Origin of the sequence: Streptomyces sp. NPDC088261 (assembly GCF_044740805.1) — a bacterium.
Taxonomy (GTDB): Bacteria; Actinomycetota; Actinomycetes; order Streptomycetales; family Streptomycetaceae; genus Streptomyces.
This window is the reverse complement of the sequence record NZ_JBIURL010000015.1, coordinates 115,344-210,274: the sequence shown is the minus strand read 5'-3', so window position 1 is coordinate 210,274 and position 94,931 is coordinate 115,344. Positions and strand designations below refer to the sequence as shown.

Annotated in this window: 82 protein-coding genes and 3 pseudogenes; 45 read left to right on the top strand and 40 right to left on the bottom strand. The window is 72.7% G+C overall.

Annotated elements, in window-relative coordinates:
- The first annotated feature begins 188 nt into the window (after positions 1-188).
- The 7 genes from ACIODU_RS26385 to ACIODU_RS26355 all read left to right on the top strand — a co-directional run bounded on the left by ACIODU_RS26385 (position 189) and on the right by ACIODU_RS26355 (position 9,973).
- Complete coding sequence (locus ACIODU_RS26385; protein ID WP_401770259.1) at positions 189-1,172, top strand: carbohydrate ABC transporter permease; 984 nt, start codon at positions 189-191, stop codon at positions 1,170-1,172.
- 18 nt (positions 1,173-1,190) lie between these two features.
- Positions 1,191-2,117 carry a carbohydrate ABC transporter permease gene (locus ACIODU_RS26380; protein ID WP_356421297.1) on the top strand — a complete coding sequence of 309 codons (927 nt, stop codon included), beginning with the start codon at positions 1,191-1,193 and terminating at the stop codon, positions 2,115-2,117.
- Positions 2,118-2,203: 86 nt separating this feature from the next.
- Positions 2,204-3,652, top strand: a complete 1,449-nt coding sequence (locus tag ACIODU_RS26375) for a GH1 family beta-glucosidase (RefSeq protein ID WP_401770257.1) — start codon at positions 2,204-2,206, stop codon at positions 3,650-3,652.
- A gap of 235 nt (positions 3,653-3,887) precedes the next feature.
- Positions 3,888-5,837 carry a protease pro-enzyme activation domain-containing protein gene (locus ACIODU_RS26370; RefSeq protein ID WP_401770255.1) on the top strand — a complete coding sequence of 650 codons (1,950 nt, stop codon included), beginning with the start codon at positions 3,888-3,890 and terminating at the stop codon, positions 5,835-5,837.
- Positions 5,838-6,079: 242 nt separating this feature from the next.
- On the top strand, positions 6,080-7,351 hold the full coding sequence (locus ACIODU_RS26365; protein ID WP_401770254.1) for an NAD(P)/FAD-dependent oxidoreductase: 1,272 nt from the start codon (positions 6,080-6,082) through the stop codon (positions 7,349-7,351).
- 70 nt (positions 7,352-7,421) lie between these two features.
- Positions 7,422-8,255, top strand: a complete 834-nt coding sequence (locus ACIODU_RS26360; protein ID WP_401770253.1) for an aldo/keto reductase — start codon at positions 7,422-7,424, stop codon at positions 8,253-8,255.
- A gap of 170 nt (positions 8,256-8,425) precedes the next feature.
- Positions 8,426-9,973, top strand: a complete 1,548-nt coding sequence (locus tag ACIODU_RS26355; protein WP_401770251.1) for a PstS family phosphate ABC transporter substrate-binding protein — start codon at positions 8,426-8,428, stop codon at positions 9,971-9,973.
- Between the two features lie 37 nt (positions 9,974-10,010).
- Here the strand turns inward: ACIODU_RS26355 and ACIODU_RS26350 are convergent, their stop codons facing one another.
- Together ACIODU_RS26350 and ACIODU_RS26345 are read right to left on the bottom strand one after the other, a co-directional pair.
- Positions 10,011-10,316 (bottom strand): hypothetical protein, encoded by a 306-nt coding sequence (locus tag ACIODU_RS26350; protein WP_401770250.1) that lies wholly within the window; start codon positions 10,314-10,316, stop codon positions 10,011-10,013.
- A gap of 44 nt (positions 10,317-10,360) precedes the next feature.
- Complete coding sequence (locus ACIODU_RS26345) at positions 10,361-11,506, bottom strand: anion permease (RefSeq protein WP_401770248.1); 1,146 nt, start codon at positions 11,504-11,506, stop codon at positions 10,361-10,363.
- A 146-nt stretch (positions 11,507-11,652) separates the two neighbouring features.
- Between ACIODU_RS26345 and ACIODU_RS26340 the strand changes: the two genes are divergently transcribed.
- Both ACIODU_RS26340 and ACIODU_RS26335 read left to right on the top strand, forming a co-directional pair.
- Positions 11,653-12,069 (top strand): DUF4440 domain-containing protein, encoded by a 417-nt coding sequence (locus ACIODU_RS26340; RefSeq protein WP_356421319.1) that lies wholly within the window; start codon positions 11,653-11,655, stop codon positions 12,067-12,069.
- A 176-nt stretch (positions 12,070-12,245) separates the two neighbouring features.
- Positions 12,246-12,395: pseudogene (locus ACIODU_RS26335) on the top strand (NADP-dependent oxidoreductase); the annotation flags it as partial.
- Between the two features lie 51 nt (positions 12,396-12,446).
- On the opposite strand, the pseudogene ACIODU_RS26330 reads toward ACIODU_RS26335, so the two are convergent.
- A pseudogene (locus ACIODU_RS26330) lies at positions 12,447-13,439 on the bottom strand (NADP-dependent oxidoreductase); the annotation flags it as partial.
- A 122-nt stretch (positions 13,440-13,561) separates the two neighbouring features.
- On the opposite strand from ACIODU_RS26330, the gene ACIODU_RS26325 reads away from it, so the two are divergent.
- The 5 genes from ACIODU_RS26325 (at position 13,562) to ACIODU_RS26305 (ending at position 22,495) form a co-directional block, all read left to right on the top strand.
- Complete coding sequence (locus tag ACIODU_RS26325; RefSeq protein ID WP_401770246.1) at positions 13,562-14,449, top strand: LysR family transcriptional regulator; 888 nt, start codon at positions 13,562-13,564, stop codon at positions 14,447-14,449.
- A 509-nt stretch (positions 14,450-14,958) separates the two neighbouring features.
- A complete protein-coding gene (locus ACIODU_RS26320) occupies positions 14,959-17,835 on the top strand; it encodes a carbohydrate-binding protein (RefSeq protein ID WP_401770245.1) in 2,877 nt (958 codons plus the stop codon).
- A 20-nt stretch (positions 17,836-17,855) separates the two neighbouring features.
- Entirely contained in the window at positions 17,856-19,583 is a 1,728-nt protein-coding gene (locus ACIODU_RS26315; protein WP_401770243.1) for a ThuA domain-containing protein, read from the top strand.
- 210 nt (positions 19,584-19,793) lie between these two features.
- The gene (gene mptB, locus ACIODU_RS26310) at positions 19,794-21,230 is read left to right on the top strand and encodes a polyprenol phosphomannose-dependent alpha 1,6 mannosyltransferase MptB (RefSeq protein ID WP_401770241.1); all 1,437 of its coding nucleotides are present in this window, start codon (positions 19,794-19,796) and stop codon (positions 21,228-21,230) included.
- A 17-nt stretch (positions 21,231-21,247) separates the two neighbouring features.
- Positions 21,248-22,495, top strand: a complete 1,248-nt coding sequence (locus ACIODU_RS26305; RefSeq protein WP_401770240.1) for a glycosyltransferase 87 family protein — start codon at positions 21,248-21,250, stop codon at positions 22,493-22,495.
- A 45-nt stretch (positions 22,496-22,540) separates the two neighbouring features.
- On the opposite strand, the gene ACIODU_RS26300 is transcribed toward ACIODU_RS26305, so the two are convergent.
- On the bottom strand, positions 22,541-23,731 hold the full coding sequence (locus ACIODU_RS26300) for a PP2C family protein-serine/threonine phosphatase (RefSeq protein WP_401770276.1): 1,191 nt from the start codon (positions 23,729-23,731) through the stop codon (positions 22,541-22,543).
- 244 nt (positions 23,732-23,975) lie between these two features.
- On the opposite strand from ACIODU_RS26300, the gene ACIODU_RS26295 reads away from it, so the two are divergent.
- Genes ACIODU_RS26295 through ACIODU_RS26280 form a run of 4 tightly spaced genes read left to right on the top strand, consistent with a single transcriptional unit; the run spans position 23,976 to position 27,625 of the window.
- Positions 23,976-24,962, top strand: coding sequence for a metal ABC transporter solute-binding protein, Zn/Mn family (locus tag ACIODU_RS26295; RefSeq protein ID WP_401770238.1), 987 nt, complete (start codon positions 23,976-23,978; stop codon positions 24,960-24,962).
- Between the two features lie 53 nt (positions 24,963-25,015).
- Complete coding sequence (locus tag ACIODU_RS26290) at positions 25,016-25,852, top strand: metal ABC transporter ATP-binding protein (RefSeq protein ID WP_401770236.1); 837 nt, start codon at positions 25,016-25,018, stop codon at positions 25,850-25,852.
- Positions 25,839-26,738 carry a metal ABC transporter permease gene (locus ACIODU_RS26285; RefSeq protein WP_401770234.1) on the top strand — a complete coding sequence of 300 codons (900 nt, stop codon included), beginning with the start codon at positions 25,839-25,841 and terminating at the stop codon, positions 26,736-26,738. Before ACIODU_RS26290 ends, ACIODU_RS26285 begins: the two co-directional genes overlap by 14 nt.
- A complete protein-coding gene (locus ACIODU_RS26280) occupies positions 26,735-27,625 on the top strand; it encodes a metal ABC transporter permease (RefSeq protein WP_401770233.1) in 891 nt (296 codons plus the stop codon). Before ACIODU_RS26285 ends, ACIODU_RS26280 begins: the two co-directional genes overlap by 4 nt.
- A gap of 780 nt (positions 27,626-28,405) precedes the next feature.
- Here ACIODU_RS26280 and ACIODU_RS26275 read toward each other — a convergent pair.
- Positions 28,406-29,764 carry a CAP domain-containing protein gene (locus tag ACIODU_RS26275; RefSeq protein ID WP_401770231.1) on the bottom strand — a complete coding sequence of 453 codons (1,359 nt, stop codon included), beginning with the start codon at positions 29,762-29,764 and terminating at the stop codon, positions 28,406-28,408.
- A 167-nt stretch (positions 29,765-29,931) separates the two neighbouring features.
- On the opposite strand from ACIODU_RS26275, the gene ACIODU_RS26270 reads away from it, so the two are divergent.
- Positions 29,932-30,882: a helix-turn-helix domain-containing protein gene (locus ACIODU_RS26270; RefSeq protein WP_356421349.1), complete on the top strand. Its 951-nt coding sequence runs from the start codon at positions 29,932-29,934 to the stop codon at positions 30,880-30,882.
- A 50-nt stretch (positions 30,883-30,932) separates the two neighbouring features.
- On the opposite strand, the gene ACIODU_RS26265 is transcribed toward ACIODU_RS26270, so the two are convergent.
- The gene (locus tag ACIODU_RS26265; RefSeq protein ID WP_401770229.1) at positions 30,933-31,979 is read right to left on the bottom strand and encodes a ferric reductase-like transmembrane domain-containing protein; all 1,047 of its coding nucleotides are present in this window, start codon (positions 31,977-31,979) and stop codon (positions 30,933-30,935) included.
- A gap of 257 nt (positions 31,980-32,236) precedes the next feature.
- Between ACIODU_RS26265 and ACIODU_RS26260 the strand changes: the two genes are divergently transcribed.
- Entirely contained in the window at positions 32,237-32,872 is a 636-nt protein-coding gene (locus ACIODU_RS26260) for a hypothetical protein (RefSeq protein ID WP_356421355.1), read from the top strand.
- A gap of 177 nt (positions 32,873-33,049) precedes the next feature.
- Positions 33,050-33,745: a sigma-70 family RNA polymerase sigma factor gene (locus ACIODU_RS26255; RefSeq protein WP_401770227.1), complete on the top strand. Its 696-nt coding sequence runs from the start codon at positions 33,050-33,052 to the stop codon at positions 33,743-33,745.
- Here the strand turns inward: ACIODU_RS26255 and ACIODU_RS26250 are convergent.
- The 7 genes from ACIODU_RS26250 to ACIODU_RS26220 all read right to left on the bottom strand — a co-directional run bounded on the left by ACIODU_RS26250 (position 33,693) and on the right by ACIODU_RS26220 (position 40,306).
- Complete coding sequence (locus tag ACIODU_RS26250; RefSeq protein WP_401770226.1) at positions 33,693-34,997, bottom strand: MFS transporter; 1,305 nt, start codon at positions 34,995-34,997, stop codon at positions 33,693-33,695. The genes ACIODU_RS26255 and ACIODU_RS26250 overlap by 53 nt on opposite strands.
- A complete protein-coding gene (locus ACIODU_RS26245; RefSeq protein WP_401770224.1) occupies positions 34,994-36,226 on the bottom strand; it encodes an ATP-grasp domain-containing protein in 1,233 nt (410 codons plus the stop codon). The genes ACIODU_RS26250 and ACIODU_RS26245 overlap by 4 nt, the downstream gene beginning before the upstream one ends.
- Positions 36,223-37,338: a pyridoxal-phosphate dependent enzyme gene (locus ACIODU_RS26240; protein ID WP_401770222.1), complete on the bottom strand. Its 1,116-nt coding sequence runs from the start codon at positions 37,336-37,338 to the stop codon at positions 36,223-36,225. The genes ACIODU_RS26245 and ACIODU_RS26240 overlap by 4 nt, the downstream gene beginning before the upstream one ends.
- Entirely contained in the window at positions 37,335-38,075 is a 741-nt protein-coding gene (locus tag ACIODU_RS26235; RefSeq protein WP_401770274.1) for a class I SAM-dependent methyltransferase, read from the bottom strand. Before ACIODU_RS26235 ends, ACIODU_RS26240 begins: the two co-directional genes overlap by 4 nt.
- A 122-nt stretch (positions 38,076-38,197) precedes the next feature.
- Positions 38,198-38,656: a lamin tail domain-containing protein gene (locus ACIODU_RS26230; protein ID WP_356421364.1), complete on the bottom strand. Its 459-nt coding sequence runs from the start codon at positions 38,654-38,656 to the stop codon at positions 38,198-38,200.
- 152 nt (positions 38,657-38,808) lie between these two features.
- Positions 38,809-39,483 (bottom strand): hypothetical protein, encoded by a 675-nt coding sequence (locus tag ACIODU_RS26225; RefSeq protein WP_401770221.1) that lies wholly within the window; start codon positions 39,481-39,483, stop codon positions 38,809-38,811.
- A 181-nt stretch (positions 39,484-39,664) separates the two neighbouring features.
- Positions 39,665-40,306 carry a DUF6629 family protein gene (locus tag ACIODU_RS26220; RefSeq protein WP_401770219.1) on the bottom strand — a complete coding sequence of 214 codons (642 nt, stop codon included), beginning with the start codon at positions 40,304-40,306 and terminating at the stop codon, positions 39,665-39,667.
- A 415-nt stretch (positions 40,307-40,721) separates the two neighbouring features.
- Here ACIODU_RS26220 and ACIODU_RS26215 point away from each other — a divergent pair, with 415 nt between their 5' ends.
- The gene (locus ACIODU_RS26215; RefSeq protein WP_014061102.1) at positions 40,722-40,925 is read left to right on the top strand and encodes a cold-shock protein; all 204 of its coding nucleotides are present in this window, start codon (positions 40,722-40,724) and stop codon (positions 40,923-40,925) included.
- Positions 40,926-41,173: 248 nt separating this feature from the next.
- The gene (locus ACIODU_RS26210; protein ID WP_401770217.1) at positions 41,174-42,763 is read left to right on the top strand and encodes a DEAD/DEAH box helicase; all 1,590 of its coding nucleotides are present in this window, start codon (positions 41,174-41,176) and stop codon (positions 42,761-42,763) included.
- Between the two features lie 103 nt (positions 42,764-42,866).
- On the opposite strand, the gene ACIODU_RS26205 is transcribed toward ACIODU_RS26210, so the two are convergent.
- From ACIODU_RS26205 to ACIODU_RS26190, 4 genes are all read right to left on the bottom strand, one after another.
- Positions 42,867-43,241 (bottom strand): hypothetical protein, encoded by a 375-nt coding sequence (locus tag ACIODU_RS26205; RefSeq protein ID WP_356421377.1) that lies wholly within the window; start codon positions 43,239-43,241, stop codon positions 42,867-42,869.
- 92 nt (positions 43,242-43,333) lie between these two features.
- Positions 43,334-43,651: an SCO5918 family protein gene (locus ACIODU_RS26200; RefSeq protein WP_356421380.1), complete on the bottom strand. Its 318-nt coding sequence runs from the start codon at positions 43,649-43,651 to the stop codon at positions 43,334-43,336.
- A 121-nt stretch (positions 43,652-43,772) separates the two neighbouring features.
- The gene (gene ykgO / locus ACIODU_RS26195; RefSeq protein WP_161310538.1) at positions 43,773-43,895 is read right to left on the bottom strand and encodes a type B 50S ribosomal protein L36; all 123 of its coding nucleotides are present in this window, start codon (positions 43,893-43,895) and stop codon (positions 43,773-43,775) included.
- Positions 43,896-44,080: 185 nt separating this feature from the next.
- Positions 44,081-44,437, bottom strand: a complete 357-nt coding sequence (locus ACIODU_RS26190) for a hypothetical protein (protein ID WP_356421385.1) — start codon at positions 44,435-44,437, stop codon at positions 44,081-44,083.
- 108 nt (positions 44,438-44,545) lie between these two features.
- On the opposite strand from ACIODU_RS26190, the gene ACIODU_RS26185 reads away from it, so the two are divergent.
- Both ACIODU_RS26185 and ACIODU_RS26180 read left to right on the top strand, forming a co-directional pair.
- On the top strand, positions 44,546-44,953 hold the full coding sequence (locus tag ACIODU_RS26185) for a hypothetical protein (protein ID WP_356421388.1): 408 nt from the start codon (positions 44,546-44,548) through the stop codon (positions 44,951-44,953).
- 77 nt (positions 44,954-45,030) lie between these two features.
- Positions 45,031-45,843, top strand: a complete 813-nt coding sequence (locus ACIODU_RS26180) for an Fpg/Nei family DNA glycosylase (protein ID WP_401770214.1) — start codon at positions 45,031-45,033, stop codon at positions 45,841-45,843.
- 31 nt (positions 45,844-45,874) lie between these two features.
- Here ACIODU_RS26180 and ACIODU_RS26175 read toward each other — a convergent pair whose 3' ends face one another.
- The 4 genes from ACIODU_RS26175 to ACIODU_RS26160 form a co-directional block, all read right to left on the bottom strand.
- Complete coding sequence (locus ACIODU_RS26175; protein WP_401770212.1) at positions 45,875-46,174, bottom strand: DUF6510 family protein; 300 nt, start codon at positions 46,172-46,174, stop codon at positions 45,875-45,877.
- Between the two features lies 1 nt (position 46,175).
- Positions 46,176-46,937 (bottom strand): ferredoxin reductase, encoded by a 762-nt coding sequence (locus ACIODU_RS26170; RefSeq protein WP_401770210.1) that lies wholly within the window; start codon positions 46,935-46,937, stop codon positions 46,176-46,178.
- On the bottom strand, positions 46,907-47,503 hold the full coding sequence (locus tag ACIODU_RS26165; RefSeq protein ID WP_401770208.1) for a sulfite oxidase-like oxidoreductase: 597 nt from the start codon (positions 47,501-47,503) through the stop codon (positions 46,907-46,909). The genes ACIODU_RS26170 and ACIODU_RS26165 overlap by 31 nt, the downstream gene beginning before the upstream one ends.
- Before the next feature lie 183 nt (positions 47,504-47,686).
- Positions 47,687-49,810 (bottom strand): alpha-galactosidase, encoded by a 2,124-nt coding sequence (locus ACIODU_RS26160; RefSeq protein WP_401770206.1) that lies wholly within the window; start codon positions 49,808-49,810, stop codon positions 47,687-47,689.
- Between the two features lie 178 nt (positions 49,811-49,988).
- Between ACIODU_RS26160 and ACIODU_RS26155 the strand changes: the two genes are divergently transcribed.
- The 7 genes from ACIODU_RS26155 (at position 49,989) to ACIODU_RS26125 (ending at position 60,141) form a co-directional block, all read left to right on the top strand.
- Entirely contained in the window at positions 49,989-51,164 is a 1,176-nt protein-coding gene (locus ACIODU_RS26155) for an ROK family protein (protein WP_401770204.1), read from the top strand.
- 8 nt (positions 51,165-51,172) lie between these two features.
- The gene (locus ACIODU_RS26150; protein ID WP_401770202.1) at positions 51,173-52,483 is read left to right on the top strand and encodes an ABC transporter substrate-binding protein; all 1,311 of its coding nucleotides are present in this window, start codon (positions 51,173-51,175) and stop codon (positions 52,481-52,483) included.
- Positions 52,484-52,504: 21 nt separating this feature from the next.
- Positions 52,505-53,449 carry a carbohydrate ABC transporter permease gene (locus ACIODU_RS26145; protein WP_401770200.1) on the top strand — a complete coding sequence of 315 codons (945 nt, stop codon included), beginning with the start codon at positions 52,505-52,507 and terminating at the stop codon, positions 53,447-53,449.
- Positions 53,446-54,372: a carbohydrate ABC transporter permease gene (locus ACIODU_RS26140; protein WP_356421414.1), complete on the top strand. Its 927-nt coding sequence runs from the start codon at positions 53,446-53,448 to the stop codon at positions 54,370-54,372. The genes ACIODU_RS26145 and ACIODU_RS26140 overlap by 4 nt, the downstream gene beginning before the upstream one ends.
- Before the next feature lie 110 nt (positions 54,373-54,482).
- On the top strand, positions 54,483-56,333 hold the full coding sequence (locus ACIODU_RS26135) for an alpha-galactosidase D (RefSeq protein WP_401770199.1): 1,851 nt from the start codon (positions 54,483-54,485) through the stop codon (positions 56,331-56,333).
- 116 nt (positions 56,334-56,449) lie between these two features.
- Complete coding sequence (locus ACIODU_RS26130; protein WP_401770198.1) at positions 56,450-58,897, top strand: glycosyl hydrolase family 95 catalytic domain-containing protein; 2,448 nt, start codon at positions 56,450-56,452, stop codon at positions 58,895-58,897.
- A complete protein-coding gene (locus ACIODU_RS26125; protein ID WP_401770196.1) occupies positions 58,894-60,141 on the top strand; it encodes an SGNH/GDSL hydrolase family protein in 1,248 nt (415 codons plus the stop codon). The genes ACIODU_RS26130 and ACIODU_RS26125 overlap by 4 nt, the downstream gene beginning before the upstream one ends.
- An 85-nt stretch (positions 60,142-60,226) precedes the next feature.
- Here ACIODU_RS26125 and ACIODU_RS26120 read toward each other — a convergent pair whose 3' ends face one another.
- Together ACIODU_RS26120 and ACIODU_RS26115 are read right to left on the bottom strand one after the other, a co-directional pair.
- Positions 60,227-61,315, bottom strand: a complete 1,089-nt coding sequence (locus tag ACIODU_RS26120; RefSeq protein ID WP_401770195.1) for a peptidoglycan-binding protein — start codon at positions 61,313-61,315, stop codon at positions 60,227-60,229.
- A gap of 215 nt (positions 61,316-61,530) precedes the next feature.
- Positions 61,531-62,532: an ArsR/SmtB family transcription factor gene (locus ACIODU_RS26115; RefSeq protein WP_401770193.1), complete on the bottom strand. Its 1,002-nt coding sequence runs from the start codon at positions 62,530-62,532 to the stop codon at positions 61,531-61,533.
- Positions 62,533-62,592: 60 nt separating this feature from the next.
- Between ACIODU_RS26115 and ACIODU_RS26110 the strand changes: the two genes are divergently transcribed.
- From ACIODU_RS26110 to ACIODU_RS26100, 3 genes are read left to right on the top strand one after another with little or no spacing between them, the layout of a single operon-like run.
- Positions 62,593-63,804: an MFS transporter gene (locus ACIODU_RS26110; protein ID WP_356421430.1), complete on the top strand. Its 1,212-nt coding sequence runs from the start codon at positions 62,593-62,595 to the stop codon at positions 63,802-63,804.
- A gap of 43 nt (positions 63,805-63,847) precedes the next feature.
- Entirely contained in the window at positions 63,848-64,798 is a 951-nt protein-coding gene (locus tag ACIODU_RS26105) for a ribose-phosphate pyrophosphokinase (protein WP_161309656.1), read from the top strand.
- A gap of 54 nt (positions 64,799-64,852) precedes the next feature.
- Positions 64,853-65,848 carry a D-cysteine desulfhydrase family protein gene (locus ACIODU_RS26100; protein WP_401770191.1) on the top strand — a complete coding sequence of 332 codons (996 nt, stop codon included), beginning with the start codon at positions 64,853-64,855 and terminating at the stop codon, positions 65,846-65,848.
- A 9-nt stretch (positions 65,849-65,857) separates the two neighbouring features.
- Here the strand turns inward: ACIODU_RS26100 and ACIODU_RS26095 are convergent, their stop codons facing one another.
- Positions 65,858-66,721 carry a haloalkane dehalogenase gene (locus ACIODU_RS26095; RefSeq protein WP_401770189.1) on the bottom strand — a complete coding sequence of 288 codons (864 nt, stop codon included), beginning with the start codon at positions 66,719-66,721 and terminating at the stop codon, positions 65,858-65,860.
- Between the two features lie 244 nt (positions 66,722-66,965).
- On the opposite strand from ACIODU_RS26095, the gene ACIODU_RS26090 reads away from it, so the two are divergent.
- Complete coding sequence (locus tag ACIODU_RS26090; RefSeq protein WP_401770187.1) at positions 66,966-68,159, top strand: threonine synthase; 1,194 nt, start codon at positions 66,966-66,968, stop codon at positions 68,157-68,159.
- Positions 68,156-68,851 carry a transcriptional regulator gene (locus ACIODU_RS26085; RefSeq protein ID WP_401770185.1) on the top strand — a complete coding sequence of 232 codons (696 nt, stop codon included), beginning with the start codon at positions 68,156-68,158 and terminating at the stop codon, positions 68,849-68,851. Before ACIODU_RS26090 ends, ACIODU_RS26085 begins: the two co-directional genes overlap by 4 nt.
- On the opposite strand, the gene ACIODU_RS26080 is transcribed toward ACIODU_RS26085, so the two are convergent.
- Entirely contained in the window at positions 68,842-69,594 is a 753-nt protein-coding gene (locus ACIODU_RS26080) for a hypothetical protein (RefSeq protein ID WP_401770184.1), read from the bottom strand. The genes ACIODU_RS26085 and ACIODU_RS26080 overlap by 10 nt on opposite strands.
- Before the next feature lie 292 nt (positions 69,595-69,886).
- On the opposite strand from ACIODU_RS26080, the gene tap reads away from it, so the two are divergent.
- Both tap and tpg read left to right on the top strand, forming a co-directional pair.
- Positions 69,887-72,025: a telomere-associated protein Tap gene (gene tap / locus ACIODU_RS26075; RefSeq protein WP_401770183.1), complete on the top strand. Its 2,139-nt coding sequence runs from the start codon at positions 69,887-69,889 to the stop codon at positions 72,023-72,025.
- A 6-nt stretch (positions 72,026-72,031) separates the two neighbouring features.
- Positions 72,032-72,589: a telomere-protecting terminal protein Tpg gene (tpg, locus tag ACIODU_RS26070; RefSeq protein WP_356421451.1), complete on the top strand. Its 558-nt coding sequence runs from the start codon at positions 72,032-72,034 to the stop codon at positions 72,587-72,589.
- 37 nt (positions 72,590-72,626) lie between these two features.
- Here the strand turns inward: tpg and ACIODU_RS26065 are convergent, their stop codons facing one another.
- Positions 72,627-73,154, bottom strand: coding sequence for a DUF1203 domain-containing protein (locus ACIODU_RS26065; RefSeq protein ID WP_401770181.1), 528 nt, complete (start codon positions 73,152-73,154; stop codon positions 72,627-72,629).
- Positions 73,155-73,299: 145 nt separating this feature from the next.
- Here ACIODU_RS26065 and ACIODU_RS26060 point away from each other — a divergent pair, with 145 nt between their 5' ends.
- On the top strand, positions 73,300-73,461 hold the full coding sequence (locus ACIODU_RS26060; RefSeq protein WP_401770179.1) for a hypothetical protein: 162 nt from the start codon (positions 73,300-73,302) through the stop codon (positions 73,459-73,461).
- Here the strand turns inward: ACIODU_RS26060 and ACIODU_RS26055 are convergent.
- The 3 genes from ACIODU_RS26055 to ACIODU_RS26045 all read right to left on the bottom strand — a co-directional run bounded on the left by ACIODU_RS26055 (position 73,454) and on the right by ACIODU_RS26045 (position 75,493).
- Complete coding sequence (locus tag ACIODU_RS26055; RefSeq protein WP_356421456.1) at positions 73,454-73,852, bottom strand: DUF6221 family protein; 399 nt, start codon at positions 73,850-73,852, stop codon at positions 73,454-73,456. The genes ACIODU_RS26060 and ACIODU_RS26055 overlap by 8 nt on opposite strands.
- Before the next feature lie 130 nt (positions 73,853-73,982).
- A complete protein-coding gene (locus ACIODU_RS26050; protein WP_356421459.1) occupies positions 73,983-74,711 on the bottom strand; it encodes a peptidoglycan recognition protein in 729 nt (242 codons plus the stop codon).
- Positions 74,712-74,884: 173 nt separating this feature from the next.
- Positions 74,885-75,493: a hypothetical protein gene (locus ACIODU_RS26045; protein WP_401770176.1), complete on the bottom strand. Its 609-nt coding sequence runs from the start codon at positions 75,491-75,493 to the stop codon at positions 74,885-74,887.
- A 184-nt stretch (positions 75,494-75,677) separates the two neighbouring features.
- Between ACIODU_RS26045 and ACIODU_RS26040 the strand changes: the two genes are divergently transcribed.
- From ACIODU_RS26040 to ACIODU_RS26030, 3 genes are all read left to right on the top strand, one after another.
- The gene (locus tag ACIODU_RS26040) at positions 75,678-76,289 is read left to right on the top strand and encodes a TIGR04222 domain-containing membrane protein (protein ID WP_401770174.1); all 612 of its coding nucleotides are present in this window, start codon (positions 75,678-75,680) and stop codon (positions 76,287-76,289) included.
- Positions 76,290-76,421: 132 nt separating this feature from the next.
- Complete coding sequence (locus ACIODU_RS26035; protein ID WP_401770173.1) at positions 76,422-77,942, top strand: purine-cytosine permease family protein; 1,521 nt, start codon at positions 76,422-76,424, stop codon at positions 77,940-77,942.
- An 85-nt stretch (positions 77,943-78,027) separates the two neighbouring features.
- A complete protein-coding gene (locus tag ACIODU_RS26030; protein WP_401770171.1) occupies positions 78,028-78,744 on the top strand; it encodes a GntR family transcriptional regulator in 717 nt (238 codons plus the stop codon).
- A gap of 72 nt (positions 78,745-78,816) precedes the next feature.
- Here ACIODU_RS26030 and ACIODU_RS26025 read toward each other — a convergent pair whose 3' ends face one another.
- The 4 genes from ACIODU_RS26025 to ACIODU_RS26010 form a co-directional block, all read right to left on the bottom strand.
- Positions 78,817-79,443, bottom strand: coding sequence for an alpha-ketoglutarate-dependent dioxygenase AlkB (locus ACIODU_RS26025; protein WP_401770169.1), 627 nt, complete (start codon positions 79,441-79,443; stop codon positions 78,817-78,819).
- 101 nt (positions 79,444-79,544) lie between these two features.
- Positions 79,545-79,979, bottom strand: a complete 435-nt coding sequence (locus ACIODU_RS26020; protein WP_401770168.1) for a hypothetical protein — start codon at positions 79,977-79,979, stop codon at positions 79,545-79,547.
- Positions 79,980-80,161: 182 nt separating this feature from the next.
- Positions 80,162-80,536, bottom strand: coding sequence for an SH3 domain-containing protein (locus tag ACIODU_RS26015; RefSeq protein ID WP_401770167.1), 375 nt, complete (start codon positions 80,534-80,536; stop codon positions 80,162-80,164).
- 160 nt (positions 80,537-80,696) lie between these two features.
- Positions 80,697-81,158, bottom strand: coding sequence for an SPW repeat protein (locus ACIODU_RS26010; protein ID WP_356421478.1), 462 nt, complete (start codon positions 81,156-81,158; stop codon positions 80,697-80,699).
- Positions 81,159-81,462: 304 nt separating this feature from the next.
- On the opposite strand from ACIODU_RS26010, the gene ACIODU_RS26005 reads away from it, so the two are divergent.
- A complete protein-coding gene (locus ACIODU_RS26005) occupies positions 81,463-81,900 on the top strand; it encodes an Asp23/Gls24 family envelope stress response protein (protein WP_401770164.1) in 438 nt (145 codons plus the stop codon).
- Positions 81,901-82,074: 174 nt separating this feature from the next.
- On the opposite strand, the gene ACIODU_RS26000 is transcribed toward ACIODU_RS26005, so the two are convergent.
- From ACIODU_RS26000 to ACIODU_RS25980, 5 genes are all read right to left on the bottom strand, one after another.
- Positions 82,075-83,721 carry an alkaline phosphatase D family protein gene (locus tag ACIODU_RS26000; protein WP_401770162.1) on the bottom strand — a complete coding sequence of 549 codons (1,647 nt, stop codon included), beginning with the start codon at positions 83,719-83,721 and terminating at the stop codon, positions 82,075-82,077.
- A 135-nt stretch (positions 83,722-83,856) separates the two neighbouring features.
- Positions 83,857-84,510, bottom strand: a complete 654-nt coding sequence (locus ACIODU_RS25995) for a TetR/AcrR family transcriptional regulator (RefSeq protein WP_401770160.1) — start codon at positions 84,508-84,510, stop codon at positions 83,857-83,859.
- Entirely contained in the window at positions 84,507-84,893 is a 387-nt protein-coding gene (locus ACIODU_RS25990) for a VOC family protein (protein WP_356421707.1), read from the bottom strand. The genes ACIODU_RS25995 and ACIODU_RS25990 overlap by 4 nt, the downstream gene beginning before the upstream one ends.
- A gap of 94 nt (positions 84,894-84,987) precedes the next feature.
- A complete protein-coding gene (locus ACIODU_RS25985; protein ID WP_401770158.1) occupies positions 84,988-86,043 on the bottom strand; it encodes a UbiA family prenyltransferase in 1,056 nt (351 codons plus the stop codon).
- Positions 86,044-86,272: 229 nt separating this feature from the next.
- Positions 86,273-86,800: a hypothetical protein gene (locus tag ACIODU_RS25980; RefSeq protein ID WP_401770156.1), complete on the bottom strand. Its 528-nt coding sequence runs from the start codon at positions 86,798-86,800 to the stop codon at positions 86,273-86,275.
- A 104-nt stretch (positions 86,801-86,904) separates the two neighbouring features.
- Between ACIODU_RS25980 and ACIODU_RS25975 the strand changes: the two genes are divergently transcribed.
- Positions 86,905-87,642 carry a ribonuclease H gene (locus ACIODU_RS25975; RefSeq protein WP_401770154.1) on the top strand — a complete coding sequence of 246 codons (738 nt, stop codon included), beginning with the start codon at positions 86,905-86,907 and terminating at the stop codon, positions 87,640-87,642.
- A gap of 11 nt (positions 87,643-87,653) precedes the next feature.
- Here ACIODU_RS25975 and ACIODU_RS25970 read toward each other — a convergent pair whose 3' ends face one another.
- Together ACIODU_RS25970 and ACIODU_RS25965 are read right to left on the bottom strand one after the other, a co-directional pair.
- Positions 87,654-89,015: a M1 family metallopeptidase gene (locus ACIODU_RS25970; RefSeq protein WP_401770271.1), complete on the bottom strand. Its 1,362-nt coding sequence runs from the start codon at positions 89,013-89,015 to the stop codon at positions 87,654-87,656.
- A 347-nt stretch (positions 89,016-89,362) separates the two neighbouring features.
- A pseudogene (locus ACIODU_RS25965) lies at positions 89,363-94,717 on the bottom strand (Pls/PosA family non-ribosomal peptide synthetase); the annotation flags it as partial.
- Positions 94,718-94,931: the final 214 nt, after the last annotated feature.

The window sequence follows — 94,931 nt, the reverse complement described above, 5'->3', positions numbered from 1 at the left end:
GTCGCCGTCACCGGCGGCGTGCGCGGCCCGCGCGCCCGCCGGCCGCGCCACAACCCGCGCCCCGCTGCGGGCCTGGGCCGCCGCATCGCCCGCGGCCCGGGGGGGCGGGCGCGCGCAGGGCCCAACCCGCCCCGCCCGGCGGCCGCCGGCCCCCGTCCACCCCCACCACCCCACGGAAGGAAGCCCGCGTGGCCACCTCCATCGATTCCCGGCAGTCGCGGCGCAACATCCTCCACCGCCTGGACCTCGGAGCGGTGCCGTACGCCTTCATCGCCCCGTTCTTCCTGATCTTCGGCGCCTTCGGCCTCTACCCGCTGCTCTACACCTTCTGGATCTCGCTCCACCGCGTCGAGCTCTCCTCGATGGACACCATGGAATGGCGGGGTCTCGCCAACTTCACCGAGCTGTTCGAGGACGACCGCTTCTGGAGCGCGCTCAGCAACACCTTCACCATCGGGGTCATCTCCACCGTCCCGCAGCTGCTCATGGCGCTCGGCCTGGCCCATCTGCTGAACTACCGCCTGCGCGGCTCGGTGTTCTTCCGGGTCGCCGTCCTGACCCCGTACGCGACCTCCGTCGCCGCCGCCGCGCTCGTCTTCACCATGCTCTTCGAACGCGACTTCGGCATGATCAACTGGGTGCTCGGGTTCTTCGGCGTCGACCACCTCGACTGGGAGAGCCAGAAGTGGCCCGCCCAGTTCGCCATCTCCACCATCGTGATCTGGCGCTGGACCGGCTACAACGCGCTGCTCTACCTCGCCGCGATGCAGGCGATACCCAAGGACCTGTACGAGGCCGCCGCCATCGACGGCGCCTCCCGCTGGCAGCAGTTCCGCACCGTCACCGTCCCGGGGATCAGCGCCACGATCGTCTTCACCATCGTCCTCTCGACCATCGGCGCGACCCAGCTCTTCGGCGAGCCGCTCATCTTCGGACAGGGCCCCAACGGCATCAGCGGCGGCGCCGACAACCAGTACCAGACCCTGGGCCTGCTGCTGTACGAGGAGGGCTGGAAGAACTACCAGATGGGCCGGGCCTCGGCCATCGCCTGGGCGATGTTCCTCATCCTGATCCTGGTCTTCGTCCTCCAGCGTGTCCTCGCGCGCGTCCTGTCCCGTACCCCACGCCCCGTCAGAGCGCCCCGCCGCGCCCGCCCGTCCCGTACCTCCTGACCAGGGAGCAACAGCCCCATGACCACCGACATCGCACCGGTCCTGGCGGACGCGCACGGCCGGACCACCCCCACCGCACCCGACCGGAAGAGCAGGTTCCGCCGCGTCCTGCGCCCGGGCGCGGGACGCCAGCACCACGCCGGACCCCTCGCCTACCTCCTGCTCGGACTCGCCGCGCTGGTCTCCCTCTTCCCCCTCTACTGGACGATGGTGGCGGCCTCCACCGACAACACCCGGGTGTCGCAGACCCCGCCGCCGTTCCTGCCGGGGCCCAACCTGTTCAAGAACCTCGCCACCGCCTGGCAGGACGCCGCGCTCGGCAAGGCGATGCTCAACAGCCTGATCGTCGCCGGGGTGATCGCCCTGTCGACCGTCTTCTTCGCCACGCTGGCCGGCTTCGCGTTCGCGAAGCTTCGCTTCAAGGGCCGTAACATCCTGCTGTTGCTGGTCATCGGCACGATGTTGGTGCCCCCGCAGCTCGGAGTCGTACCGCTGTTCATGATGATGGCCGACCTCGGCTGGGGGCAGTCGCTGCCCTCCGTGATCTTCCCGACCCTGGTCAGCGCGGTCGGTGTGTTCTTCATGCGGCAGTACCTCACGGAGGCCCTGCCGGACGAACTCATCGAGGCGGGGCGTCTGGACGGCGCCCACTCGCTGCGCATCTTCTGGAGCATCGTCCTGCCGATCGCCAGGCCGCCGATGGCCGTGCTCTTCATGATCACGTTCGTGCACGCCTGGAACGACTTCTTCTGGCCCTTCATCGCGCTCGACATGACCAACCCGACCGTCCCCGTCGCCCTCACCCAGCTCAGCGCGGGCTACGTACGCGACCAGTCGGTGATCATGGCGGGCGCGCTGCTCGGCACGCTGCCGCTGCTGGCGATGTTCCTCGTCTTCGGCCGTCAGATAGTCGGCGGCATCATGCAGGGCGCGGTCAAGGGCTGAGGACGCCACCGCCCGACGCGCCCGAACGCGCCACCCCTCCCCACCGTTCGACCTGTCTCTCCTCTCACCCACGCGGAAGGACCCTTGTGGCCACCTCAGCACCCACCACCGGGCGAGCCCTGGAAACGGCGGCTCCCCTGACCTTCCCGGCCGGTTTCCTCTGGGGCACCGCCACCGCCGCCTACCAGATCGAGGGCGCCGCCCAGGACGACGGCCGCACCCCCTCCATCTGGGACGTCTACTCCCGTACGCCGGGGAAGGTGCGCAACGGCGACACCGGCGACATCGCCACCGACCACTACCACCGCTGGCGCGAGGACATCGCGATCATGGCCGACCTCGGGGTCGGCGCCTACCGCTTCTCGGTGTCCTGGCCCCGTGTCCAGCCGGGCGGCCGGGGGCCCGCCTCGGCGAAGGGGCTGGACTTCTACCGCCGGCTGGCCGACGGACTCCTGGACAAGGGGATCCGGCCCGTCGTCACGCTCTACCACTGGGACCTCCCGCAGGAGTTGGAGGACGCCGGCGGCTGGCCCGAGCGCGACACCGCCTTCCGCTTCGCCGAGTACGCGGGCATCGTCGCCGACGCCCTCGGGGACCGGGTGGGGAGCTGGACCACGCTCAACGAGCCGTGGTGCAGCGCCTTCCTCGGGTACGGCTCCGGCGTGCACGCCCCCGGCCGTACGGACCCCGCCGACGCCCTGCGCGCCGCCCACCACCTCAACCTCGGCCACGGCCTCGCGGTCCAGGCCCTGCGCGAGCGCCTCCCCGCCACCGCCCAGGTGTCCGTCACCCTCAACCTGCACCACGTACGGCCCCTGACGGACAGCCCGGCGGACGTCGACGCGGCCCGCCGCATCGACGGCACCGCGAACCGGATCTTCACAGGCCCGATGCTCGAAGGGGCCTACCCGGCGGACGTCCTGGCGGACACCGCGACCGTCACCGACTGGTCGTTCGTCCAGGACGGCGACACCGCGCTGATCCACCAGCCGCTCGACTTCCTGGGCGTCAACTACTACTCCCCGACCCTGGTCTCGCACCACACGGGACCCGCCGCCCACCGCTCCGACGGCCACGGCGCCAGCGAACACAGCCCGTGGCCCGGCGCGGACGAGGTCGCCTTCCACCAGACACCGGGGGAGCGGACCGCCATGGGCTGGACCATCGACCCCGAGGGCCTGTACGAACTGCTCCTGCGCGTGAAGCGGGACCATCCCGGCCTGCCGATGATGATCACCGAGAACGGCGCGGCCTTCGACGACTACGCGGGCCCCGACGGCGAGGTCCGCGACCCGGAGCGCATCGCCTACCTGCGCGGACACCTCGCCGCCGTGCACCGCGCGATCGACGCGGGCGCGGACGTCCGCGGCTACTTCCTCTGGTCGCTGCTCGACAACTTCGAGTGGGCGTACGGCTACGGCAAGCGCTTCGGCATGGTGTACGTGGACTACGCGACGCAGCGCAGGATCCCCAAGTCGAGCGCGCACTGGTACGGGCGCCTGACCCGCTCGGGGACGCTGCACCCGGCGCCGTAACGGCCCCTGTTCGTCCCTGTTCCCCTGTCATGTCTCCGCGCGCACCGGGCGGCCCTCACGGGTCCGCCCGGTGCGCGTCCTGTCTTCGGGTTGAGCTGTACATGGTCCGGGCTTGATCGGGCTTTGGCCAACGCATGTCCCTCCGATGAACAGTTGATAGGGAGAGTGGCCTCTTGTGTGTGGTGGCCATCTATCGGGCCCACCGTGCGCGTCCAACCACAACGCAGGGGGTTACATGAGATCCAGCCGACCGCGCCTGCGCGCCGGACTGGCCTGGGCGGCGACTCTGCCGCTCGTCGCCGGCGCTCTCGCACTCGGCGTCCAGTCCGCGGGTGCCGACACCGGCCCCGCCGGACGGGACACGCTCCACGGCACGAAGCCGCTCTGGGCGACACAGAAGGCGGACCGGGGGAGCACCCCCGACGCGAACAAGGTCACCGCCCGCGTGTATCTCGCGGGCCGGGACAGCGCGGGCCTCGCCAAGCTCGCCCAGGAGGTGTCCGACCCCTCCTCCGCCTCGTACGGGAAGTACCTGAGCGCGCAGCAGGCGGCCGCGCGCTTCGGCCCGACCGCGGACCAGGTCGCGCGGGTCACCGCCTGGCTGAAGTCCGCCGGGCTCAAGGTGACGGGCACCCAGCCGCACTACCTCACGGTCACCGGTGACGCCGCGGCGGTGGAGAAGGCCTTCTCCACCCAGCTCCACGACTACGCCAAGGGCGGCCACACCTACCGCGCGCCGGTCGCCACCCCCTCGGTGCCCGACTCGCTGGACGGCGCGGTCCTCACCGTCACCGGGCTCGACAACGCGCCGCACAAGGCGAGTCACGACGACACGCTGCCGCCCCCCGACGCCGTGTTCCGCAACGCCGGTCCGTTCTCGACCTACTTCGGGTCGAAGACCGACAAGTCGCTTCCCTCGGCGTACGGTTCAAAAGCGTCGTACGCGATCAAGGGCTACACCGGCACCCAGCTGCGCGCCGCCTACGGCGCGAAGGACTTCACCGGCAAGGGTGTCACCGTCGCCATCACGGACGCGTACGCCTCGCCGACGATCGCCGAGGACGCGGCCACGTACGCCAAGCGCAACGGCGACAAGAAGTACCGCAAGGGGCAGCTGTCCCAGGTGCTGCCCGCGGACTACAACAGCACGGAGGAGTGCGGCGCTTCGGGGTGGTACGGCGAGGAGACCCTCGACGTCGAAGCCGTGCACGCGCTCGCGCCCGACGCGGGCATCGTCTACGTCGGCGGCGCCTCCTGCTTCGACGACGACCTGCTGGACTCGCTGGGCAAGGTCGTGGACGGCCGGCTCGCCGACATCGTCTCCAACTCCTGGGGCGATCTGGAGTCCAGCGAGACCCCGGCGTCGGCCGCCGCCTACGACCAGGTGTTCCAGACGGGCGCCGTCGAGGGCATCGGGTTCTACTTCTCGTCCGGTGACGACGGCGACAACGTCGTCTCGACCGGCACGAAGCAGGTCGACATGCCCGCCAACTCCGCCTGGGTGACGGCCGTCGGCGGCACCTCGCTCGCCGTCGGCAAGAAGAACGCCTACCAGTGGGAGACGGGCTGGGGCACGTACAAGGCCAACCTCTCGGCCGACGGCCGCAGTTGGACGGACTTCCCCGGCGCCTACACCTCCGGCGCCGGCGGCGGCACCAGCGTGACCGTGCCGCAGCCGTTCTATCAGCGGGGTGTGGTGCCCGGCTCGCTCGCCCAGGCCAACGGCACCACGCCGATGCGGACGATCCCCGACATCGCGGCCGTCGCCGACCCGAACACCGGCTTCCTGGTGGGCCAGACCCAGACCCTGCCCGACGGCACCCAGGGGTACGACCAGTACCGCATCGGCGGTACGTCGCTGGCCGCACCGGTCATCGCGGGTGTCCAGGCCCTCGCCCAGCAGGCCAGGCACGGCGTGCCGATCGGCTTCGCCAACCCCGGCATCTACCAGCGGTACGGCACCTCCGCGTACCACGACGTGACCGACCACCCGCTGGGTGCCGGCCGTCAACTGGCCGTAGTACGGAACGACTTCGCCAACAGCACCGACAGTGCCGACGGCATCCTCACCTCGCTCCGCAGCCTCGGCAAGGACAGCTCGCTGTCCGCCGTGGTCGGCTACGACGACGTGACGGGGGTCGGCACGCCGGCGGCCGGTTACGTGACCTCGTACCGCCACCGCTGACCGCCCCCGCGTCAGCGGACCGCACCGCATCGCACCGACCGCCGGGCGGGCCGATCCACGGCCCGCCCGGCGGCCGGCGTTTCCCCGTGTCGCACAGGTGTCTCACCCCCCCCACCGCCACCCGTCCGGCCCTTCGCGGCGCCGCGCCGCCCCCGCCCCGGCCTGACACCATCGGGAGGACGGATGCGGCGGGAGCGGAAGCCCCGCCGGACGGGCAGCACGGAGCGAAGGGCGGGACACGCGTGCCGGACAACCAGCGGCGCCGGACGGACGTGGTTGTGATCGGAGCGGGGATGGCGGGCCTGGCCTGCGCCGCCGACCTGATCAGGGCGGGACGGTCGGTGCGTGTCCTGGAGGCCGCCGACGCGGTGGGCGGCCGGATGCGCACCGACCGGCACGAAGGCTTCCTCCTGGACCGCGGGTTCCAGGTCTTCAACACCGCGTACCCCCAGGTGAAACGCCGGATCGACCTGCGGGGACTGCGCCTGCGGCCGTTCACCCCCGGCGCGCTCGTACGGACCGAGGACACCACCCTGCGGTTCACCGACCCCAGCAGGCAGCCGGGCGCCGTGGCCGATCTGCTGCCGGGCCGGCTCGCCCCCGGCCGCGACCTGCTGGCGCTCGGCCTCCTGACGGCCCGTGACATGCTCGGCCCCGTCGCCGGACTGAAGCGCCGGCCGGACCGTACGACCCTCACCGCCCTCGCCGACGCCGGCATCTCGCCCGACCTCGTCGAACGGTTCTTCCGGCCCTTCCTCTCCGGGGTGTTCCTGGAGGACGAGCTGGAGACCTCCTCGCGCTTCTTCCACCTCGTCTGGCGCAGCATGCTGCGCGGCACGCTCTGCCTGCCCGGCGCCGGAATCGGGGCCGTACCCGCCCAGCTGGCGGACGGTCTGCCGCCGGACACCGTCCGCCTGGAGACGCCGGTCGCGGAGCTGACCGACGACGGCGTCCGCGGCGAGGACGGTACGGAGTGGCCGGCCGACACCGTCGTGGTGGCGACGGGCCCCCGCGCGGCGGCGGGGCTCCTGCCGGGCCTGGACGTGCCCGCCACCCGCACGGTCACGACGTACTACCACGCGGCCCCCGCCCCGCCCCTGCGCGAACCGACCCTCCTGGTCGACACCCGCCGCCGCTTCCTCAACACCTGCGTCATCAGCGAGGTCGTGCCCGGCTACGCGCCCGCCGGCCGGTCCCTGGTCTCCACGTCCGTCCTCGGGCCGGAACTCCCGGGCCGGGAGGCCACCCTGCGCGCCGATCTGGCCGACGCCTACGGCGAGAGCACCGGCGCGTGGGAGCCGCTCGCCACGTATACGATCGAGGACGCCCTGCCCGCCATGCCCCCGCCCTGGCCGCTGTCCCGGCCGACCCGGACCGGTCCGGGACGGTACGTGTGCGGCGACCACCGGGCCACCGGCTCCGTGCAAGGAGCCCTGGCCTCGGGGACCCGCGCGGCCCGTGACGTACTGGCGGCGGACAGGGCCCGGGACGCGGCGGAAGCACGACACGACTGAACGACCGCTCGCGACACGGCCCACGAGCGCGCCACGACGATCCACGAGCGCCACGACGAAAGGGAAAGCAGTGACCCGTACCGCCCCGGCCCACCCCCTCAACGACGGCACCACGCTCCCCGCCGTCGGCCTGGGAACCTATCCGCTCAGGGGCGACGAGGCGGAGACGGCGGTCACCGGAGCCCTGGAGCTCGGCTACCGGCTGATCGACACCGCCGTCAACTACCGCAACGAGGCCGAGGTAGGACGAGGCATCGCGCGGTCCGGCGTGCCGGCCGAGGACATCGTCGTCACGACCAAACTCCCCGGCCGTGACCACGGTTTCGAGGAGACCCTCCGCTCGTTCGAGGCATCGCGCCGCGCCCTGGGCCTGGACCGCGTCGGCCTCTACCTCATCCACTGGCCGCTGCCGCGCGTCGGCAAGTACGCCGAGTCCTGGAAGGCGATGGTCAAGCTCCGCGAGGACGGTCTGGTCGCCTCCATCGGCGTCTCCAACTTCACCGCCGCGCACCTCGACCGCCTGGAGGCGGAGACGGGCGTGCTGCCCTCGGTCAACCAGATCGAGATGCATCCCCTGTTCCCCCAGGAGGAGTTGCGCGCCGTCCACCGGGCCAAGGGGATCCGCACCGAGAGCTGGAGCCCCCTCGGCCGCGGCACCGACCTGCTGGAGGACCCGGCGATCGGGGCCGTCGCCGAGGCGCACGGGGTCACCCCGGGACAGGTCGTGCTCCGCTGGCACCTCCAGGTGGGCGCCGTACCGATCCCCAAGTCGGGCAGTCCGGAGCGGCGGCGGCAGAACCTCGACCTCTTCGGGTTCGAACTGACCGAGGACGAGATCACCCGGATCGCGTCACGCCCCCACCGCAGGCTCGGCGGCGACCCGGACCACCACGAGGAGTTCTGACCCTTCCGGCCGTCACACCCCCGCCCGCCCCGGGCTGTTGAACCATGGACAAACAGCAGCGCACGCGCCGGTGAAACGGGCGGTCCACCGCCCCCGGCGGCCGTACGGTGACCGGACGATCCGGACCGTCGGGGTGTTCCGGGGCGCGTGTTCAGGGGGGCCTGGGGACCGTGGAATGGCTCAGTACGGAAAACGTCGTCGCGCTGGGTACGGCGCTGCTCGGCATTCTCGCCTCAGTGGGCGTGCTCTGGTTCGAGCGCCGCGTGCCCGCTCACCGGCGCATCGGCTACCGGATCCAGCTGGACACACCGGTCAGCAGCGCGGAACGCAGCGGCCGGGCCGGCGTGCGGCTCGGCTTCTTCCAGGAGAACCCGCACCTCTCGGACGCCACACTGGTCCTGCTGCGCATAGAGAACGACGGCTCGCAGAGCATCGGCGACGGCGACTACACGGGCCGTGAACTCCACGGCCTGACGGCGGTGTTCACCTCCCGAACGATCCACGGCCTCGCGGTCACCACCCCGCCGGGCGAGGAGCACCTGCTGGACCACTTCACCACGGCCGCCGGTCTGCGGCACGCCGGGGACACCGTCTACCTGCCGCGCGTCCCGCTCAACCGGGGCCGGCACTTCAAACTCCTCGTCCTGCTCACCGGCGGCGCGGTCGGCGATCCGATCCGGGTCGCGGGCGGGCTCAGGGACGGTGACGTGTCCCTGAACCGCGCCACCACGCCGGACGACACCCCGCCGCTGTTCAGCAGGGCGTCCAGCATGATCACGGTGTTGCTGACCGTCTGCGTGGTCATCCTCGCGTCGATCATCGTCCTGCGGGACGACGCGCCGTCCCCGATGGGCTGTGCGCGGGGGAGCCTGACCATCACCGGATCCACCGCGTTCGCGCCGGTCGCCGAGGACCTGGCGGCCAAGTACGAACGGGACTGTGAGGGCTCCACCATCACGGTCGACGCCCGCAGCAGCGCCGAAGGGGTCAGGGAGCTGGACGAGCGCGGCGCCGCCGCGAAGGGCGGTTCGCCCGCCCTGATCGCCCTGTCCGACGGTCCGAAGACGGCCGGCTTCGACCGGCTGCGCGAGAACCGGGTCGCGGTCTCCGTCTTCACCCTCGTGGTGAACGACAGCGTGCCGCTGAAGGGCCTCTCGACCACGGACGTACGCCGTGCCTACCGCGGGGACGTGTCGAACTGGAACCAGTTGCGCGGCCCCGACGGGGTACGCGGCCCCGACCTGCCGATCGTCCTGGTGAGCCGTAACTCGGAGTCCGGCACCCGGGCCATCTTCCAGCGCCGGGTGCTCGACGCGTTCGAGCAGGCGGACTCCTCCACCGACTGCCGTCACAAGGACGACACCACGGCCAGGGTCTTCCGCTGCGAACTCGGCAGCACCGAACGGGTCCTGGCCACCGTCGCCGCCACGCCGGGGGCGATCGGGTACACGGACCTGCGCTCCGCATCCACCCCGGACGGACTCCACCGGCTGGCGCTCGACGGGCGGTTCGCGTCCGTGGACGCGATCACGGACGGCGCGTACCCGTACCGCGAGATCGAGTACGCGTACACGTACGGCGATCCGCCGGACGGCTCGCTCGTCTCCAGTTTCCTCAACTACCTGATGCGGGGCAGCGGCCAGGACGTGGTCCGTACGCACGGGCACCTGCCGTGCGCGTCACCGGAGGGGCTGCGGATCTGCGCGGAGATGGGGTAGGGGGCGGGCGGCTCGCCCGGCTCCCCGGCTCGTGGACTCAGTGGAACTGCGGGACGATCAGATACAGCCCGTAGAGCACGGCCGCCGCGCAGGCGAGGAAGCACAGCCCGGCGACGGCCACTGCCGGCGCTCCCGGCCGCGCGGCGCGGCGGCCTCCGTACGCGGTGCTCCCGCCGCCGCCCGGGGGCTTCGCGCCGTGCGGCCCCCCGCCCCCGTGGCCCTCCTCGGCTCCCTCGATCGAGGCCAGTGCCCGTACCCCCAGCGAGAAGACGATCACGACGCCGACGGTGGCGCCGACGCTGACCACGGCGACCTCGCCCAGAGAGCTCCAGTTCAGATCCATCAGATCCTCCTCGCCGTTTCCCGGGCCGTGTCGGTCATGGCCCGTCAGACATTCGCCTTGGCGGGTCCCGGGCGGACCGTCACCGCGTGGTCGTCGTTGACGTTGCGGGAGGTGACGCGGGTCCGCCGGGACATGAGGAAGATGAACGCGGCGAGAGCCGCGGCGACGACGGCGACGACGACGATCCCGAGCGTGCCGCCGTTCACGACCACACTCGCGGCGAGCGCCCCGACGGCCGCGGCGGCGGGCAGGGTCACGCACCAGGCGACGGCCATGCGGCCGGCCGTTCCCCAGCGGACGTGCGCGAGCCTGCGGCCCAGGCCCGCGCCGAGGATGCCTCCGGCGCAGACCTGGGTGGTGGACAGGGCGAAGCCGAGATGGGCGGAGGTGAGGATGACGGTGGTCGCGGAGGACTCCGCCGCGAAGCCCTGCGGGGCCTGGATGTCGGTGAGCCCCTTGCCCATCGTCCTGATGATCCGCCAGCCGCCCAGATACGTACCGAGGCCGATGGCGAGCCCCGCCGAGCCGATCACCCAGGCCGGCGGCCCGGCGCCGGGCCCGAGCGCGCCCGCCGAGATCAGGGTGAGGGTGATGATCCCCATGGTCTTCTGCGCGTCGTTGGTGCCGTGCGCCAGCGAGACGAGGGAGGCGGAGGCGATCTGCCCGAGCCGGAACCCGTGGTCCACCGAGGACCGGCGGCCCCGGTGGGTGAGGCGGTAGGCGAGGTACGTGGCCATCAGCGCGGCGGCCCCCGCGATGAGCGGGGAGGCCACGGCGGGAAGGAGGATCTTCTCGACCACCTTCTCGAAGTGCACGCCCTGCCGGCCCGCCCCGACCCACACGGCGCCGATCAGCCCGCCGAACAGCGCGTGCGAGGAGCTGGAGGGCAGGCCCATCAGCCAGGTCGACAGATTCCACAGGATGGCGCCGATCAGCCCCGCGAAGATCATCGCGGGGGTGACCAGACTGTCGTTCACGATGCCCCCGGAGATCGTCTTCGCGACCTCCGTGGACAGGAACGCGCCCACCACGTTGAGGACCCCGCTGATGAGGACCGCGACCTTGGGACGCAGGGCTCCGGTGGCGATGGAGGTGGCCATCGCGTTCGCGGTGTCGTGGAACCCGTTGGTGAAGTCGAACGCGAGCGCGGTCACGATCACTATCGCCACGAGGAACGTGATGTGGTCCATTTGCCCCATTCAAGCGCAGCGGCCCCCGCAAGAAGGAGATCCGACGGCCCGACACCGGATGCTTCCTTCCAAAGGGTCAGTAACCCGCCCGGACCCGCCTCCCCCGTCACCCCGGGCGCGGTGGACGCCGTCCGTAGGCTTCCGGCATGACGCCTGAGAACGGAACGGCTCGGACGGACACCACCGGGGGCGGAGAGCGGGCGCCCGCCGTGCGGGCCGCGATCGAGGGGGAGCTGCGGCTCCTGGACCCGGCGGTCCGGTCGTCGCCGGCGCTGGTCTCGGCGCTTCTCGACCCGGAGTTCACGGAGTTCGGGGCGTCGGGCGCCCGCTGGGACGCCACGTCGGTCCTGGAGGTCACGGGCGACGGTTCCGTGACGGAGCGGTCGCCGGTCGACGTCCGGGGCCTGACGGGGCGCCTGCTCGCTCCGGGGCTCGTCCATCTGACGTACGTCTCGGTCCACGCGGGCCACCGGGTGCGCCGCAGCTCCATCTGGCGCCTGACCCCCGACGGCTGGCGCCTGTACTTCCACCAGGGCACCACGGCAGACGGTACGGACGCCTGAACGCCGACGCCTTCCCGGCCACGGGCCGCCGGGGTTCCGATCAGGCCGTCGGCTCCGTGGCCCGTGCCGTTCCGCCGGGGCGGTCGCGCGGGGTCAGCGGCTCGCGCAGTGCGCGCCCGCCCCCGCGGCTTCCCCGCCCCGGACCACTTCGCGTTCGTGAAGAGTTCCGTTCCGTCAGGAAGCTGCGGCGGTACGAGGGCGTCCTAGTCGTCGCGCGCCTGAGCATCCTCGGCGGCGCCGGCCTCACCGCCTACGTTGCCCTGACCCGCACCCTGCGCCTCGCCGCGGGCGACGACCTGTACGTCTCGGCCGCCGCCGGAGGCGTCCCGCACCTGCGCAGCGGGCGGATCAGGCACGACGTGACCGTCACCGAACGGGGCCACCGTCAGCACGATCTTGCCCTGGAGGTGGCCCTGCGCGGCTCGCGCGTGCGCCGCAGCCGCTTCGGGCAGCGGGTACGTGCTGTCCAGCCCGACCCGGAGCCTGCCCTCGTCGAACAGGCGCCCGATCTGCGCGAGTTGGGGGCCGCTGGAACGCACCTGGATGTTCGAGACGGTGACGCCCAGACGCGCCGTCTCCTCCGGGTCGTACTGCGCGAAGAACACCGGAAGCATCGTGCCACCGCGCTTGAGCACGGTCAGGAAGCGCGAGCTGTCCGGGCCGCCGACGCAGTCGATCACCAGGTCCACCCCGCTGACCACGTCCTCGGCCCGGGTCTTCGTGTAGTCGACGAACTCATCCGCACCGAGCTCGCGCAGGAACCGCTCGTGCCGGCCCGAGGCCACCGCGACGACGTGCGCCCCCTTCCCCTTCGCCAACTGCACCGCGAAGTGGCCCACTCCGCCGGCGGCCCCGTTGACCAGCACCGTCGTCCCCGGCGTGATCGGCGCCGGCCGGTGCACCCGGCCGGTGAACGGAGACGGCACGTCGTGGCCGAGGTCGACCAGGTACTGCCAGGCCGTGAGCACGGCCATCGGCGCCCCGGCCGCCCGCACGTGGTCGAGGCCGGCCGGCTTGTGCGCCAGGTCGGAAGCCGGCGCGGCCACGTACTCGGCGTACGTACGGCCGTCGAACCCGGGGAACCGCAGCATGCCGAAGACCTCGTCACCCACGGCGAACCCCCGCACGTCCGGAGCGACCGCCCGGACCACACCCGACATGTCCGTCCCGGGGATCAGGGGGAACTCCAGCGCCGGCCTCATTGCGGCCGGCATCACCTTCATGCCCTCGCGGAGATACCAGTCCGGCGGGTTGACGCCCACCGCGTGCACCCGTACGAGCACCTCGCCCGGGCCGATCGCGGGAACCGGCACCTCCTCGTACCGCAGAACCTCGGGCCCGCCCGCTTCGTGGAACTGGATCGCCTTCATCGCGCCTGTCGCTTTCCTCGGGAAACATTGCTCCCCGAGTCAAGGCCCAGGACCGCACCACCGTCCAAGACCGGTTCGGCAACCCGATCATTCCGAAACGGCATGACCCGTACGCTGGAAGGGTGAACGATCTCGGACAGGACCTGGAACTGCGGCTCGTGCGCTACTTCACCGTCGTGGCGGCGCACCAGCACTTCGGCCGGGCCGCCGCCGACCTGCGCGTGGCCCAGCCGGCCCTGAGCCGCCAGATCCAGCGGCTCGAGAAGTACCTCGGCGTACGGCTCCTGGACCGCGTCCCCCAGGGCGCCCGGCTCACGCCGGCCGGCCGGAGCTTCCTCCCCCGGGCCGAGGCCCTGCTGCGGGCCGCCCGCCAGGCCGAACAGGCCGTGCGGGAACAGGCCGAGACGGGACGCATCGCCATCGGCTACGTCGAGGACCTGGTGATCACCGCCGCCGTACGGGAACTGCGCCGTCGCTGTCCGGACGCCGAGATCGTCACCCGCCACCTGGACTGCCGCGACGTCGGGGCGCTGTCCGACCGGCGCGTGGACGCCCTGATCGCGCGGTCCCCGCTGCCGTTCGCCGCCGCCGATGTGACCATCACCCCGCTGTACGAGGAGCCCCGGATGCTCGCCGTCCCGCGCGGCCATCCCCTGGCCGGTCGCGCGTCGGTGACCGCGGAGGAACTGTCCGGCGAGGAGGCGGCGCCGTGCCCGTTCGAGACCGCGGACTGGACGTCCTACCGGCTCCTCGGGGCCGGCGTGCCGCCAGTCGAGAGCTACGAGGACAAGCTCGAACTCGTCGCGAGCGGCCGGGCGATCGCCGTACTGCCCGTCGGTGATCGGCGCAGCTCCCTGCGTCCCGACCTCGTCACCGTCCCGATCGAGGGCGCTCCCCCCAGCCGGGTCGTCCTGGTCAGCCGCGAGGGCGACCCGAATCCGATGATCAGGAGCCTGCGGCTGAGCGCCGAGGCCGCCCTGACCGCCCCGGCGGCCCGTGTCACCGCCTGAGCCACCGCCCGCGTCACCGCACCGCCCGCGTCACCGTCCGTCACCCGGTCGTATACAAGGAGAGCGCTGTCCCGGCTCCGGCCGCCTCCGCGCAACCGGTGTCCCGGCCATATAGTTTTAACCCTGAACTAAAGCGGCTCCGTAGCGGCCGCCGAGGAGAGCCGAGCTCCGGGGCCCGGTGCGCGCACGTCGCGCACCGGGCCCTTCCCGTACGGACGTTGTCGCCGCCTCCGTCGACTTCCGGCCTTTCGGACGACTGTCGCGGCAATTTGACCACGCCCTTGACAAATTAACGCCCCGTTGCCAGCATGCAAAAACTCGCGCGAGTCTCCGCACCACCTTGATGCCGCATCGAAAGCTCTCCCCAGCTTCCCCCTAGATCGGTACGGCTGTTGCCCAGGTGACGGGACATCACCCGGGCACAGGCTCCTCCCGCAGTGAAACGGCAGCGTGCCGGTCGCGCACGCCTGCCCGCATCACTCCCCCCGCAAGGTCAGGAAGGACGCTCCATGTCAGGACTGTCAGGACGGTCACGCCCGAGACGTGCGTGGCTGAGGTGGCTCACCGTGCTGGGCCTCGTGGTGAGCGGAGGTGCGCTCGCCGTCCCCACGGCTTCCGCGCACCCCGGCCACCCCGAGCACGAGGCCGCCGCCGCGGTCATCCCCACCGGTGACTACCAGCAGGTACAACTCGCCCTTGGAAACGCCGAGTTGGGTGAGGCGATGTCACTCGCCGTACTGCCCGACCGTGCGGTGGTCCACACGGCCAGGGACGGCACGGTCCGTTACACCGACGCCGCGGGCAACACCAAGACGGCCGGCAAGCTGGACGTCTACACGCACGACGAGGAAGGCCTCCAGGGCATCGCGGCCGACCCCGGCTTCGCCACGAACCGCTACCTGTACCTGTACTACTCGCCGAAGCTCAACACGCCCGGCGGTGACGCCCCCACCACCGGCTCGGCGGCCACCTTCGAAGCGTGGAAGGGGCACCTCAACCTCTCCCGCTTCACCCTCAAGGCCGACAACACCCTCGACCTCGCCAGCGAGAAGGTCGTCCTCGAAGTCGCCAACGACCGGGGCCAGTGCTGCCACGTCGGCGGTGACATCGACTTCGACGCCGCCGGGAACCTCTACCTGACCACCGGCGACGACACCAACCCGTTCGAGTCGAGCGGCTACGCGCCGATCGACGAACGGACCGACCGCAACCCGCAGTTCGACGCCCAGCGTTCCTCCGGGAACACCAACGACCTGCGCGGCAAGGTCCTGCGGATCAAGCCCACCGCCGCCGGCGGCTACACCGTGCCCGCGGGCAACCTCTTCGCGCCCGGTACGGCGAAGACCCGCCCCGAGATCTACGCGATGGGCTTCCGCAACCCCTTCCGGATGTCCGTCGACAAGGCCACCGGAATCGTCTACCTCGGCGACTACGGCCCCGACGCCGGCGTCACCGACGGCACCCGCGGCCCCAGCGGCCAGGTCGAGTTCAACCGGATCACGGCCCCCGGCAACTACGGCTGGCCGTTCTGCACCGGTACGAACACCGCCACGGAGACGTACGGCGAGTACGCCTTCCCCAGCGGCCCGTCCGCCGGGAAGTACAACTGCGCCGCCCCGGCCAACAACTCCTTCCGCAACACCGGACTGGCCACGCTCCCCGCCGCCAAGTCCTCCTGGATCAAGTACGGCGGTGACTCCGGCACCCCGCCCGAGTTCGGCGGCGGCTCCGAGTCCCCGATGGGCGGTCCCGTCTACCGCTACAACGCCGCGCTGAACTCCAGCGTCAAGTTCCCGCAGTCCCTGGACGGCCGCTTCTTCGCCGCCGAGTACGGCCGCAAGTGGATCAAGGCCATCGAGGTCAAGGCCGACGGCACCCCCGGTGTCATCGAGGCCTTCCCCTGGACCGGTACGCAGGTCATGGACCAGGCGTTCGGCCCCGACGGCGCGCTCTACGTCCTCGACTACGGCACCGGCGCCAACAACCAGGCCCTGTACCGCGTCGAATACGTCGGGGGCAGCAACCGCAACCCGGTCGCCAAGGCCGCCGCCGACAAGGTCTCGGGAGCCGTTCCGCTCACGGTCGCGTTCTCCTCGGCCGGCAGCTCCGACCCCGAGGGCAAGGCCCTCACCTACGCCTGGGACTTCGGCGACGGCACCAGCTCCACCGCCGCCAACCCGAGCCACACGTACACCACCAGGGGCACCTTCCGTCCCACCCTCACCGTCAGGGACCCGGAGGGCCTGACCGGCACCGCGAGCCTCGTGGTGACGTCGGGCAACACCGCGCCCACGGTCAACCTCACCAGCCCCGGCGACGGCCAGCTGTTCTCCTTCGGCGACACCGTCCCCTTCCAGGTCTCGGTGAGCGACCCCGAGGACGGTGCCATCGACTGCTCCAAGGTCAAGGTCACCTACCTCCTCGGCCATGACGAGCACCGCCACCAGATCACCCAGGCCACCGGCTGCTCCGGCAACCTCTCCGTACCGGCCGACGGCGAGCACGACAGCGCCGCCAACATCTACGGGGTCTTCGACGCCGAGTACACCGACGCCGCCGGCCTGACCACGCACAGCGCGCGCATCCTCCAGCCCCGCCACCGCCAGGGTGAGCACTTCGGCGCCCAGAACGGCATCCAGGTGGCCGCCCACGGCACCGCCGAAGGCGGCAGCACCGTCGGCTTCACCGACAACAACGACTGGATCTCCTTCAAGCCGTACGTCCTCGGCAACGCCAACCGCTTCACCGCCCGGGTCTCCTCGGGTGGCGTCGGCGGCACGCTGGAGGTACGGACGGGCTCGGCCACCGGCACCCTGCTGGGCACCGCGACCGTGGCACCGACCGGCGGCTGGGAGAACTTCGTCGACGTCTCGGCGAACCTGGCCAACGCACCGTCCGGCACCACGGAGCTGTTCCTCGTCTTCAAGGGACCGACGGGCCAGGGCAACCTCTTCGACCTCGACGCCTTCACCTTCACCACCGGCACCGGCGGCGGCGGGTCGAGCCAGACCGTCGAGGGCGAGTCGTTCAGCTCGGGACAGGGCGTCCAGGCGGCCGCCCACACCCCGGCGAGCGGCGGGAACACCCTCGGCTACATCGAGAACGGTGACTGGGCGGGGTACGCCTCCGTCCCCACGGCCGGGACCAAGACCTTCAGCGCGAAGGTCTCCTCGGCCGGCGCGGGCGGCACCATCACCGTCCGCTCGGGCTCCGCGACCGGCGCCGTCCTCGGCACGGTGGCGGTCGCCAACACCGGCGGCTGGGAGACCTTCGCCAACGTCACCACGACCCTGACCGGTACGGGTTCCTCCGGAGCGCTGTTCCTCACCTTCACCGGTGGCGCCGGATCCCTGTTCGACATCGACACCCTCACCCTCACCAAGTGAAGCGCGGGAAAGGGCCACTGATGTTCCGTCACCTCCGGCGCCTGCCGACCACCGCGGCCTCCGCGCTGGTCGTCGCCCTCGGTCTCGCCGGGTCGCTCCTGACCCCGGCGGCCACGGCGCAGGCCGCCGACCCCGCCTACAAGGTCCTCGTCTTCTCCAAGACGGCGGGCTTCCGCCACGACTCCATCCCAGCCGGCACCCAGGCCATCAGGGACCTCGGCGCGGCCAACAACTTCACGGTCACGGCCACCGAGGACAGCAACGCCTTCACCACCGCCAACCTGGCCGGCTACAAGGCGGTGGTGTTCCTCTCCACCACCGGTGACGTCCTCAACGCCACCCAGCAGTCGGCCTTCCAGTCGTACGTCGACGGAGGCGGCGGCTACCTCGGCATCCACGCCGCCGCCGACACCGAGTACGACTGGCCGCAGTACGAGCAGATCGCCGGAGCCTGGTTCAAGAGCCACCCGGCGATCCAGCAGGCCACGCTGAGGACCGAGGACCGGGCCAACGCGGCCACCTCGCACCTCGGCCAGACCTGGTCCCGTACCGACGAGTGGTACAACTACCGCACCAACCCGCGCAACAACGTCAAGGTGCTCCAGAACCTGGACGAGGGCAGCTACAGCGGCGGCGAGATGAGCGGGGACCACCCGATCACCTGGTGCCATCCGCAGGGCAACGGCCGGTCCTTCTACACCGGACTCGGCCACACCCAGGAGTCCTACGCGGACCCCACGTTCCGGACGCTGCTGCTCGGCGGCATCCGGTACGCGGCGGGCTTCGCGAAGGCCGACTGCCGCGCGGAGACCGGCTACACCACGCTCTACAACGGCTCGACCACCGGCTGGTCCCAGGCCGGCCCGGGCAGCTTCACCAACACCGACGCCACCCTCACCTCCACGGGCGGCATGGGCCTGTACTGGTACCAGGCGAAGCAGTACGCCGCGTACTCCCTCAAGCTGGACTGGCGGATGCCCGGGGACGACAACTCCGGTGTGTTCGTGGGCTTCCCCAGCTCCACCGATCCCAACTCGGCGGTCAACCAGGGGTACGAGATCCAGATCGACGCCACCGACACGGCGGACCGCACGACCGGGTCGGTGTACGGCTTCAAGTCGGCGGACATCGCGGCCAGGGACGCCGCGCTGAACCCGCCCGGCGCCTGGAACACGTACGAGATCCGGGTGGAGGGGGAGCGGCTCCAGGTCTTCCTCAACGGCGCGAAGATCAACGACTTCACCAACACGGACCCCGTCCGCTCCCTCCAGCAGGGATACATCGGGATCCAGAACCACGGCACCGGTGACGACGTGTCCTTCCGCAACGTCCGGATCAAGGAGCTGGGCGGTACGACCCCGCCCGCGTCGTCCACGTACGAGGGCGAGTCGTTCACCTCGCAGCAGGGCGTCCAGGCGGCCGACCACGCTCCGGCGAGCGGCGGCAGGACCCTCGGCTACATCGAGAACGGCGACTGGGCCGGCTACTCCCAGGCGTCCCTCACGGGTGCGAAGACCTTCAGCGCGAAGGTCTCCTCGGCCGGCGCGGGCGGCACCGTCCAGGTCCGTTCGGGCTCGGCCACCGGACCGGTGATCGGCTCGGTCGCCGTTCCCAACACCGGCGGCTGGGAGACCTTCAGGACCGTCACCACCACGCTGACCGGCACACCGACCGGACCGGTGTTCCTCACCTTCACCGGCGGCGCGGGCTCCCTGTTCGACATCGACACCTTCACGATCGGGAGGTAACAGGCCGCACCGGCGCGGCTCCACGACCGGCAGGGCGGGTCCCGGACACACCGGGGCCCGCCTTGCCGTGTTCCGGGGCCGGCCGCGGGGAGGCACGAGGATGGCCACCCGGAGGTGCGGGGACGGCCGTAAGCCCCCGGCTATGCGGCAGCCACCGGACCGTGGGCAGACCGTCGCCTTCCGGCCATCGCCTGCTGCGAGCCTCCACAGATGCTCGCCCTGAACGCGGAAGTGAACCCGCGCCGCTGCCGGACGCTGGGGCTCGCCGGGTCCCTCGCGCTCATGACCGGCGGGCTGACCGCGGGCGCGCTCCCCGTAGGCGACGCGCTGCTGCCCACCTCCGGACGCGCCGCCCTCGGCGTCGTCTGCGCGTACTTCGGCCTCGTCCTGCTGATAGCCGCCTGGTGGTGGCTCGGCAGGTCCGTCCGGGGACCCCGCCCGCCCGCCCCGCGCGACCTCCTCGTGACGCTGGGCGTGTGGGCCGCGCCCCTCGTCCTCGGACCGCCCCTGTTCAGCCGCGACGTCTACAGCTACTTGGCGCAGGGCGCCATGGTCGACGCGCGGATGGACGTGTACGTCCACGGCCCCGCGCACCTCGGCGGGCCGCTCGCGACCGAGGTGGCCCCCGTCTGGCAGCACACCCCGGCGCCCTACGGCCCGGTGTTCCTCTTCGCCGCCGAGAAGACCTCGTTCCTGACCCGTCTCGACATGCCCGCGGGCATCCTCGGCATGCGGCTCGTGGCGCTGCTCGGCGTCGGGCTGATGATCGCGTTCCTGCCGTCGCTCGCCCGCCGCTGCGGGGTCGAGCCCGCGGCCGCGCTGTGGCTCGGCGCGCTCAACCCGCTGGTCCTGCTGCACCTGGTCGCGGGCGCCCACAACGACGCCCTCATGCTGGGGCTGCTCGGCGCCGGACTGGTCGCCGCCCTCGGCGCGATGCCCGCCCGCGCGGCCGTCCTCGTCTCCCTCGCCGCGCTCGTCAAGGCGCCCGCCGCGCTGGGCCTGCTGGCGGTCGCCGTCCTCTGGGCCGGCCTGCTCGACGGCCGGGGCCGTACCGCCAGAGCCGCCGCGCTGACCTGCGCCGTCGCCCTCGCCACCACCGTGGTCGTGACGGCGCTGGCCGGGACGGGATACGGCTGGCTCGGCGCCCTCTCCACCCCCGTCTCCGCCGACAACTGGTCCCTGACCAGCGGACTCGGACGGCTCAGCGGAGCGCTGCTGGACAGCGTGGGAAGCGGCCTCGGCGACCTCGCGGTCCCGGCGTGGCGGCGGCTCGGCCTGGTGGTCACCGTGCTGACCGTGGCGTGGCTGTGGCTGCGCCGCGCGCACCGCGTACGGCTCGGGCCGGTGTACGCGCTCGCGCTGAGCCTGCTGGCGGTCTTCGTCCTGGGTCCGGCGTTCCGGCCGTGGTACGCGCTGTGGGGGCTGTTCCTGATCGCCGCGGCGGCGCCCGACGGACGCGTACGGCGGTGGGCGTCCGTCGGCAGCGGGATCCTCGCGCTCGGCATGCTGCCCAGCGGATCCCCGCCGGACGGTGCCCAGTTGACGTTCGCGGTCGCGGGCGGCGCGCTCGCCCTCGTCACACTGTGGTGGATGTTCCTGATGTCGGAACCCGCCGTCCTGCCCGCCCGCACCCGGGCCGCGTCGTGAGGTGGCCGCGCCTGGTCATGGCACGGCCCGGCGGGCGGGCCGCCGTCGCGGTGTGCCTCGTCGTCGCCACCGCCGTCTTCCTGGTGACCGTCCCGCTGTTCCGCGACTTCTTCGACGTCGGTGTGTACTACGGGGCGGTGGGGGAGTGGATCCACCACGGCGGCCGCATCTACGACTACCTCAGCCCCGGCACGTCGTACGGCTTCACCTACCCGCCCTTCGCCGCCGTGTCGATGCTGCCGATGGCGCTGGTCTCCTGGCCGGTGGCCGTGGCGATCAGCCTGGTCCTGAGCGTCGTGGCGTCGGCGCTGCTGCTGAACTGGCTGGTGGGGCCGCTCGTCCGCCGCGAGGGCTGGCGCGGCTGGTTCGCGTGGGTGGTGATCGGCTGCCTCTTCGGCCTGTTCGAACCGGTCCGCGACACCTTCACCTTCGGTCAGGTGAACCTCCTGCTCGTCGCGCTGGTCCTCGCCGACGCGCGGCTGCTGGCCACCGGGCGGGGGCGGTACGCGGGGATCGGCATCGGCCTCGCGACCGCCATCAAACTCACCCCCGCGCTCTTCATCGGCTACCTGCTGATCACCGGCCGCCGCAGACAGGCGGCGGTCGCGGCCGGGACGGCGGCCACGGCCACCCTGTTCGCCGCCGCCCTCGACCCGGGCGCGTCCCGGGACTTCTGGACGCGGGCGCTGTGGGACACCGGACGGGTCGGCGAACTCGGCTATGTCTCCAACCAGTCGGTCCAAGGCGTCCTGTCCCGCCTCCGCCCCGAGGACACCGGCCACACGGTGTGGCTGGCGTGCGTGGCCGCCGTCCTCGCCGTGTGGGCGTACCGCGCCCGCGCGGCCGTCGGGGCCGGGGACGACCGGGCCGGGTTCGCGCTGACCGGACTGGCCGCCTGCCTCGTCAGCCCGGTGACCTGGGTACACCACCTGGTCTGGATCGTCCCGGCCCTCGTCGTCCTGACCGACACCGCCCTGTGCCGGGATTCCGGCGGCCGGCGCAACGGCGGACCGCTGACCGTGTGCGCGGTGGTGTACGTGCTGCTGTGCAGCAGTGTCGTCTGGTTGTGGCGCGACGGCGCGACCGGCCCGGACGCCTTCGTCGGCTCCAACACCTACGTCTGGATCACCCTCGGACTGCTGGTCGCCCTGCCGTTGCGTACGGTTCCGCCGGACCACCACGTTCCGGTGGACGAGGGGGCGCGGCGCAGGCCGGGGACCGTACCCCCGCACGCCGTCCCCGAGGCGTCCCCGCTGAAGTCGTAGACAATCGGCGGGACTTCGCCGGAGAGAGCCGTACCCCCGCGGCGGTCAGCGGCCCGCGGGCAGCCACTCGATCAGCAGGATCGTGGCGTCGTCGCGCAACTGGTTCCGCTGCCGGTCCAGGATCGAGTGGATCAGCACGCGCAGCGCCTCCGGCGAGAGCTTCCCCGAGGCGGTCGCGCGGATGATCGAGTCGGTGAAGCGTTCGAGGCCCAGCTGCGCGCCGCTGTCCACCCGCGCCTCCGTCACCCCGTCCGTGTAGAACAGCACCCGGTCGCCCGCCTCCAGCGCCACCTCGTTGACCTCGTGCGGCGCGTCGGAGAACTGGGCGGCGAGGCCCATCGGCGGCTGGGGGGTGCGCTCCAGGGCCTGACCGAGCACCCGGCGGTCGCGGATGAGCAGCGGCGGCGGATGCCCGCAGTTGATCCACCGGAACACACCGTCGTTCAGGTCGAGTTGACTCAGGATGCCGGTGCAGTACTGGTCGGGCAGCCACTGCGCGAGCGCCTGGTCGACCGTGTCGACGAGCTGCGGCAGACCGGCACCGGCCCGGCGGGCGTTGCGGCAGCCCGCCATCGCCACCGCGGTCGTCAGACCGGACGCCAGGTTGTGGCCCATGGAGTCGAGGATCGCCGCGTGCAGGGTCGACTGGGTCAGCGAGTGGTCGAACGCGTCACCGCCGATGCGGTACGCGGGCTCCAGCACGCCCGTCGAGATGACCTTCGTGTTGCCGATGGTCCGCGGCGGCAGGAACGCGCGCAGCATCTCCGCGGGCAGCCGCATCGGCTCGGAGCGGGCCCGCCGCGCGAAGCTGTCGCTGTACGCCCGTTTCGAGGTGATCACCATGGCGAGCACGGCGGCCAGCATGCGGCAGCGGCGCAGCCGCGTGGCGTCGAACACCGCCGTGCGGACGCCGAGCACACCGAGCCGCTCCGCGCCGTCGACCAGCGGCAGCCACGCGGTCAGCTCGTCGGCCCGCCGGCTCTCCTCCATCCGGAGGCAGAGCGTCTGGTACGCCTCCCCCGCGGTCGAGGAGTCCACGTCGAGGGACGGCAGTCCGTCGGTGAGCGGGACGAGGTGACGCTGCTGGAGGTCGATGACGTACACCGCGAGCTGCTGGAGACCGATGGCAGCGGCACACCGGTCGACGAGGTCCGGCAGGTCCATCGGCGCCGCGCCGTGCGCCTCCTTGAGGAGCTGGTCGAGCAGCGCCTCACCAGGACCGGGACCCGGCCCCAGCGCGGGGCGGGAGCCGGGACCTGTCGCGGAAGATTCGGCGGCCACCGGAATTACCTCCTCACCGGCAGTCTCACACCATCGGGAGCGTTCCGCGCGGCCGGAAGCGCGGTCAAGAAGTGGCAATGATTTTCATATCTGCGCCAGGACCCATGGTGTTGAAAGTCGTTTCCATCTAGCGTCGGGCCCGTCCGGAACGCCGGTGTCCCACCGATACAGACCGGCTTGCCTGAGGAGATCCCGTTTCATGAACGCAGTTCCGCCCCGTTCCGCCGTACGCCGGCCGACCCGGCTCGCCCTCGGCGGCGTCGCCGTCCTGGCCGCGGTCGCCGCCACCGCCTGTTCCACCTCGTCCCCCTCCGGCGGCGGATCGCCCGCCGATCCCTCCCCGACCGCCGGCGGCGCGCACGGCGGCAAGACCATCCAGGTCGTCGCGGCGGAGAACTTCTGGGGCAGCGTCGCCGCTCAGCTGGGCGGCGGGCACGTGAAGGTCACCAGCATCATCAACAGCCCCGACGCCGACCCCCACGACTACGAACCCACCGCCGCCGACGCCCGTACCGTCGCCGGGGCGCGGTTCACCATCGTCAACGGCATCGGCTACGACGCGTGGGCCGGCAAGCTCCTCGCGGGCAGCCCCTCCGCCGACCGCACCGACCTCGTGGTCGGCGACCTGGTCGGGATCAAGCCGGGCGGCAACCCCCACCGCTGGTACTCCCCGGACGACGTCCACCAGGTCATCGACACGATCACCGCCGACTACAAGAAGATCGACCCGGCCGACGCCGCCGACTTCGACCGGCTCAGGAACACGTACGACACCACGACCCTCGCCCCGTACGACAAGCTGATATCCGAGATCAAGCGCACCTACGCGGGCACCCCGATCGGCGCCTCCGAGTCGATCGTCAGCCCCCTCGCCGACGGCCTCGGGCTCAGGATGCTCACCCCGGACTCGTTCCTGAGCGCGATCAGCGAGGGCACCGACCCGACCGCCAGGGACAAGGCGGCCATCGATCAGCAGATCGCGGACAAGAAGATCAAGGTCTACGTCTACAACAGCCAGAACGCCACCCCCGACGTACAGGCGCAGGTGAAGGCGGCGAGGGCCGAGGGCATTCCGGTGGCCACCGTCACCGAGACCCTCACCCCGGCCGGAGCGTCCTTCCAGGACTGGCAGGTACGCCAGCTCCAGGGCCTCCAGCAGGCACTGGCCAAGGCCACCGGCAAGTGACGCCTCCACCCGTCCGCGCCGGGGCCGAACCCCCCGGAACGAAACCCTCCGCCGTGTCGCTGCGGGGTGCGGCGGTACGGGTCGGCGGACGCGTCCTCTGGTCCGGCGTCGACCTGGACGTCGGCGCGGGGGAGTTCAGCGCCGTCCTCGGGCCCAACGGGGTGGGCAAGTCCACCCTCGTCAAGGTCCTCCTCGGGGTGCTGCCGGCCGCCGCGGGCGAGGTACGCGTCCTCGGCGCGCGGCCCGGCGCGTCCGGCGAGCGGGTCGGCTATCTGCCGCAGCGCCGCAGCTTCGACACCTCCCTGCGCCTGCGGGGCTCCGACGTCGTGCGCCTCGGCTGGGACGGCGACCGCTGGGGCGTTCCCCTCCCCGGACGCCTCGGCGGTCGCGGCCGGGCCGCCGCCCGGCGGGTCGCCGAGGTGATCGACCTGGTCGGGGCCGCGTCGTACGCGCACCGGCCGATCGGCGCGTGCTCGGGCGGTGAACAGCAACGGCTGCTCATCGCGCAGGCGCTCGTACGCCGTCCCGAACTGCTGCTGCTCGACGAGCCGCTCGACAGCCTCGACCTGCCCAACCAGGCCGCCGTCGCCGCGCTGGTCGGCCGCGTCTGCCGGGAGGAAGGGGTCGCCGTGATCATGGTCGCGCACGACGTGAACCCGATTCTGTCCCGGCTCGACCGGGTCGTGTACCTCGCCGGGGGCGGCGCCGTGGCGGGCACCCCCGCCGAGGTGATCACCTCGGCGACGCTGTCCCGGCTCTACTCCACCCCGATCGAGGTGCTGCGCACGTCCGACGGCCGGCTGGTCGTCGTGGGGCAGCCGGAGGCGCCAGCCGTGCACACCGACCGGCACCCCGCGCCGGGGCGAGGGGGCCGCGATGCCACTCGCTGACGCGTACGGAGGGTGGTCGTGGAACCTGGTCACCGACGTGTCGCGGATGTGGGCGTTCCCGTTCATGGTGAACGCGTTCCGGGCCGGCACCGTGATCGCCGTGGGCGCGGGGGTGATGGGCTGGTTCATGGTGCTGCGGCGGCAGAGCTTCGCCGGGCACACGCTCGCCGTCGTCGGCTTCCCCGGCGCGGCGGGCGCCGCGCTCGTCGGCCTCGGCGCCGCCTACGGCTACTTCGCCTTCTGCCTCACCGCCGCCCTGGTCGTCGCCGCCGTGCCGCGCGCGGGTCGCGGGAGCGAGGGCGGGGAGGCGGCGCTCGTCGGCACCGTGCAGGCGTTCCTCCTCGCCTGCGGGTTCCTCTTCACCGCCCTGTACAAGGGCCTGTTGGGCGGGGTGACCTCGCTGCTCTTCGGCAGCTTCCTCGGCATCACCACCACCCAGGTCCTGGTCCTGCTCGTCGTGACGGTGCTGGTCCTCGCCGTCCTCGCCGTGGTCGGACGGCCGTTGCTGTTCGCCTCCGTCGACCCCGACGTGGCCGCCGGGCGAGGGGTGCCGGTACGGCTGCTCTCCACGCTGTTCCTGGTCCTGCTGGGCGCGGCGACCGCGGAGGCGAGCCAGATCACCGGCACCCTCCTGGTGTTCGCGCTCCTGGTGATGCCCGCGGCGACGGCCCAGACGCTCACCGCCCGCCCCGTAGCGAGCCTCGCGCTGTCCGTGCTGTTCGCCGTCGCGGTGACCTGGCTCGGGCTGATCGCCGCCTACTACTCGCCGTACCCCCTCGGCTTCTACGTCACCACGTTCGCGTTCGCCGCGTACGTCCTGGCCAGGGTGGGCGCCCTGGCCGACGGCCGGCGGCCCGCGCCCGTACCGGCAGGAGGCGCGGTATGACGTACGGGACGTCCTCCGCGGCTGCTTCCGCCGCTTCCGCCGCCTCCGGCTGGCCCGGCGCCCTGGGGCACCCCTTCTTCCAGCACGCCCTGCTGGCCGGGACGGCGATCGCCGGCGCGGCCGGACTCGTCGGCTACTTCCTCGTCCTGCGCGCCCAGGTCTTCACCGGGGACGCGCTCAGCCACGTCGCCTTCACCGGCGCGCTGGCGGCGCTCGCGCTCGGGTACGACCCGCGCCTCGGCCTGTTCGCCGCGACCATCGCCGTCGCGCTGCTCCTCGGCGGCCTCGGCCGGCGCGGCAGGGCCGACGACGTGGCCATCGGCGGCATCTTCTCCTGGATCCTGGGGCTGGGTGTCTTCTTCCTGACCCTCTACACGACCTCCCGGAGCGCGGCGAACGGCGGCGCCGGGATGAACGTCCTCTTCGGCTCGATCTTCGGCATGTCGGGAGCCCAGGCGCGTCTCGCGGCGCTAGTGGCGGCCGGGATCTGCGCGGCCGTCGTCGTCATCGCCCGGCCGCTGCTGTTCGCCTCGGTGGACGAGAAGGTGGCCGCCGCCCGGGGCGTGCCCGTACGCCTGCTCGGCTACGTGTTCCTCCTGCTGGCCGGCGCGTGTGCGGCGGAGGCCACGCAAGCGGTCGGCTCGCTCCTGCTGCTGGGCCTCCTGGCGGCCCCCGCGGGCGCCGCCCAACGCCTCACCGACCGCCCCTACCGCGCGCTCGCGCTCTCCGCCCTGCTGGCGGTCACCGAGATGTGGACGGGACTCGGCCTCAGCTACGCGGTGCCCGAAGTACCACCCAGCTTCGGAATCCTGACCGCGGCGACGGCCGCGTACGCCGCGACGTACATCCGGGTCCCACGCCCACGCACGAGCAGGGCTGCGGCCTGACCTGCCGGGCGCCCGGGCGCCGCCGCTTCTCGCCGCGAAGCAGACGGGCCCGCCCGGCCGCCCCACCGTGCGGCGGCCCAGCCGCCTTGGCCGTGCCGGACGCCGCCCGTAGGCGGCTTCACCAGCGGCTTGGGCTCGCCTGCCGGACGCTGTCCCGGTCGAGGCTCGGGCGGCGTGGATCGCCGCGTCGTCTGGTGCGTGTGTGCGCGGCATACCGTCCAGCTGACCGGGTCGGCACCCTGACCTGACGGGCGACCGGGCGCCGTTGCGTCCCGCCGTGAAGCAGGTGGGTCCGCCCGGCCGCCCCACCGTGCGGCGGCCACCGTCCCGGCTGTGCCGGTTGCCGGCGGCGGCTTCACCGGCGCCTTGGGGCCGCCTGCCGGACGCCGTCCCGGTCGAGGCCCGGGCGGCGTGGATCGCCGCGTCGTCCGGTGCGTGTGTGCGGCACGCCGTCCAGCTGACCGGGGCGGCGGCCTGACCTGACGGGCGACCGGGCGCCGTCGCTTCTCGCCGTGAAGCAGGTGGGTCCGCCTGGACGCACCACCATGCGGCGGCCCCCCGCCTTGGCCGAGCCGGTCGCCGGCGGCGGCTTCACCGGCGCCCTGGCCCGCCCGTCGGACCGCCGTCCCGTGCGCGCCCGGGCGGCGGGGGTCACCGCGTCGTCCGGTGTGTGGGCGCGCATACACCGTCGCGCCGGTCGGCAGTCGGCCCGGCTTCCGGACAGGGGCCGGGGCGCTGATCGACGCGGGCGCTGGGGGAGTCGTGGACGCCCGTCGTTGGTTAGCTCTGGCCGAAGAGTTGTGTCCAGTACGTGCCCGCCGGGCCGCCGCCCGCGTAGCCGACGCCGAGGTGGGTGAAGTCCGGCTTCAGGATGTTCGCCCGGTGGCCGGGGCTGTTCATCCAGCCCTCCACCACCTCGGACGGCGTGCGCTGCCCGCAGGCGATGTTCTCGCCGATGCCGCGGTGGGTCGCGCCCGCGGCGGCCGCCCGGTCCCACGGGGCCAGCCCCTCGGGCGAGGTGTGGGAGTAGAAGGCGCGCGCCGCCATGTCCGCGCTGTACGCCTGCGCGGCCTCGGCCAGCCGCCCGTCGTGGGCCAGCGGCCGGAGCCCGGCCGCGCCCCGCTCCGCGTTCGTCAGGGCGAGCACCTCGTCGGTGATCCCGACCAGCCCCCCGGCCGTGAAGGGCCGCGCCCACAACGCCGTCCAGTAGACATCGCCGGAGCGCGGATCGGCCGCCCGCCCGATCCCGGCGTCGGTCAGCGCGGAGTCCCGCAGCGGACCCCGGGTCGAGGCGTCCGACCGGCAGTAGTCCAGGAACTCCCGCGCGGTACGGGGGCCCGAGACCAGGTGCTGCTCGATCCGGAGATAGCGGTACCCGCCCGCCGTGATCCGCTGGAAGACGGACGTCCCGTCCGGCCCCTCCGCGCCCAGCCGGCCCTGCCGCGCCATGGCCTCGGCATGGGCCCGGGCCGCCGCCGAGAGCCGGGGCTCGACGGTCACCGGCGGGGCGCCCGCGGCGAGGCGGTCGGTGCGGACGAGCGCGGCGAACTCCGCTTCCGTACCGTCCCCGAAGGCCACCGGCGGGGAGGCCGGTGCGCGGGGTGTGGCGCGGGCCGTGGCCGGGGCGCGTACAGGGGACACGGCCGCCGGCGGCCCCGCCTCCTCCGCCACGTCCACCCCGAAGTCCCGGGCGATCCCGCCAAGCCCGTCCGCGTACCCCTGTCCCAGCGCGCGCAGCTTCCACCCGGAACCCCGCCGGTAGATCTCCGCCAGCAGCAGGACCGTCTCACGCGTCGGGCGTACGGGCGTGAACCGGGCCAGCACACCCCCGCCCTCCCCGCTGACCGTCAGCGCCGGAACGGGCAGCCGGCCGAGCGGGACACCCGGGTCGGCCGCGCTCACGACGACGGTCAGCCGCCTGGCCCCGGCCCGCAGCCGCCGGGGATCCACCCGGACGGTCCCGGAGCCCAGCCGCACCCCGGGCGCCGACGGCTGGTTGTAGAACACGAAGTCCTCGTCACCGGCGACCTTCCCACTGTCCCCGGTGATCAGGACGGACAGGTCGAAGGGACCGGGCACCCGGATCGTCAGCGCGCCGTCCGGCAGCGGCAGATTCCCCCCGGGAACCAACTCGTTCATCGGCACCACCCGTCCCGTTCTCCTCACAGCGCCGGTCCGTACGGCGCTGTGAGGAGAACGCGGGGCGGGGCCGCGACGGTTCCACCCCCGGCGCCCGCCGCCCCGCCGGATAGACTCGGGCCCGCCCTGGCAGACAGCGTGGAGCGAGTTCAGAAGGTGGTTGCCGGATGGTGGTCATCCTCGATGTGCAGCAGGTGGCGCCGGCCGAGCGGGCCGAAGCGATCCGTGAGGCGATCTGGAACACAGTCGTCCGGGTCGAGATCGAACACCAGCCGGAGCCCGACCGGATCGCCGTGTGCGGTGTGATCAGCGACGTGGGACGGCTCAACGTCTGTTCCGTCGCGGCCAACGCCACCACCGTCCGGCGCACGCCCCGCCTCGCCCGGGACGATCTGCCACCCAGTGTGTTCCTCGGCCTCCAGGTGTCCGGCACCAGCATGGTGGTCCAGGGAGGCCGCGAGGCGGTGCTGCGGCCCGGCGACTTCGCGATCTACGACACCACCGTCCCGTACACGCTGCTCCAGCCGCAGGGGATCCACCAGCACTTCTTCCGCATGGCGCAGAGCGATCTGGCGCTCCCGGCGGACACGCTCGGACGGCTCACCGCACTGCGGTTCGGTACGGAGCACCCGATGGCCGACCTCGCGGCGACCTATCTGCGCCGCCTGGCCGAGACCCCGCAGGTCCCCGACCTCACGGTCGCGGACGCCGTCGGCACGGCCAGCATCGAACTGATCAGGGCGGCCCTCACCTCCCGGCTGCCGGACCCGCGGCCGGCGCGCGAGCCGCTCGAAGCCACCCTGGACGTACGGATCATGGAGTACGTACGGGCGCACCTCGCCGACCACGACCTGACCGCCGCCCGCATCGCACGGCAGCACAACGTGTCCGTACGGCATCTGTACGCGATCCTCGCCCGCTCCGGCGTCCACCTCGGCGACTGGATCAGGACGCACCGGCTGGAGAACTGCCGCAGGGACCTCGCGCGGCCCGGCGCGGGAGCCGTGACGATCGCGTCGGTGGCCCGGCGCTGGGGGTTCGCCAACGCCAGCCACTTCGGCCGCGTCTTCAGGGAGGCGTACGGGATGTCCCCGCGCGAGTGGCGCGACAGCAGGTGAACGGAACGGCCGCCCGCCACACCACCGCGCCGCGGGCGACGCGCCGTCTCTCAGTCGTGGTTGTGGGTGGACGAGGTGTCCTCCGGCGGCACCGTCCGGCCGCCGTCGCTGCCGCTGATCATGACGGCGAGCAGGGCCGCGATGATGGCGGCGGCCGCGAACCGGCCGGTGAACCGCAGGGCCCAGCCCGCCGCCGATCCGGTGTGGGCACCGGGCCGCGCCAGCTTCTCGGAGCGGCGCGCGGGGGCCAGCAGACGCACCAGCAGGAGTGCGGCGATGGGCAGTTGGAGCAGCCATACGGTCGTCCGGAACCACCCGTCGTACCAGACGTTGGTGCCGTAGAGGAGGGTGTGCCACACGCTCAGGACGTACACGACGATCACGAAGCGGTGCAGCACCCGCCAGGTCTTGGGGCCGATCCGGTGCCTGACGTAGAAGAGCAGCCCGAGGGGGATCGCCACGTAGAGCGCGGCCTGCCCGATCGGCATCGCCCACACGCCGGTCCCGGAGTCGTACCCGCCCGGTACGAACGCCTCGACGAACGCGGTGTACACGGCGGAGTTCCAGCGCGCGGTGTCGTGGCGCACCAACTCCGCCGCGAACAGCAGGGCGTGGGCGAGGATCAGGGCGATCGTGTTGAGGCTCGTGGTGCGGTGGAGGCGTTCCAGGCGCGGCGCCGACATCGGCAGCCACCGGGGGGTGGAGCCGCTGAGCAGCAGTCCGAGAACGACGGTGGTCCACGCCCACAGCAGCGCGGTCCAGCCGAAGGCCTGGCTGAGGAAGTACATCCAGAAGCCGCCCGCGTCGGCCATGAACGGCATCACGGTCACGGTCGACGACGTCTTCGCCTTGATGCGGGCGTAGATGAGCGCGAAGACCGCCGCGGTCAGCACGAGGGCGACCAGGCCGTCGGGTAGGGAGGCGCGCAGGTCCGACCGGAGTGTGACCCGGCCCTGCGCGCGGCCGGCGGTACGCTCGGCCTCGGCCGCGCCCGCGGTCGGGTCGGACCCGGTGGCGGTGTCGGATTCCGCGGCCGTGTCGGCCTCTGTGGATCGGCCGGCCGGGTCGGGGGCGGCGGGCGCTGGGGTCGGCTTCATGGGTAACGGCTTTCTCGGTGGCGTGGGGTGGAGCGGGGACACGCGCGTCTTCCGAGGAGTCGGCCCGCGTACCGGAAAAGTTCCCCGCCCCGTTGTGTGACATGGATCACACGGAAGTGTTGTCCTTTCTTAGTGGGTGAACTGGCGACGTATCAGGATCGGCTGCCCTTTTCCGAGGCTCCCGCGCGAGTGGCACGATGACCGCCATGAGAGCCGGGCCCGCACTCCGTCTCACACGCGCCGCGATCTTCGCTGCCGTGTGCGTAGCGGTGTCCGGGCTCGGCCACGCGCTCAGCTCGGGCGGCCCTGTCCCGTTACCCGCGCTGGGCGGCGCCTTCGTGCTGGTGCTCGGCGCCGGCTGGTGGCTGACGGGCCGGGACCGGAGCGGCCCGGTGGTCGTGGCCGCGTCCGCCGTCGGACAGGCCGTCCTGCACTACCTGTTCGGTGTGCTTCCGCTCTGTCTGCCGGCGTCCGGTACGGCCGGGACGGCCGGTGCCTCCGGTGGCGGCCGGTCCGGCATGACGATGAGCATGGCCCACGCGCACCAGGGGATGAGCGCCGAGTCCGCCGACCTGATGGCACTGACGATGGCGTACGACGGTCACTCCCCGACCGCCGGCATGGCGGCCGCCCACCTGCTCGCCGGTCTGCTGTGCGGCTGGTGGCTGTGGCGGGGCGAGACCGCCGTCGGCCAACTCGCCCGCAGCCTCGCCCTGTTCATCGGCTCCCCGCTCCGCCTGGCCTGGCGGTTCCTGTCCCGGCCCGCCGGCGGACACCGCCTGCCCGCGGTCCGTCCCACCGTCCCGCACCGGGCGCCGCGGCGCCCCGGCCGCCGCGTCGTGCTGGACTCCGTCTCCCGGCGTGGGCCGCCACTCCTTCCGTCCTGCCGCTGAACCCCCCTGCCCGCTCACGGCCCGGCACACCGCCGGGCGGCCGGCGTCTGTCCGCGTGCGGCCGGGGGCGTACACCGTCATGCCGCGCTCCGGCGACCCGCACGGCCCGGAGCCCGGCCACCGAGGGGGCCCGATCCCGTCCGGGACGGCCCACGAGGACGCGAAGGACTCTTTGCGATGTTCACTGCCCCGACCACGATTCCCCCCACGACATCCCCCACGACGTCCCCGTCAACGGCCCGGTCCGCCAGGCCCGTTCGTGTACCGGTTTCCGTTCCCGTCCGCACCACCGGCCGCCACGACAGCCACCGCGACGACCGCGTCACCGCGTGGGCGCTGGCCGCCGGACGAGGTGACCGGGAGGCCGCCGAACGCTTCGTCCGCGCCACGTACGACGACGTACGGCGGTTCGTCGCCCACCTCAGCGGTGACGTGCCCGGCGCCGACGACCTGGCCCAGGAGACCTACGTAAGGGCCCTGACCGGCCTGGCCAAGTTCGCCGGCCGCTCCTGCGCCAGGACCTGGCTCCTGTCGATCGCCCGGTGTGTGGTCGTCGACCGGTACCGCAGCGCCGCCGCGAGACCCCGGGTCGCCGACACCGCGGACTGGCAGCTGGCCGCCGAGCGCGCCCAGCCACGCCATCTGCCCGGCTTCGACGAGAGCGTGGCGGTCTACGACCTCCTCGACACGATGAACGGGCCGCGCCGCCAGGCCTTCGTCCTGACCCAACTCCTGGGCCTGTCCTACGCGGAGGCCGCCGTCGCCGCCGACTGCCCCGTCGGTACGGTCCGTTCGCGCGTCGCACGGGCCCGGCGCGACCTCACCTCGGTCTGGCGGGCCGACGGCGCGGCCCTCGCCGGGCAGCCGGCCTGACACCCGGCGCGTCACCGGTGCGCGCGGAGGCCCCGCCGTACCGGTGACGCACCGCCGCCGTCAGCACCACCGGCAGCACCACACACTGGAGCGACACCGCACCCCAGAACGCGCCCGGGGAGCCCGCCCGTTCGGCCACGCCGTACAGCTGCCCCCCGACCACCCCGCTCGCGAACGCCCCGATGCCCGCCGCCAGCCGCTGCCGGCCGAAGACCGTGGCCGGGGGCGCCGACGACCGGGCCAGGGCCTCCAGGTCGTTCTTGAGGAAGAGGACCAGCTCCCCCAGGCAGATCAGCGCGGCCCCCGCCCCGATGCCCGCGTACCCGCCCGTCCCGATGACCGCCGTCCCGGCCGCCATCGCGCCGAACCCCACGCGCATCGCCCCCGGGTAGGTGAGCCCGGCGATCCACCGGGACAGCGGCGGCTGCGCGACGACGAGGAGGCCCGCGTACGTCATCAACACGAGGCCGTAGAACGACGCCGAGGTGCGGGGGACCGCGTACAGCGCCAGGTAGTGCTGGAAGAACATGAAGACGTACACGCTCACGACGGTGACGAGGAAGGGCAGGACCCCGCCCCCGGCACCCGACGTCACGCCGGGAACGCCCTTGTCCGAAGCGGCCCCGGGGGAGCCCACGGACGGGAGCAGGAGGTGCCCCACCCCCACGGCGGCGAACAACACACCGACCACGGTGAAGAGCGCGGCCGGTGACGTCAGCACGAAGGGCGCCGCCAGCGGGGGGCCCAGCGCGATCCCCGCGTTGAATGCCGAACCGCTCGCCGACAGCAGCCGGGGCCGGTCCCGCTCCGGCGCCCCCTCCACCAGATACGCCTTGTTCGCCGGGAGATACAGCGCCGCGCCGCAGGACACCAGGAACAGCGCGCCGACCGACGCCACCGGACTGCCGAGCCCCGGCACGAACGCGGCGAACCCCGCCGTACGGACCGCCAGCGCCACCACCATCGTGGTCCGCAGCCCGACGCGCCGGGCCAGCGCCGCGCCCACCACCCCGCCGGAGAACTGCACCAGCGAGGCGACGGCCAGCACCACACCGACCGTGCCGAGGCCGAGCCCCAGCCGCTGGTGCAGCACCACCGACATGTACGGCAGGACGGCGAAGCTGCCCAGCGTGATCAGGAACGAGGCGCCCAGCAGGAACGACCGGGGCCCGGACCAGAGCCGGTCACCGGCCTCCTCCCCGCCGGCGGCCCCCCGGCCGGGACCGGCTCCCGCCGCCGGCCCCGCGCTCACGGGCCGTCGTCGGCCGCGACCACGGCCCGCACACCCCCGGCGGCGCTGAGCGCCCGGTGCAGCGCGAGTTCCGCCGTGGCGCCCTCCGCCAGCACGATGCCCGTACAGCCGCGCTGGTCGTGCACGTACCGCACCGCGTCCCCCGGCGCCCGGGTCGGGAACCACCGCACCCCGCCCGGGTAGTCGCCCAGCCCCTCCAGCCCGCGCCAGCCGGTCAGGACGCCGGGCCTGTCCGCGTACACGAGGACAAAACCACTGGCGGGGCCCGTGTGTGCGAGGCGCGCGTCCATCAGCGCGGGCCGTACGCCCAGCGCCGCCTCGATCATGGCCTCGTACACATTGGTCCCCAGCGACAGGCACAGCGCCTCACCGACCAGCGCACCGCCGATCCGCCGGTTGATCTCGACCAGCTGCGGTCCCTCGGAGGTGAGGACGAACTCCACATGCGCGAAGCCGCTGTGGTGCCCCGCGGTGTGCAGGACCCGGCCCACCCACTCCTCGATCTCGCCGAGTCCGCCGGGCGGGAACACGACCGGGAAGGCCGCGGCCTCCTCCCGTACGGCGGGCTCCCGCGACGTCTGGCGGCTGAGCACCCCCAGCAGCCGGCTCTCCCCGCCCCAGCCGATCGTCTCCGCGCTGTAGAGCGGACCGGACAGGAACGGCTCGGCGAACAGCCCCCCGGTGAGGGCCCGTTGCCCCGCCTCCCCGAGCGCGGTGCGCAGTGCCTCCTCGTCCCTCACCACCCACACGTCACGCGACGAGGTGCCCGCCGCGTCCTTCAGGACCGCCGGCAGGCCGACCGTACGGAGCACCTCGGCCGCGCTCGCGGGGTCCGGGGCCACCCGCAGGGCGGGGCTCTTGCCCAGGCCCCTGCCGTGCAGGAGATCGCGCACCCGCGCCTTGTCCCGCAGCAGCCGTACGGAGTCCGGGTCAGGGCCCGGCAGGCCGGACTCGGCGGCGAGCACCGCCGCCGGCACACTCCACGTGTCGGTGGTGTTGATGATCCCGGCCACCCCGGGCACGGCGGCGAACGCCCGCCGGGTGGCGTCCACGTCGAACGTGTCGACGTCCACCACGTCCAGGGCCGTACCGGGCGGCAGTGTGTCCAGCTCGTGCCGGTAGACCGACCGGTCGCCGGTGAGCAGGCACAGCCGGTGCCCGGCGGCAGCCGCCGCGGCGGCCGTCCTGGCCAGTCCGAAGGACAGCGCCTCCAGTGCCACCACCGTCATGAGACCTCCTCCGCCGGCGTCGCGCCGGACTCCTGGTGGGCCCGTCCGGCCCACTCCATCACCGACCACGGCGGCCGCAGTTCGGCCAGGTCCGTGATCCGCCGGGGCCGCAGCGACGACCGGTCCAGCGCCTCCGCGTGCCGGGCGAACACCCGCTCCGCGTACCGGTGTCCGGTGTCGGCGCCGATGACGAGGTGCAGCCGCCCGGGGTCGAGGGCCGCCTCCCACGAGGCGATCAGGTGCGCCGCGCCGGTGGACAGCCCGGCGAACACGGCGTGGTCCCGCAGGAGGCCCACCGCACCCGCCATGGCATGGCGGAAGTCCACCCAGTGCAGTGTGTCGTACAGCTCGTGCCGCACGTTCTCGAACGGGATGGAGCTGCCGATGCCCGCGATGATCGCCTCCGGGTCGCTGAACCGCTCACTGCCGAAGGTCACACTGCCGAACGGCTGGATCCCCACCAGCCGCACCGGCCGGCCCGACCCGCGCAGCGCCTGCACCAGACCGCCGGTGGACGCGCCCGTCCCCACCGCGCCGACCACCGTCAGCTCGGCGTCGGGCAGGGCCCCGGCGACCAGATCCGCGAACTCGCCGTATCCGGCGTAGTGCACGGGGTCGTGGTACTGCCGCATCCAGTGGAAGTCCGGCCGCTCCGCCAGCAGATGGCGTACGTGCCGCACCCGCCGCTCCTGGTCCAGCCGCAGGCTGCTCGACGGCGGCATCTGGTCGACGGTCGCGCCGAGCACCTCCAACTGCGCCCGCATCACGGCGTCGACGGTCGTGGAGGCCACGATGTGGCAGCGCAGCCCGTAGCGGTGGCAGGCCATCGCGAGAGCCAGCGCGTAGATGCCGCTCGAACTGTCCACGAGCGTCTGGCCCGGGACGACCCGGCCCGCGCGGAGCAGGGCGCGGACGGCGCCGAGCGCCGCGTACACCTTCATCGTCTCGAAGCGGGCCAGCACGATGTTGTCGCCCAGCCTCACCAGGTCCGGGGCCTTCATCGCGTCGGTGATGTGCGCGTGCACGGGTGCGGGCCGAAAAGCCGGCGCGGATGCCGGGGGAGGGGCGAGGGCGGGGCCGAGGTCCGGCGCCATGACGTCGCGGGGCCTCATTTCCTGGTCCCCGTGACGATCAGCCGCCGGGAGTGCTGGTCGTACGGCGAGCCGTCGAAGCCGCCAAAACACTCGACGTCGGTGAAGCCGGCCGCCACGAACAGGTCGTGCAGTTCGGCGCCGCTGTAGAGGAAGGACGTGATCGAGGCGGTACGGGCCGTCACGCCGCGCACCAGCGTCCAGTCGGTCCGCAGCCGCCGCCAGCTGTCGAGGACGACGTCCCGCTGCACCACGTACGCGCCGTCCGGGAGGTCGACGGCCTGCGGCCGGCCGATCCAGCCGGCCAGCACCTCCTTGCCCATCACGTCGACCAGCAGCCGCCCGCCGGGCGCGAGGCTCGCCCACGCGTTGCGCAGCACCTGAAGGTTGTCCTCGGGGTCGTCGAAGTAGCCGAACGAGGTGAAGACGTTGAGCACGACGTCGAACGCGCCGGGATCGGTGTACGTGAGCATGTCGGCCCGCACGAGCCGTACGTCGACCTCCGCCTCCGCGCACGCGCTGGTGGCCCGCTCCAGCAGGGACGGGCTGAGGTCGACCCCGGTGACGGCGTGGCCGCGACGGGCCAGCGGGACGAGGAACAGCCCGGGACCGCAGCACAGGTCGAGGATCCGGGTGCCCGGCGGGAAGTCCAGGAGGGGGGAGGAGTCCACGAGTCCGGCCACCGTCTCACCCCGGTCGGCCGAGAACATCGTGGAGGCGAAGTCGGACCAGAGCGATTCGTCCTCGTACCACTTCAACACCACGGCCCTCCTCCTGGACCTCACGGCCCGTCCGGCTCACCTTCTCCCTCAGTGGTCGGCTGTCACCGCCGTGGAGTTCCCGGCGGGGCGGCGCGAGTTGGAGGAGGGCCGGTCAGGGCTCAGCAGGCCTTGGAGGAGGATTTCGGGGCGTTGTACGCACACGTGTCCTGAACGGCCTTGGTGGCGCGCCGCAGGGTCGCGGTGTCCTTGTCGTTGTTCCAGACGTAGGCGCCGCGCTTCTGGAACACCGTCGCGGCGGTGTTCGTGCCCTTGCCGGTCTTCACCGTGACGGTCTTCCCCGCCTTGAGCGTGAACGTACCGAACGTGTAGGCGTGCTTGGAGGCGTCGGTGAGCGTCCAGCCCTTGAGGCTCACGGACTTGGCGGTGGTGTTCTTGATCTGGACCCACTCGCCGTTCAGGCTCGTGTTGGAACGGGTGTCCGAGCCCGGGGAGTTGTACCAGATCTTCGTGAGGTGCACGGATCCGGCGGCCTGGGCCTGCCCGGGGAACATGAACAACGTGGCGGCCGCCGCGGCCGCGGTGACGGCGGCGGTGGCGGCTATGCGGGTACGGGGCATGGCAGAACGTCCTGCTTCCGGGTGGGCGCCGCACGACGAGGCGGGCGCGAGGTGTTCAGACATTACGCATCATGTCCCGGCCGGACACGGCCTGTTGCGAAATCAGGACGAAAACGCGTTCTGCCCCACCCTGCGCCCGCCGGGCGCCCCGGTCAGTTGCCCGGCGACTGGTAGAGGCCCCGGCCCGCGCGGTGGGCGCGGGAGGTGGCCACCAGCCGGTCGAGCGTGCTGCGTACGGCGTTGATGGCGCCGGGGCTGTCGTCGCGGCCCAGCTTCGCCGCCACGTCGCGCGCCCGCACCGGCGAGTCGCCCGCGTCGGCCAGGATCTGGATGACCTGCTCGGTGAGTCCGCCGGCCGACTCGGAGGTGTCGTCCGCCGTCTGCTCGACGGGCGCGGCCTTGGCGGGCTTCGCCGCCTTCACCCGCTTCGAGGCGGTGTTCTTCTTGGCCGGCGGCCGGGTCTGGCCCTGCTTCTTGGGCCCCGCCGCGGGCAGCTTCCGCTTGATGCCGGAAGCGGCCTTGCGGCCCGCCGGGGCGGCCGTCCCGACCGTCACGTCGGTGGTGTCCTGTGCCACCGACGCCGCGGACACCGCGGCCGGCACGGCGGCCGCCGCGGCCTGCTCGGCCTCCTGGAGCTCGGGCGCGAGGGACAGGGCCCGCAGCGCGCTGAGCGCGGCGCGCACGGACTCGAGCCGCTCGGTGACCGCGGCGAGGTCCTTCTCGAGTGTCTGCTGGTGCTCTTCCAGCCGCGGGAGTTCGGCCTGCAACAGCGCGGTGGTCGCGTCGATGCTGCCGGGGTTCCCGGGCGCTCCGGACGTGGTGGTCATAGTGGCTGCCTTCCGTTCCGGGCCACCGCTGTTGTCCCACGAGGGTGACCTCTGTACCGCAGCCTAAGGTGTGTTGTTGTGTATTGAGTAATCCTTGACACCCCGGACCTGGATCCGAACGGCCCGAGCCCGCCCCGCCGGTGACCGTTTCCGCCTCTCCAGGGGCCCCTGGTACGGGAGTTCAGTGTGTTCCGGCGTCGCGGGGCGTGAACTCCCCGACCGTACGCCCCACCCAGCCGAGGAGCAGGACCGACGCCACCGCGGCGACCGCACACCAGGTCGAGACGAACTCCAGCCGCCACAGCAGGGCGCACACGACCGCCCCGGCCGCGACCGTCCCGCCGAGCAGCCGGAGCAGGGGGTCACCGGCGAGGAGCAGGGCCCCGAGCGTGGCGAGCAGATAGCCCGCCACGACCACCGGCGCGTCCGGGAGGTCGACGACGTACCCGACGGTGTGACCGCGCACCTCCGCCCGTACGGTCCGCGCGGACAGCTGGAAGGAGAGGACGGCGGCGACGGCGAGCCCGAGGACGGCGGGCCCCACCAGCCGGCGCCTGGCGTGCGGCGGCGCGGCCAGCAGGACGCCCAGCGGCACCCACACCACGAGGAGCGGCAGCGCCACCACCGCCCACGCGAGCGTGGCGGCCCCGGTGCCCCCGCCGCCGTCCCACACGACGGCCTCGGTGATCTGGTGGGCGCCCAGGAGCAGCGGCAGCGCGGCGAGCGGGAGATCGCGGGCCCGGCGCACGCGCGCCACACAGGCCACGCCGACCGACGCGATCGCGGCGCCCGCCACGAGATCGGCCGTCGCACTCCAGCACATGGCGCCACCCCAGGACCGGAACCGGCAGAAGGACCCGTCAACCGTCGCGGCCACCGTACGCGCGCCGCGGCGGCCGTACCCGGCGGCGACACCAGGAAATCCGTACGCGAAGGGCCGTCCGGGATCCGTGCGATATCTATGGCGGCGAGTACAGAAATAGCCCCGATGCGCGGTCAGTATTTATGGCACGGCAGGCGGAGTGATAACACCTGCCGTGCCCATCCACATGCACCGTGCTACTGTTGATCTCAGTTGCAGTTGTGGTTCCCAAAGACTTCAAGTGCTCTTCCCGGCTTTATGTGCCGGTAGGTGCGCTTTTGTATTTCCGGATTTCTTCCGGACGGGGTAATCATCGCGGCGACGTGGGGTGCGCACAGTGCGGACCTCCGGGCACATTGCCCCGAAGGAGATCAAAATGGCCAGTGGTACCGTCAAGTGGTTCAACGCGGAAAAGGGTTTCGGCTTCATCGAGCAGGACGGTGGCGGCGCTGACGTCTTCGCCCACTACTCGAACATCGCCGCCCAGGGCTTCCGCGAGCTCCAGGAGGGCCAGAAGGTGAACTTCGACGTCACGCAGGGCCAGAAGGGCCCGCAGGCGGAGAACATCGTTCCCGCCTGACGCATGGGCGCATGACAAGCTGGGGTCCGCTCCTTGGGATGCGGACCCCAGCTCGTTGCTTTTTGCAGGACCCGCCCGGACCGCCGTAACGGCCGCCTCGGGCGACGAGAGACCAAATACGCCGGCTCAGGCTTCTTTCGCCCCGGCGTGGCTCCGTTCAACGAAATTCCGGCTCGTTCTTGCGATTCTCTGTGCGGTCACCCCTGCCAAGAATTCTCGATACGTGCCGCATCGAGAAAGGTTCGGAAATGAACCGCACACGCACGAACGACCGCTACTCCCGTACACGTACGGGCGGCGGCTCCGGCTCCACCGGCAACGGCGGCGTCAGCCGCTTCCGCTCCGGTGCCGCACCCACCCGCTCCGGTGCCCCCGGCCGCTCCGGCGGTTCGGGCCGCAACGGCGGCTCCGGTGGCTCCTACGGGCGCCGCCCCTCCTCCGTCCAGGGCGAGTTCGCCCTGCCGGTGACGCTCACCCCCGCGCTGCCCGCCGTGACGAGCTTCGCCGAGCTGGAGATGCCGTCCGCGCTGACGGACATGCTCACCAGCCTCGGCATGAACGAGCCCTTCCCCATCCAGGCCGCCACGCTGCCGAACTCGCTGGCGGGACGGGACGTCCTGGGCCGGGGCCGTACCGGCTCCGGCAAGACCCTCGCCTTCGGCCTGGCCATGCTCGTCCGTACGGCGGGACAGCGCGCCGAGGCGAAGCAGCCGCTCGCCCTGGTCCTCGTCCCCACCCGCGAGCTGGCCCAGCAAGTCACCGACGCCCTCACCCCGTACGCCAGGGCGCTGCGACTGCGCCTCGCGACGGTCGTCGGCGGCATGTCGATCGGCCGCCAGGCCGGCGCGCTGCGCGGCGGCGCCGAGATCGTCGTCGCCACCCCGGGCCGCCTCAAGGACCTCATCGACCGCGGCGACTGCCGCCTGGACCGGGTCGCCATCACCGTCCTCGACGAGGCCGACCAGATGACCGACATGGGCTTCATGCCCCAGGTCACCGCGCTGCTCGACCAGGTGCGCCCCGACGGACAGCGGATGCTGTTCTCGGCCACCCTCGACCGCAACGTCGACCTGCTGGTCCGCCGCTACCTGCACGACCCGGTCGTCCACTCGGTCGACGCCTCGGTCGGCACGGTCACCACGATGGAACACCACGTCTTCCACGTGCACGGCGCCGACAAGTACGCCACCACGACGGAGATCGCGGCCCGTGAGGGCCGGGTGCTGATGTTCCTGGACACCAAGCACGCCGTCGACCGGCTCACCGAGCACCTGCTGAACAGCGGCGTGCGCGCCGCCGCGCTGCACGGCGGCAAGTCCCAGCCGCAGCGCACGCGTACGCTCGCCCAGTTCAAGACGGGCCACGTCACCGTGCTGGTGGCGACCAACGTCGCCGCGCGCGGCATCCACGTCGACGATCTCGACCTGGTCGTCAACGTGGACCCGCCCAGCGACCACAAGGACTACCTGCACCGCGGCGGCCGTACCGCGCGCGCCGGTGAGTCCGGCAGTGTCGTCACCCTGGTCCTGCCGAACCAGCGCCGCGAGATGACCCGCCTGATGGCCGACGCCGGCATCACCCCGCAGATCACCCAGGTGCGCTCCGGCGAGGCCGAGCTGAGCCGTATCACCGGCGCGCAGGCGCCGTCCGGCGTCCCCGTCGTCATCACCGCGCCCGTCTCCGAGCGCAAGCGCGGTACGTCGGCGGGCCGCGGCCGCGGCCGTACCGGCGGCCAGGGTCACCGCTCGGGCGGCGCGTCCCGCGCCAGGACCGGCTCCGCCGCGCGTCCGGCGGCGTCGTCGGCGACGGCGTCCGCGCCGCGCAGCAGCGCCGCGTAACGCGCGAGACGTACGGCCTGCCCGTACACACACCGCAGCCCCGGTACCAGCTGGTAGCGGGGCTGCGGTGTGTTGTCGGTGGGGTGGTGCGGGGGAGGGGTGGTCAGTGGTCCGAGTAGCTGAAGTCGCCCACCGTCCAGGCGCTGACGTCCTTGACGGCGATGCGGTACATCCCGCCGGTCTCGGGGATGCCCACGCTCCCCTGGAGGATCCGCGCGACGTGGAAGTGCAGATGGGTGGGGTCCTCGCCGGGCCGCAGGGCGGCCGCGCTGCCCGCGGACCCGAAGACGGCCGCGAACGGGCCCAGGCGCTCCGAGTCCCGCAGCACCTCCGCGACCCGCTCGCGCCAGACGGCTTCGGGTGCCAGACGTCCCGTGATGACTGCGCCCTGGACGACGACGGTGAGGGACATCTGATTGCTTTGCTCGGACTCCACCGCTGAGGCGATGTCAACAAGCAGATGATCAGGCTTCGACATGGGCGCTGACTGTACTACGCGCGAGGCGTCCCACGGCAGGCCGTGACCCGTACGGAGGGCGTGCGCCCTCCGGCCCGGTCACGACCCGGGGATCAATTCTGTACGGGCGTCCCGAGCATCGCGGACGCCGACTCCAGCGGGGAGAGCGCCGGCGCCGGGGCGGCCGCGGGCTCGGGCGCCACCGGGTTGCAGGTGAAACCGAGGCGCGTCAGCGCCCTGGTGACCTCGAAGGACGTGAAGTCGCGGCGGTCCTGGCGGGTGATCACCTCACCCACCTGCTTCACGGGGAAGACCCGGCGGCCGATGACCACGGACTCACCCGTGATGGGCTCGGGCTTGATGCCCTTCATCGACTGCTGCACCTCGCTCTTGACCAGCTCGAAGGGGAAGCGGGCGATGACGCAGCGCATAGTGCCTCTGGGGGAAGAAGGGAAAAGCCGGTTACTTCAGCATCCCACAGAAAAGTAACGATCGGAGGCCGGGCTTTCGCCGGGCCTCCGGGAACGCGGTGGGTGCGTGGCACGCGGACGGTCAGCCCTGGCGGGCCTTGAACCGCGGTTCCTTCTTGTTGATCACGAAGACACGGCCCCGGCGGCGGACCACCTGGGCGCCCGGCTTGGCCTTCAACGCGTGCAGTGACTGGCGGACTTTCATGGCCTGTCCCTTCCGTACGGCGCACCGCCTCGCGACGGTGCGCACTTCGTGTCCATGCCAACGCGGGGAGGGGTGGCCCCATTCCCCGGGCCCGGTCGGCGGCGTCGTACGCCGCGAGCGCCACATGGCCCGATTTCGCCCCCCGGGCGATCGTGGTGGCGGTCGCCCCGGGGCTCCCGTGCAGATCAGGGCCGCCGGTCGCTGTGGCCGCAGATCCATGCCAGTGCCGCGTGCACCCCCTGGATGAAGTCCCGGGGGATCGTCCGCTGCGTCGCGTCCTCCAGCTGTACGGTCGCCGCGTCCGCCTCCGCCGTCAGGACGGACAGGTCCGGCGCCCCCTGATCGGTGGCGCCCGTGACCGGGGCCGCGTCGCCCCGGCCCAGCGCCCAGAGATAGCCGGTCATGGCGCCCCGGGAGAGCTGTGTCTGCCCGGTCGGCGCGGCGGCGACGGCCTCCAGCGCGCGGAACGCCTCCTCGACCTCGGTACGTGGCCTGGTGCCCACGAGCTCGCCGTCGTGGGGTCCGGTCTGTTGAGTGGTCATGTGCTGAGTCTGCCCCCGTGAGCGCGATCGAGCCGAAATGGGTGAAGTCGGTTCAAGGGGCTGCCCGTGGCGGAGGTCTGGCGCCACACTTGCCGCCTGGGGGTGACCATGTCGGTCTATCAGGTGTCCTGTCCTGCGCGGATCCTCTTCCTGCCGGAGGAGCTTTCCGCCCTGGGGGAGTTGGACGGCGGCTTCGATGTCGAGCCGAGTCTGTGGTGCACGCTGGAGGCGGGCCACTCGGGCCCGCACCACGTGATCGCGCAGTGTGTCAGGGGATCGGGGCCGGTCGAGCCCTGGGACATGTGGGCGCGCTGGCCCGATGACGACGAGTACGGCCCGGGGCGGGGACTGGTACGGCTGGAGTCCTGCCCGGCCAAGTTCCTGAAGGGGGCCGTGTCGGAGGAGGGGTGCCATCTGCCACTCGGGCATCCGGGGCGGCACGGGTACGAGTTCGGTCCGCCGATCACGGCGGCGGACGTGCTCCCGGACTGGCTGGTGCGGCGCTTCTTCGAGTGACGGGCCGGGCCTTCCCCGTACAGCCGGTACGGGGGAGGTTCGCCGCCGGTCCGCGAAAGTGGCGGCATCATGGAGGTATGCCAGAAGGAGACACGGTGTACCAGGCCGCCCGGCGCCTGCACGGCGCGCTGGCCGGGCACCGGCTCGTACGGTCCGACCTGCGCGTGCCCTCGCTCGCCACGGCCGACCTCACCGGCCGTACCGTCCTCGGCGTCACACCGCGCGGCAAACACCTGCTCACGCGCGTCGAGGGCGGCTGGACGCTGCACTCGCACCTGCGCATGGACGGGGCGTGGAAGGTGTACGAGCCCGGCGCCCCGTGGCGCGGCGGCCCCGGCCACGAGATCCGCGCCGTCCTCGCCACCGCCGACCGCACCGCCGTCGGCTACCGTCTGCCCGTCCTGGAACTCCTCAGGACCGGTGAGGAGGACCGGGTGGTGGGACATCTCGGCCCCGACCTCCTCGGCCCCGACTGGGACCCGGACGAGGCGCTGCGCCGCCTGCTGGCCGACCCGGACCGGCCGATCGGCTCGGCGCTCCTGGACCAGCGCAACCTCGCCGGCATCGGCAACGTCTTCATGGCCGAATTGTGCTTCCTCGCCCGCGTCACCCCGTGGACCCGCGTCGGCGACTGCGCCGCGATCGAGCGCCTCGTCCCGGCCGCGAAGCGCCTGCTGGAGGCCAACCGCGAGAGCGTCGACCGCACCACCACCAGCGCCGCCGTCCGGGCCCGCTCCCGGCACCGCCTGTACGTGTACGGCCGCGCGGGCCGGTCCTGCCTGGTCTGCGGTACGCCCGTACGCGTCGCGTCCGAGACCCACGGCCGGATCGGGCGCGAGCGCCCCACCTACTGGTGCCCGCGCTGCCAGCACGGCCCGGTCGCGCACTGAGCCGCGCGCGGCCCGGTCACTCCCCCACCGGTCACTCCCCGGGGAGTGGGATCCTGAGCGCGGTGGTCCCGCGCATGTCCAGCCACGCCGCCTCCGGCCCCCGGACCATCCGCATGACCACGGCGTCGCACTCGGGACACCGGGCGACCATCCCCGGGGCGTGGGTGTAGACCCGCAGCTCCGCCAGCGGACCCGCGCGTCCGCAGGACGCGCAGGTTCCGGTCGCCGTGGTCAGGTCCGTCGTGAAGAACTCGCGGAACGGGCCCGCCAGCACGTTGCCGTCCTGGAACGCCTCGCCGGTCGTCGTACCGGCCGCCTGGGTGGGACGCATGTCAACCTCCGACCGGACCAAAACGCTCGGTCCTTATCCGTTGCGGATCGTGGCCCTGCGCCACGAGGATCTCGGCCGCCCGCTCCACGAACCCGGTCGGGCCGCAGACAAAACACATCGGGGCGAACTCCGCGGGCCAGCCGTACGCCGCCACGTCGTCCTCGGTGAGCCGGCCCGGCGGCCGGCGCGGGCCCTCCGGCGCCGACCGGGTGTACAGATGGGTGACGTCCAGCCCGCCCTGGGCGCCCGCCGGGCCCAACTCCGGGACGTAGTAGCGTTCTTCGGGCGTGCGGACCGAGTAGAGCAACCGGAAGGGGACCCGGCTCCCGGTGCTCCTCCGGGTGCGGATCATGGATATCAGCGGGACCACCCCGGAGCCCCCGGCCATCAGCAGCACCGGGGAGGGATCGGCCGGGTCCCACACGAACCAGCCGCCGACCGGCCCGCGCAGTTCCAGCTGGTCACCCGCCTCCAGCACGTCGACCAGGTACGGCGAGACCTCGCCGTCGCCGATCCGCTGCACGGTCAGCTCGATCCGGTCGCCGCCGGGCGCCGACGCGAGGGAGTAGCTGCGCTGCGTGCTGTAGCCGTCCTCCGCCGTCAGCCGTACGTCCACGTGCTGGCCGGCCGCGTGGCCCCGCCAGCCGGGGGCCCGCAGCACCAGCGTGCGCGCCGTCCCCGTCTCGTCGCGGACGTCCTCGACCGTCGCCGTCTGCCAGCGCAGCCGGCCGGTCAGTCGCCCTGATACCGCTGCTCGCGCCACGGGTCACCGTATTCGTGGTAGCCGAGTCCCTCCCAGAAGCCCGGCTCGTCCGAGTCCATCAGCCGGATGCCGTTCACCCACTTCGCCGACTTCCAGAAGTACAGGTGCGGCACCAACAGCCGTGCGGGACCGCCGTGTTCGGCGGGGAGGTCGTCGTGGTCGTAGCGGTACGCGATCCACGCCTGCCCGTCGAGCAGGTCCTCCAGCGGCAGGTCGGTGGTGTACCCGCCGTAGCTCTGGACCATGGCGTAGTCACCGTCGAGATCGACACCGTCGAGCAGGGTGTCCAGCGACACCCCCTCCCACTCCGTGCGGAACTTGGACCACTTCGTCACGCAGTGGATGTCGACCGTGGGCCGCTCGGCGGGCAGCGCCGTGAGGTCCCGCCACGACCACTGGTGGGTCTCACCGGCGACCGTGGTCAGGGTGAACCGCCAGTCCTCCTTCGCGACCACCGGCGTGGGTCCGGCCGACAGCACCGGGAAGTCGTGCACCACGTACTGGCCCGGGGGCAGGTTCTCCTCCGTCGGGCGCCGTCCGTGGAAACCGCGAGAGATGACAGCCACATCGGTCTCCTCTCCCTCCCCGGCACGGGACAGCGGGTGCACCGGTGAGCGTCGCCTGTCAGTGGCGTCGCCTCCCAGTCTGGTCCCGTCGCACCACGAGCACCATCGGAACCGCTCGCGGCCCCGGTGCGGGGAGGCCCGGACCCCCGGACTCCCCGCACCGGCCCCCCGGATCCGGGCCCGTCAGGACACCCGGACCAGGTGCACCGCCGTACTGGCCCAGTCGCCCGCGGGCAGCTCCGGCAGGATCCCGTAGCCGGTCAGCACGCGCCCGGAGTGGACGGTGCCGGTCCGCGCGTCGCGGTAGCGGGCGTCGGGGTCGAGCCCCGCCAGCCGGAGCGGCGTGCGCGGGCTGCCGTGGCGCGGCCCCCGCTGCCAGACCAGCAGCAGCGCCTCGCTCCGGTCCGCGCTGGTGTACTGCACCGCGGACGGGCCGTCGTCGACGGGACCGCGCGGCCGGTGCACCACGCCGTGCTGGACGAGCGGGCGGACCCGTTTGTACGTGGCGACCAACTCCGCGGCCTCGGCCAGCTCCTCCTCCGACCACCGGGTCAGATCGCCGCCGATACCGAGGGCCCCGGCCATCGCGACGTGGAAGCGGAAGCGCAGCGGCACGGACCGCGCGGTGAGCTGGTTCGGTACGTCCGTCACCCAGGCGGCCATCGTGCGCGCCGGGTAGATCTGGCCGTATCCGTGCTGGATGGACAGCCGGTCCCAGGCGTCGGTGTTGTCCGACGCCCAGGCCTGGTCGGTCCGGGACAGGATGCCCAGGTCGACCCGGCCGCCCCCGCCGCTGCACGACTCGATCCGCAGGTGGGGATGGTCGGCGCGCAGCCGGTCGAGAAGGGCGTACAGGTTCTGTACGTAGGCGGTGCCCAGGCGGTCGGCGCCGTCGGCGCGGTCGGGCCAGCCGGCCTCGCTGAACGCGCGGTTCATGTCCCATTTGAGGAAGTCGACGGAGTGCTCGCCGACCAGCCGGGTCAGCCAGCCGTACGCCCAGTCGGCCACGTCGCGGCGGGCCAGGTTGAGGACCAGCTGGCCGCGCAGTTCGGTGCGGGTACGGTGCGGGAAGTGCAGCACCCAGTCCGGGTGCCGGCGGTAGAGGTCGCTGTCCGGGTTGACCATCTCGGGCTCCACCCACAGGCCGAAGCGCATCCCGAGCCGGTGCACCTCCTCGACCAGCGGGGACAGCCCGCCGGGGAAGCGGTCCGGGGACGGGGTCCAGTCACCGAGCCCCGCCTCCGCGTTGCGGCGGGCGCCGAACCAGCCGTCGTCCATGACGTACAGCTCCACCCCGAGTGCCGCGGCCCGGGCGGCCAGCGCCTTCTGGCCGGCCTCGTCCACGTCGAAGCCCGTCGCCTCCCACGAGTTGTAGAGCACGGGCCGTACCTCGCCGGGGTGCGGCAGCACATGGGCGAGGGTGTACGCGTGCCAGGCGCGGCTCGCCGCGCCGAAACCGCCGTCGCTGTAGAGGCCCGCGAGGCGCGGGGTGGTGAACTCCTCGCCAGGGCCGAGCGGCAGCGCCGTACCGTCCAGGCCGGCTCCGCCGGTGAAGCAGACGCGGCCGTCGGGCGTGCGCTGCACCGTGAGACGCCAACTGCCGCTCCACGCCAGGGCGGCGCTCCACACCTCGCCGCGGTCCTCGGTCGCGTGTCCGTCGTCCAGCATCACCCAGGGGTTCGCGTGATGGCTGGTGATGCCCCGCCGGCTGGTGAGGGTCGTCTCGCCGTACGGCACCGGCTCCCGGCGCAGCCGGCTCTCCGCCGACCACTCTCCCGTGACGTGGCTGAACCGGTGGTCCTCCCTGGCCGGCAGCGTCCACGCGGCGGAGTCCGCGCGCAGCAGGGTCACGGGGGTGTCGCCGGTGTTGCGCAGGACGGTCCAGCGCTCGATGACGTCGCTGTCGTCGTGGACGCGGTAGTGGAGGCCGACGTCCAGGCCGTAGTGCGTGTCGCCGAACTCCAGGACCAGTTCGGCCGATCCGGGGGCGGACTCGTCGACCCGGTGGCCGGTGGGCCGCCACTCGAAGGCGCGGGTGCCGTCGGCGAACCGTACCTGGAGGGAGGGCGCGCCGTACCGGGCCCCTCCGTCCACGGGCAGTTCCTCGCCGACGGGCGAACGCCCCTCGAAACTGCTGGCCGGCGGCGCCGGGGGAGCGGCCAACTCCTGTGCCTCTTCGAGGGTCAGCCGAGGTCCCCAGCCGAGGTGACAGGGCGCGCCCGTCTCGTCGATCCGCAGCGCGTACGACGTGCGCGGAGTGGAGAGCAGCCAGACCCCGGTGTGAGGGGCGAAGGAGATCACAGGCATGGATCCTCACGTTCGTTTTGCGCCTCGAGAGCAAACCGCAGCCAACCGTGCCTTGGATCAGGTGTCAATACCCGGAGGTTGGCGCGCATTTGCAAGTTGAGACGTCCCTCATTTGGTATTTCGAAAGGGGCTTGCTTCTTTCATTGACAGCGGAAAAGAACACCCCTACGTTTCGGCCATGCGCTCGACCCCTCGTACCGAGGCGGTTCCGGCACCGACGCCGGCCGCTTCCCTGGTCTTCACGACCGTGCTGTCCCACGGCCCGCTCACGCGGATCGAGATAGCCCGGCGCACCACGCTCTCCTCCGCCGCCGTGACCAAGGCGGTCCGTCCCCTCATGGAGGCCGGCTACCTGGTCGAAGGCGCGGACGAGGAGGCGCGCCCGTCGCTCGGACGCCCCGCCACCCTGGTGCGGGTCGACGGCGGCCGGGCCCTGTTCATCGGCGTCAAGGTGACGGGCGACGAGATCATCGCCGTCCTCACCGACCTGTGCTGCCGCATCCGGGTCGCCCGGCACCTCCCCCTCACCGACCGGGAACCGGGCGCCGTGCTCGCCGCCATCGCCGGAGTCGTCCAGGAACTCCTCACGGAGGCCGACGGGTTCGGGGTGGAGGTGCGGGGGCTCGGGCTCGCCGTCTCCGGTGACGTGGACCGTACGGCCGGAGTCGTGCGCTACTCGCCCTTCCTGGAGTGGCGCGACGTCCCCCTCGCCGACCTGGCGGGAACGGTGACGGGACTGCCGGTCACCGTCGACAACGACGTCCGCGCGCTGACCGTCGCCGAGCAGTGGTTCGGCGCCGGCGTGGGTCTCTCCGACTTCGCGCTCGTGACGGTCGGCGCCGGCATCGGCTGCGGGCTGGTGGTGCACGGCCGGGTCGTCTCGGGCGCCCACGGCGTGGCGGGGGAGATCGGCCACCTGTCCATCGACCCGCTGGGACCGCCGTGCCACTGCGGCAACAGCGGTTGTGTGGAGGCGATCGCGGGGGACTCCGCCATCGTCCGCCGCGTCCGGGAGGTGACCGGACAGCCGGTCACCGACTCCGCGCACGCGCTGGAACTGGCGCACCGGGGCGACCCGGGGGCCAAGGATGCCTACGCGCGGGCCGGGGAGGCGATCGGCCGGGCCATCGGCGCCGTCGTCAACGTCCTGGGCCCCCAACGAGTGATCATCTCCGGCGAGGGCCTGGCGGCGTACGACCTGTTCGCCGAACAGATCCGGGACGCGTTCGCCGCCTCCGCCTTCGGAACCGCCGCGCAGTGCGACGTGATGACACGTCCGCTGCCCTTCGAGGAGTGGGCGCGGGGCGCCGCGGCCACCGCCATCCAGTCCTTCATCGGAACAGACACGCACTAGGAGTAGCGATGACGCTGAGCCGCACCCCCTCGCCCTTCCACGCCCCGAGCCGCCGCAACGTGGTCCGCGGCGTGCTCGGGGCCGGCGCCGCCGCCCTGGCCGCGCCCGTCCTGACCGCCTGCGGCGGCGGCCCCGCCGCCGACCCGAAGACGGTGACCTTCGGATCCAACGGGGCGGACGCCACCCCCAAGAAGGCCTACTCCGCCGTCACCGGCGCCTTCACCAAGGACAGCGGTCTCAAGGTCAGGACGAACACCGTCGACCACGACACGTTCCAGAAGAGCATCTCCACCTACCTCCAGGGCACCCCGGACGACGTCTTCACCTGGTTCGCCGGCTACCGCATGCAGTTCTTCGCCAAGAAGGGCCTGGCCCACCCCGTCGACGACGTGTGGGACACCATAGGTTCCGGCTTCAGCGACGCCGCCAAGCAGCTCTCCAAGAGCCAGGACGGCAAGTATTACTTCGTCCCGCTCTACAACTACCCCTGGGCCGTGTTCTACCGGAAGAGTGTGTTCCAGGAGCGCGGCTACCAACCGCCCGCCACCTGGAGCGCGTTCACCGCGCTCGTCAAGCAGATGAAGAAGGACGGCCTCTCACCCATAGCCTCCGGCTACGGCGGCGGTGACAGCTGGTCCGTCCTAGGCGCCTTCGACTACCTCAACCTCCGTGCCAACGGCTATGACTTCCATATGTCGCTCATGCGCGGCGAGGTCGCCTGGACCGACCGGCGCACCAGCAGGACGCTCGACCTCTGGCGCGAGATCAGCCCGTACTACCAGGAAGGCGCGGGCGGCCGCTCCTGGCAGGACGCGGCCCAGTCGCTGCTCGACAAGAAGTCCGGCATGGCCGTCATCGGCCTCTTCCTCGGCCAGCAGATCACGGACGAGAAGCTCCGCGACGACATCGACTTCTTCCCCTTCCCCACGATCGACCCGTCCTTCGGCCAGGACACCGTCGAGGCCCCCACCGACGGCTTCATGCTCAGCCGCAAGCCCAAGAACCCCGACGGCTCCACCAAGCTCCTGGAGTTCCTCGGCAGCGCCAAGGCCGAGAACCTGTACATGGGCGTCGACCCCAGCAACGTCGCCGTCCACTCCGGCGCCGACACCAGCACGTACAACGCACTCCAGAAGAAGTCCGCCGAACTCATCGCGTCGGCCAAGCACATAACCCAGTTCGCCGACCGGGACAGCGACCCCGGCTTCATCTCCACCGTCGTGCTCCCCGGCCTCACCCAGTGGCTGGGACATCCCGACGACGGCTCGGCCCTGCTCAAGAAGATCGAGTCCCAGCGCTCGCGCTTCTTCACCGCCTGACCAGGACTGGGAAGGTTCCACATGTCCTCCGTGCGCCCAGCGCCCCCCACCACGCCACGCGCCCGCCCCCGGCCGCGCCGGCTCAGCGCCGGTGACCGTCTCTTCCTCGCGGTCATCGTCGGCATCCCCGTACTCGCCCTGCTCGTCTTCGTCTGGCTGCCGGCGCTGGCGTCCATCGGTCTGTCCTTCACCAGCTGGGACGGCATCGCGCTGTCCGACATCCACTGGATCGGACTGGACAACTACCACGAGATCTTCACCAACTACCCGCCGTTCTGGCCGGCGGTCCAGCACAACGTCGTCTGGCTGCTCTTCACGGCCCTGCTGCCCACGCCGTTCGGCATCTTCCTGGCCTACCAGCTCGACCGGAAGATCCGCTTCACCCGGATCTACCAGACCGCGATCTTCCTGCCCATGGTGCTGTCCCTGGCCGTGGTCGGCTTCATCTGGGAGATCATCTACAACCCCGACAACGGACTGCTCAACGGCGTCCTCGGCGGAATCGCGCCCGGCCACCACATCGACTGGCTCGGCGACCCGGACCTCAACCTCTGGACCGTACTGGTCGCGTCGGCCTGGCGGCACACCGGCTACATCATGATCCTCTACCTGGCCGGCCTCAAGGGCTTCGACCCCGCGCTCAAGGAAGCCGCCTCGCTCGACGGCGCCAACGAACGGCAGACCTTCCTGCGGGTCGTCTTCCCCGCCCTCAAGCCCGTCAACATCATCATCCTGGTCGTCACCGTCATGGAGTCGCTGCGCGCCTTCGACATCGTGTACGTCCTCGGCGGCGGCGTCGGCAGCAAACCGGGCATGGAGCTGCTCTCCCTCCTGATCACCGACAACATCATCGGCGAGTCCAGCCACATCGGTTACGGCTCCGCCCTCGCGGTGGTCCTGCTCGTGGTCTCCCTGCTCGCCATCGGGACCTTCCTCGTACAGACCTTCCGCAAGGAGGACCAGTGACCGCGACCGCCACACCGCCGGCCGCCGGCTCACGCACCCGCCGTACCGCCTCCAGGGAAACCGGGCCCTCGCGTCCCAAGAGCCAGGCCGGCCGCCATGTCCTGCTCGGCGGCATCGCCCTGCTCTGGCTCGTCCCGCTGCTCTGGGCGGTCTACACCTCGCTGCGGCCGTACGCGGACACCAGCAAGAACGGGTATCTCTCCTGGCCGCACAGCCTCAGCCTGGAGAACTTCTCGGACGCCTGGAGCCAGTCCGGGATGCCGCACTTCTTCTGGAACTCCGTCCTCATCACGGTCCCCGCGGTCCTCGGCACCCTGCTGTTCTCGGCCGCCGTGGCGTTCTTCGTCTCGCGCTTCGACTTCCGCTGGAACGTCGTCCTGCTGATGCTGTTCACGGCGGGCAACCTGCTGCCCGCCCAGGTGCTCATCACCCCGTTGTACCGCCTGTACCTGCTGATCCCGCTGCCCGGGTGGATGAGCGACTCGTTCCTGCTCTACAACTCCGTGTGGGGCATCGTCTTCATCCACATCGCCTACCAGTGCGGCTTCTGCACCTTCGTCCTCAGCAACTACATGCGCACGATCCCCAAGGAGATCACCGAGGCGGCGCTGGTCGACGGCGCCCCCGTGTGGCGGCAGTTCTTCCAGATCGTGCTGCCCCTGTGCCGCCCCGCCTTCGCGGCCCTGGCCACGCTCGAATCGATCTGGATCTACAACGACTTCTTCTGGTCGCTCGCGCTGATCGAGACCGGAGACAAGCGGCCGATCACCTCCGCGCTGGCCAACCTCCAGGGCCAGTACTTCACCAACCCCAACCTGATCGCGGCCGGTGCGCTGATGACCGCGATCCCCACGCTGCTGGTGTACTTCGCGCTCCAGCGCCAGTTCATCAGCGGGCTGACCATCGGTTCGGGCAAGGGCTGAGCCGAAGGACGGGCCCGCGTACGACCGTTGTCGCGGACGCCCGTCCCCCTGCCCCGACCGCACGCACGCTCCGTGCACGTCCATGCGCCGACAACAGGAGGTCCTGACCCATGCGGTCACCCGCGTACCCCTTCAGAGCCGTGCTCGTCCTGGCCCTCGCGGCCGGCCTGACCACCGCCGTCCCCTCGGCCATGGCGGCCACCCCCACCACCGCCGGGCCGGCCGTCGCCCAGGCCCCCGCCGTCGCCCAGGCACCCGTCGCGGCACCGGCCGCCGATGCCGCCGCAGGTCTCGCCGAGAAGCCCTTCATGGGTTGGACCAGCTGGTCCATGCAGTCGTCCAAGTACCCGGGCCTCAACCCCGACGGCGACTACAGCTACCTGAACGAGAAGAACGTCCTCAAGCAGGCCGGCGCGCTCGCGTCCAAGCTCAAGAAGTACGGCTACGAGTACGTCAACATCGACGCCGGCTGGTGGATGGACCTGGCGTGGAAGCCCCGCTTCGACGCGTACGGCCGCCAGGCCGCCGACCCCGGCCGCTTCCCCCGGGGCATGAAGCCGGTCGCGGACGACATCCACGCGAAGGGCCTCAAGGCCGGCATCTACCTGCCCGTCGGCCTCCAGAAAGAGGCGTACGGCGAGGGGAAGGTCCCGGTCTTCGACGCGCCCGGCTGCACCACGGCCGACATCGTCTACCCCGACCTGCGCACCACCAACGGCTGGGACAGCGCGTACAAGATCGACTTCTCCGACCCCTGCGCGCAGAAGTACATCGACTCGCAGGCACGGATGTTCGCCGACTGGGGGTACGACTACCTCAAGCTCGACGGCGTCGGCCCCGGCTCCTTCAAGAGCGGCGACAACTACGACAACATCGCCGACGTGGCCGCCTGGCAGAAGGCGATAGCCACCGCCGGCCGCCCGCTCCACCTCGAAGTCTCCTGGTCGCTCGACATCAACCACGCCGCCGACTGGCAGAAGTACACCGACGGCTGGCGGATCGACACCGACGTCGAGTGCTACTGCAACACCCTGGTGTCGTGGGAGAACTCGGTCGACGACCGCTTCGACGACGCACCCAAGTGGACCCGGTTCGCCGGTCCCGGCGGCTGGAACGACCTCGACGCGATCGACGTCGGCAACGGCGAGATGGACGGCCTGACCAAGGCCGAGCGGCAGAGCTACATGACCCTGTGGGCCATCGCCAAGTCCCCTCTCTACACCGGTGACGACCTCACCCGCCTCGACGACTACGGCGTCTCCCTGCTGACCAACAAGGACGTCCTCGCGATCAACCAGGGCAGCACCCCGCCCGCGCGGCCCGTCACCGCCACCGGCGACCAGCAGGTGTGGAGCGCGAAGAACGCCGACGGCAGCTACACCGTCGCCCTGTTCAACCTCGCCGACTCCTCCTCCGCCGTGACCGCCGACTGGCAGTCCCTCGGTTTCACCGGCCAGGGCAAGGTCCGCGACGTCTGGAACAAGGAAGACCTCGGTACGTTCAAGGACAAGGTCACCCAGGCCCTGCCCGCCCACGGCTCGCGCCTGTTCACCGTCACCCCCCGGGGAACCGCCTTCAAGAAGACGGCGTACGAGGCCGAGTCCCCGGCCAACACACTGAGCGGCAACGCCTCGGTCGGCGATTGCGGCGCGTGCTCCGGCACGCACAAGGTCGGCAACCTCTACCAGGGCGGCAAGATCCAGTTCAACGACGTCGTGGCCACGAAGGCCGGCCACTACCTGATCGACGTGTCCTACATCAGCGGTGACGCCCGCCCGGCGAAGATCTCCAGCAACGGCAACGGCGCCACCGCCCTGAAGTTCCCGTCCACCGCGGACTGGGGGACCGTCGAGACCGTCACCGTCCCGGTCACCCTCAGGGCCGGCACGAACACGATCACCATCGACAGCGGCGACGACTACGCGCCGGACATCGACCGGATCGCCGTACCGCGGCTGTAGTCCCGTCCCGCACATCCCTCCCCACTCCGGTGCGGGGCTGTGAAGCCCCGGCCCCGCACCGGCCCCTTCCCCCTCCCGGCGGCCCGGCACCCGCATGCCCGCACCGCCCCTCCGGAATGGAGTGCTCCGTGGACGACCAGCACACCGGCGCAGCCGCGCCCGCCCCGACGTCCCCCCGCGGCCCGAGCCGGCGGGAAGCCCTCTCGCTCGCCGCCGCGGTGGGCACCTTCACCGCCCTCGGCGGCCTGCCCGCCTTCGCCGCCTCCGGACCCGTGGTCCGGCGGACGACGTCTCCTCTGCTCCCCGAGGCGTCGACCACCCGGTTCTGGTACCGGTCGCCGGCGTCCGACACGAACATGATCGAGCAGGGCCTCCCGGTCGGCAACGGCCGGCTCGGCGCCCTCGCCGGCAACGACCCCTCCCGCGAGGTGCTGCTCGTCACCGACGCCACCCTGTGGACCGGCGGCCTCAACGGCACCCTCGACGCGGACGGCCAATTCCCGTACGGGCGACAGGACTTCGGCTCGTTCACGCTGCTCGGGCGGCTGACCGTCGAGATCCCGGACCACGACCTGTCGTCGCTCTCCTCCTACCGGCGGGACCTCGACATCAGCCAGGGCGTGGTCTCCGCCACGTACGTACGCTCCGGAGTGACCTACGAACGCCGGATCTTCGCCAGCCACCCCGACGACGCCATCATCCTGCACTTCACGCAGAAGGGCGGCGGGCGCTACACCGGCTCGGTGAGCCTGGCCGGCACCCACGACGAGAAGACCACCGCCGACCGTACGAGGAAGTACGCCTCGTTCCACGGCTCGTTCCCGGACGGCGGACTGCGGTACGGCGCCGCCGTCACCGCGTCCAGCGGCACCGGCAGAGTCACCGTGGACGGTACGCGGATCACCTTCACGGACTGCGAGGAGCTGACGGTCGTCGTCAGCGGCGGCACCGACTACGCCCCCGACGCGGCCACCGGCTACCGGAACCGCGCCGTCGACCCGGAGCCACTGGCCAGGACGAAGGTCCTCGCGGCGGCCCGCCACTCCGCCACCACCCTCCTGCACAGCCATGTCGCCGACCACCGCGAGCTGTTCGAGCGGATGGACATCTCCCTCGGGCGGTCGTCCGCGTTCCAGCGTGGCCTCGACACCTGGGAGCGGGTCAGGGCCCGCTACACCGACGGCGAGGCGGACCCCGAACTCGAAGCGTCGTACCTCCAGTTCGGCCGCTACCTGATGATCGCCGGGTCCCGGGACAGCCTGCCGGTCGCCCTCCAGGGGTTGTGGCTGGACGGCAACGACCCGGACTGGATGGGCGATTACCACACCGACATCAACATCCAGATGAACTACTGGATGGCCGACCGGGCGGGCCTGTCCGGACTCTTCGACGCGTTCGCCGACTACTGCGTGGCGCAGCTCCCCTCCTGGACCAAGCTCACCCACGACCTCTACCAGGACCCGCGCAACCGGTTCCGCAACTCCACCGGCAAGGTCGCCGGCTGGGCCGTCTCCTTCTCCACCAACGTCCACGGCGGCAACGGCTGGTGGTGGCACCCCGGCGGCAGCGCGTGGCTGGCCAACTCCCTCTTCGAGCACTACGAGTTCACCCAGGACAAGGCGTACCTCGCCAAGATCTACCCGCTGCTCAAGGGCGCCGTCGAGTTCTGGGAGGCGCGGCTCATCACCACGACGGTCACCGACCGGGCCACCGGCGAGACCCGCGAGGTGCTGATCGACGACAAGGACTGGTCGCCCGAGCACGGCCCGCAGGACGCCCGGGGCATGACGTACGCCCAGGAGCTGGTCTGGGCGCTCTTCGGCAACTTCCGTACCGCCACCGACGTCCTCGGCAGGGACGCGGCGCACAGCAGGGCGGTCGGCGCGCTCCGGGAGCGGCTGTACCTCCCCGAGGTGAGCCCCACGTCGGGCTGGCTCCAGGAGTGGATGTCCCCCGACAACCTCGGCGAGACGACCCACCGCCACCTCTCCCCGCTCATCGGGCTGTTCCCCGGGGACCGCATCCGCCCCGACGCCTCCACCCCGAAGGAGATCGTCGACGGCGCGACCGCCCTGCTCACCGCCCGGGGGACGAACAGCTTCGGCTGGGCCAACGCCTGGCGCAGCCTGTGCTGGGCGCGGCTCAAGGACGCCGAGAAGGCGTACCAGGGGGTTGTCACCAACCTCCGGCCGTCCATCGGCGGTACGAACGGCACCGCGCCGAACCTCTTCGACATCTACGAGGTCGAGAAGGGACGCGGCATCTTCCAGATCGAGTCCAACTTCGGCACCGCCGCCGCCATGATCGAGATGCTGGTCTACTCCCGGCCCGGCCACGTCGAGCTCCTGCCCGCGCTGCCCGCCGCGTGGGCCGCCTCCGGCGCCGTCGCGGGCGTGGGGGTACGGGGCGGATTTGTCCTCGACCTGCGGTGGAAGGCCGGCAAGGTCACCGAGGCGCGGCTGCGCAGTGTCGGCGGCCGTACGACCACCGTGGGGTTCGGCGGCAGGACGCAGAAGGTCAGCCTCAGGCCGGGCGCCTCGGTGTCCCTGCGGGAGCTGACGTGAGACGGCCGAGGCGCCGCCGGTACGCGGTGGGCCTGGTCTCCGCGCTGCTCGTCACCCTCTGCGCCCCGGCGACGGCGGTGTCCGCGACGGCGGTACGTGCCGCCTCCCCCGGCCCGCCGGCCGCGACCGCCCCGGGCCGCCACCAGGTCGTCACCTGGGGCGCGAGCGCGGACCGGCAGGGCGAGGCGCCCCGCGACCGGAGCTACCGGGCCGTGGTCCGCACCAGTGTCGGCGGCACCGGCACCCGCGTCCGGCTCTCCAACGCGTTCGGCGACCGGCCGGTCACCTTCGACAGCGTGTACGCCGGCCGGCGGAAGGAGGGCGCCCAGCTCGTCGGCGGCAGCAACCGCGCGCTGACCTTCGGCGGCGCCGGCTCGGTCACGGTCGCGGCGGGGGAGAGCGTGGTCAGCGACCCGCTGTCCGGCCGGCTGGCCCCCGGGAGCGACCTGGTCGTCAGCTACCACGTGCTCAGCGCGGGCGGCCCCTCGACCGGCCACGGCATGGCCATGCAGACCTCGTACGCCACGGCGGGCAACCACTCCGCCGAGGAGAGCGCCGCGAGCTGGACCGACCGGACCGGGTCCTGGTACTACCTCGACGCGGTGAGCGTCGAGACGGACCGGAACACCGGCGCCGTGGTCGCCCTCGGCGACTCCATCACCGACGGCTGGCAGTCGAGTACCGACACCAACCGCCGCTGGCCGGACTATCTCTCCCGCCGCCTCCAGGGCGCGACCGGGATCGGCGTCAAGGGCGTCGCCAACGAAGGGATCTCGGGCAACAAGGTCCTGGCGGACGGCGCCGGGCAGAGCGCGCTGAACCGCCTCCAGCGGGACGTGCTCTCGCAGCCCGGCGTCCGTACGGTGCTCCTCTTCGAGGGCATCAACGACATCAAGGCGCACTCCGGCGTCACGGTGGCCGACCTGATCGCCGGATACCGGCAGATCGTCGAACGGTCGCACGCGGCGGGGAAGTGCGTGGTCGGCGCGACCGTCCTGCCCTTCAAGGGCTGGTCGGAGTACGACCCCGAGAGCGAGGCCGTACGGCAGGGCGTCAACGCGTTCATCAGGACCAGCGGTGAACTCGACGGTGTCGCCGACTTCGACAGGATGCTGCGCAGCGCGTACGACCAGGAGAAGCTGCTCCCGGTCTTCGACGGCGGCGACCGCCTGCACCCGAACGACAAGGGCATGCAGGCGATGGCGGACGCGGTCGACCTCAAGAGCCTGCGGTGCGACCGCTGAGACCGGTACGTACCTGAGGTGAGAGAAAGGCGAAGGCTCCCACGCCGGCGGGCGTGGGAGCCTTCGCGCGTTCCGGGCTGCGGGGCTACGGCTTCTCGGTCTCCGCCTCCAGGACCTTCCTGGTGGCGGGCCCGTACACCCCCGAAGCGTCACCGGTGATGTCGCGGTCCTTCTGATAGCGGGCGACCGCGCGCTCCAGCTCGGCGTCGTACGTACCGTCGGGCCTGCCGAGGTAGCGCAGCAGCAGTTGGCTCATCCGCTTCTGCAACTCGACCACCTCCGGGCCCGTGTCACCCTCCCGCAGGACCGCCGGGCCCGGCGACGGGGTGGAGCCGGGGGAGGCGGACCCGCTCGGCGAGGCGGAGGCCGTGGGGGAGGCCGGGGTGTCCTCGCCCGCCTGGCCCTTCGCGGAGGTCGCGGAGGCGGAGGCGGACGCCGGGGCCGTGTCGGACGGGCTCGCGCTCGGGTCGTCCGACGGTGAGGAGGCGGCGTCGTCCGAGGCCGGACGGTCCGGGGCCGGGGCGGCCTTGTCACCGGCCGTGCCGGTGGCGTCCGGGAGCGCCGTCCGCGCGGTCGAGGAGGACGAGCCGGGGCCCGCCGCCTCGTCCTCGCCGCCGCCCCGGAGCGCGACACCGGCCGACACCGCGATGACGGCGGCGACCACGGCGATGGCGACGGCCAGGTAGAGGCCCCTGCGGCGGCGGGCGGGCGGCTCGTCCGTATCGTCGTCACCGGGGGAGCCCTCGGCGGCCCCGGCCCCGGCCCCCGCGCCCGCGGCGGTGACGCCCGCGCGGCCCTCTTCGTCATCCCCGTCGCTGTTGTTGCCGCTGTCGTCCTTGCCGTCGTCGTGGGCGGTCGCTCCCACCACCACCCCCTGCACGGCCGTCGTTTCGGCCCCGGCGCTGCCGGGAGGCCCGAAGGCCGCCCGCTCCCGCGCGGCGCGCTCCCGCTCGGCCTTGTCGGCGGCGGTCGGCTCGGCCTTGCGTTCCGGGGCGTCGGTCCCGCTCCCCAGCGAGACGTAGGGGCGTACGTGCATCTGATCGCCGTCACCGGACTGTTCCACCGGGTCGGTGAGGCTCTTCCCGGCGATGTCGGCCCGGGTGGCGCACGCGCAGTCGGGATGGCCGGCCTCGCCCGGAGGTGCGAAACAACGGGGGCAAGATTCCTGCGTCACGGACGTTTCCTTCCTGGGGACGCGGCGATTATGCAGAGCCGCCGCTGTTTCGCGCAGTGCTTCCCGGCCGCGAAAAGGGTCACAATCAGTCATCAGGTCGAGCGCTGACCGGTCATATGGCACGGGAAAGGGGCAAAACAAGAACGCGATGTGTTCGAACTCGCACCGTATCGCAGGAGGGTTGAGGCCCTTCGAGCGCGTCGTACGCGGCCGGCTCACGCCTCGCTCTGCGCCGCCACCAGACCGTCCCCCGCCGTCGTGCGGCTGTAGAGCACCGACCGCCCCGCCCGCTGCCTGACCACCAGACGGGCGTCGAGCAGCACCTTGAGATGGCGGCCCACCGAACCGAGCGCCATCCCGGTCAGCCCCGCCAACTGCGTCGTGCTCTTGGGGGTGTCGAGCAGCAGCAGGACCCGCGCCCGGTACGGGCCGAGCAGCCGGCCGAGCGCGTCCGGCTCGCCCGCCCCGCCCAGGACGGCCGCCGGGCCCGTACAGGGATAGACCACGGCATAGCGGTACGGCGGGTTCTCCTCCCAGCAGACCCACCCCGACCGGGGCGTGACCGGTACGAACACCAGTTGCGCGTCGGAGACTTCACGCGGTGGGTATGCGCGCGTGTTGATCTGCAACCGCCCTTCACCGAGCCAGCGCATGCGCGGACGCATGTCGTCCAGGGCGGCGGCCCAGCCGCCCAGCGTCAACTGCCGGGTCCGCGCGACCACATCGGCCTCACAGATCCGCCGCCGGGCCGGCCAGTACGGCAGGACCGTCTCCGTCCAGACCCACTCCAGCAGGTCGGCGACGCGCCCCGCCGGATCGGACCGGACCAGCCGCTCAGGGACCGGCCGACCCTGGGCCACCGCCAGATCCGCCCGTACGGCCTCCGGAGGCGTCTCCCTGATCCGTACCAGCTCCCGCGCGAACGCCGCGCTCCCGTCACCCTCCGGTACGGGGGCCGGATGCGCCCCGGGCGCGGGCGTCATGAAGTCCGCGTTCCACCCGTTCCCCCGCGCCGCCCGCACCAGCTCCGCCGCCGGCGGATCGGCGGCCAGCCGCTCCCGGTACGCCGGCCCGTGGGCCTCGAACCACCCCCGCTCGCCGGGGTGCGCGGGCGCGCCCCGCTCCAGGGCGAACAGGGTCGCCGTGGTCTCCGCCAGCGGCGAGATCACGAACCGGCTGCCCGCCAGGGTGTCCGTACTGATCTGCCACCAGCCCATGGTTTCGCCTCCACGCGAAACAATAACGCCGCCGGTACGGCCCTGATGAGACTGCCGTCCATGCGCACCTACGGCCAGCTCTTCCGCACCCCTGAGTTCACCCCCTTCTTCCTGACCTGCTCCGTGCAGGTCGCCGCCACCACCGTCGGCGGGCTGGCCCTGGCCACCCTCGTGTTCCGGTCCACCGGCTCCGCCCTGCTCTCGGCCCTGAGCATGTTCGGCCCCTCCCTGGCGCAGGTGCTCGGCGCGACCCTGCTGCTGTCCGCGGCCGACCGGCTGCCCCCGCGCTCCGCGATGACCGCCGTGGCCCTGGCCGTCGGCGCGGGCACCGCCGTCCTGGCCGTCCCGGGCCTGCCGCTGTGGGCCGTCTTCACCGTCCTCCTCGTGGAGGGCCTGGTCACCTCGGTCGGCGGCGGGGTGCGCTACGGGCTGCTGAGCGAGATCCTCCCCAAGGACGGCTACCTGCTGGGCCGTTCCGTCCTCAACATGTCCGTCGGCACCATGCAGATCGCCGGGTACGCCACCGGCGGCGTCCTGCTCGCCGTCCTCTCCCCGCGCGGGACCCTGCTCACCGCCGCCGCCCTCGGCGTCGCCTCCGCAGTCCTCGCCGCCGCCGGGCTCTCGTCCCGCCCGCCCCGTACCGCCGGAAGACCCTCGGTCGCCGAGACGTGGCGTACCAACAGCCGTCTCTGGTCGTCGCCCGCCCGGCGCACGGTCTTCCTGGCCCTGTGGGTGCCCAACGGGCTGATAGTCGGCTGCGAATCCCTCTTCGTCCCCTACGACCCGGGGAACGCGGGCCTGCTCTTCGCCTGCGCGGCCTTCGGGATGCTCATCGGCGACACCCTCGCGGGCCGCTTCCTCTCGCCGCGCCGGCGCGGGCGGCTGGGCGCCCCGCTGCGCCTGCTGCTCGCCGTGCCCTACCTGGTGTTCGTGTGCCACCCGGCGGCGCCCTTCGCGGCGGCGGCCGCCACGCTCGCCTCCATCGGTTTCGCGTCGAGCCTGCTGCTCCAGGAGAGCCTGATCGCGCTGACCCCGGACGACATCCAGGGACAGGCCCTCGGCCTCGACACCTCCGGGCGGCTGACCATGCAGGGCGTGGCGGCGGCCCTCGCCGGGGCGGTCGCGCAGTACACCTCGCCCGCGACGGCGATCGCCGTCATGGCCCTGGCGTCGGTCGCCGTCACGCTCGCCCTCGCGCCCGGTCTGCGGCCGGAGCGGATCACCGCGGCTCTCGGACCGGCCGCGGATCCGGCGTCCGGAAGCGGCCGGTAGCATGACCCACGGACCCCGGTCGATCATGCGAGGAGCCGTTTTCGTGCGAGACATCGCTGTATTCAGCGGTAGTGCACATCCCGAGTTGGCGGCCGAGGTGTGCGGGCATCTGGGCGTTCCGCTCAGCCCCGTACGCACCAGCCGGTTCGCCAACGACTGTCTGGAGGTGCAGCTCCAGGCCAACTGCCGGGAGCGGGACGTCTTCCTGATCCAGCCCCTGGTCACCCCGGTCCAGGAGAACCTCGTCGAGCTGCTGCTGATGTGCGACGCCGCCCGGGGCGCGTCGGCCAGCCGCATCACCGTGGTCATGCCGCACTACGCGTACGCGCGCTCGGACAAGAAGGACGCGCCGCGGATCTCCATCGGCGGCCGGCTGGTCGCCGATCTCATGGTGACCGCCGGAGCGAGCCGGGTGCTGGCGATGACCCTGCACTCGCCCCAGATGCACGGCTTCTTCTCCGTACCGGTCGACCACCTGCACGCGCTGCGGGAACTGGCCGCGCACTTCCACGACTACGACCTGTCGCGGACCACCGTCGTCTCGCCGGACCTCGGCAACGCCAAGGAGGCCGCGGCCTTCGCCCGGATGCTCGGCGCGCAGGTGGCGGCGGGCGCCAAGCAGCGCTTCGCGGACGACCGGGTCAGCATCAGCGCGGTCATCGGCGACGTCACCGACCGCGACGTCATCGTGCTGGACGACGAGATCGCCAAGGGCAGTACGGTCCTCGAACTGCTCGACCGGCTGCGGGAGATGAAGCCCCGCTCGATCCGCGTCGCCTGTACGCACGGGCTGTTCTCCGCCGGTGCCCTCAAGCGCCTCTCCGCGCAGCCGGACGTGCTGGAGATCGTCTGCACGAACACGGTCCCGATCCCGCTGGAGGAGCACACCGAGAAGCTGCGGGTCCTCTCCATCGCCCCGGCGCTCGCGGAGGCCGTACGGCGCATCCACAACGGGGAGTCGGTCAGCGCCCTCTTCGACGCCCACACCACCTGACCCGTCCCCGCCGCCCCGGAGAGACCTGCCCTGCGATCCGATCGAGAGAGCCGGATGAGCGACGAGACTCCCGTACGGCTCGGCACCTGGCCCACCCCGCTGGAGCCGGCGCCGCGCCTCGCCCGGATCATCGGGCTGGAACCGGACGACCTCTGGATCAAGCGCGACGACCTCACCGGTCTCGCGGGCGGCGGCAACAAGGTGCGGAAGCTGGAGTGGACCGCGGGGGCGGCCCTCCGGCAGGGGGCCAGGACCCTGGTCACCAGCGGCGCGCCGCAGAGCAACCACGCCAGGCTCACGGCCGCCGCCGCGGCGCGCCTCGGCATGGACGCCGTCCTCGTACTGAAAGGCTCACCGCCCGGCGCGGTGAGCGGGAACATCGCGCTCGACGGCCTCCTCGGCGCCCGGATCGTCTGGGCGGGCGACGTCGACCAGGCGGGTCTGGGCGCCGTCCTGGACGAGGTCGCGGAGGAGCTGCGTGCCCGGGGCGCCGGGCCCGCGGTGATCCCGTTCGGTGGATCGAGCGTCCTGGCCGCCCGGGGATACGCGGAAGCGGGGCGCGAACTGCAGGCCCAGGCACCCGACCTGGCGACGGTGGTGGTCGCGATGGGATCCGGCGGCACGATGGCGGGCCTGGTCCACGCGCTCGGCGCGGACCGGGTCCTCGGCGTGGACGTCGGAGCCGTCACCGACCCCGGCCGGGTCGTCTCGGACTTCGTCGCCGGCCTGGCGGGTCCCGGGGCGGTCGCCCCGTCCCCGCTGCGGCTGCGCCGGGACCAGGTCGGCGCGGGGTACGCGGAACTCACCGACGCCGTGACGGACGCGCTCACGGTGACGGCGCGCGCGGAGGGCGTGGTGCTGGACCCGGTGTACACGGGCCGCGCCATGGCCGGTCTGATCGCGGCGGTCGCCGAGGGGGACGTACGGCCGGGGCAGCGCACCGTCTTCCTGCACACGGGCGGCCTGCCCGGACTGTTCGGCCACGCCGCCGCGATGGCGCGGGCGCAGGATGCCGTCACCGACTCCTCGACCGTGCACCGCCGCTCGTAGCGCACGCGGTCAGGGCAGCTCGGGCAGCCATGCCGCGAGGGCGGCGCCGATCCGGTCGGGGGAGTCCTCCTGGACGAAGTGGATGCCCGGAACGGTGAGTTCGCGCTGGTGGGGCCAGGTGCGGCACCGCTCGCGAGGTGCGCCGGTGAGGAACTGGCCCGGCTCGGCGTTGACGAACAGCTTCGGCACCGGTGTCGCACCGAGCCAGGCCGCGTTGGCCTCGACCACGGCGGTGACGTCGGCGGGCTCACCGTCGAGGGGCAGCTCGCGCGGCCAGACCAGCATCTGGCGGCGTGCTTCGCCGGGCTCGCGCCAGGGGCGGCGGTAGGCGTCCCGTTCCTCCGGGGTGAGCTCGCGCAGCACGCCACCGGGAAGGAAGCTCTCGATGAACACATTGTCGTCGAGGACGAGCCGTTCCCCCTCGGGGCCCCGGACGCGTCCGATGAACTCGCCCCCGTCGGCGAAGTGCGCCGGCGTCAGCGGCGCCACGATCGCCTCCATGTACGCGATGCCACGCACCGCGTCGGGGTGACGGCGTGCCCAGTCGAAGCCGAGCACCGAGCCCCAGTCGTGCACCACGAGCACGACGCGCTCCCGGACGCCCAGCCGGTCCAGCAGGCGCTCCAGGAAGGCGGCATGGTCGGCCAGTCGCATGCCGCGTCCGGGCAGCGGGTCCGAGTCGCCCATCCCGGGCAGGTCGGGGGCCACGCAGCGGCCGAGTCCGGTGACGTGGGGCATCACGTTGCGCCACACGTACGACGAGGTCGGGTTGCCGTGGAGGAAGACGATCGGGTCGCCCTGTCCCGCTTCGACGTACGCGATCCCGGTGCCGTCCACGTCGACGCGCCGCTTCTCGCCGGTCGCAGGGCTCATCTCGACTCCATCCCCGCCATGTGTCAGTGGCGTTCGCTTCACGGTTACGGCAGTGGCAGGCGCCGGCCAGCACAACGAACGACCGGGCCAAAGGAAACGACGTGCGCGGAGAGCGGGAGGCGAGCGTGACCACGCACCGCTTCTTGACGAAGGGTCTACCTTTGTATTTTCCGTCCAACCGGTGCGACTGGTCCAACCGGTGCGACCCGTGCACTCCGTCCGACCGTTCGAAGGGCAGCCGACCATGGAACGTCCGTCACCACCCCGCTACCTCGACGAGCGCTCCGGCAGGACCTACCCGCTGACCGGCCGGCGCTGGCGCGGCGACGACGGCGCGCCCCTGACCGTGACCCCCCTGCCGGGCATCGGCCGCGACGACCTGGACACCGGCACCCGCTCGCTCTGGCGCTACCGCGCCGCCCTGCCCGTCGCGGTGGACCACCCGGTCTCGCTCGGCGAGGGCGGTACGCCGCTCCTCGCCTCGTCCTGGGGCGCGGTCCAGGTCTCCTTCAAGCTGGAGTGGTTCAGCCCGACGGGCAGCTTCAAGGACCGCGGGACGAGCGTGATGATCTCCCACCTGGCGGAGCAGGGCGTCACGGACGTGATCGAGGACAGCTCGGGCAACGGAGGCGCCTCCGTCGCGGCCTACTGCGCGGCCGCCGGCCTGGGCGCCGAGATCCTCGTACCGGAGTCGACGTCGGAGGCGAAGATCCTCCAGAGCCGGGCGTACGGGGCGCGGGTGCGCCTGGTGCCGGGGGACCGGGACGCGACGGCGGCCGAGGCCGTCCGCCGCGCGGCCGACACCCCCTATGCCAGCCACAACTGGCACCCGTTCTTCCTCCAGGGCGTCAAGACCCTCGCGTACGAACTCTGGGAGGATCTCGGCTTCACCGCGCCCGACAACGTCGTCACGGTCGCCGGCGCGGGCAGTGTTGTCCTCGGCTGCGACCTGGGCTTCTCCGAACTGCTGGCGGCCGGCCAGATCCGCCGCCTGCCCCGGCTGCTCGTCGCCCAGCCCGCCAACTGCGCCCCCCTGCACGCCGGTTTCCAGGCCGGGGGCGAGACTCCCGTACCGGTCGACCACGCGCCGACCATCGCGGAGGGGGCCTCCATCCGGCGGCCCGTACGGTTCCCCGAGGTGCTGCGGGCGATCAGGCGCTCCGAGGGTGACATGGCGGCGGTCCCCGAGGCCGACATCGTGTCCGCCGTCCACCGGCTGGCCGCCAAGGGGCTGTACGCGGAGCCGACCAGCGCGACCGCGGCCGCCGCGATCGACCTCTTCACGGCCCGGGGGGTCATCAGGCCGGGACAGACCACGGTGGTGGTGCTGACCGGGTCCGGGCTCAAGGCCCCCGCCGTGATGGGACGGCTGGTGGCCGGGGAGGACGACGGGAACGGGCCGCTGGGAGACGGCGCGGGGACCGGGGGGACCGCGTGAGCGACGAGGACGAGCTGCTGCTGCGGGAGTCCGAGAAGATCGTCGTCGCGCTCGGCCGGATGTTCCCGGGGCTGTGCGAGGTCGTCCTGCACGACCTGCGCGACCCGGAACACGCGGTACGGGCGATCGAGGGCGGGCTGTCCGGCCGTCGGGTGGGCGACCCCGCCACCGAGCTGGGCCTCGCGCGCATCCAGGACCCCGGCTACCCCGACGTCCTCCAGAACTACCCCAACCGCTTCCCCGACGGCAGGGCCGCCAAGAGCACCTCGATCGGGATCAGGAACGGCGAGGGCCGGTTCGTCGCGGCCATCTGCCTCAACCTGGACGTCTCGCTGTTCGCCGGCGTGGCCAGGAGCCTCGCCGACCTGGTCAGGACCGACGACCGGGACCGGCCGCTCGCGGAGACCCTGACCGCCCGGAGTGCCGACGAACTGCGGGTGGTGACGGACGCGTTCGCCGCGTCGCGGGGGCTCACCCCGCGTGCCCTGGGGCCTGCCGCCCGGAAGGAACTGGTCCGTTCCCTCCGGGCGCGCGGCTTCCTCCAGGTCAAGCACTCCGTACAGACCCTCGGCGTCTCACGCGCCACGGTCTACAACTACCTGCGCGGACAGCCCGGATACCCGCGCGAACAGCCCGGCCCGGAGACCGGCGGGGGGCGGGAACCGGGCGCGGACGGCGGGGATCAGCGGTAGACGGGTGAGGGGAACGAGGCGGGGGCCGGGCTGAACAGGGCCGTGTACGGGTCCTCCTCGTAGTGCCGGCGGTGGCGCCCGGCCTGGCCGTGGTCGACGGACGACGGGGACGGCGAGGTGAGCAGGCCGTCGGCGGCGAGGGTCTGCACGCGCAGTAGGAGGGTCCGCAGGTCGAGTCCCAACTCGCCGGCCACGGTCTGGAGATCGAGGCCGGACTGCCAGCTCCACAGCAGGACGGAGTCCATGCTCGACGACCAGACGACGTTCTCCTCGACCATGGGCACCGTCATGGGCGCGGCCTGGGGCGGCGCGGACGGGTCGTACAGGCCCGCGTCCGGGTGCTGCGGGTTCATCTCCTCCCTGGGGTGCGGCAGATGGACCTCCATCTCCGTGGTGGTGTCGACGGGGGAGCCCGTGGCGGCCGTCGGGGCCGGGGAGTGGGGCGGGAGCGGGGACTCCGGCGGGTCCTCGGCGGCGCAGACCAGGAGGAGGCTCTTGGCGACCTTGCGGGCGTCCTCCCGCCCGACCGTGCGGCGGGCGACCCGTACCTCCCGCTCGTTCAGTCCCATCAGATCCGCCACCGAGCCGTCGTTGCCGACGGTGACGGCGAAGGCGGCGAGGGTTCTGTTCCGCTCGGCCTGCGCGTCGTCCAGCGTCGACTGCGCCTGGCGGACACGCTCGTCGCTGGCACAGAAAGCTTCCGCCAGGACGATGTTCCGCTCCCAGAGTTCACGTGGATTCACACACCTGACAACGCGCTGACCGGGAAAGGGGATGGATCATTCAGTCAATTACACTCAAAGGAACCAAACGTGTGATCGGGTAAACCTGGTCAAATGGTGCGTGAAAGGATACTGCGTCGTGCGCGCTGCACGTGCGTTCGGATCCACGGCCCGCCCGTCCTGCCCTGTGGAGCGCCGTACTTCCTCGCGGGCCCGCCCGCACGCGGTCTGACGACGCCGCCGTCCTGGCCGGTGTGTTTCATGTGCGTTGCGATGAGCGCTTTCGATAGGGTGTGGGGCGGAGGTGACTGCTGTGTCGCAGCAGGACGAGCTTTTCGCTTCGGTCGACGCGCTGTTGGAGCAGGTGGCCGCGCAGGACGGACTGCCCGAGCCGGAGGAGCGCAAGCGCCTGAGGAAGGCGGCCGGCCTGAGCCAGGAGCAGGTCGCGCGGGCGCTGGACGTGCGCCGCGAGGCCGTGACCGCCTGGGAGGCGGGCCGTACCGAACCGCGCGCGCCGAAGCGGGCCGCGTACATCCGCCTGCTGGAGGGCCTCGCCGCCCGCCACCCGGCGCCGGCCGAGCAGCCGCCCCCGGCGCCACCTCCGCCCGAGCAGCCGGCGGTCCCGGCCCCGGTCCCGGCCGCAGCCGAGGTCCCGGCCCTGGCCCCCGCCCCGCCCCCGCCGCCTCGCGCGGCCGAGCCGACGGCCCCGGCGCGGCGGAGCCCCCCGGTGAGCCGGCCGCCCCACCGACGCCCCACCGCGGTTACCCCTCCCGCCACCTCCACCACCCCCGACCCCCGCTTCGCCAACGGCCCCCTCGCGGTCCTGGACGGAGAGGGGAACGCGTACTGCGCCACCGGCACCGTCCTGGACTGCCCGGCCGACGACGTGGTCTCCCTCGTCACCTGGACCCTCGCGGAGGCGCGGCTCGGCGCCCCCCGCCTGCACCGCAACGGCAAGGACGCCGACCCGCTCATCGTGCTCACCGCGGGAGCCGCCGAACGTCTCGGCCTGCCCGCCGAGTTGGCCGACCGGCGCGCCCTGCGCCTGCCGGACGGCCACCCCGTCCTCAAGCGACTCGCCCGCGCCAAGTGGCAGTTGACCAAACGCGGCTTCGGCCCGTGGCCCCGGATCTACCGACCCGCGCGCGACGGCCGCCGGCAGTGTGTCCAGCTCGCGGTGGTGCCCTGGGGCGCGCTCGACCCACGCGCCTGGGGCCACGCCGGTGACCTCTCTCCGGCCGACCTCGCCCATGTGCTGGGCTCCTACGCCACGTTGGTCCTCACCCCCCGCGGCTCCACCGCCGTCTCCGGCCTGGAGCTGATGACCGCGCTGCGGCCCCCGACGCGGGCGGTGCAGGACGAGACCGGCGCCTGGGTCTCCGGGCCGGTGCCCGGCTCGCTCACGGCCGTTGTCGACCCGGCGCCCCCGGAGGCCCCCGACGAACACCCGGTGGCCGCCGCGCTGTACCCCCGTACCCACCAGCGCACTCCCGACGAGGTGCTGGACGAAGAGGCGTACGACTGGATCCGTGACCCCGAGCTGCTGACCGACGAGGAGTGCGCGAAGCCGTACGCGGTCGGCATCGACGTCAACATGGCCTTCGCCGCCGCCGCGAACCGGCTGGTGGTCGGCACGGGCCCGGCGGTCCACGTGACGAACCCGGCCTTCGACAAGAAGCTGCCCGGCTCCTGGCTGGTCGACCTCTCCGGGATCGAGATCGACCCGCGCCTGCCGTCCCCCTTCACCCCGCAGGGGACCCGGCCGGCCGGCCCCGCCTGGTACGCGACCCCCACCGTCGCGTACGCGGCGGAGCTGGGCCATCCGGTACGACCCGCCGAGGCGTACGTCCGGCCCGCGAACGGCGCGTACCTCGACGCCTGGTACACCCGGCTGCGGGACGCCTACCTGGCCACCATGGAACGGCTCGGTGTGGTCACCGGCATGTCCGAGCGGGACTTCCTCGCCGCGATGGAACACCACAAGAGCGCCGACCCCGCGCAGGTCGCCGTGCTGACGGCCGTCAAGTCGACCGTCAAGGGCGGGATCGGCAAGCTGCGGGAGCGCCCGCAGGGCACGGCGTACACCTTCGGCGAGCGCTGGCCGTCCCTCGAACGCCCCACCTGGCGCCCCGACATCCGCGCCGCCGTCATCTCCGCCGCCCGCGTCAACATGCACCGCAAGATGCTCAAGCTGGCGGCCACCGGACTCTTCCCGGTCGCGGTCCTCTCCGACTGCGCCGTCTACCTGTCCGACGGCCCCTCACCGCTGGACTTCCTGCCGTACACCCCGGAGGGCAAGCCCCTGCCCGGCGGATTCCGGCTCGGCGTCAGCCCCGGCATGGTCAAGCACGAGGGCACCCAGGACCTGATGTGGGCGGTACGGCTGCTCGACGCGGGCCACAACCCCGCGCGGCACATCAAAGGCACCGACGCCGCGATCGACGGGGAGTGACACCTGATGGGCATCCTGGGCGACAGTCTCGACAAGGCGGAGGCCAACACCTTCACGCGCCCGATCCCGGCGTCCGCACAGGCGCGGATGAGGTTCCTCGTACGGAAGGAGGGTGGCTCGACCCGCGCGGTCGCCCGGCGGCTGGGCGTCTCGCAGCGCACGGTGGAGCGGTACGTGAAGGGCCAGCTGAAACGCCCGCGCCCCGAGCTCGCGGCGCGCCTCGCCGAGGAGGTACGGAAGGACTGGCAGCCGAGGGTCAGGCAACGCGCCCGCCAGAAGGCCGCGAGCGCCACGGGCGTGGTGATCGAGACGCGCGCCCGCTTCGGCTTCACGGCGGCCCCCGGCACGTCGGACGACGGCCGCGTCCGCCGCATCACCCAGCACCTCCCGCCCCCCTACGCGGCCCGCCTCTTCGAGGCCCGCTCCCTGGGCGCGGCGGAGGACCAACTCCGCGCGATCGCCGCGGAGGGCCTCCAGGAGATCTACTTCAAGGACGGCGGCCGCCGCGCCCAGGGCCTGTCGGTCGAGTTCACGGACATCGACTACATCGAACTGGACTACTGACCGACACGAGCCGGCCCACGGCTCCCGATCACCGGTGTCACGGTCGGTCGTTCGGGCCCGTCGCGGTCGGGCGGTCCACGCGGAAGTGGTAGCAGCCGTATTCCACCGCTCGTACGTGGACCTGCGCGGTCTCCGGGTCCGCGAACGCCTCCGTGAAGGCCCGGTCGAAGGCCGCTTCGGCGTCCTCGGGCAGTTCCACCATGCGGCCGCCGATGATGTGGCCCCGGCCGTCGTACCGGCGGAAGGCGCGCAGAGCGCCGGGGCGGGCCCACGGGGGGCCGGCGTCCGGGGCGGGGCCGCCGCAGTCCTCGGCGTGGATGAAGACCGGGCCCTGCTCGTCGTACGCCCCCGGGTCCGCGCCCGTCTCCGCCGCCCAGCGGCGCAGCGGGGCGTACGAGACGAGGGCGATCCGGTCGCCCACGGCGCTGGGCCGCAGGCAGCAGCGAAGCGGGTGAGCGCCTTCCGTGTCCGTGTACGGGCGCATCGGTCGTCCGGCGTCGTCGCTGACGCGAAGCTCCTTGAGGGCGGTGGGGGTGAGGGGCTGAGGCTGGTAGTCGCTGGTCATGCCGTTCAGCCTGGCGCAACGGAGCGTGCGGAGCTGGCGGGAATCCGCCATGAAGTTCCGGGACCGGGTGTCCCGTCCCCGGGCCCCGGCGCCATAGGCGAAACACGACGTCTGTCCGGACCGGTCGCCGCGCGGAGCGCCGGCAGTGCCCCCTCTCCGGCGCCTGGAGGAGCAGCGGCGCGGCCACCGCGCCGCGCCGGCCGCGCACATGGACCCACCCGGGCAACTGGCCGCGTTCGCGGTCGCCAACGTACGGTTCGCCGTCGAGGAGCCGCCCGCCGCGCCTTCCGTCCCCGTGGCTAGGTGAAACGCGGCAGCCAACTCGCCCGGTAGTCCGGGTGGTCGGCGTGTTCGGCCGCCAACTGGCGTACGGCGAAGCCGAGGCCGACCGCGCGGCCCGACACGAAGTCGGACGCGGGGGAGTCGACGTCGAGGGCCGCCAGGGGGACGTACTGGTCGAGCAGGACGCGGCTCGACCCGATGCGCCGCAGTGTCCGCGCCGGGTCCTGGCGGGCGATGTGCTGGTCGAAGCCCCGGGTCCGGACGCTGAACGTGATCGCTCCGAGGTCGTCGTGCACCTCGCCCGGCGACTCCTGCGGAGTGCGCCAGCCGGCGCCACCCGCCGCCTCGGCCAGCCGCTCCTCGTCGTCGAGGCGCGCGCGTACGAAGGCCACGAGGTCCGCGTTGTGCTCGGTCATCAGGCTGTCGGTCCCTTGCGGTCGAGTCCGGATCGCAGAGGGAAGAGTATCGCCACCGAGGGGTGCGGACGTACCGCCCGTACGGCCGTCCGGCAGGCGGTCACCCCCGCCGGCCACCGCACCCCGCGCGTCACTTCTTCCGCAGCCGCGCCACCATCTGCCGCAGATGGGGAATCTGCTCGTAGAGCGCCTCGCCGGGACACTGCGTCTCGTACTCGTCCCGGTGACCGGAGATCACCCTCAGCTCGGCGGGCTTTCCCTTCGGGAAGCGGCTCCCGTCGTTGTTGGACACCATCCGCACCCGGCCCTCGGGGTCCACTCCGCGCGGCAGCTTCCACGCCGCGACGGCGGCGATCGACCTCAGCATCGCGGGCGGCACCTTCTGGCCGCTCCCGAAGTGGCCGAGCGCCGCGATCCCCAGGCTCCGGCCGTTGAACCCCTTCGCGTGCGCCCCGCGCACCGGCCGGTCCACGCCGCCGGCGCGTCCCTCGTAGATGTTCCCGCAGCGGTCCACGACGAAGTTGTAGCCCAGGTCGTTCCACCCCATGTCCTGGATGTGGTGCTCCTGCATGGAGCGCAGCATCCCCGGCACGTCCGCCCGGCAGTCGTAGGTGTTGGAGTGGTTGGTGTGATGGAGGAACACCATCTCCACCGCGCCGGTGTACGCGGGCTTCTCCCGTACGGCCTTCTCGTCCGCGTGCCACACCGACCGCCCGATGATGGCGGGACGGGGCGCCGCGGGACCGACCCGGACATGGTGGTGCCGCGGCTCCGGTGTCCTGCTCTCCGGAGCGTCGCACGTCACCACCAGTACCAGCGGCAGAAGCGCCAACCCCTGCCTGATCTTGCGGGGCCACATCCCCCCAACCTGGACCCCCGGACCCGTACCGCCAAGCGGGACGCGCCCGGTCGGGTGAGGGAACTGCCCGTACGGCGGCCACCACCGGCCCCCGACGGGCCCCGCACCCGGTGCCGCGCCCCGCCCCCCCCCGGGCCGGGTACGGGTCGGCCGGCGGGCGCCCGCGCGGGCGGTCAGTTCGGCCCGACCCCCGCCATGCCGTCCGGCGTGACGCTGAACCAGGTGCCGTCCACCCCGTACCCCTTGACGTCCCCGGGCTCCATGTCCTCGCTGTACCGGTAGACCGGCTGTCCTGACAGGGTCACCTGGAGGCTCCCGTCCGCCCGCTTGACCACCCCTACGTCCGACTCCTTGACCCCGTCGACGAAGATCTTCCCCTTCGGGGCGATGAGCACCGGCGGCCAGGTGTCGGTGCAGGTGTCGTCGCAGTTCGACTTGGAGGGGCTCGCCCCGTCCTTGTCGAAGCGGTACAGCGTGAATCCGGCGCCGTTGACGACGTTCGAGTCCGGGCTCCCCGTCGTGACGGCGGTCAGCTGCACCCACTTCTTCGCCACCTCCGACACGACCGGCGTGCCGGGCACGTTCGCCCAGTCACCCGTCTTCGCCGGGGCGTGGTTCTCCTCGGCGGTCCCCGACAGGAAGCTCAGGTTTCCGAGCAGGGCCCGGCCGGCGGTCGCGGCGCGGTCCGAGGTCCCGCTCGTACCGTCGCCGCACGCCGTCAGCAGCATCGCGCCTATGACGGCCGTCGCCGCGATCGTCCCTGTGCGCTTGCGGAACAACATGGATCTCCTCGTGGTGCGTGCTCCGTCTCTGCCGGAGCGCCTAATCCTCACACGTGCGCAACCCCCTTGATCCCTCAGCCGGTTACCGCTCCGGGACACAACGCCGACCGGATCGTGGCCGGGGGGTGACCTGCCGGGGCGACACTGGAGGCAGGGCACCACCTGGACGAACGGGGGATCTTCCATGGCGGCCATATTCCGGCGACGCGTTCCGGCAGCGGTTCCGGCGCTCGATCCGTACGACATCGCCCATCTCGCCGGCGGCCCTCGGCGGGTGGCCGAGACCGCGCTGACCGGGCTGCGGGACCGGGGCCTGGTCCGCGTCATCGGCTCCCGGGTACGGGCCGTCCCGGCCGGCGAGGAGGCGCCCGCCGCCCCGGCCGGGCATCCCGTCGAGGAGGCGCTGCTCGCGCTGTGCCCGCGGGGGAGGGGGCTCGCCGCCGTGCTCGCGGGCGTCGCCAAGGACCCCGTGACGGAGGGGATCGGCCACCGGCTCGTCTCGTACGGTCTGCTCACCCGGCGCCACGGCCTCACCCGGGCCGGACACCGCCACCTGGAGGCCGCCCGGCGCGAGGGGACACTCCCGGCGTACGTCTTCGACGGCCCCGCCGCCCTCCCGGACGCGCGGTTCCGCGCCACGGTCACGGCCGCGACCCTGCCGTCCGGCCTCGGCAAGGCGCTGCTGAGGATGGCGAACGCCCTGGACCGCGACGCGGACTCGCACGGGCACGGGGACTCCGACGGGGGTTCCGGCGGGGGCCACAGCTGCGGGGGCGGCGGAGGCGGGGACTACTGAGCCGCGCCCTCGCGGGAACGGGCCGCGACCGAATCGTGCGCGTGGGGGCCGCCCCCGCCCGTGACGGCTTGTTGACGACGTGGGACACCCCTCCTATTCTCGACTGAACACGTCTAGACAGGCAGGTCGGCGATGGCAGGCACGCGCGACAGCGGATCCGGTCCCGCCCCGGGACCCGGCTCCGGCTCTGGGCCGGGGCGACAGATCCAGGTGGAGACCCACGGTCTGGACGTGATCGGCGACGCGGAGCGCAAGGGCACTCCCCGTCAGCTCTTCTGGCCCTGGTTCGGGGCCAACGTCTCGATCCTCGGGCTCAGTTACGGCGCCTTCGCGCTCGGCTTCGGCATCTCCTTCTGGCAGGCCCTGGTCGCCGGGCTGGTCGGCATCATCGTCTCCTTCCTCCTCTGCGGCTTCATCGCGGTCGCGGGCAAACGCGGCTCCGCGCCGACGATGGTGCTCAGCCGCGCCGCCTACGGCGTGCACGGCAACCGGCTGCCCTCGGTCGTCTCGTGGGTGCTCACCGTCGGCTGGGAGACCGTCCTCACCTCGCTGGCCACCCTCGCCACCGCGACCGTCCTCGGACGGCTCGGCTGGGGCGGCGGGACCGAGACCAAGATCATCGCGCTGATCCTCATCAGCGCGCTCGTCGTGGTCGGCGGCGTGATGGGCTTCGACCTCATCATGCGGCTCCAGACCGTGATCACCGTGGTCACCGCCGTCCTCACCCTCGTCTACATCGGGCTCGTCGCCGACCACATCCACTGGCACACCGTCAGCGCCCTCCCCGGCGGCTCCGCCGAGGAGTTCATCGGCGCGCTCGTCTTCCTGCTGACCGGCTTCGGCCTCGGCTGGGTCAACGCCGCCGCCGACTACTCCCGCTACCTGCCGCGCCGCTCCTCGACGCGCGGCGTGATCGGCTGGACCACGGTGGGCGCCTCCGTGGCGCCGGTGATCCTGCTCGTCTTCGGCCTGCTGCTGGCCGGCTCCTCCAAGAGCCTCAACACCGCCATCGCCGCCGACCCCATCGGCGCGCTCACCACGATCCTGCCCACCTGGTTCCTGGTCCCGTTCGCGATCGTCGCCGTCCTCGGCCTGGTCGGCGGCGCGGTCCTGGACATCTACTCCTCGGGACTCGCGCTGCTCTCGGCGGGCCTGCGGGTGCCCCGCTACCTCGCCGCCCTGTTCGACGGCGTCCTCATGATCGCGGGATCGGTCTACATCGTCTTCTTCGCCGACAACTTCCTCGGCCAGTTCATCGGCTTCCTGACCACCCTCGGCGTGCCCGTGGCGGCCTGGTGCGGGGTGATGCTCGCCGATCTGCTGCTGCGCCGGGGGCCGTACGACGACCTCGACCTGTACCGCCCGCGCGGCCGCTACGGCGACTTCTCGTGGGTGCCCCTGGCGCTCACCGTCGTCGCGACCGCGCTCGGCTGGGGTCTCGTCACCAACGCCGCCGCCAGTTGGCTCAACTGGCAGGGCTACCTGCTGGGCCCCTTCGGCCTGGGCGGCAAGACCGGTTCCTGGGCCTTCGCCAACCTGGGCGTGCTGGCCGCCCTGGTGCTCTGCTTCGCCGGATATCTGCTCCTCGCGCGCGGCCGGGTGCGCGCCCAGGAGCGGCGGCCGCCGGCGATCGGGGACAAGCTGCCCGTATGACGTCCGTACCCCGTATGACGTCCGTACGGGACGGCCGGCCCGCCCCGGACCCCACCACGCCCGAGAAGCTCGCGGGAGAAACGACATGACCGGAATCTGGCTCAAGCACCAGAAGATCTCCGAGGCGCTGGCCAAGGAGATCCGCAGCGGTGGACGGCGGGCCGGTGAGCAGCTGCCGGGCGAGAAGGCCCTGGCCCAGCGGTTCTGCGTGAGCCGTACCACCGTGCGCGCCGCGCTGGCGGAGCTGAGCGAGGCCGGTCTGATCGTCACCCGGAGCGGCAAGGGGTCCTACGTACTCTTCGACGGCCAACCCCTGGACACGCCCCTGGGCTGGGCGCACGCCCTGGCCACCCGGGGCATCTCCTCCCGGGTCCGGACGATCGCCGTCGAGGAGGTCAACGACGACGCGCTGGCCGAGCGGCTGGGGGTGGAGTCCCCCGTCTTCGTCCGGGTTGCCCGGATCCGGGAGCTGACCGACGACGGCTGCGTGGTGTCGTACGAACGAAGCTTCCTGCCCCCCGTCCCCGGGGTACGGGAGCTGCCGAGGCAGGGGCCCGCCGAGATGTCCCTCACGGAGGTCATGCGGCGGGCCGGGCTCCACCCCGACCACGGGGAGCAGCGCCTCGGCGGCCGCCGGATCACCGCACGCGAGGCGGAGCTGCTGCGGCGGGAGCCGGGCGACTGGTTCCTGGACGCGCGGCGCACCAGCTTCGCGTCGGACGGCTTCTTCGTCGAGCACGTGGTCAGCCTGCTCGACCCCGAGCACTTCCAGATGTCGCTCGAATTCCAGGGCGGCGCCTAGGGCGTGTCTTGCCGATCAGCAAGACACCCCCCAGGTCCTGGGCCCGGTGGGCCCGTACCTGTCCGGCGGGACTCAGTTCACGCCCTCCGGGCGGAACTGGACGCTGATCCGGGGGCCGACGCCGCGCGCGGTCTTGGGGATCGCGTGTTCCCAGGTCCGCTGGCACGAGCCGCCCATCACGATCAGGTCGCCATGCCCCAGCGGCACCCGCGTCGTCGGGCCGCCCCCGCGCGGCCGCAGCGTGAGGTCGCGCGGTTCGCCGACCGAGAGGATCGCGACCATGGTGTCCTCCGTGGAGCCGCGCCCGGTCCGGTCGCCGTGCCAGGCGACGCTGTCCCGGCCGTCCCGGTAGTAGCAGAGCCCCGCCGTGGCGAACGGCTCCCGCAGCTCGGCCGCGTAGTGGACGCCCAGGGCCGTGCGCGCCTCGTCCAGGACGGGGTGGGGGAGGGCGTCCCCGGCCCGGTAGAACGACAGCAGGCGCGGAACGGCCACCTCCCGGTCGTACATCCGGCGCCGCTCGGCGTGCCACGGCACACCGGCCACCAGTTCCCCGAAGAGCGTGTCCGCGCCGCTCAGCCAGCCGGGGAGGAGATCGATCCACGCCCCGTCGCCCAGCACGGTCCGCCGGAGGCCGCCGAGCGGTCCCAGGCGTATCTCCTCGGTCTGGTCGAACAGCGAAGGCTGGAGATGTACGGACATGTGCACCAGCGTAAGCCCGAATAATCGAATACGTGAGCTATTTTAACGCCCGTGACGCAGGGTGTCGGCGCCGTCGCTGTCGTGTGTGGGGAGGGGGCAGGTCAGCGCGGCGCCCGTCCGTACGCGATGTCGGCCCGCGCGAGAGGGTGGTCGTTCTCCCCGCGTTCCATGCGGCGTACCTCCTCCGCGGCCGGCGCCCGGAACCCGGTCGGCGTGGCGGACGGTCGCGGCGCGGTACGGGGGAACATCTGGAAGAACGGGTCGAGTTCGCTCAGGAACGCCTCCGGTGCCGGGACGGGCGAGTCCTCCACGACGGTCTCGGACCGCACGTCGGTACAGCCGGCCTCCAGCAGGGCGCCCTCGATCTCCGGGCGTTCCAGGTGCGCGGGGGACACGGGGAACTCCAGCGTCCCCACGTCGGGGTCGCCCAGGCGCTCGATCGCCCGGGCCAGGGGCACGAACATCGGCCCGGCTCCCAGCGGGGGCGCCCGGTACACCACGCCGATCACGCCGCCGGGACGGACCACCCAGACCATCTCGGTCAGACCAGACCATCTCGGTCAGAGCTGATCCGGGGATCGGCGCGGCTCCGTCCAGAGCCGACTCCGCGAGTCGCACCGAGGTGGGCTCGGCCCGCCGCTCCGCGGGCCGGTCGTGACGCGCGGACCTCCGACGGCGTGCGTCGGAGGTCCGGCGGTCGTCCGCGCTGTCGGGTCGGTCAGAACCGGCAGTACGCCACCGGCGAGAAGTTCTTCACGAAGCGGGCCGAGACCCAGCCCCGCTTCGAACCGCCGAGCAGGTACCAGAGGTTGTTGCCCTCGACGTTCTGGCCGCGGGTCTTGCAGTACAGGGTGATGATCGTGCCGGGCTGGAAGCTGCCGAGGTACGCGGAGTTGGTCGTCGGCCTCTGGCGGATGCTCAGCGGGAGGCGGGCGATGACCTTGCCCCTGGGGAGCGCCGCCACCGCCGTGGTGGCCTCCGGCGGGGTCGTGCCCGTCGCCGCGGCGGGGGTGGCGACCAGGGCGCCGGAGCCGGCGAGGATGGCGACGGCGAGGGCCGCGGTGATCCGACGCTTGATGCGCAGTTCGTACACAGTTCCTTCTTTCCCTGAAGGGGTGGTACCTCCTTATGGCACGCGGCGCGACCCGGCGCCGGGACGGACACGGGAACGTCACCCGGATGCCCCGGACACCGCACCGCCCGGCCGCGTGGTGCGGCCGGGCGGTGCGGTGGGGCGGTGGAGCGACGAGCGGTCAGCCGCGTGCGCGGCCACGACTTCGGCGCCCGGCCATCCCCAACACGGCCGTGGCGAGGGCCAGGCAGACACACGCGGCGCCGACGGCGACGTTGCTCGCCATGGTGCGCGTGGTGGTCACGTTCCCGGCCACCACCCACGGGGCGATGATCGTCCACACGCCGATCCCCAGCGCGGCCCATCCCATGCCGTGCGTCCGCTCGTAGGCCGCGGAACCGAACCCGAGGGTGAGCAGGGTGAACGCGATGCCGGCGATGAGGTTGGTCACGGTCAGGGTCGTGAGTCCGCTGAAGCCCACTATCCAGGGCGACGCGGCCAGGAAGAGGCCGGCCAGCAGGCTCAGGCTCTGCACGGCCTGCGCGAGGGGCGTCGCGATCGCGCGCTCGGAACGTGCCTGCAAGGCGCGGATGTCGGGATGGTCCTCGATGGTCGATGACGGACGAGGTGATGGTGATGCCATGGCCAACTCCTTCGGCTGATGGTGTGGCTCGTTAGGTGACGTTCCCTTCTCTGGGCGATCAAAATGTCCGATAAGGTAAAAAATAGGTTAAGCGGTGTTTTAGGGCATATGTGAAGCCAGTTGGTCGCTCCCCGTGTCCGGACGCCGGAAGCGGTGGCCGAACACGGGGAGCGTCGGGAGGGGCCCGGCGGCGGGGGAGTGCTCACCCGAATGGCGTGCTCCGGGGAGGGCGCGCACAGTGGAGGCGAGGGGGACGACGGGGGTTCGAGTGAGCGATCAGCCTCTGCGAGAAGGGAAATCTCTCATGGCGGAAAACCAGTCCGCGGTGACCACGCGGCACAACGGAGCACATCACGACGTCAAGGGCAGTACGGTCATCGCCGACTCGGTCGTGTCGACCATCGCCGGCATCGCGGCCCGTGACACGGGTGGCGTGTACGCGATGGGCGGAGGCATGTCCCGCACGATCGGGGCGGTACGTGACCGCGTGGCCGGTTCCGAGGACCCGACCCGGGGCGTCAAGGTCGAGGTGGGCGAGAAGCAGGCGGCCATCGACCTGGAGATCGTGGTCGAGTACGGGTCACCGATCGCGCAGACGGCGGGCGACATCCGCTCCAACGTCTCCGACGCGGTGCAGGGCATGACCGGACTCGACGTGGTCGAGGCCAATGTCACCGTCTCGGACGTGCACATAGCGGGATTCGACGACGACCAGGACACGGACAACTCCCGCGTGGTGTGACCCACGACGCGAACGGCGCGTCCGCGCGTACGACGGCCGGGGTGACCCTTCGCCGAACGCCGGGCCCGCGCGGGGATGTTGGTCCCCTACGGACCCGGCGTCCGCCGGCCAGGAGCCGGTCAGTCGGTCGGTAGGTCGGTCGGTAGGCCGGTCAGTCGGTCGGCCGGCCGTCCGTCACGCCGGTTCGAGGCCGGGGTTCCCCGCCTCGGTCACGAACGACGCGGCGGTCGAGACCGGCGCGCCGGGTGTCGTGACGGCGGAGACCGTACGGAAGTCGGCCCGCGCCGACTCCCGGCCGAGCGTCACCAGCGCGTAGCCGCGCCGCCCGTTGTAGAACTTCATGTGCGGATTGGCCTGCGTGTACGTCTCCCACGTCGCGGGCTTGTCGGCGCCGTCCTTGCCGCTGGCGATGGACGTCGCCACGATCTCGGTGCCCACCGTCCGGGACGCCGGGTCGTCGAAGTCGCGCTTGATGTCGTACGCGTAGGCGACGTGGACGTCACCGGTGAGCACCATGAGGTTGGCGACGCCGGCCGCCTCGGCCCCGTCCAGCAGGCGCTTGCGGGCGGCGGGGTAGCCGTCCCACGCGTCCATGCTGACCTTGGCGACCGGGTTCAGGTCCAGCCTGCGCGCCGAGAAGTTCACCTGCTGCGGGACGACGTTCCACACGGCGCGGGAGTTCTGCCAGCCGTTCAGCAGCCACCGCTCCTGCGTCTCGCCGGTCATGGTGCGCGACGGATCGTCCGACTCGGGCCCCGGGACGTGCGCCGTGTCGCCGTACGCCTGGTCGGAGCGGTACTGCCGGGTGTCCAGGACGTCGAACTGCGCGAGCCGGCCGAACTGGAGCCGCCGGTACAGCCGCATGTCCGGACCCTCGGGGCGCTGCGGGGTGCGCAGCGGCTGGTTCTCCCAGTACGCGCGGTAGGCGGCGGCCCTGCGCAGCAGGAACTCCTCCGGCGGTACGTCGTTCTCCGGCGTCTCGTCCGCGTAGTTGTTCTCGGTCTCGTGGTCGTCCCACGTCACGACGAACGGGTGCGCGGCGTGCGCGGCCATCAGGTCGGGGTCCGACTTGTAGAGCCCGTACCGCAGCCGGTAGTCCTCCAGCGTCACGGTCTCCCGGTTGTAGTGCGCGGGCAGCCGCCGGTCGGTGTAGTTGCGGGCGCCGCCGACCGCCGTCACCGCGTACTCGTACAGGTAGTCGCCGAGGTGGAAGACGACGTCCAGGTCCTCCTCGGCGAGGTGCTTGTACGCGGTGAAGTAGCCGTCGTGGTACGCCTGGCAGGAGACGGCGGCGATCCTCAGCTCGCCGATCGTGGCGCCCCGCGCGGGCGCGGTGCGGGTGCGGCCCACGGGGCTGATCCACGTACCGACGCGGAAGCGGAACCAGTACACGCGGTCGGAGTCCAGGCCCGGGACGTCGACGTGCACGCTGTGGTCGAACTCGGGGTGGGCGTCGACCTGTCCGCGCTCGGCGATCCGCGTGAAGCGCGCGTCGTGGGCGAGTTCCCACCGTACGGCGACCCTGTTCCTCGGCAGGCCGCTGTCCGGCTCGTACGGTCTGGGCGCGAGCCGGGTCCAGAGCAGGACGCCGTCCGGGCGCGGGTCACCGGAGGCGACGCCGAGGGTGAACGGGTTCTCGGTGATCTTCGCGGCGTCGAGCGAGGCGGCGCTCGCGACGCCGGCGGTCGGCAGGTTCACGGCGAAGGCGAGCGCGGCCGCCGCGCCCGTACCGGTCAGGAACCGGCGGCGGCCGAGGTGACGGGCGGCTGCCCTGAGTTCAGGTGCGTGGGTACCCGGCGCGTGGTGGTGTACGGGTGTCATGTGACCCTCCCCTGACGGCGGTTGTCAGGGGAATTGCAGTCGCGGGCCAAGGCGGCGCGCCGTCAGTCGTATGGCATGCGCATGGCGGATGGATGAGATCTTGATGTCGCGCCCCGTGGTCCGCCGGTCACGGATTCAATGCCCGTGGTCCGCCTCCGCATCCTCCTCCGCCGTCCGGTCGGTCCGCCGGCTGATCCTGACCAGGCGCTCGAAGTCGACGGCCACGCCGCGCAGCAGCAGGTCCACCAGGGGCCCCGCCGTACCCCGGTCGACCGGCGCGTCGCCGAACAGCGCCCGCTGGTAGACCGTCGACGCCAGCAGGTCGACCAGGAGCGCGGGATCGACGTCGGGCAGCAGGTCCCCCCGGTCGACCGCGCGCCGCACCGCGACCGTCGCGGCGTGCCTGGTCGGCTCGACCAGGACGTCGATCAGCCGCCGGTGCAGGGCGGCGTCGCCCGCGCAGTCCGCGATCAGCGGGGCGAGGACCCCGCCGGGCAGCCGCTCGTCCAGCGCGGTGGCGAGCAGCCGCACGCTCTGGACGAGATCGCACCGGGTGCAGCCGTTGTCCGGCGCGGGCGGGGTGACCAGGACCGACGCGAGGGCGTCGACGACCAGGTTCTGCCGGACCGGCCACCGCCGCCGTATCGCCGCCTTCGTCGTGCCCGCCCGGGCCGCGACCGTCTCCAGGGCGAGACGCGCGTAGCCGCGCTCCCGCAGGACGTCCAGGGTCGCCGTCAGCACCGCCGCGTCGATCGCCGGGTCGCGCGGGCGTCCGGCGGCCGGGCTCACCGCCCGGCGTCCTGCGGATACCAGCGCAGCTCCACGGTGTTGCCGTCCGGGTCCGCCACGTAGATCGACTGGGCGTCGCCCCGGGCGCCGTACCGGCCGACCGGGCCCTCCAGCACGGTGAACGTGCCCGCGTCGATGACCTCCTGCCAGTCCAGCGGGTCGACGACCAGGCAGATGTGGTCCACGTTCGACTCACCGCGCGGGCGGTCGACCAGATCGATGATGGACACCGGGCTCACCCGTACCGACGGGAACGGCACCTTGCCCGCCCGCCATTCCTCCACCCGCACCGGCTCCAGGCCGAGCGGCCCGCAGTAGAACTCCAGCGCGCGCTCCACATCCCCCACGTTGAGCACCAGATGATCGAAATCCTTGACCCGCATCAGGCCGTCCCCCGTCTTCCTTCGCTGCGTCCGGTCGGCCGTGTCGGCCACCGGTCCATTTGAATACGACCCGGTTCGGATCGTAAGGCGCACCCTACCCCGGATCCGGCGGCGGTACGCCGAGTTCGTACCGGGTCATCTGATGGCGCCCGGCCGCCAGGACCACGAGGAGGACCGCGACCGCCGCGACCGATCCGGCGCCCGTGCCTCCGGCGAGGAACAGGTACGCGCAGACGGCCAGCGCACGGGCCGCCAGGTTCGACTCCGCCGCGAACAGGGCCGATCGGCGGCTCGGACCGCCGGGTGTACGGGCCTGCCGGACCAGCCGGGCCACCGACACGGCGTCGCAGCCCGTCGCGAGGCCCAGACAGAGCCAGGCCGCCGCGCCGGCCGCCCCCGGCGCGGGCCCGGCCACCGCCGCGGCCCACCCGACCGCCCCGAGCCAGGGCACCACCAGCAGCGCGGCGACCCTCGTGGCCGCCCGGGTCCCGCGCCGCACGGGCAGGGTCAGGCAGCGGGCCCTGCGGTCGCCCTCCTCGTCGCCGATGGCCAGGAACAGGTTGTAGAGCGTGCCGTGGACCGCCGCCGCCCCCGCGACCGGCCACACCGCGGGCGAGGACAGCTGGTGGACGGCCGCGGCGCCGAAGAGCACCAGGCCCGCCAGGGTCGCGGTCCCCTCCGTGACGTCCCCGAGCAGGCCGGCGGTCTTGAGCCGCCGGTGGTACACCAGATGCAGCCCGAACGCGCCGACCAGGACCACCGGGGCCCGCCAGTCCAGCAGCAGCGCCCAGGCCAGGGCGGTCGCGATGCAGGTCGCGGCGGCGACCAGGGCGTGCGAGGGCGGCAACGCGCCCGAGGGGATGGGCCGGTGCGGCTTGGCAGCCGCGTCGATGTCACGCCCCAGATAGTCCCCGAGGTACGCGCCGCCGATCCCGCCGAGCGTGCACACGCCCCAGACCCCCAGGAGTGCTCCCGCGCCGGTCGCCCGGCCGTCGCCCGCCCCTCCCGCGTACGCCCCGGCCAGCCCCAACAGGCCGTAGGTGGCGGACTCGTACACCCGCCAGGTCCGCGCGTGCGCGAGCAACAGGGCTCCTCGCGCGGGGCGTTGGACGACCAGGCGCTCCTCGGCGGCGCCCCCCTCGGCGGTCACGACGGATCACCGGGCACGCCGGTCCTGGCCGGTGCGAGGCCGCTCACCACGATCACATGGGCGTTCAACGACCGCCGGGCCAGGACGACACGACGATCCGGGCCGGGCCGGCACGAGGACCCGGGCCGGGATGACACGACGAACCGGGCCGGGCCGGCACGACGACCCGGGCCGGGACGATACGGGGGCCCAGGCCGGGACGACACGACGAACCGGGTCACACAACGGCCTACCAGCCCGTCGCCGCCACCACCTCGCGCGCCACCTCCGCGACGGACCTGCCGTCCGTCCCCACCCGGACCGTGCCCGGCGGCGCCTCCCGCTCCAGCCGCCGCGCCGCCAGACCGCTGCGCTCGACGTGGAGGGCGAGCTGCGACCCCGTCTCGCGCCGCGCCAGCCGCTCCCGGGCCGTCGTGTCCCCGGCGGTGAGCAGGACCCGTACGATCCGCGTCGTGTCACCCCCTCCCAGCGCGCGGCGGAACATCGCGCTCTCCAGCACGCTCACCGTGTTCGTGTAGACGAGCCGGCGGTGGCCCAGCGCCGCGAAGTTCGCCCAGACCGCCGTGAGATTGCGCTCGGTGATCGCCGAGCGGCGCGGGTCGTCGGCGGGGGCGGGATGCACCTGCCCCAGGTAGTCGCCCTCCAGCAGGCAGTGCGCGACCCCCGCCTCCTGGAGCAGTGCGGAGACCTCCCACGCCACGGTGGACTTGCCGACGCCCGACCGGCCTCCGATGAGGAGTGCTTCGTACGTAGTCATGCGCGGGAGCCTGACAGCCGGTGCGGGTACCGGGCACCGGGTTTTCCCCCGGAGCCCGGGGGCGCCCGTACGGGCCGGGGTCCTCGGCCGGGCGCCGCACTGGCATGATCGGCGGTATGGCTGAACGTGTGATCGCCGCGTGTGACGGGGCGTCGAAGGGAAATCCGGGACCGGCCGGCTGGGCCTGGGTCATCGCCGACGGGGCGGAGCTGCCCGACCGCTGGGAGGCGGGGGCGCTCGGCACCGCCACCAACAATGTCGCCGAACTCACCGCCCTGGAGCGGCTCCTGGCCGCCGTCGACCCGGACGTACCGATGGAGATCCGGATGGACTCCCAGTACGCGATGAAGGCGGTCACGACCTGGCTGCCCGGCTGGAAGCGCAAGGGCTGGCGGACGTCGTCGGGCAGTCCGGTCGCCAACAAGGAGCTGGTCGTCCGGATCGACGCGCTGCTCACGGGCCGTTCCGTGGAGTTCCGTTACGTGCCCGCCCACCAGGTGGACGGCGACCGGCTCAACGACTTCGCCGACCGGGCCGCGAGCAGGGCCGCCATCGTCCAGGAACCGGCGGGCAGTGCGTACGGCTCCCCGGAGCCGCCGGCCGCGCCGGACACCGTACGGTCCGGTGGCCGGGGGCGTTCCTCCGGCGCGTCGGGGTCCGGATCCGGGACCGGGACCAAGACGGCGGCGAAGACCACCGCCAGGAAGACGTCCTCCTCCGCGCGGACCCTCAACGCCAAGTTTCCGGGCCGCTGCCGGTGCGGTCAGGCGTACGCGGCCGGTGAGCCCATCGCCAAGAATCCCGAGGGGTGGGGCCACCCCGCCTGCCGTACAGAAGTCTGAAAAGACGCTGTTCAGCTGTTGCGGGGAGTGGGGAGTTCCGGCAGCTGCGGGCTGTACAGCCAGGACGTGAACAGCTCGTCGAGGGGGTGGGCGCTGCGGCGCTGCGCGAGCGCGGTGAAGTCCTCGGTCGTGACCGTGCCGTGCCGGTGCGCGGCCGTCCACTCCCGCAGCAGCGGGAAGAACGTGTCGTCGCCGACCACCGTGCGCAGCGCGTGCAGCGTCAGCGCCCCGCGCTGGTAGACCTGATCGTCGAACATCCGCCGTACGCCCGGGTCCGCGACCCGCAGATCCTGCGGCAGCCGGGCCAGCCTCGCCCTGGTCCGTTCGGCGACCGCCGCCGCCGGGGCGCCGCCGGACACCTCGGACCACAGCCACTCCGCGTACTTGGCGAAGCCCTCGTTCAGCCAGATGTGCCGCCAGTCGGCGACACTCAGGCTGTTGCCGAACCACTGGTGCGCCAGCTCGTGCGCGACCAGCCGCTCGCAGCCGCGCCGCCCGTCGACATGGTTCGCCCCGAAGATGGAGAGCGTCTGCGCCTCCACCGGGACCTCCAGCTCCTCGTCCACGAGGACCACCGCGTACTCACCGAAGGGGTACGGCCCGAAGAGGTCCTGGAACGCGGCCATCATCTGCGGCTGCCGGGCGAAGTCGTGGTCGAACCGCGCCTGCAAGCGGGGCGGCACGGCCGCCCACTGCGGTACGGGTCGCGCGCCGCGATCGGCCAGCTCGACCAGTTCGTACAGCCCGGTCTGGACCGTCGCGAGATAGGTCGACATCGGCTCCGGCTGGTCGTACACCCAGGTCGTCGTGGACGCGCCGATCGTGCGCGACTCCAGCGTCCCGTTCGCCACCACCGTGTACGGCGAGGGCGCGGTCACCGAGATCCGGTACGCGGCCTTGTCGGCGGGCCGGTCGTTGCACGGGAACCAGGACGGCGCGCCGATCGGCTGGCCCGCCACCAGCGCGCCGTCCTCCAACTGCTCCCAGCCCAGGTCGCCCCAGTCCCGCGTCTTCACCGGCCTGGGTGTGCCGGTGTAGCGCACCTCGACGGTGAACGGCTCCCCGGCGGCCGGGGGACGGGCCGGCCGGATCCGCAGCTTGTCGGCCCGGTGGGTGTAGCGGGCGACGCGCTCGCCGTTCACCAGCACCCCGTCGACGCGGAAGGGGCGCAGGTCGAGGCTGAACGCGGTGAGGGCGCCGCCGGGAAGGGCGGGGTCGGCGACGGCGGAGAGCGTGGCGCGGCCGGAGAGGCGGCCGGTGCCGGGACGGTAGGTCAGCTCCAGGTCGTAGCGCTCGACGCCGTAACCGGTGTTGCCGTGGGCGGGCAGATACGAGTCGGCGGGGGCGAGCGGGCGGGGGGTGGCACCGGCCACCGGTTTCGCGTCGGGGGCCGGTCCGGCCGCGGTGTCCGTGCCTGTGCCAGGGCCTTTGCCGGTGCCGGTCCTGGAATCCGCGTCCGTCCGGGGATCCGGTCCCGCTTCCGTCTCCGCCGGTCCGGCCGTCGCCTCCACCACCGCGTCGACCGCCGTGCCGACCGCGGCGCGGACACGGCTGGTCAGGCTTCCCGCACGGCCGTTCTTGCCCCTGCTCACGCTGCGGCGTCCTCCGTCTTCGCTGTACTTTCCACCGGCTTCACATGCTTCGGGCGCTGGACGCCCTCCGGGCTCCCGGCCGCCTTCTTCCGCGTCTTCCCCGCAGAGCGTACGTTCACCGTCTCCTCCCGCCACGACGCGATCGGATTGCCGAGCCAGCGGGAGTCCTCGGGCAGGGTCTCCCCGCGCATCACCAACGACGCGGGTCCCACCGTCGTACGGGCGCCGATCGTCGCGCCGGGGAGCACGATCCCGTGGGGGCCCAGGGTCGCGCCCTGCCCCAGCACCACCTCGTCCATGCGCATGATCCGGTCGTGGAAGAGGTGGGTCTGCACCACACAGCCCCGGTTGACGCTCGCGCCGTCGCCGATCCGTACCAGATCGGCCTCGGGCAGCCAGTACGTCTCCGTCCACACACCCCGGCCGATCCGCGCGCCGAGGCTCCTGAGCCACAGGCTCATCAGCGGCGTGCCGCCCACCGCCCCGGCCAGCCACGGCACGGCGAGCACCTCGACGAATGTGTCCGCCAGCTCGTTGCGCCACACGAACGAGCTCCACAGCGGGTGCTCGACCGCCCGGAACCGGCCCACCAGCAGCCACTTCGCCACACACGCCAACGCGCACGCGACCAGCCCGCCCGCGAGCAGCAGCACCCCGCCGGCCGCCACGGCGGCGCCGAAGCCCCAGTGGTCCGCCACGGTCTCGAAGGCCGCGAGGACGATCACGGCGAGCGCGACCGTACACATCACGGGAACGATTCGGCACAGTTCGACGGCCGCGCGCGCCCACCGCAGGCGCGCGGGCGGGCTGTACGTACGGCTCAGGTCGTCCGTCTCCACCGCGCGGGGCAGCTTCATCGGCGGCATCCCCAGCCAGGAACTCCCCGCCTTGGCGCCCTTCGGCGCCGTCGACAACACGCCCACCAGGCCCCGCTTGGGCACCGAGTGACCACCGGACGCCATTCCCGAGTTGCCGAGGAACGCGCGTTTGCCGACGCGGGCCGGGGCGATCCGCAGCCAGCCGCCGCCCAGTTCGTACGGGGCGACCATCGTGTCGTCGGCGAGGAACGCGCCGTCGCCGACAGTGGTCATCGACGGGAGCGCCAGGACCGTCGACGCCTCGACCCCGCGCCCGACCCTCATGCCGAGCGCGCGCAGCCACACCGGGGTGAACAGGCTGGCGTACAGGGGGAAGAGGTGCACGCGTGCCATGTCCATCAGCCGTTCGGTGGCCCACGCCTGCCAGGCGATCCGGCCGTGGACGGGATGGCAGCCCTCGCGCAGGCCGAGGCCGAGGGCGCGTACGCCGGCCACCACGAACAGCGCGTAGAAGAGCAGGGACGCGAGGGTCGCGAGCGGTACGGCGGTCAGCGCGTGGGCGAGCGCGGTGCCCGCGTCGTGCGAGCCGCGCACGAAGACCGCGAGGACCAGCAGACCCGGGAGGAGCGCCAGCGAGGGCAGCAGGCTCAGCAGCAGCGAGGTCATCGCGTACACGGCGGTCCAGCGGCGGGTGCGGGCCGGCCGCTCCTCGGGCCAGCGCCGCGGCGGCTTTCCGGACGACTTCCCGGAGGCGGCCGCGGGCACGCCGGCCCAGCGGCGTCCGTCGGGCACCGCGCCCGTCACGGCGGACCCCGCGTCGATCTCGGCGCGCTTGCCGATCCTGGCGCCGGGGAACAGCGTGCTGCGGGCGCCGACCGTGGCGCTGGCCCCGACCCGGATCCTGCCGAGGTGCAGCCGGTCGCCGTCCAGCCAGTGGCCCGACAGGTCCACCTCGGGCTCGATCGCGCTGCCCCTGCCGAGCTTGAGCATCCCGGTCACCGGCGGGAGGGTGTGCAGGTCGACGTCGGGGCCGACCTGGGCGCCGAGCGCCCGCGCGTAGTGGGTGAGCCAGCTGCCGGACAGGCCGGTGGCACCGCTCAGTTCGGCCAGCCGCTCGGCGGTCCACAGCCGCAGATGGACGCCGCCGCCACGGGCGTACGTACCGGGCCTGGTGCCGCGGAGCAGCAGCCGCGCGCCACCGGCGGCGATCGCGATGCGGCCGGGCGGGCTCACGCAGAGCAGCCAGCCGGCCAGGATCCACCACCAGGAGACGGTGGGGGCCCAGGGGTACGAGCCGAAGTGCGCCAGCACGTTGTTGGCCGCCGCGACGGCGACGCCCCACCGGAGTCCGGCGACCGTCAGGAGCGGCAGCGTCAGCAGGATCTGCGCGAAGCCGGTGCGCCGGGGGATGGGCCCGATCGTGCGGAGCGCCGACGTCTCGGCGCGGGACTCGTCCAGGGTGCGGGCGAGCGCACCGAGCTTCGGGTTCTGGTAGATGTCGCTGACCGAACCGGACGGGTGGCGGGTCCTGATCCGCGAGACGAGCTGCGCGGCGGCGAGACTGCCGCCACCGGCGGCGAAGAAGTCACTGTCGGGCCCGGTGGCCGGAGCCCCGAGGACCTCCCCCCACAACCCGGCCAGCCACGCCTCGGTCGCCGTGAGCACGTCCACCGTTTCCGCGCCACCGACCCCGGGAAGCGGCCACGGCAGCGCGGCACGGTCGACCTTGCCGGAGGTACGGGTGGGCAACGTCTCGACGACGGCGAGCATCGGCACCATGCCCGCGGGCAGGGCGGCCCGCAGCCGCCGGAGGGCGTCGTCCTGATCGAACCCCACGGGGGCGCTTCCGGCGGGGGGAGCGGCGCCGCTGTCCGGCACGGGGACGCCACCCATGAGTCCGCCGGTAGGGCCCGCCTGCCCGTCCGGGCCTGCGCCACCCGGGTCGCTGGGCACGTCCGAGGCCCCCGCCCCGACGTTCCGACCGGTACGGCCCGCCTGCGCGGCGGTCGTGGTTGCGTCGACTCGGTCCGGGCCGGCGCTCGGGGCGCTGGGCGCCCTGTCCGAGGCCCCCGCGCCGGCGTTGCTACCGGTACGGCCCGCCTGCCTGACGGCCGGGCCTGCGTCGGCCCGGTCCGCGCGGGCGCGGTCGCCGTCCAGGGACGCCGGGCTGACGCCCGTGTGCGTGGCGGCCGTGGTCGTGTCGCCCCGGGCAGGTCGGGTGCCCGGGGCGCTGGGCGCGCCCGAGGGCCGTGAGCCGGCGTTGCCGTCGGTACGGTCCGCCTGTCCGACGGCCGGGTCTGCGTCGGCCCGGTCGGCGCGGGTGCGGTCGCGGTCCGGCGACGACGGACTGACGTCCGCCTGCGTCGCGGCTGTGGTCGTGTCGCCCCGGTCAGGTCGGGTGCCCGGGGCGCTGGGCGCGCCCGAGGGCCGTGAGCCGGCGTTGCCGTTGCTCCGGTCCGCCTGTCCGACGGCCGGGTCCATGTTGGCCAGGCCCGCCCGGTCGCGGTCGCGGTCCGGCGACGATGGACTGACGTCCGTCTGCGTGGCGGCTGCGGTCGCGTCGACCCGGTCGGGGCCGCCGGTGCCTGAGGTGCTGGGCGCGCCGTCCGAGGCCCCCGCGCTGACGTTTCCACCCGTGCGGCCTGCCTGCCCGGTTGCCGGGTCTGCGTCAGCTCGGTCCGCGCGGGCGCGGTCGTCGTCCGGCGAGGACGGACTGACGTGGTCCGCCTGCGCGGCGGCCCTGGTCGCGCCCGCGCCGCCGGCGTTTCCGTCGGTGCGGCTCACCGGGTCGCTGCCCGGGGGCGCCGGCTGAGCCTGCGCGTCCCCGCCCCGACCCACGCCGTCGGGGTCCGGCGAGCCGGCCCCGCCGTCGGTACGGGCCACCCGGTCGGTGTGCGGGGCATGCGGGTCGGCCGCTGGTTCTGCGTCGGCGGTTCCGGCCGTGTGCGTTTTGCTGTCTGTCTGGGCCGTGGTCGGGGCTGTGTCGGTTCGCTCCGTGTGGGTGCCGTTCGGGGACGGCGGGATGACGGTTTCGTCGCTGCGGACCGCCCGGGTGGCGGTCGGGGTTGTCCCCAGGGCCTCCGAGAGGGTTCCGCCGGGAAGGCGCGTGGTGGGCGTCGTCCCGCCGGCTGCCCGGCCCTCCTCGGGGCCGGCGGCGCCGGGCGTCGTCCCGGCCTCGTCCGTGCCGGGCGCGGTCAAGGGCCCCGGGCGCGTGCCCTCCGCGGCGGTGGGCGGTGCGTCGGAAGCCGTCGGCTCCAGCGCAGCGCCCTCCTCGGGCGCGCCGGCGCCCGCCGTCACCACGTACCCCACCAGCATCTGGTGACCCGCCGGTGTCGTGCGGATCGCCGCCGCCGCGCCCGCGACGCCCGGCAGCGCCTGGAGCGCCGCGTCGACCTCGCCCAGCTCGATGCGGCGCCCGCCCAGCTTGACCTGCTCGTCCGCGCGCCCCACGAACAACAGGCCCGCCTCCTCCGCGCGCACCAGATCGCCGCTGCGGTACGCGCGGGACCAGCCGAGCGACGGCAGCGCCGCGTACTTCTCCGCGTCCTTCGCCGGATCCAGGTACCGCGCCAGCCCCACCCCGCCGATCACCAGCTCGCCGACGGTGCCCATCGGCACCACCTCGCCCCGGCCGTCCACGACCGCCAGCTCCCAGCCGTCGAGCGGCAGCCCGATCCGTACCGGCCCCTCTCCCGTCAGCCGCGCCGCGCACGCGACGACCGTCGCCTCCGTGGGCCCGTACGTGTTCCACACCTCGCGGCCCTCGACCGCCATCCGCTCCGCGAGTTCGGGCGGGCACGCCTCCCCGCCGAAGATCAGCAGCCGTACGTCGTCCAGCGCCTCGACGGGCCACAGCGCCGCCAGCGTGGGGACGGTCGAGACCACCGTGATCTCCTGCTCGACCAGCCAGGGGCCCAGGTCGAGACCCGTCCGTACGAGCGAGCGGGGCGCCGGCACCAGGCAGGCGCCACTGCGCCACGCCAGCCACATCTCCTCGCACGACGCGTCGAAGGCGACCGACAGCCCGGCCAGCACCCGGTCGCCCGGGCCCATCGGCTCCTCGGCCAGGAACAGCCCGGCCTCCGCGTCCACGAACGCCGCCGCGCTGCGGTGCGTGACCGCCACGCCCTTGGGCCGCCCCGTCGACCCGGACGTGAAGATGATCCACGCGTCGTCCTCGGGCCCGGGGCGGCCGCTGACGCCCCCGGCGGCCCCGCGCACCACCAGTTCGAGGTCCGCGCCCAGCACCGCGCAGGCCCCCGCCTCGGAGAAGACCAGCTCCGCCCGCTCGTCCGGATCCTCCGCGTCCACCGGCACATACGCCGCGCCGACGGCGAGAACGCCCAGGATCGCGACGTACAGATCGGCGGTCCCCGAAGGGACGCGTACGCCGACCCGGTCCCCGACACCGATGCCCTCGGCCTTCAGCCGCAGCCGCAGGCCGTCCACCTCGGTGAGCAGCGCGCGGTAGCTCAGAGCCCCCGTCCCGTCGTCGACGGCGGGCGCGTTCGGATAGCGACGCGCCGTCTCGCCGAGGATGTCCATCAGGGTGCGGCCGTCCGGGGCCGGGCGCCCGGCGAAGACGCCGGGCCGTACCGGGGTGTCCAGGACACCGGCCGACAGCGACCCGATCAGGGCCTGGGACTCGTCCGCTACTACAGTCATCCAGTTTCTCCGGGGTCAGGCGGGTGGGGAGTTCGGCGACACCGGCCGGACAACTCGCTCCGCCGTTCCGGCTCGACACTGAGCCGGATCCCGAACACCCGCTCGCGGGGAGGACCTCCGCGAGGGCGAACCATCCGAGCGGCCCGTTCACGACCGCCGCTCGATGTGTGCCGATCCGTGGTCCGACCGCCCTGCCGGCGGCCGACCCGATCGA

Coding starts and splice junctions, on each gene's coding strand:
- ACIODU_RS26380 (WP_356421297.1), top strand. CDS start 1,191: ATGACCACCGACATCGCACCGGTCCTGGCGGACGCGCACGGCCGGACC.
- ACIODU_RS26370 (WP_401770255.1), top strand. CDS start 3,888: ATGAGATCCAGCCGACCGCGCCTGCGCGCCGGACTGGCCTGGGCGGCG.
- ACIODU_RS26350 (WP_401770250.1), bottom strand. CDS start 10,316: ATGGATCTGAACTGGAGCTCTCTGGGCGAGGTCGCCGTGGTCAGCGTC.
- ACIODU_RS26345 (WP_401770248.1), bottom strand. CDS start 11,506: ATGGACCACATCACGTTCCTCGTGGCGATAGTGATCGTGACCGCGCTC.
- ACIODU_RS26340 (WP_356421319.1), top strand. CDS start 11,653: ATGACGCCTGAGAACGGAACGGCTCGGACGGACACCACCGGGGGCGGA.
- ACIODU_RS26320 (WP_401770245.1), top strand. CDS start 14,959: ATGTCAGGACTGTCAGGACGGTCACGCCCGAGACGTGCGTGGCTGAGG.
- ACIODU_RS26315 (WP_401770243.1), top strand. CDS start 17,856: ATGTTCCGTCACCTCCGGCGCCTGCCGACCACCGCGGCCTCCGCGCTG.
- mptB (WP_401770241.1), top strand. CDS start 19,794: ATGCTCGCCCTGAACGCGGAAGTGAACCCGCGCCGCTGCCGGACGCTG.
- ACIODU_RS26305 (WP_401770240.1), top strand. CDS start 21,248: ATGGCACGGCCCGGCGGGCGGGCCGCCGTCGCGGTGTGCCTCGTCGTC.
- ACIODU_RS26295 (WP_401770238.1), top strand. CDS start 23,976: ATGAACGCAGTTCCGCCCCGTTCCGCCGTACGCCGGCCGACCCGGCTC.
- ACIODU_RS26285 (WP_401770234.1), top strand. CDS start 25,839: ATGCCACTCGCTGACGCGTACGGAGGGTGGTCGTGGAACCTGGTCACC.
- ACIODU_RS26280 (WP_401770233.1), top strand. CDS start 26,735: ATGACGTACGGGACGTCCTCCGCGGCTGCTTCCGCCGCTTCCGCCGCC.
- ACIODU_RS26275 (WP_401770231.1), bottom strand. CDS start 29,764: ATGAACGAGTTGGTTCCCGGGGGGAATCTGCCGCTGCCGGACGGCGCG.
- ACIODU_RS26270 (WP_356421349.1), top strand. CDS start 29,932: ATGGTGGTCATCCTCGATGTGCAGCAGGTGGCGCCGGCCGAGCGGGCC.
- ACIODU_RS26265 (WP_401770229.1), bottom strand. CDS start 31,979: ATGAAGCCGACCCCAGCGCCCGCCGCCCCCGACCCGGCCGGCCGATCC.
- ACIODU_RS26255 (WP_401770227.1), top strand. CDS start 33,050: ATGTTCACTGCCCCGACCACGATTCCCCCCACGACATCCCCCACGACG.
- ACIODU_RS26245 (WP_401770224.1), bottom strand. CDS start 36,226: ATGACGGTGGTGGCACTGGAGGCGCTGTCCTTCGGACTGGCCAGGACG.
- ACIODU_RS26240 (WP_401770222.1), bottom strand. CDS start 37,338: ATGAGGCCCCGCGACGTCATGGCGCCGGACCTCGGCCCCGCCCTCGCC.
- ACIODU_RS26230 (WP_356421364.1), bottom strand. CDS start 38,656: ATGCCCCGTACCCGCATAGCCGCCACCGCCGCCGTCACCGCGGCCGCG.
- ACIODU_RS26225 (WP_401770221.1), bottom strand. CDS start 39,483: ATGACCACCACGTCCGGAGCGCCCGGGAACCCCGGCAGCATCGACGCG.
- ACIODU_RS26220 (WP_401770219.1), bottom strand. CDS start 40,306: ATGTGCTGGAGTGCGACGGCCGATCTCGTGGCGGGCGCCGCGATCGCG.
- ACIODU_RS26215 (WP_014061102.1), top strand. CDS start 40,722: ATGGCCAGTGGTACCGTCAAGTGGTTCAACGCGGAAAAGGGTTTCGGC.
- ACIODU_RS26210 (WP_401770217.1), top strand. CDS start 41,174: ATGAACCGCACACGCACGAACGACCGCTACTCCCGTACACGTACGGGC.
- ACIODU_RS26205 (WP_356421377.1), bottom strand. CDS start 43,241: ATGTCGAAGCCTGATCATCTGCTTGTTGACATCGCCTCAGCGGTGGAG.
- ACIODU_RS26200 (WP_356421380.1), bottom strand. CDS start 43,651: ATGCGCTGCGTCATCGCCCGCTTCCCCTTCGAGCTGGTCAAGAGCGAG.
- ykgO (WP_161310538.1), bottom strand. CDS start 43,895: ATGAAAGTCCGCCAGTCACTGCACGCGTTGAAGGCCAAGCCGGGCGCC.
- ACIODU_RS26190 (WP_356421385.1), bottom strand. CDS start 44,437: ATGACCACTCAACAGACCGGACCCCACGACGGCGAGCTCGTGGGCACC.
- ACIODU_RS26185 (WP_356421388.1), top strand. CDS start 44,546: ATGTCGGTCTATCAGGTGTCCTGTCCTGCGCGGATCCTCTTCCTGCCG.
- ACIODU_RS26180 (WP_401770214.1), top strand. CDS start 45,031: ATGCCAGAAGGAGACACGGTGTACCAGGCCGCCCGGCGCCTGCACGGC.
- ACIODU_RS26175 (WP_401770212.1), bottom strand. CDS start 46,174: ATGCGTCCCACCCAGGCGGCCGGTACGACGACCGGCGAGGCGTTCCAG.
- ACIODU_RS26160 (WP_401770206.1), bottom strand. CDS start 49,810: ATGCCTGTGATCTCCTTCGCCCCTCACACCGGGGTCTGGCTGCTCTCC.
- ACIODU_RS26155 (WP_401770204.1), top strand. CDS start 49,989: ATGCGCTCGACCCCTCGTACCGAGGCGGTTCCGGCACCGACGCCGGCC.
- ACIODU_RS26150 (WP_401770202.1), top strand. CDS start 51,173: ATGACGCTGAGCCGCACCCCCTCGCCCTTCCACGCCCCGAGCCGCCGC.
- ACIODU_RS26145 (WP_401770200.1), top strand. CDS start 52,505: ATGTCCTCCGTGCGCCCAGCGCCCCCCACCACGCCACGCGCCCGCCCC.
- ACIODU_RS26135 (WP_401770199.1), top strand. CDS start 54,483: ATGCGGTCACCCGCGTACCCCTTCAGAGCCGTGCTCGTCCTGGCCCTC.
- ACIODU_RS26130 (WP_401770198.1), top strand. CDS start 56,450: ATGGAGTGCTCCGTGGACGACCAGCACACCGGCGCAGCCGCGCCCGCC.
- ACIODU_RS26115 (WP_401770193.1), bottom strand. CDS start 62,532: ATGGGCTGGTGGCAGATCAGTACGGACACCCTGGCGGGCAGCCGGTTC.
- ACIODU_RS26110 (WP_356421430.1), top strand. CDS start 62,593: ATGCGCACCTACGGCCAGCTCTTCCGCACCCCTGAGTTCACCCCCTTC.
- ACIODU_RS26100 (WP_401770191.1), top strand. CDS start 64,853: ATGAGCGACGAGACTCCCGTACGGCTCGGCACCTGGCCCACCCCGCTG.
- ACIODU_RS26095 (WP_401770189.1), bottom strand. CDS start 66,721: ATGAGCCCTGCGACCGGCGAGAAGCGGCGCGTCGACGTGGACGGCACC.
- ACIODU_RS26090 (WP_401770187.1), top strand. CDS start 66,966: ATGGAACGTCCGTCACCACCCCGCTACCTCGACGAGCGCTCCGGCAGG.
- tpg (WP_356421451.1), top strand. CDS start 72,032: ATGGGCATCCTGGGCGACAGTCTCGACAAGGCGGAGGCCAACACCTTC.
- ACIODU_RS26065 (WP_401770181.1), bottom strand. CDS start 73,154: ATGACCAGCGACTACCAGCCTCAGCCCCTCACCCCCACCGCCCTCAAG.
- ACIODU_RS26055 (WP_356421456.1), bottom strand. CDS start 73,852: ATGACCGAGCACAACGCGGACCTCGTGGCCTTCGTACGCGCGCGCCTC.
- ACIODU_RS26050 (WP_356421459.1), bottom strand. CDS start 74,711: ATGTGGCCCCGCAAGATCAGGCAGGGGTTGGCGCTTCTGCCGCTGGTA.
- ACIODU_RS26045 (WP_401770176.1), bottom strand. CDS start 75,493: ATGTTGTTCCGCAAGCGCACAGGGACGATCGCGGCGACGGCCGTCATA.
- ACIODU_RS26040 (WP_401770174.1), top strand. CDS start 75,678: ATGGCGGCCATATTCCGGCGACGCGTTCCGGCAGCGGTTCCGGCGCTC.
- ACIODU_RS26035 (WP_401770173.1), top strand. CDS start 76,422: ATGGCAGGCACGCGCGACAGCGGATCCGGTCCCGCCCCGGGACCCGGC.
- ACIODU_RS26030 (WP_401770171.1), top strand. CDS start 78,028: ATGACCGGAATCTGGCTCAAGCACCAGAAGATCTCCGAGGCGCTGGCC.
- ACIODU_RS26025 (WP_401770169.1), bottom strand. CDS start 79,443: ATGTCCGTACATCTCCAGCCTTCGCTGTTCGACCAGACCGAGGAGATA.
- ACIODU_RS26020 (WP_401770168.1), bottom strand. CDS start 79,979: ATGGTCTGGGTGGTCCGTCCCGGCGGCGTGATCGGCGTGGTGTACCGG.
- ACIODU_RS26010 (WP_356421478.1), bottom strand. CDS start 81,158: ATGGCATCACCATCACCTCGTCCGTCATCGACCATCGAGGACCATCCC.
- ACIODU_RS26005 (WP_401770164.1), top strand. CDS start 81,463: ATGGCGGAAAACCAGTCCGCGGTGACCACGCGGCACAACGGAGCACAT.
- ACIODU_RS26000 (WP_401770162.1), bottom strand. CDS start 83,721: ATGACACCCGTACACCACCACGCGCCGGGTACCCACGCACCTGAACTC.
- ACIODU_RS25990 (WP_356421707.1), bottom strand. CDS start 84,893: ATGCGGGTCAAGGATTTCGATCATCTGGTGCTCAACGTGGGGGATGTG.
- ACIODU_RS25980 (WP_401770156.1), bottom strand. CDS start 86,800: ATGACTACGTACGAAGCACTCCTCATCGGAGGCCGGTCGGGCGTCGGC.
- ACIODU_RS25975 (WP_401770154.1), top strand. CDS start 86,905: ATGATCGGCGGTATGGCTGAACGTGTGATCGCCGCGTGTGACGGGGCG.